The sequence below is a fragment of the Rhizobium aethiopicum genome (assembly GCF_900094625.1).
Classification (GTDB): domain Bacteria; phylum Pseudomonadota; class Alphaproteobacteria; order Rhizobiales; family Rhizobiaceae; genus Rhizobium; species Rhizobium aethiopicum.
Genome location: NZ_FMAJ01000003.1, coordinates 1 through 111,713, shown reverse-complemented (window position 1 = coordinate 111,713; position 111,713 = coordinate 1). Strand labels below are relative to the sequence as shown.

Annotated in this window: 103 protein-coding genes, 4 tRNA genes, 1 pseudogene and 1 riboswitch (1 of these 109 running past the window's edge); of the genes and pseudogenes, 57 read left to right on the top strand and 51 right to left on the bottom strand. The window is 62.4% G+C overall.

All coding sequences use genetic code 11. From position 1 onward, the window contains the following. From otsA to GA0061105_RS07575, 3 genes are all read right to left on the bottom strand, one after another. Positions 1-212, bottom strand: the start of a protein-coding gene (otsA, locus tag GA0061105_RS07585; protein ID WP_092749196.1) for an alpha,alpha-trehalose-phosphate synthase (UDP-forming). 1,207 nt of this gene lie to the left of the window's left edge; the window shows 212 of its 1,419 coding nt (coding positions 1-212); its start codon is at positions 210-212; its stop codon lies beyond the left edge, outside the window. A 654-nt stretch (positions 213-866) separates the two neighbouring features. Then, positions 867-2,492 (bottom strand): glucose-6-phosphate isomerase, encoded by a 1,626-nt coding sequence (gene pgi, locus GA0061105_RS07580; protein WP_092749194.1) that lies wholly within the window; start codon positions 2,490-2,492, stop codon positions 867-869. A gap of 139 nt (positions 2,493-2,631) precedes the next feature. Next, positions 2,632-4,332 (bottom strand): long-chain fatty acid--CoA ligase, encoded by a 1,701-nt coding sequence (locus GA0061105_RS07575; protein ID WP_092749730.1) that lies wholly within the window; start codon positions 4,330-4,332, stop codon positions 2,632-2,634. 268 nt (positions 4,333-4,600) lie between these two features. On the opposite strand from GA0061105_RS07575, the gene GA0061105_RS07570 reads away from it, so the two are divergent. Further along, positions 4,601-4,993 carry a PRC-barrel domain-containing protein gene (locus GA0061105_RS07570; protein ID WP_064693645.1) on the top strand — a complete coding sequence of 131 codons (393 nt, stop codon included), beginning with the start codon at positions 4,601-4,603 and terminating at the stop codon, positions 4,991-4,993. 214 nt (positions 4,994-5,207) lie between these two features. Here GA0061105_RS07570 and GA0061105_RS07565 read toward each other — a convergent pair whose 3' ends face one another. The 6 genes from GA0061105_RS07565 to osmF form a co-directional block, all read right to left on the bottom strand. Beyond that, positions 5,208-7,661, bottom strand: coding sequence for a glycoside hydrolase family 2 protein (locus GA0061105_RS07565; RefSeq protein WP_092749192.1), 2,454 nt, complete (start codon positions 7,659-7,661; stop codon positions 5,208-5,210). 63 nt (positions 7,662-7,724) lie between these two features. Then, the gene (locus GA0061105_RS07560; protein WP_064693647.1) at positions 7,725-8,120 is read right to left on the bottom strand and encodes a VOC family protein; all 396 of its coding nucleotides are present in this window, start codon (positions 8,118-8,120) and stop codon (positions 7,725-7,727) included. A 47-nt stretch (positions 8,121-8,167) separates the two neighbouring features. Next, positions 8,168-8,917, bottom strand: coding sequence for an ABC transporter permease (locus tag GA0061105_RS07555; RefSeq protein WP_092749190.1), 750 nt, complete (start codon positions 8,915-8,917; stop codon positions 8,168-8,170). After that, entirely contained in the window at positions 8,914-9,858 is a 945-nt protein-coding gene (locus GA0061105_RS07550) for an ABC transporter ATP-binding protein (RefSeq protein WP_092749188.1), read from the bottom strand. Before GA0061105_RS07550 ends, GA0061105_RS07555 begins: the two co-directional genes overlap by 4 nt. Further along, entirely contained in the window at positions 9,855-11,021 is a 1,167-nt protein-coding gene (locus GA0061105_RS07545; protein WP_092749186.1) for an ABC transporter permease, read from the bottom strand. Before GA0061105_RS07545 ends, GA0061105_RS07550 begins: the two co-directional genes overlap by 4 nt. An 83-nt stretch (positions 11,022-11,104) precedes the next feature. Further along, positions 11,105-12,013: a glycine betaine ABC transporter substrate-binding protein OsmF gene (gene osmF, locus GA0061105_RS07540; RefSeq protein ID WP_064693651.1), complete on the bottom strand. Its 909-nt coding sequence runs from the start codon at positions 12,011-12,013 to the stop codon at positions 11,105-11,107. 405 nt (positions 12,014-12,418) lie between these two features. Here osmF and GA0061105_RS07530 point away from each other — a divergent pair, with 405 nt between their 5' ends. Next, the gene (locus tag GA0061105_RS07530) at positions 12,419-13,657 is read left to right on the top strand and encodes a LysR family transcriptional regulator (RefSeq protein ID WP_092749184.1); all 1,239 of its coding nucleotides are present in this window, start codon (positions 12,419-12,421) and stop codon (positions 13,655-13,657) included. Continuing rightward, the gene (locus GA0061105_RS07525; RefSeq protein WP_092749182.1) at positions 13,654-14,379 is read left to right on the top strand and encodes a copper homeostasis protein CutC; all 726 of its coding nucleotides are present in this window, start codon (positions 13,654-13,656) and stop codon (positions 14,377-14,379) included. The genes GA0061105_RS07530 and GA0061105_RS07525 overlap by 4 nt, the downstream gene beginning before the upstream one ends. A gap of 237 nt (positions 14,380-14,616) precedes the next feature. On the opposite strand, the gene GA0061105_RS07520 is transcribed toward GA0061105_RS07525, so the two are convergent. The 7 genes from GA0061105_RS07520 to GA0061105_RS07490 all read right to left on the bottom strand — a co-directional run bounded on the left by GA0061105_RS07520 (position 14,617) and on the right by GA0061105_RS07490 (position 22,789). Next, positions 14,617-15,636 (bottom strand): zinc-binding alcohol dehydrogenase family protein, encoded by a 1,020-nt coding sequence (locus tag GA0061105_RS07520; protein WP_092749180.1) that lies wholly within the window; start codon positions 15,634-15,636, stop codon positions 14,617-14,619. 221 nt (positions 15,637-15,857) lie between these two features. Next, the gene (locus GA0061105_RS07515; protein WP_064693656.1) at positions 15,858-16,832 is read right to left on the bottom strand and encodes an ABC transporter permease; all 975 of its coding nucleotides are present in this window, start codon (positions 16,830-16,832) and stop codon (positions 15,858-15,860) included. 74 nt (positions 16,833-16,906) lie between these two features. Beyond that, positions 16,907-18,460 (bottom strand): sugar ABC transporter ATP-binding protein, encoded by a 1,554-nt coding sequence (locus GA0061105_RS07510; protein ID WP_092749178.1) that lies wholly within the window; start codon positions 18,458-18,460, stop codon positions 16,907-16,909. Between the two features lie 103 nt (positions 18,461-18,563). Further along, complete coding sequence (locus tag GA0061105_RS07505) at positions 18,564-19,553, bottom strand: ABC transporter substrate-binding protein (RefSeq protein WP_064693658.1); 990 nt, start codon at positions 19,551-19,553, stop codon at positions 18,564-18,566. 208 nt (positions 19,554-19,761) lie between these two features. Next, on the bottom strand, positions 19,762-20,208 hold the full coding sequence (locus GA0061105_RS07500; RefSeq protein ID WP_092749176.1) for an RbsD/FucU family protein: 447 nt from the start codon (positions 20,206-20,208) through the stop codon (positions 19,762-19,764). Positions 20,209-20,217: 9 nt separating this feature from the next. Beyond that, positions 20,218-21,237, bottom strand: a complete 1,020-nt coding sequence (locus GA0061105_RS07495; RefSeq protein ID WP_092749728.1) for an aldo/keto reductase — start codon at positions 21,235-21,237, stop codon at positions 20,218-20,220. Between the two features lie 49 nt (positions 21,238-21,286). After that, the gene (locus tag GA0061105_RS07490) at positions 21,287-22,789 is read right to left on the bottom strand and encodes a UxaA family hydrolase (RefSeq protein ID WP_092749174.1); all 1,503 of its coding nucleotides are present in this window, start codon (positions 22,787-22,789) and stop codon (positions 21,287-21,289) included. Between the two features lie 290 nt (positions 22,790-23,079). Between GA0061105_RS07490 and GA0061105_RS07480 the strand changes: the two genes are divergently transcribed. Beyond that, positions 23,080-23,979 carry a GntR family transcriptional regulator gene (locus GA0061105_RS07480; protein WP_064693661.1) on the top strand — a complete coding sequence of 300 codons (900 nt, stop codon included), beginning with the start codon at positions 23,080-23,082 and terminating at the stop codon, positions 23,977-23,979. A 305-nt stretch (positions 23,980-24,284) separates the two neighbouring features. Next, positions 24,285-26,228, top strand: coding sequence for an ABC transporter ATP-binding protein/permease (locus GA0061105_RS07475; protein ID WP_092749172.1), 1,944 nt, complete (start codon positions 24,285-24,287; stop codon positions 26,226-26,228). Between the two features lie 218 nt (positions 26,229-26,446). Here the strand turns inward: GA0061105_RS07475 and GA0061105_RS07470 are convergent, their stop codons facing one another. Then, positions 26,447-27,937, bottom strand: a complete 1,491-nt coding sequence (locus GA0061105_RS07470; protein WP_092749170.1) for an MDR family MFS transporter — start codon at positions 27,935-27,937, stop codon at positions 26,447-26,449. Between the two features lie 234 nt (positions 27,938-28,171). Then, positions 28,172-28,528 (bottom strand): hypothetical protein, encoded by a 357-nt coding sequence (locus GA0061105_RS07465; RefSeq protein ID WP_092749168.1) that lies wholly within the window; start codon positions 28,526-28,528, stop codon positions 28,172-28,174. A gap of 228 nt (positions 28,529-28,756) precedes the next feature. Between GA0061105_RS07465 and GA0061105_RS07460 the strand changes: the two genes are divergently transcribed. Next, positions 28,757-29,893, top strand: coding sequence for an acyltransferase family protein (locus GA0061105_RS07460; protein ID WP_092749166.1), 1,137 nt, complete (start codon positions 28,757-28,759; stop codon positions 29,891-29,893). A 111-nt stretch (positions 29,894-30,004) separates the two neighbouring features. Here GA0061105_RS07460 and GA0061105_RS07455 read toward each other — a convergent pair whose 3' ends face one another. From GA0061105_RS07455 to GA0061105_RS07445, 3 genes are all read right to left on the bottom strand, one after another. Continuing rightward, the gene (locus GA0061105_RS07455; protein ID WP_092749164.1) at positions 30,005-30,478 is read right to left on the bottom strand and encodes a hypothetical protein; all 474 of its coding nucleotides are present in this window, start codon (positions 30,476-30,478) and stop codon (positions 30,005-30,007) included. 206 nt (positions 30,479-30,684) lie between these two features. Next, positions 30,685-30,760: transfer RNA gene (locus tag GA0061105_RS07450), tRNA-Thr, on the bottom strand. A 117-nt stretch (positions 30,761-30,877) separates the two neighbouring features. Beyond that, complete coding sequence (locus tag GA0061105_RS07445) at positions 30,878-31,837, bottom strand: NAD(P)H-dependent flavin oxidoreductase (protein ID WP_092749162.1); 960 nt, start codon at positions 31,835-31,837, stop codon at positions 30,878-30,880. A gap of 285 nt (positions 31,838-32,122) precedes the next feature. On the opposite strand from GA0061105_RS07445, the gene GA0061105_RS07440 reads away from it, so the two are divergent. Beyond that, positions 32,123-33,325 carry a regulator gene (locus GA0061105_RS07440; RefSeq protein WP_092749160.1) on the top strand — a complete coding sequence of 401 codons (1,203 nt, stop codon included), beginning with the start codon at positions 32,123-32,125 and terminating at the stop codon, positions 33,323-33,325. Between the two features lie 24 nt (positions 33,326-33,349). Here GA0061105_RS07440 and ppk2 read toward each other — a convergent pair whose 3' ends face one another. Next, positions 33,350-34,231: a polyphosphate kinase 2 gene (gene ppk2 / locus GA0061105_RS07435; RefSeq protein ID WP_092749158.1), complete on the bottom strand. Its 882-nt coding sequence runs from the start codon at positions 34,229-34,231 to the stop codon at positions 33,350-33,352. Between the two features lie 242 nt (positions 34,232-34,473). Here ppk2 and phoR point away from each other — a divergent pair, with 242 nt between their 5' ends. From phoR to phoB, 7 genes are all read left to right on the top strand, one after another. Continuing rightward, a complete protein-coding gene (phoR, locus tag GA0061105_RS07430; RefSeq protein WP_092749726.1) occupies positions 34,474-35,694 on the top strand; it encodes a phosphate regulon sensor histidine kinase PhoR in 1,221 nt (406 codons plus the stop codon). 505 nt (positions 35,695-36,199) lie between these two features. After that, positions 36,200-37,234: a substrate-binding domain-containing protein gene (locus GA0061105_RS07425; protein WP_092749156.1), complete on the top strand. Its 1,035-nt coding sequence runs from the start codon at positions 36,200-36,202 to the stop codon at positions 37,232-37,234. A gap of 165 nt (positions 37,235-37,399) precedes the next feature. Continuing rightward, positions 37,400-38,881: a phosphate ABC transporter permease subunit PstC gene (pstC, locus tag GA0061105_RS07420; protein ID WP_092749154.1), complete on the top strand. Its 1,482-nt coding sequence runs from the start codon at positions 37,400-37,402 to the stop codon at positions 38,879-38,881. Then, positions 38,878-40,197 carry a phosphate ABC transporter permease PstA gene (gene pstA / locus GA0061105_RS07415; RefSeq protein ID WP_092749152.1) on the top strand — a complete coding sequence of 440 codons (1,320 nt, stop codon included), beginning with the start codon at positions 38,878-38,880 and terminating at the stop codon, positions 40,195-40,197. Before pstC ends, pstA begins: the two co-directional genes overlap by 4 nt. A 14-nt stretch (positions 40,198-40,211) precedes the next feature. Further along, positions 40,212-41,027: a phosphate ABC transporter ATP-binding protein PstB gene (pstB, locus tag GA0061105_RS07410; protein ID WP_011423887.1), complete on the top strand. Its 816-nt coding sequence runs from the start codon at positions 40,212-40,214 to the stop codon at positions 41,025-41,027. A 43-nt stretch (positions 41,028-41,070) separates the two neighbouring features. After that, a complete protein-coding gene (gene phoU / locus GA0061105_RS07405; RefSeq protein WP_004672769.1) occupies positions 41,071-41,784 on the top strand; it encodes a phosphate signaling complex protein PhoU in 714 nt (237 codons plus the stop codon). Between the two features lie 139 nt (positions 41,785-41,923). Continuing rightward, the gene (gene phoB / locus GA0061105_RS07400) at positions 41,924-42,607 is read left to right on the top strand and encodes a phosphate regulon transcriptional regulator PhoB (protein ID WP_004672768.1); all 684 of its coding nucleotides are present in this window, start codon (positions 41,924-41,926) and stop codon (positions 42,605-42,607) included. 390 nt (positions 42,608-42,997) lie between these two features. Here the strand turns inward: phoB and GA0061105_RS07395 are convergent, their stop codons facing one another. After that, positions 42,998-43,531 (bottom strand): GcrA family cell cycle regulator, encoded by a 534-nt coding sequence (locus GA0061105_RS07395; RefSeq protein ID WP_064693671.1) that lies wholly within the window; start codon positions 43,529-43,531, stop codon positions 42,998-43,000. Between the two features lie 425 nt (positions 43,532-43,956). On the opposite strand from GA0061105_RS07395, the gene GA0061105_RS07390 reads away from it, so the two are divergent. The 4 genes from GA0061105_RS07390 to GA0061105_RS07375 all read left to right on the top strand — a co-directional run bounded on the left by GA0061105_RS07390 (position 43,957) and on the right by GA0061105_RS07375 (position 47,897). Further along, positions 43,957-45,156, top strand: a complete 1,200-nt coding sequence (locus GA0061105_RS07390; RefSeq protein WP_092749150.1) for an aspartate aminotransferase family protein — start codon at positions 43,957-43,959, stop codon at positions 45,154-45,156. A 37-nt stretch (positions 45,157-45,193) separates the two neighbouring features. Next, positions 45,194-46,108, top strand: a complete 915-nt coding sequence (argF, locus tag GA0061105_RS07385) for an ornithine carbamoyltransferase (protein WP_028756221.1) — start codon at positions 45,194-45,196, stop codon at positions 46,106-46,108. 93 nt (positions 46,109-46,201) lie between these two features. After that, a complete protein-coding gene (locus GA0061105_RS07380; protein WP_092749148.1) occupies positions 46,202-47,194 on the top strand; it encodes an Hsp33 family molecular chaperone in 993 nt (330 codons plus the stop codon). Positions 47,195-47,306: 112 nt separating this feature from the next. Next, positions 47,307-47,897, top strand: coding sequence for a hypothetical protein (locus tag GA0061105_RS07375; protein ID WP_092749146.1), 591 nt, complete (start codon positions 47,307-47,309; stop codon positions 47,895-47,897). Between the two features lie 50 nt (positions 47,898-47,947). Here the strand turns inward: GA0061105_RS07375 and apaG are convergent, their stop codons facing one another. Continuing rightward, the gene (gene apaG, locus GA0061105_RS07370) at positions 47,948-48,340 is read right to left on the bottom strand and encodes a Co2+/Mg2+ efflux protein ApaG (protein ID WP_064693675.1); all 393 of its coding nucleotides are present in this window, start codon (positions 48,338-48,340) and stop codon (positions 47,948-47,950) included. Positions 48,341-48,562: 222 nt separating this feature from the next. After that, entirely contained in the window at positions 48,563-49,747 is a 1,185-nt protein-coding gene (locus GA0061105_RS07365; RefSeq protein ID WP_092749144.1) for an O-succinylhomoserine sulfhydrylase, read from the bottom strand. Positions 49,748-49,789: 42 nt separating this feature from the next. Continuing rightward, a riboswitch (SAM riboswitch) is annotated at positions 49,790-49,868 on the bottom strand. 74 nt (positions 49,869-49,942) lie between these two features. On the opposite strand from GA0061105_RS07365, the gene GA0061105_RS07360 reads away from it, so the two are divergent. Further along, the gene (locus GA0061105_RS07360) at positions 49,943-51,037 is read left to right on the top strand and encodes a 2'-deoxycytidine 5'-triphosphate deaminase (RefSeq protein WP_064693677.1); all 1,095 of its coding nucleotides are present in this window, start codon (positions 49,943-49,945) and stop codon (positions 51,035-51,037) included. Between the two features lie 60 nt (positions 51,038-51,097). Next, positions 51,098-51,171: transfer RNA gene (locus tag GA0061105_RS07355), tRNA-Gly, on the top strand. Between the two features lie 29 nt (positions 51,172-51,200). On the opposite strand, the gene GA0061105_RS07350 is transcribed toward GA0061105_RS07355, so the two are convergent. Both GA0061105_RS07350 and GA0061105_RS07345 read right to left on the bottom strand, forming a co-directional pair. After that, positions 51,201-51,479, bottom strand: a complete 279-nt coding sequence (locus GA0061105_RS07350; protein ID WP_092749142.1) for a hypothetical protein — start codon at positions 51,477-51,479, stop codon at positions 51,201-51,203. Positions 51,480-51,616: 137 nt separating this feature from the next. Then, positions 51,617-53,626 carry a methyl-accepting chemotaxis protein gene (locus GA0061105_RS07345; RefSeq protein WP_092749140.1) on the bottom strand — a complete coding sequence of 670 codons (2,010 nt, stop codon included), beginning with the start codon at positions 53,624-53,626 and terminating at the stop codon, positions 51,617-51,619. A 357-nt stretch (positions 53,627-53,983) separates the two neighbouring features. Between GA0061105_RS07345 and GA0061105_RS07340 the strand changes: the two genes are divergently transcribed. After that, the gene (locus GA0061105_RS07340) at positions 53,984-54,859 is read left to right on the top strand and encodes a transporter substrate-binding domain-containing protein (RefSeq protein ID WP_092749138.1); all 876 of its coding nucleotides are present in this window, start codon (positions 53,984-53,986) and stop codon (positions 54,857-54,859) included. Positions 54,860-54,863: 4 nt separating this feature from the next. Here GA0061105_RS07340 and GA0061105_RS07335 read toward each other — a convergent pair whose 3' ends face one another. From GA0061105_RS07335 to GA0061105_RS07315, 5 genes are all read right to left on the bottom strand, one after another. Beyond that, positions 54,864-55,277: a tellurite resistance TerB family protein gene (locus GA0061105_RS07335; RefSeq protein ID WP_064693681.1), complete on the bottom strand. Its 414-nt coding sequence runs from the start codon at positions 55,275-55,277 to the stop codon at positions 54,864-54,866. 103 nt (positions 55,278-55,380) lie between these two features. Then, positions 55,381-56,094: a thermonuclease family protein gene (locus GA0061105_RS07330; protein WP_092749136.1), complete on the bottom strand. Its 714-nt coding sequence runs from the start codon at positions 56,092-56,094 to the stop codon at positions 55,381-55,383. A gap of 11 nt (positions 56,095-56,105) precedes the next feature. Beyond that, a complete protein-coding gene (locus GA0061105_RS07325; protein ID WP_092749134.1) occupies positions 56,106-56,780 on the bottom strand; it encodes a S24 family peptidase in 675 nt (224 codons plus the stop codon). Between the two features lie 159 nt (positions 56,781-56,939). Further along, complete coding sequence (locus GA0061105_RS07320; RefSeq protein WP_092749132.1) at positions 56,940-57,587, bottom strand: response regulator; 648 nt, start codon at positions 57,585-57,587, stop codon at positions 56,940-56,942. A 90-nt stretch (positions 57,588-57,677) separates the two neighbouring features. After that, positions 57,678-58,076: a hypothetical protein gene (locus GA0061105_RS07315; protein WP_064693685.1), complete on the bottom strand. Its 399-nt coding sequence runs from the start codon at positions 58,074-58,076 to the stop codon at positions 57,678-57,680. Between the two features lie 119 nt (positions 58,077-58,195). Here GA0061105_RS07315 and GA0061105_RS07310 point away from each other — a divergent pair, with 119 nt between their 5' ends. Next, entirely contained in the window at positions 58,196-58,549 is a 354-nt protein-coding gene (locus GA0061105_RS07310) for a DUF952 domain-containing protein (protein WP_092749722.1), read from the top strand. Beyond that, positions 58,546-59,634, top strand: coding sequence for a quinone-dependent dihydroorotate dehydrogenase (locus tag GA0061105_RS07305; protein WP_092749130.1), 1,089 nt, complete (start codon positions 58,546-58,548; stop codon positions 59,632-59,634). Before GA0061105_RS07310 ends, GA0061105_RS07305 begins: the two co-directional genes overlap by 4 nt. Here GA0061105_RS07305 and GA0061105_RS07300 read toward each other — a convergent pair. From GA0061105_RS07300 to GA0061105_RS07290, 3 genes are read right to left on the bottom strand one after another with little or no spacing between them, the layout of a single operon-like run. Beyond that, positions 59,610-60,956 (bottom strand): MATE family efflux transporter, encoded by a 1,347-nt coding sequence (locus tag GA0061105_RS07300; protein WP_092749128.1) that lies wholly within the window; start codon positions 60,954-60,956, stop codon positions 59,610-59,612. The two genes, GA0061105_RS07305 and GA0061105_RS07300, sit on opposite strands and share 25 nt — an antisense overlap. Positions 60,957-60,963: 7 nt before the next feature. Then, on the bottom strand, positions 60,964-61,482 hold the full coding sequence (locus GA0061105_RS07295) for a CAP domain-containing protein (protein WP_064693688.1): 519 nt from the start codon (positions 61,480-61,482) through the stop codon (positions 60,964-60,966). Position 61,483: 1 nt separating this feature from the next. After that, on the bottom strand, positions 61,484-61,750 hold the full coding sequence (locus tag GA0061105_RS07290; RefSeq protein WP_064693689.1) for a DUF6460 domain-containing protein: 267 nt from the start codon (positions 61,748-61,750) through the stop codon (positions 61,484-61,486). Between the two features lie 197 nt (positions 61,751-61,947). Here GA0061105_RS07290 and GA0061105_RS07285 point away from each other — a divergent pair, with 197 nt between their 5' ends. The 3 genes from GA0061105_RS07285 (at position 61,948) to GA0061105_RS32805 (ending at position 64,027) form a co-directional block, all read left to right on the top strand. Further along, a complete protein-coding gene (locus tag GA0061105_RS07285; protein WP_092749126.1) occupies positions 61,948-62,880 on the top strand; it encodes a class I SAM-dependent DNA methyltransferase in 933 nt (310 codons plus the stop codon). Between the two features lie 210 nt (positions 62,881-63,090). Then, complete coding sequence (locus GA0061105_RS07280) at positions 63,091-63,726, top strand: YitT family protein (protein ID WP_092749124.1); 636 nt, start codon at positions 63,091-63,093, stop codon at positions 63,724-63,726. Between the two features lie 139 nt (positions 63,727-63,865). Further along, positions 63,866-64,027 (top strand): hypothetical protein, encoded by a 162-nt coding sequence (locus GA0061105_RS32805; protein WP_156668571.1) that lies wholly within the window; start codon positions 63,866-63,868, stop codon positions 64,025-64,027. A gap of 495 nt (positions 64,028-64,522) precedes the next feature. Here GA0061105_RS32805 and GA0061105_RS07275 read toward each other — a convergent pair whose 3' ends face one another. Both GA0061105_RS07275 and GA0061105_RS07270 read right to left on the bottom strand, forming a co-directional pair. Next, complete coding sequence (locus GA0061105_RS07275; RefSeq protein ID WP_092749122.1) at positions 64,523-64,984, bottom strand: carboxymuconolactone decarboxylase family protein; 462 nt, start codon at positions 64,982-64,984, stop codon at positions 64,523-64,525. Positions 64,985-65,004: 20 nt separating this feature from the next. Beyond that, the gene (locus tag GA0061105_RS07270; RefSeq protein ID WP_064693694.1) at positions 65,005-65,505 is read right to left on the bottom strand and encodes an RrF2 family transcriptional regulator; all 501 of its coding nucleotides are present in this window, start codon (positions 65,503-65,505) and stop codon (positions 65,005-65,007) included. 124 nt (positions 65,506-65,629) lie between these two features. Here GA0061105_RS07270 and GA0061105_RS07265 point away from each other — a divergent pair, with 124 nt between their 5' ends. Genes GA0061105_RS07265 through pdeM form a run of 3 tightly spaced genes read left to right on the top strand, consistent with a single transcriptional unit; the run spans position 65,630 to position 69,568 of the window. Further along, positions 65,630-66,262 (top strand): YitT family protein, encoded by a 633-nt coding sequence (locus GA0061105_RS07265; protein ID WP_064693695.1) that lies wholly within the window; start codon positions 65,630-65,632, stop codon positions 66,260-66,262. A gap of 49 nt (positions 66,263-66,311) precedes the next feature. Then, positions 66,312-68,816, top strand: coding sequence for a ligase-associated DNA damage response DEXH box helicase (locus GA0061105_RS07260; protein ID WP_092749120.1), 2,505 nt, complete (start codon positions 66,312-66,314; stop codon positions 68,814-68,816). A 26-nt stretch (positions 68,817-68,842) separates the two neighbouring features. Next, positions 68,843-69,568 (top strand): ligase-associated DNA damage response endonuclease PdeM, encoded by a 726-nt coding sequence (gene pdeM, locus GA0061105_RS07255; protein ID WP_092749118.1) that lies wholly within the window; start codon positions 68,843-68,845, stop codon positions 69,566-69,568. A 40-nt stretch (positions 69,569-69,608) separates the two neighbouring features. Here the strand turns inward: pdeM and GA0061105_RS07250 are convergent, their stop codons facing one another. Continuing rightward, positions 69,609-70,190 (bottom strand): transglycosylase SLT domain-containing protein, encoded by a 582-nt coding sequence (locus tag GA0061105_RS07250; RefSeq protein ID WP_092749116.1) that lies wholly within the window; start codon positions 70,188-70,190, stop codon positions 69,609-69,611. 122 nt (positions 70,191-70,312) lie between these two features. Further along, the gene (locus GA0061105_RS07245; RefSeq protein WP_092749114.1) at positions 70,313-70,870 is read right to left on the bottom strand and encodes a dihydrofolate reductase family protein; all 558 of its coding nucleotides are present in this window, start codon (positions 70,868-70,870) and stop codon (positions 70,313-70,315) included. Positions 70,871-71,075: 205 nt separating this feature from the next. Here GA0061105_RS07245 and GA0061105_RS07240 point away from each other — a divergent pair, with 205 nt between their 5' ends. Both GA0061105_RS07240 and GA0061105_RS07235 read left to right on the top strand, forming a co-directional pair. Beyond that, a complete protein-coding gene (locus GA0061105_RS07240; RefSeq protein WP_092749112.1) occupies positions 71,076-71,684 on the top strand; it encodes a TetR/AcrR family transcriptional regulator in 609 nt (202 codons plus the stop codon). 12 nt (positions 71,685-71,696) lie between these two features. Next, complete coding sequence (locus GA0061105_RS07235; protein WP_092749110.1) at positions 71,697-71,984, top strand: YciI family protein; 288 nt, start codon at positions 71,697-71,699, stop codon at positions 71,982-71,984. Positions 71,985-72,020: 36 nt separating this feature from the next. Here the strand turns inward: GA0061105_RS07235 and GA0061105_RS07230 are convergent, their stop codons facing one another. The 4 genes from GA0061105_RS07230 to GA0061105_RS07210 form a co-directional block, all read right to left on the bottom strand. Continuing rightward, positions 72,021-72,821 (bottom strand): TIGR02186 family protein, encoded by an 801-nt coding sequence (locus GA0061105_RS07230; RefSeq protein WP_092749109.1) that lies wholly within the window; start codon positions 72,819-72,821, stop codon positions 72,021-72,023. After that, on the bottom strand, positions 72,821-73,744 hold the full coding sequence (locus tag GA0061105_RS07225; RefSeq protein WP_064693702.1) for a sulfite exporter TauE/SafE family protein: 924 nt from the start codon (positions 73,742-73,744) through the stop codon (positions 72,821-72,823). The genes GA0061105_RS07230 and GA0061105_RS07225 overlap by 1 nt, the downstream gene beginning before the upstream one ends. A gap of 419 nt (positions 73,745-74,163) precedes the next feature. Continuing rightward, positions 74,164-77,913 carry a peptidoglycan-binding protein gene (locus GA0061105_RS07215; RefSeq protein ID WP_092749108.1) on the bottom strand — a complete coding sequence of 1,250 codons (3,750 nt, stop codon included), beginning with the start codon at positions 77,911-77,913 and terminating at the stop codon, positions 74,164-74,166. A 339-nt stretch (positions 77,914-78,252) separates the two neighbouring features. Beyond that, entirely contained in the window at positions 78,253-78,936 is a 684-nt protein-coding gene (locus tag GA0061105_RS07210) for a DNA-3-methyladenine glycosylase I (RefSeq protein ID WP_092749106.1), read from the bottom strand. 239 nt (positions 78,937-79,175) lie between these two features. Between GA0061105_RS07210 and GA0061105_RS07205 the strand changes: the two genes are divergently transcribed. From GA0061105_RS07205 to GA0061105_RS07190, 4 genes are all read left to right on the top strand, one after another. Beyond that, complete coding sequence (locus GA0061105_RS07205; RefSeq protein WP_092749104.1) at positions 79,176-80,972, top strand: acyl-CoA dehydrogenase C-terminal domain-containing protein; 1,797 nt, start codon at positions 79,176-79,178, stop codon at positions 80,970-80,972. Between the two features lie 200 nt (positions 80,973-81,172). Beyond that, positions 81,173-82,381, top strand: a complete 1,209-nt coding sequence (locus tag GA0061105_RS07200; RefSeq protein WP_064693706.1) for an acetyl-CoA C-acetyltransferase — start codon at positions 81,173-81,175, stop codon at positions 82,379-82,381. A gap of 68 nt (positions 82,382-82,449) precedes the next feature. Continuing rightward, the gene (locus tag GA0061105_RS07195; RefSeq protein ID WP_092749102.1) at positions 82,450-84,666 is read left to right on the top strand and encodes a 3-hydroxyacyl-CoA dehydrogenase NAD-binding domain-containing protein; all 2,217 of its coding nucleotides are present in this window, start codon (positions 82,450-82,452) and stop codon (positions 84,664-84,666) included. A 293-nt stretch (positions 84,667-84,959) separates the two neighbouring features. Next, positions 84,960-85,169: a cold-shock protein gene (locus GA0061105_RS07190; protein WP_064693708.1), complete on the top strand. Its 210-nt coding sequence runs from the start codon at positions 84,960-84,962 to the stop codon at positions 85,167-85,169. Positions 85,170-85,332: 163 nt separating this feature from the next. Here GA0061105_RS07190 and GA0061105_RS07185 read toward each other — a convergent pair whose 3' ends face one another. Beyond that, entirely contained in the window at positions 85,333-85,833 is a 501-nt protein-coding gene (locus GA0061105_RS07185; RefSeq protein ID WP_092749100.1) for a MarR family winged helix-turn-helix transcriptional regulator, read from the bottom strand. Between the two features lie 58 nt (positions 85,834-85,891). Here GA0061105_RS07185 and GA0061105_RS07180 point away from each other — a divergent pair, with 58 nt between their 5' ends. Both GA0061105_RS07180 and GA0061105_RS07175 read left to right on the top strand, forming a co-directional pair. After that, positions 85,892-86,296: a GFA family protein gene (locus tag GA0061105_RS07180; RefSeq protein WP_064693710.1), complete on the top strand. Its 405-nt coding sequence runs from the start codon at positions 85,892-85,894 to the stop codon at positions 86,294-86,296. A gap of 119 nt (positions 86,297-86,415) precedes the next feature. Continuing rightward, positions 86,416-86,850, top strand: a pseudogene (locus GA0061105_RS07175) (YybH family protein); the annotation flags it as partial. Between the two features lie 17 nt (positions 86,851-86,867). Here the strand turns inward: GA0061105_RS07175 and GA0061105_RS07170 are convergent. Further along, positions 86,868-88,070, bottom strand: a complete 1,203-nt coding sequence (locus tag GA0061105_RS07170) for an MFS transporter (RefSeq protein ID WP_092749096.1) — start codon at positions 88,068-88,070, stop codon at positions 86,868-86,870. Positions 88,071-88,205: 135 nt separating this feature from the next. On the opposite strand from GA0061105_RS07170, the gene GA0061105_RS07165 reads away from it, so the two are divergent. Continuing rightward, positions 88,206-88,763, top strand: coding sequence for a TetR/AcrR family transcriptional regulator (locus tag GA0061105_RS07165; protein ID WP_064693713.1), 558 nt, complete (start codon positions 88,206-88,208; stop codon positions 88,761-88,763). A 9-nt stretch (positions 88,764-88,772) separates the two neighbouring features. On the opposite strand, the gene GA0061105_RS07160 is transcribed toward GA0061105_RS07165, so the two are convergent. Beyond that, complete coding sequence (locus GA0061105_RS07160) at positions 88,773-92,276, bottom strand: PAS domain-containing hybrid sensor histidine kinase/response regulator (RefSeq protein WP_092749094.1); 3,504 nt, start codon at positions 92,274-92,276, stop codon at positions 88,773-88,775. Positions 92,277-92,496: 220 nt separating this feature from the next. Between GA0061105_RS07160 and mscL the strand changes: the two genes are divergently transcribed. The 5 genes from mscL to GA0061105_RS07130 all read left to right on the top strand — a co-directional run bounded on the left by mscL (position 92,497) and on the right by GA0061105_RS07130 (position 98,194). Then, positions 92,497-92,943 carry a large conductance mechanosensitive channel protein MscL gene (gene mscL, locus GA0061105_RS07155; RefSeq protein ID WP_092749092.1) on the top strand — a complete coding sequence of 149 codons (447 nt, stop codon included), beginning with the start codon at positions 92,497-92,499 and terminating at the stop codon, positions 92,941-92,943. Positions 92,944-93,273: 330 nt separating this feature from the next. Next, entirely contained in the window at positions 93,274-94,440 is a 1,167-nt protein-coding gene (locus tag GA0061105_RS07145) for a pyridoxal phosphate-dependent aminotransferase (RefSeq protein ID WP_092749088.1), read from the top strand. A 203-nt stretch (positions 94,441-94,643) separates the two neighbouring features. Next, positions 94,644-95,678 (top strand): UDP-glucose 4-epimerase GalE, encoded by a 1,035-nt coding sequence (gene galE / locus GA0061105_RS07140; protein WP_092749086.1) that lies wholly within the window; start codon positions 94,644-94,646, stop codon positions 95,676-95,678. 254 nt (positions 95,679-95,932) lie between these two features. After that, the gene (locus GA0061105_RS07135; RefSeq protein WP_092749084.1) at positions 95,933-96,985 is read left to right on the top strand and encodes an enoyl-CoA hydratase/isomerase family protein; all 1,053 of its coding nucleotides are present in this window, start codon (positions 95,933-95,935) and stop codon (positions 96,983-96,985) included. Positions 96,986-97,228: 243 nt separating this feature from the next. Further along, the gene (locus GA0061105_RS07130; protein WP_064693720.1) at positions 97,229-98,194 is read left to right on the top strand and encodes an MBL fold metallo-hydrolase; all 966 of its coding nucleotides are present in this window, start codon (positions 97,229-97,231) and stop codon (positions 98,192-98,194) included. 49 nt (positions 98,195-98,243) lie between these two features. Here the strand turns inward: GA0061105_RS07130 and GA0061105_RS07125 are convergent, their stop codons facing one another. Next, positions 98,244-100,304 (bottom strand): ATP-dependent helicase, encoded by a 2,061-nt coding sequence (locus tag GA0061105_RS07125; RefSeq protein WP_092749082.1) that lies wholly within the window; start codon positions 100,302-100,304, stop codon positions 98,244-98,246. Positions 100,305-100,406: 102 nt separating this feature from the next. Then, a complete protein-coding gene (locus GA0061105_RS07120) occupies positions 100,407-100,673 on the bottom strand; it encodes a hypothetical protein (protein ID WP_092749720.1) in 267 nt (88 codons plus the stop codon). Between the two features lie 153 nt (positions 100,674-100,826). Between GA0061105_RS07120 and GA0061105_RS07115 the strand changes: the two genes are divergently transcribed. Next, entirely contained in the window at positions 100,827-101,090 is a 264-nt protein-coding gene (locus tag GA0061105_RS07115) for a hypothetical protein (RefSeq protein ID WP_064693723.1), read from the top strand. Between the two features lie 222 nt (positions 101,091-101,312). On the opposite strand, the gene GA0061105_RS07110 is transcribed toward GA0061105_RS07115, so the two are convergent. Continuing rightward, on the bottom strand, positions 101,313-101,555 hold the full coding sequence (locus GA0061105_RS07110) for a DUF982 domain-containing protein (RefSeq protein ID WP_064693724.1): 243 nt from the start codon (positions 101,553-101,555) through the stop codon (positions 101,313-101,315). A gap of 265 nt (positions 101,556-101,820) precedes the next feature. On the opposite strand from GA0061105_RS07110, the gene GA0061105_RS07105 reads away from it, so the two are divergent. After that, the gene (locus GA0061105_RS07105; protein ID WP_092749718.1) at positions 101,821-102,222 is read left to right on the top strand and encodes a hypothetical protein; all 402 of its coding nucleotides are present in this window, start codon (positions 101,821-101,823) and stop codon (positions 102,220-102,222) included. Between the two features lie 175 nt (positions 102,223-102,397). Here the strand turns inward: GA0061105_RS07105 and GA0061105_RS07100 are convergent. After that, positions 102,398-102,472, bottom strand: a tRNA-Thr gene (locus GA0061105_RS07100). Positions 102,473-102,628: 156 nt separating this feature from the next. On the opposite strand from GA0061105_RS07100, the gene GA0061105_RS07095 reads away from it, so the two are divergent. The 10 genes from GA0061105_RS07095 to GA0061105_RS07050 all read left to right on the top strand — a co-directional run bounded on the left by GA0061105_RS07095 (position 102,629) and on the right by GA0061105_RS07050 (position 108,811). Further along, a complete protein-coding gene (locus tag GA0061105_RS07095) occupies positions 102,629-102,823 on the top strand; it encodes a hypothetical protein (protein ID WP_011423945.1) in 195 nt (64 codons plus the stop codon). 92 nt (positions 102,824-102,915) lie between these two features. Continuing rightward, positions 102,916-104,208 (top strand): UDP-N-acetylglucosamine 1-carboxyvinyltransferase, encoded by a 1,293-nt coding sequence (gene murA / locus GA0061105_RS07090; RefSeq protein WP_064693726.1) that lies wholly within the window; start codon positions 102,916-102,918, stop codon positions 104,206-104,208. 153 nt (positions 104,209-104,361) lie between these two features. Next, on the top strand, positions 104,362-104,793 hold the full coding sequence (locus GA0061105_RS07085; protein ID WP_064693727.1) for a DUF2948 family protein: 432 nt from the start codon (positions 104,362-104,364) through the stop codon (positions 104,791-104,793). 57 nt (positions 104,794-104,850) lie between these two features. Beyond that, a complete protein-coding gene (gene hisD / locus GA0061105_RS07080) occupies positions 104,851-106,149 on the top strand; it encodes a histidinol dehydrogenase (protein ID WP_092749080.1) in 1,299 nt (432 codons plus the stop codon). A 4-nt stretch (positions 106,150-106,153) separates the two neighbouring features. Next, complete coding sequence (locus GA0061105_RS07075; RefSeq protein ID WP_064693729.1) at positions 106,154-106,627, top strand: UPF0262 family protein; 474 nt, start codon at positions 106,154-106,156, stop codon at positions 106,625-106,627. Next, positions 106,624-107,109 carry an arsenate-mycothiol transferase ArsC gene (locus GA0061105_RS07070; RefSeq protein WP_208601630.1) on the top strand — a complete coding sequence of 162 codons (486 nt, stop codon included), beginning with the start codon at positions 106,624-106,626 and terminating at the stop codon, positions 107,107-107,109. Before GA0061105_RS07075 ends, GA0061105_RS07070 begins: the two co-directional genes overlap by 4 nt. A 123-nt stretch (positions 107,110-107,232) precedes the next feature. Then, positions 107,233-107,451 (top strand): translation initiation factor IF-1, encoded by a 219-nt coding sequence (infA, locus tag GA0061105_RS07065; RefSeq protein ID WP_003545338.1) that lies wholly within the window; start codon positions 107,233-107,235, stop codon positions 107,449-107,451. A gap of 37 nt (positions 107,452-107,488) precedes the next feature. Beyond that, complete coding sequence (locus GA0061105_RS07060) at positions 107,489-108,109, top strand: Maf-like protein (RefSeq protein ID WP_064693731.1); 621 nt, start codon at positions 107,489-107,491, stop codon at positions 108,107-108,109. A 132-nt stretch (positions 108,110-108,241) separates the two neighbouring features. Beyond that, positions 108,242-108,454: a DNA gyrase inhibitor YacG gene (gene yacG, locus GA0061105_RS07055; protein WP_064693766.1), complete on the top strand. Its 213-nt coding sequence runs from the start codon at positions 108,242-108,244 to the stop codon at positions 108,452-108,454. A gap of 281 nt (positions 108,455-108,735) precedes the next feature. After that, a tRNA-Phe gene (locus tag GA0061105_RS07050) sits at positions 108,736-108,811 on the top strand. Between the two features lie 342 nt (positions 108,812-109,153). Here GA0061105_RS07050 and GA0061105_RS07045 read toward each other — a convergent pair. After that, positions 109,154-110,077: a LysR family transcriptional regulator gene (locus tag GA0061105_RS07045; RefSeq protein ID WP_064693732.1), complete on the bottom strand. Its 924-nt coding sequence runs from the start codon at positions 110,075-110,077 to the stop codon at positions 109,154-109,156. Between the two features lie 91 nt (positions 110,078-110,168). Here GA0061105_RS07045 and GA0061105_RS07040 point away from each other — a divergent pair, with 91 nt between their 5' ends. Beyond that, positions 110,169-110,876, top strand: coding sequence for a CoA transferase subunit A (locus GA0061105_RS07040; protein WP_208601635.1), 708 nt, complete (start codon positions 110,169-110,171; stop codon positions 110,874-110,876). Beyond that, positions 110,876-111,511 (top strand): 3-oxoacid CoA-transferase subunit B, encoded by a 636-nt coding sequence (locus GA0061105_RS07035; protein ID WP_064693734.1) that lies wholly within the window; start codon positions 110,876-110,878, stop codon positions 111,509-111,511. The genes GA0061105_RS07040 and GA0061105_RS07035 overlap by 1 nt, the downstream gene beginning before the upstream one ends. Positions 111,512-111,713: the final 202 nt, after the last annotated feature.

Genomic DNA, 111,713 nt, shown 5'->3' with positions numbered 1-111,713 from the left:
AGATCGGTCAGCGCATAGGTAATATTGCCCTTCTGCAGCTGCGACAGCGGACCGGGTTCCTTGTCTCCGCTCGACTCTCCAGACCATCCCATCCAGATGCCGCCGCGCGCCTGCAGGGCTGCCTGCAATGCGACGGCCAACCCGCCGGCCGCGGCGCTCCCATCCTTGGCTGGCATGGGGACACGATTGGAAACGACGATAAGACGGCTCATGAGCTTCCTTCAGTGAAGATGGATCGTGAAAACATTCTGTGCCGGGTGTTCCGGGGAGCCTCCTGAACGGGGCTGGGGCGATGCAGGGCAGGGGTCATCGATAGCACAGATCCGCAAGTCGCCCGGTATATCCGCCAGCGGAAATAATGGAGCGGGGCGTCGTCCCCGGTTTTGATAGGCCATGTCGTCGGAAGTACCCTGCGCACAGATTTTGCTTGAATCTAGGGCGATTGCCGCGAATTGAAAGAATTCTTTCTACAATTTTCTATTAGTAGAACATTCAATCCGATTTTCGCAGGGCGCGATGCGCCGGCCCCGCCGAAATCAACCAGACCATTGCGGCCGTTTTGACGATTTGGCGGCTGCCCCTCAACCGCCTGCCGGCACCTTCTGCCTGTTCTGACGGGGCGAAGGGGATAGCCGCAACCTCTCGATTCCCTCTTCTCCCCCTCGGGGGGAAGGTGCCCATAGGGCGGATGGCGGGGCGCCGAATTCAGGTCTTTCCAACACGCCTCTGCTGGGTTCGGCGATCGTCGTCAGAGCGCTGCTGTCAGTGGAATAGGATTGACACAAGGGCCGTGTGGCGCCCTCATCAGACCCTTCCGACCACCTTCTCCCCGCTGGGGAGAAGGGATCTGAGGCAGCCTCGAGCGCCTACTTCGCAAGCTTCGCCAGCGCCGCAACCAGGCCCTGGGTGGAGGAATCGTGGCTCGCTGCACTCTCCTTGCCTTCGACGACAGGCAGCAGGCCCGTCGCCAGTTCCTTGCCGAGTTCGACGCCCCACTGGTCGAAGGAGTTGATGCGGAAGAGCACACCTTCGACGAAGACGCGATGTTCGTAGAGCGCGATCAGGCGGCCGAGCGCGTAAGGGGTCAGCTTGTCGTAGACGAAGGTGATCGACGGCCGGTTGCCCTGGAAGACGCGATGCGGGGCGATGAAATCGGCCTTCTTGTCGTCCATGCCCTTATCGGTCAGCTGCTTCTTTGCTTCATCGAAGGTGCGCCCCTTCATCAGCGCTTCCGACTGGGCGAGCACGTTGGAGATCAGCAGCTGATGCTGGTGGCGCAGCTCCGGCTCGAAGGCGTTGGCGGCGATCATGAACTCGGCCGGGATGATGCTCGTGCCCTGATGGATGAGCTGGTAGAAGGCGTGCTGGCCGTTGGTGCCGGGTTCGCCCCAGACGACCGGGCCGGAATTGCCCTCGACCGGCGTGCCGTCGATGGTGACGCCCTTGCCGTTCGATTCCATGTCGAGCTGCTGCAGATAGGCCGGGAAGCGCGACAGGCGCTGGTCGTAGGGCAGTATGGCGCGGGTGGGATAGTTGAGCACATTGCGATGGTAGAAGCCGATCAAGCCGAGCAGCATCGGCAGGTTTTCGGTAATCGACGCCTTACGGAAGTGATTGTCGACGGCATGGGCGCCATCGAGGAACTTGCCGAAATTCTCAGGCCCGATCGCGATCATCAGCGGCAGGCCGATCGCCGACCAGATCGAATAACGGCCGCCGACCCAGTCCCAGAAGCCGAAGACGCGGGTGCTGTCGATGCCGAAGGCGGCAACCTTGTCGAGTGCCGTCGAGACGGCGGCGAAGTGATGCTGCACGGCCGCTTCGCCGAGCGCCTTGGCGATGAAATTACGCGCCGTCTGCGCGTTGGTCATCGTCTCGACTGTTGTGAAGGTCTTCGAGGCGACGATGAAGAGTGTCGTTTCCGGCTGCACGAGTTTCAGGTTATCGGCAATATGGGCGCCGTCGATATTGGAGACGAAATGGGCGCGCGGGCCGTCATGGAAAGGGGCAAGCGCCAGCGTCGCCATAACCGGGCCGAGATCGGAGCCGCCGATGCCGATATTGATGACGTCGGTGATCGCCTTGCCGGTCGCGCCTTTCAACGTGCCGGAGCGGATCTCGTCGGCGAACTTGCCCATGGCGGCAAGCACGGCGTTGACGTCGGGCATGACGTCCTTGCCGTCGACCAGGACGGGCGTATTGGAGCGGTTGCGCAGCGCCGTGTGCAGAACGGCGCGGTCCTCGGTGAAATTGATCGCCTTTCCGGAGAACATCTCCTCGCGCTTCTTTTCGACGCCGCCCTCTTCGGCAAGCTTGACCAAGAGCTTGAGGATCTCGTCGTTCACCGCCGTCTTGGAATAGTCCATCAGCAGATCGTCGAGCGAGGCGGAAAAGCGCGAAAAGCGCTGCGGATCGGCGGCGAAGGCAGCGCGGAGATCGGTCGCCTTGGTGGCATCAGCCGTACTTTTCAGCTGTTCGACGATGGGGTTCATGGGAGGCTCCTTTTGAGGCGGAAAGGTTGCGGAAACTATTCGCTTTCTCGGGCGCAAATCAAGTTCAGCCACCGCTCCAATATGAAAAAAGCCACCCGCGGCAAGCGGATGGCTCTAATTTCATACGGTTGTCAAAAATTCAGCCGCGCAGGTCCTTGCGCAGGATCTTGCCGACCGGCGATTTCGGTAGTTCGGTGCGGAATTCGATGAAGCGCGGGCGCTTGTAATTGGTCAGATTGGCCGTGCAATGGGCTTTCACCTCCGCTTCCGTCAGGTTCGGATCCTTCCTGACGACGAAGAGCTTCACCGCTTCGCCCGAATGCCCATCCGGCACGCCGATCGCCGCGGCTTCGAGGATGCCGGCATGCATGGCGGCAACTTCCTCGACCTCATTCGGATAGACATTGAAGCCGGAGACGAGGATCATGTCCTTCTTGCGGTCGACGATCTTGGTGTAGCCGCGCTCATCCATGAAGCCCATGTCACCCGAGCGGAAATAGCCGTCTGGTGTCATCACCCGCGCCGTTTCCTCCGGCTTCTGCCAATAGCCGGCCATCACCTGCGGGCCGCGGATGCAGATCTCGCCGATTTCGCCGAGCGGCAGCGAACGGCCCTCCTCGTCGCGGATATCGAGTTCGGTGGAGGGGATCGGCAGACCGATCGAACCGGTGAACTCCGGTGAATCGAAGCGGTTGGCGGTGGCGACCGGCGATGTCTCGGAAAGTCCGTAGCCCTCGGTTATCGCCGTGCCGGTCATTTTCAACCAGCGTTCGGCGACCGGGCGCTGCACGGCCATGCCGCCGCCAAGCGACATGATGAGCGAGGAGAAATCGAGCTTGGCGAATTCGGCATTGTTCATCAGCGCGTTGAACAGCGTGTTGAGACCGGGGAAGATATGAATGTTCGACTTTCCGAATTCCTTGACGAGACCGGGAATATCGCGCGGATTGGCGATCAGGATATTGTGAGCGCCAAGCGACATGCCCATCAGCGAATTCACCGTCAGCGCGAAGATGTGGTAGAGCGGCAGCGCGCAGAGGAAATTCAGCACCTCCGGCTGTTTCTTGAGCTGGAAAGCCGACCGCAGCCAGAGCGACAGCTGCAGCTTGTTGGCAAGCAGGTTCTGATGTGTCAGCACGGCGCCCTTGGCCACGCCCGTTGTGCCGCCGGTATATTGCAGGAAGGCGATGTCGCCGCCCGCAAGGGTGACCGGCTGGAGCTTTTTTGCAGCGCCTTCGCGGAGCACCAGGCCAAAGCTCTTGTGCCCAGGGATCGACCAGGAGGGAACGAGCTTCTTCACCTTGCGGACAACGAAATTAACGACCAGCCCCTTCGCTCCCAGCATCTCTCCGAGCGAGGTGACGACCACGTGGCGAACATCCGTCTTGTTGAGGACCTGCTCGACGGTGCGGGCGAAATTCTCCAGCACGAAGATCGCCTTGGCGCCGGAATCGCGCAACTGGTGCTCGAGTTCGCGCGGCGTATAGAGCGGATTGACGTTGACGACCACCAGACCGGCCCGCAGGATCGCATAGGTTGCGACCGGGTTCTGCAGGACATTCGGCATCATCACCGCGACGCGGTCGCCTTTCTCGAGGCCGATGCTCTGCAGCCAGGCGGCGACCTTGCGCGTCTGGCTCTCCAGCTCGCGATAGCTCATCGCCTTGCCCATGCTCGAAAAAACCGTGCGGTCGGCGTAACGGGCGCAGGATTTCTCCAAAAGTTCGGCAAGGGAGGCATGTTCCGGCGGCGACAGTTCGGCCGGAACCACATCGGGATAGCTGGCAAGCCAGGGCTTGTCGGCTTTTGCTCCGTTCGGATGGACGGAAATGCTGCTCATCGTGTCTCTCTCTCTCTCCCTTGCGGCCGCCGCGCCGGTGCCGCGCCGATGGTCGACTTGGCACCAATTGACCGGAAGCATCCTCCATCTTCCAGTCCGGCAGCTTATGCCATCGCCTGAACGGTTCAAGCCGAATGAAGCTATACTAACCTTGACGTAAACGTCAACATTCACCGCGGCGCGGTCGTGGAAAGGACAGGGAACTTTGGGTCGGCCATGGCGTTGACCCTTCATACCAACCACGAGGAAAACACCAAAGGAGGTTCAAATGTTGAATCAGGACACCGACGCCAGCCGCCGCGACCCGAACACTACGGAAACACATTCGCTGATCGCCAGCGACCGCGTCGAAGGCACCCGGGTCTATGGTGCGGATGGCCGCCATATCGGCTCGATCGAACGCCTGATCATCGGCAAGCGCGACGGCCGCGTCGCCTACGCCGTGCTGAGCTTCGGCGGCTTCCTGGGCATCGGTCACGATCACTATCCGCTGCCTTGGGAAAAGCTGAATTACGACACCCAGCTGGACGGCTACCGCATCGACCTGACCAAGGAGCAGATCGAAGGCGCACCCAGCTATTCGGACGATGACGACACCTGGTACAACGACAATGGCCGCCGAGTGTATGATTATTACGGCGTGCCACCCTACTGGATGTAATCTCGTCCGATGGACCGAGCTGGAAGGGCCCCGTTGGAAGCGGGGCCTTTTGGTGTTTGGTGACGGCAGGCTGCCCTCACCCCAACCCTCCCCCGTTCTGACGGGGAGAGGCGACGTGCCCTGCAAGACCTAGATGGGGACGGAGAGGGTGCGGCATGTCCCCCTTCGCCCCGTTTACGGGGAGAAGGTGCCGGCAGGCGGATGAGGGGCTTTTTCAGCGACCCGCGACAAGATCATTGGCGGAACGCAGCGTGACGCCTACGGCAATGTCTTCCGCTGCGATCGCCTTCGCCGTCTTCACTACAAACACATGGCTCTCGCCCGGCAGCAGCGTCACCAGCATCGTGTCGACGACGGCGTCGGGGTCCAGCCGATCCACCATCAGGCAGAGATCCTTGAGGAAATTCTGAGCGGTCACTTTGACGGCATAGCCGCCGTCGGTCGCTGTGACCTCGACCGCCAGCCGCGGCGCCGGCAAGGCGAGTTCGATATCCTCGACAAAATAATGAAACGCCCGCCGGTCGAGCATGTCGACGACAACCACCTCGTTCGCCGGTAAGTCTGGCCTGACGATATCATCGGGCAACAAAAATTCCTTCGCCTCGAAGCGGTCGCAGAGCAGGCGCCAGAATTCGAATTCGGCAAGCACGCTGCCGTCGAGCTTCAGACGTCTGCCGCTGATCTTCGCCCGCCAGAACAGCGTCCTCTCGTTGACGGCGACCGCGGTCAGTCCGCCGCCGCGGGGCTGGATCGTCAGCAGGCGCGGATCGTAGGCTGATTTCAGCGCATACCAGAGCGGCTTGCGGCGTCCGGCCGAGTCGAGTGCCGCCCAGGAGGTCACCGGCCAGCAGTCGTTGAACTGCCAGACCACCGCGCCCTTGCAGATATTCCGATGCGAGCGCAAGTGCTCGATGCCGAAGCGGATGGCGCGGGCCTGGTTGAGCTGGGTGGCGAAGTGCCAGTCCTCCATTGTCTTTGGCTCCGGCAGATGGCCGGCAAGGCCGCGGATCAGCTTGTCATTGCCGAGCGTCGCCTTCTGATGGTGGAAGACGCCATTCGATTGCGGCGTCAGCGGCTGATCATGCACGCTTTCTTCGAGCGTCGCCCAGGCAGGCGGCGCCTGCCAGCCGAATTCGGAGCAGAAGCGCGGGATATAGTCGCGGTAGACCTCGCAGCCGACATCGTTCCACACGTCCCAGATATGTTTGCAGCCGTGTCCGTCGGCGTTCGGCTCGATCTCCATCGAGCCGGAATAGGGGCTGCCGGGATAATAGGGCCGGTCAGGGTCTAGCTCAGCGCAGAGCCTCGGCAGCAGGTCGAGATAATAGCCGAGCCCCCAGCTCTCGCCGGCCTTGATGATCGGCCGCCAGCCCCATTCGTCGAAGCCCCAGATATTCTCGTTGTTGCCGTTCCAGAGGATCAATGAGGCATGCGGCATCAGCCGTATGATATTGTCGCGCACCTCCGCCTCGACCTCGCTTCGAAGCGGCTCCTCCTCCGGATAGGCGGCGCAGGCAAAGAGGAAATCCTGCCAGACCAGCATGCCCACGCGGTCGCAGGCCGCGTAGAACTCATCCGCCTCGAAGATGCCGCCGCCCCAGACGCGAAGCATGTGGATATTGGCCGCCTTCGCCTCCTCGATTCGGGCGGCGTAGCGGTCGGCCGTCATCCGCGAGGGGAAACAATCGTCGGGGATCCAGTTGGCGCCTGCGATGAACAGCGGCACGTCGTTGATGATGAAGGTGAAGGCCGAGCCGTGCGCGTCGGCAGAGGTATCAAGTCTGAGCGAACGGAAGCCGAGCTCGCGCTCTAAGCGGTCGAGCTGATCGCCGCTGGCCTCGTCGATCAGCGTGAGCGTCAGCGGATAGAGCGGCTGCGCGCCGAGATGATGCGGCCACCAGAGCTGCGGCGAGGGCAGGCTGATCTCGAAAGAAACCTCGTCTTCGCCGGCCCCGACCGCCACCGAGGTCGACGCATCGCCGATCTCGGCGACCAGTCGGCACGGCCCGGCATTGCCGTGGCGCGCCAGCCTCGCCTGCACCGTCACCAGCCCGTCGCCGCCGGCAAGGGTGGCCGACACCCGTGTTTCGGCGAGCCGCGCCCGCTCCCAGCTCTCTAGCCTGACCGGCTTCCAGAGACCCGCCGTCACCAATGTCGGCCCCCAGTCCCAGCCGAAGTTGCAGGCCATCTTGCGCATCAGATTGCCCGGGCCCGGATAGTTGTTGGGCCGGTAGCCGTAATGCTTCTCCATCTCCGCGCCATAGGCGTAGGCCGAGCGGAAGGTGACGCAGAGTTCGTTGGCGCCGGTCTTGAGCAGTTCGGAAACATCGAAACGGTAGGTGCGGTGCATGTTGAATGTGCGGCCGATCTCTTCGCCGTTGAGGCTGATGACCGCGATCGTATCGAGCCCGTCGAAGACGAGTTCCTGCATTCTGCCATCGTCAGGCGTCGCCTCGAAGCGGCAGCGATAGGTCCACTCCGCCCGGCCGATCCAGTCGTTGGTGATCTCGTTGACGTCGATATAGGGATCGGGGATCAGCCGGCTGGCGAGAAGGTCGGTATGGACGCATCCCGGCACCGTCGCCGGTATCGCATCCGGCAGGTCGGGTCTTGCTGTATCGTTGCAGGTGAGAGTCCAGCCGGAATTGAGCGCATTCTTCTCGATCATGGCGGGCTCCTGGTTATGCCGCTCGAAGCTGTGGGATTAGGTGGGTCGGAAGATCGCGCGCGGTCAGAGAAACCGGCCGTGTCGCTGCAGCACTTCGATCTTGTAACCGTCGGGATCGCTGACGAAGAAGAACAGGCCGAACAACTTGCCGTCGCGGTTGAGCTCCACCAGCTCGCTTGGTTTGAGCCCGAGTCTAACCATGCGCTCGCGCTCGATGGCGACTTCTTCGACCGAGACGGCGAGATGGCCATAGCCTTTGCCGAGATCATAGGGTTCGATGCGGCCCTTGTTGACGGTCAGCTCCAGCTCGAAGCCGGTCTCGGCATTGCTGAGATAGATCAGCGTGAAGGTGTCGAAGTCGACACGGTCGGCGACCGAGAGGCCGAAGGCCTTGCTGTAGAAGTCGACCGAGCGCGCCTCGTCGAGAACGCGGATCATGGAGTGGATCATCTTCGCCAAGGCGGCCTCCCGTTGAATCGATCACCGCAGCCTTGGTAGCGGTCCCCTTACGCCGCGCGCAAGCCGATTCTTCGCGTGATCGCCGCTTCGACGAGACCCATGGCGTCATAGATCAGCACCGCCATCAGGCCGACGATCAGCCCGCCCTGCAGGATGAAGGCGGTATTGTCCGATATCAATCCGGCGATGATCACTTCGCCAAGGCCCTTTGCCGCAACCGTCGAGCCGATCGTCGCCGTGCCGATATTGATGACGGTCGCGACCTTCAGCCCTTCGAGGATCAGCGGCAGCGCGAGCGGCAGCTCGACGCGCGCCAGCCGCTGCGTGCCGTTCATACCCATGCCGTCGGCCGCGTCGAGCACCTGCGGCGACACCTGCTTCAGGCCGGCGACGGTGTTTTCGAAGATCGGCAGCAGGCCGTAGAGGAAGAGCGCGATCAGCGTCGGCATAGCGCCGAAGCCGGTGGCCGGCACGGCGAGCGCCAGCACCGCGACCGGCGGAAAGGTCTGGCCGGCATTGGCGATGGCGCGCGACAGCGGCAGAAAGTCGGCGCCGCTTTTCCGCGTCACGAAAATGCCGCCGACAACCGCAAGCACGGCGCTGCAGGCGATCGAGCCGACAACGAGCTGCAGATGGCCGACGGCGAGTGAGGCGAGGCTGTTCTGCGTATAGACGGCGGGCGCGTTGTTGCTGGTCAGCGGCGTAAACAGGAAGGAAAGCCACTCCGTCCTGAACAGCAGGACGAGCAGCAGGGCCAGTGCGGCCAGCCGGAAGAGATTGGCGACGACGAGTTTCATGCCTTGCGGCCCAGTTCGAGCAGCCGCGTCATCGAGATCGACCCGACAGACGCCTTCGCACCGTCCTGCACGGCCGCTTCATCAACCCCCTGCCAGATCATTTCGGCCAGTGCATCGCGCAGGCTGAGCGACTGCGGCAGGGCATAGGCGAGACCGCTCTTGGCCGGTTCCATGCTCTCCTTCAGCGGCAGCAGCGACATCAGCTTCAGCGCCCTGTCGGAGGTGCCGGTCAGTTGCTGCACGAAGGGATCGGCCGGTTCGGTCAGGATCTTTTCCGGCGTCGAGCATTGCAGCAATCTGCCCTGGCTCATCACCGCGATCTGGTTGCCGAGATGGAAGGCCTCGTCCATGTCGTGGGTGACGAGGATGATGGTGGTGCCGAACTGCTTCTGGATCGCCAGAAGATCGTCCTGCGCCTTGCCGCGGATGACCGGATCGAGCGCGCCGAAGGGCTCGTCCATCAACAGCAGTTCCGGCTCGGCCGCGAGCGCCCGGGCGACGCCGACGCGCTGCTGCTGGCCGCCGGAAAGCTGATGCGGATATTTGTCGGCGAACTCAGCCGGATCGAGGTTGAAAAGCCCGAGCAGCTCCTCGACGCGGGCGGCGATGCGTCTGGAATCCCATTCGAGCAGCTGCGGCACGGTTGCGATATTCTGCGCCACGGTCCGATGCGGAAACAGCCCATGCCCCTGGATCGCATAACCGATCCGCCGGCGAAGCTCGGTCACCTCGACATCCATCACGTTCTGGCCGCCGACGAAGATCTGGCCCTCGCTGATCGGCACCAGCCGGTTGATCATCCGCATCAACGTCGATTTGCCGGAGCCCGATGTGCCGACGACCACGGTGATCTCGCCCTTCTCGACCTTCATCGAGACCTTGTCGACGACGGTGGCGGTACCATAACGTTTGGTGACGTTGCTGATCTCGATCATGCTCATGCGGCGGGTCCCCGGATGCTGTCGATGACCGCATCGAGGATGACGGCCGATGAGAAGGCGAGGAAGACGGTCGGCACGGCGCCGAGCAGGACGAGGTCCATCGCCGTCTGGCCGAGCCCCTGGAAGATGAAGATGCCGAAACCGCCGCCGCCGATCAGCGCGGCAATCGTCACCATGCCGATTGCCTGCACCAGCACGATGCGGATGCCGGTGAGGATCACCGGAAAGGCGAGCGGCATGTCTATGCCGGTGAGGATCTGCCGGCGCGTCAGCCCCATGCCGGCGGCGGCATCGCGCACGGCGGGATCGACGCCCTGAAGGCCAACGACGGTATTGGCGACGATCGGCAGCAGCGAATAGAGCACGAGTGCAATCAAGGCAGGCGCCGTGCCGATGCCGCGAATGCCGATGGCGGCGGCAAGCGGTACATGGGTGGCGAGGTAGCCGAGCGGCAGCATCAGCAGGCCGAACAGCGCCAAGCTCGGGATCGTCTGGATCAGGCTGAGGCCCTGCAGCACGGCCGCGCGCAGCTTCGGCACCCAGAAACACAGTATGCCGAGCGGCAGGCCGAGAATGATGGCGATAACGAGAGAGCCGAGCGCCAGCAGCAGATGCGAGAATGCCTCGGTCTCAAACTGTGCCGACCGCGTCGAGAATTCCTTCATGATCGACAGGCTGTCGAGCAGGCCGGAGGCGAGGAAGGCGAAGAGCAGCGCCGTATAGAGAGCAAGCGCTGCCACCCGCATCCAGGGCGCCAGCCGGATCTTGACCAGCGCATCCGATATGATGAGCCCGATCACCGCAAAAAGCACCCAGAAACCGCCCCCGGGCGTCATGCGCGCCACCGTGCTGCCGGGCGGCGTCGCCGCGGTCGAGACCAGGCCGATGGCGGCGATCAGGGCGGCAAGGCAGAGGGTGGCGATGACGAGCCGCGCCGTGGCATTTCGGAGAAACAGAGTGGCGAAGGCGGTCAGGACAAGAAAAGCGGTGAGCACAATGACGGAGGGCTGGGGAAGAAGCTGCATCAGCAGCATCGGCTTGCCGGCGGCGATGCGGTTCGCCTTAACATAGATGAAAGGCATCAGTGCCGTCGCCGCAATGCCGCCCGCCACCAGAACCACGCCGAGCCGATCCAGCCTGCGGACCGTTGAGCTTTCTTCCATCAATCCAACCCTGTCTGGCCGACCCTGTCTCGCCTGTCGGCAAGGGGAGAGGCTCCGCCCGCGACGGGGCGGAGCGGCAATGTTTACTTCAGAAAGCCTTTTTCCTTGAGATAGGCTTCAGCGACGGACTTTGCCGGCTCGCCGTCGACCTGGATCTTGGCGTTCAGCTTGCGCAATTCGTCGGCGCTCAGGCTCTTGAAGATCGGCGAGAGGATTTCCTCGATCTTCGGATTGGCCTTCAGCACCTCCTCGCGGATGATCGGGGTCGGCGCATAGACCTGCTGCACGTTCTTGTCGTCCTCGAGAACGGTGAGCTCGGCCGCTTCGATCGCGCCGTCCGTGCCGTAGACCATGGCGGTGTTGACGCCGTTCGTCTGGTCGGCGGCCGCCTTGATCGTCGCCGCCGTATCGCCGCCGGAAAGGACGACCATCTGGTCGGGCTTCAGCTGGAAGCCGTAGGTCGTTTGGAAGGCGGGCAGCGCGCCGGCCGAATTGACGAATTCGGAGGAAGCCGCAAGCTTGGCAGTACCTCCGCCGGCGACCCATTTGCCGAAGTCCGTCAGGCTCTTCAGCTTGTTGGGCTCGGCGACGTCATTGCGCACGGCAAGCGCCCAGGTGTTGTTGGCAGGCGACGGCGTCAGCCAGACGATCTTGTTGGCGTCGTAGTCGAGCTTCTTCGCCAGCTCATAACCCTGGTCATTGTTCTTCCAGGCGGCGTCATCGGCCTTGTTGAAGAAGAAGCCGGCGTTGCCGGTATATTCGGGGTAGATGTCGATTTCGCCGGCGGTGATCGCCTTGCGCACCACCGGTGTGGCGCCAAGTGCGATACGATCCTGCGTCTTGATGCCGTTGGCTTCGAGCGCCAGCGCGATGACATTGCCGAGCAGCGTGCCTTCGGTGTCGATCTTCGATGAGACGACGACGTCGGCGGCCTGAACCGCGCCCGCTGCGAAAGCGGAGAGCGAAACGGCAAGTGCGAGTTTCTTCAGCATGGAATATCCCCTTTTAAAAACCGTGATGAGGCCCAAGCCGGCAAGGCTTGCGCGCAGGAACTCCGGCGGCGAGGGCGGTGAGGCCGCCATCATCCGAATTGCGTGCGTCATGGAAATAGCGTGCCCTTCGGAAAAATCGATGCAAGCCCTCTCCAGTATTTGCGCTAGCGCCAAGATTATGGCGGCGAACGCAGCTCGGCGCGCGGAAAGCCATTCCCTTTTCCAGGGCCGGCGCGATTTGTTTTTGTTCCCTCGCGTGTTTCCGCGCTGTTTCCGGTGCTCTCCCGCGGATAACCGCCGCCCGGATTATGACGGCGACGATAGCCCGGCTCTTCCACAGCAGGGATATCTTTTTTCGTGAACACATCATATCGTCCGGTTTTTCCAGCGCTTTCCGGAGCCCCTTTGCATCTCGGCGCCCTGTTCATAACCCACCACGTCCTGACCTCCGGTTCGGTCCGCGAGACCGCGCGCTGCTTCCAGCTATCGCCGTCCACCGTATCCGCGGCACTCCGCAATGCCGAGACCGCACTGGCGATGAAGCTGACGGAACGCGCTTCCGGCGAACTGGTGACGCTGATCGCGAGCGCCGGGGTGCTCGAAGGCCTGCAGCCGATTACGGCCGCAATCGGCGAACTCGGAAAATTCGCAGGCGGTGACGCTTCCGGGGCCAGCGAAGCCTGGGCGTCGCGCATTCCGATCAAGATCGCCACGACGGAGCGATTTCTGGAAGTCGCCGATCAGGGCAGCATCAACCGCGCTGCCCGCCGCCTTCGTCTCGGCCAGCCGCAGCTTTCGCTTCAGCTTGCCAATCTTGAGAAGTTTCTCGGCCGCCGCCTGTTCGAGCGGCAGGCGCAGGGCTCGGTGCTGACCGAGGAGGGCAGACGCGCCTACCAGATCTTCATGGCGATCAGCCAAGCGTGGAACGATCTGAAATCGGCCGCCGACGAGCGCTACCGGCGCACCGCCCGATCGCTGCGCATCGGCTCGATCATCCCGACAGGATCCGAAAGCTGGGTGGCGCGCTGCCTTGGCCTGCTCGTTTCTGAATGGAATGCGCGCCGCAGCAACAATGCGATTTCGCTGGTCTCGATGACCGCCGACGATCTGCGCGAGGCGCTGAAGAGCGGCCGCATCGACGTTGCCATCCTGGATTCGGTCTTCGGCCTTGAACACTTCCGGCATCGCGAACTCCTGCAGACCGACATGGTGATGATCGCGCCGCCCCAAAGTACGCAATCCTCGGTCGCCGATCTCGTCGCCGCTCATGCGATCTGCATGCCGAGCCCGCGCACCGGCCTCGGCCACGCGGCCATGGCCTTCAGCGAAGAGCGCGCGCCCAACCGGCGCTTGCGCAGCCGGGATATCACCGCGGCGGATTCGCTGCCTGTCATCGTCGACCTCGTCGCCAACCATGGCTACGTCTCCTTTCTCGGGCGCGTCAGCGCTACGCCGATCGCCGACAAGGTGCGCATCGTCGATCTCGACGAGCATCTGCCGATGTCCTATCACGTCGCCTTCAATCACCGAAAAGCCGCTGCCGATGCCTGCGAGATGATCATCGCGGCGGCCGCCAGAATGACCTCGGAACCTGCCGCGCACATTACGAGGCAGGTCGACGGAGCCAGGGAGACTGCAGCGTGACGATCTTGCTGGAAGTCTGCGTCGACAGCGCCGCGGGCCTTGCCGCCGCAATCGAAGGCGGTGCCGGCCGCATCGAGCTCTGCTCCGCGCTGGAGCTCGGCGGCCTGACGCCGCTGCCGAGCCTGATGCGGGTCGCCGCCCGGGCGCCCATTCCCGTTTACGCGATGATCCGCCCGCATGCCGGCCCCTTCCTGTTCGATCGCATCGACGAGGAGGCGATGATGCTCGATATCGACGCGGTGCGCGCCGCCGGCCTCGCCGGCGTCGTCATCGGCGCCAACCGCCCGGACGGCACGCTCGACATGCCGCTCATCCACCGCCTGAAGGCGCATGCGGCGGGCCTGGGCTCGACGCTGCATCGCGCCTTCGACCTAGTGCCGGATGCCGATCGGGCGCTGGAACAGGCCGTCGAACTCGGCTGCGAACGCATCCTTACCTCCGGCTGCGCGCTGAAGGCGGCGGACGGGCTCGATACGCTGAAGCGTCTTTCAGAGAAAGCGGCCGGCCGCATTTCGATCATGCCCGGCAGCGGCATCCGCCCCGAGAATGTCGTCGAGATATTGCAGGCAACCGGTGCCCGCGAAGTGCACGGCTCCTGCAGCTCGCCCGTCGAAAGCCGCGACCCGCGCGCGGTGGCGTTCGGCTTCGAGGCGAAGAGCACGAACCGAACGGATGTCGCAGTGGTCAGGGCGATGTGTAAGGCGATCGAGGCGATGGGTTAGAGAGCGTGGCTGACACGCACGCAGTGTTCAGAAAATGCCCCTCACCCTAACCCTCTCCCCGCTTGCGGGGCGAGGGGACGTGCCAAACGAGGCATGGGTGGGGGATCGAGAGATTGCGGCTATCCCCCTTCGCCCCGTTTACGGGGAGAAGGTGCCGGCAGGCGGATGAGGGGCTGGCCTCACCGATCCGAGGTGGTAGCCTTTGGCGCCACCATTCCACGCCATCCTGAAATCGCCCTACCCACCGACCCGGATCACCGCCTTGATCAGCCCGCTCTTCTCATGCGCCCAGCGCGCGAGGTCGCGCGGCGCGTCGACGAGTGTCGTGCGGTGGGTGATGAGCTTTTCCACCGGCACCAGGCCTTTGGCAATCGAATCGGCCACATGTTCGAAATCGACGCGGGTGGCGTTGCGGCTGCCGATCAGCATCATCTCGCGCTTGTGGAATTCCGGGTCGGCGAAGCGGATATCGTCCTTGACGACGCTGACCAGCACCAGCGCGCCGCCATGGGCGACGAAGGAGAAGGCTTTTTCCATCGACGGACCGTAACCCGTCGCGTCGAACACCACGTCGAAGCCGTCGCCGCCGGTCTTTTCCCTGATGGCATCCGCCGTTGCCTCGTTGGCGATGATGCCGGAGGTGAAGCCGAAACGTTCGGCCGCCATTTGCAGCCGTTCGGCGCTGGTATCGAGCAAGGTGACGTCATGGCCGGCGATGCGCGAGAAGATCGCCGCGCCGAGCCCGATCGGGCCGGCGCCGATGACGAGCGACCGTGCACCTGCGCCGGCGAGCGAGCGGCGTACCGCATGGGCGCCGATTGCCAGAAATTCCGTCGTCGCCGCCGCCTCGAGGCTGAGACCCCTGGCGGGATAGAGATTGTCAGCCGGAACCGAAATCTCCTCGCAGAAGGCGCCGTCGGTATGGACGCCGAGTACTCTGATATTGGTGCAGCAATTCGGCTTGCCCTGGCGGCAGGCGACACATTGACCGCAGGAGAGGTAGGGGTTGACGATCACGGGCGTGCCGGCCGCAAGCGCCACGCCGTCACCGGCCTCGATCACCGTCGCCGAGATCTCGTGCCCCATCACCCGGGGATATTCGAGGAAAGGGTGCTTGCCCTCGAAGATATGATAATCCGTGCCGCAGATGCCGACATGGCTGACGGCCAACCGCACCCAGCCGGGCGCCGGTGCGGCGGGTGATGGGCGTTCGACAATGTCGAGCACGCCGGGTTCCCGGCAAACAACTGCTTTCATGACGGGTCTCGCATTCTTCGTTGTTACTCTGTGTCGTGCCGCTGCTGTTCGGTTCAGGCGGATAGCTGCCCCTCACCCTAGCCCTCTCCCCGTAAACGGGGCGAGGGGACGTGCCAAACGAGGCGTTGGTGGGGACCTAGAGGTTTCGGCTATCCCCCTTCGCCCCGTTTACGGGGAGAAGGTGGCGGCAGCCGGATGAGGGGCAGGCGTCGACCTCCTGCTCAGTTGCTCTTGCGGCGGCGCAGCTGGTCGAAGAAGACGATCACGATGATCAACAGACCGGTGATGATGCGCTGCCAGAAGGAGTTGACGTTCAGAAGGTTGGCGCCGTTATTGATGGTGGCGAGAATGAAGGCGCCGATCAGCGGGCCGTGCACGGAGCCGACCGCGCCGAACAGGCTGGTGCCGCCGATGACGGAGGAGGCGATCGCCTGCAGTTCCCAGCCGTCGGCCTGCGTCGCATTGCCGATCGCGATGCGCGAGGCGAGCAGCACGCCGACGAAGGCGGCAAAGCCGGCCGAGAGGATATAGGCGAGATAGATCATGCCCTTGACGTTGACGCCGGAAAGCCGCGCGGCTTCCGCATTCGAACCGACCGCGAAGAGATAGCGGCCCCAGCGGCTCAGATGCAGGAAGACGAAGGAGGGGATCGCCACCAGAATGACCATCCAGAACAGGCTGGGAATGCCGAGGAAATCGGCGCGGGCGAAATTGCTGAACCCTTCGTCGGTGATGCTGATCGTCGAGCCGTTGGTAATCAGCAGGCCGATGCCGCGCAGCGACGTCAGCGTTGCCAGCGTGATGATGAAGGGAGGCAGGCCCATATGGACGATGCCGAAGCCGTGGAAGGCGCCGATCGCCACACCGATGGCGAGCGTCAGCACGATCGCTGCCCAGAGCGGCACGCCCGCCTGCAGGAGCCAGGCGATGATGACGGTGCAGAAGCCGACGATTGCGCCGACCGACAGGTCGATGCCGGCGGTAATGATGACGAAGGTCTGGCCGAGCGCCAGGATCGCCGTCATCGCGCCTTGGCGCAGCAGGTTGGAGATGTTGAGCGGCGTCCAGAAGCTGGCGGTGACGAAGCCGAGCACGATCCAGAGGAAGATCAAGAGCCCGATCAGGGTCAGGCCGAACAGGATGTTCATTTTCCGGCGTGGCGGCGGCGCGACGATTTCGGTGGGGGTGACAGTCATGTATTTTCTCCCTCTTAGAGCACCTCCGTTTTCTCCGAACCGCGGAGATGCTCTATCAATTTGTTTTCTCGTGCTCAGACGCCGATCGCTTCGCTGAGCACTTGTTCATGCGTCGCCGCGTGGAAATCATGGCTCGCGACAAGCTTGCCGGCGCGGAAGACGTGCAGCCGGTCGGCCAGTTCGTAGACTTCGGGCAAATAGGAGGAGATCAGGATGATGCCGGCGCCCTCCTTCAGAAGCTTGGCGAACAGCCGATAGATTTCCGCCTTGGTGCCGACGTCGACGCCGACTGTGGGTTCGTCGAAGATGAACAGCCGGGCGCCGTGGCTCAGCCACTTGCCGATGACGATCTTCTGCTGGTTGCCGCCCGACATGCTGGAGGCGGGAACCCGCCGGCTCGGCGTCTTGATGCTGAGATCGCGGATCTGCCGGTCGGCATTGGCCGATTCGCGCGTATGGTTGATCACCGGCCCGTGGCTGAGGCGCCCGAACACCGGCAGGTTGATGTTGAGGCCGATCGGCAGGTTGAGGCAGAGCCCCTGGTCGCGCCGGCTTTCGGGCGCGAGCGCAATGCCGAGCTCCATTGCGGTGCGTTCGTTGCGAATATCGACGCGTTTGCCCATCCAGTGGATCTCGCCGGCGCTGGTCGGCTGGCGCCCGTAGAGGCCGAGCGCGAATTCGCTGCGGCCGGCGCCGATCAGCCCGTAGAGCCCGACGATCTGTCCGGCTTTGACGCTGAGCGAGACATCCTCGAAGCCCGGGCCAGAAAGGCCCTTGACCTGGACGATCGTCTCGCCCAAGGCGATCTCTTCCTTGTGGTAGATCTGCTCGATCGAGCGGTTGATCATCAGCGCGATCAGCTCGGCATCATTGGTTTCGCCGATCAGGCGCGTGCCGACATGCGTGCCGTCGCGCAGCACCGAGACACGGTCGGCCAGTTCGAAGACCTCCTCCATGCGGTGGCTGATATAGACGATGGTGACGCCTTCGCCCTGCAGCCGGCGGATCAGCTTGAAGAGCTGCGCCGATTCCTGGCGGGTGAGATAGGCGGTGGGTTCGTCGAAAATCAGGAACTGCGTGCCGCGCATCGCCGCGCGCGCCGTCGCCACCAGCTGCTGCTGGCCGATCGTCAGGGAGCTTAAAAGCGCGCCGGCCGGCAGGCCGAAGCCGAGATCGTCGAGCACGGCCTGGGCCATTTTCTCCATCTGCTTCTTGCGCATCAAGCCGTAACGGTTGACCTCGTCGCCGAGGAAGAGGTTGGCGGCGACCGTCAGGTGCGGGCAGAGCACGACTTCCTGGTGAACGGCGTTGATGCCGCGGGCGATCGCCTCGTTCGGCGTCGACAGCCCCACCGGGTGGCCGCACCACAATACCTCGCCCGCCGTACGGGTGATGACGCCGGTCAGCAATTTGATCAGGGTGGATTTGCCGGCGCCGTTTTCGCCGACGATGGCGTGGATCTCTCCGGCCAGGAAGGTCAGCGTCGCCGGCTTCAGCGCCTGCACATGACCGTAATTCTTCTGCAGGCCCTTCAGTTCGAGGATAGGCGATCCGGCCGGGATGCGATTGGCTTCCTTCAGCGTGGCGCTGTCATCATGGCGATGACTGACCTCTTCCAGTCCGATCATGGACCTCTCCTCCTCTTGTCGCTTCTGCTCTCCACCCTGGGAAACATACCATGGATGGAAAAGGCCGCGCCGGTTTTTGAAGCCGGCGCGGCCGTCTGTCGTTTTACTTGATCTTCGGGTTCAAGAGCGCGTCGATCTTCGGATCGGCCATATTCGCCTTGGTCACGAGGTTGGCGCCGGTGTCGACATTTTCCGGGACCTTCTCGCCCTTGGAGACGGCAAGCGCGGTCTTGATGCCGTCATAGCCCATGCGATAGGGGTCCTGGACGACGAGGCCGGCGATCGCGCCGTCCTTGAGGAAGCCGACCGTCTTGTCGTCGCTGTCGAAGCCGATGACCTTGATCTTGTCGCCGAGCTTGTTTTCGGCAATCGCCTGGCCGACGCCCTGCGCCAGGATCAGGTTGGAGGCGAAGACGCCGACGAGGTTCGGATTAGCCGTGATCAGGTCGGTCATCATGTTCAGGCCGGTGGTCGCCTGGCCGTCACCATACTTGTCGGCGATGACCTTGAGGCCCGGATATTTGGTTTTCACCTGATCCAGGAAGCCTTCGCGGCGCTGCTCCAGCGAGCCGACGCCGGGAAGATTGGTGAGGATGACGATCTCGCCTTCTTCCTTGCCCGTCATTTCCTTGATGGCGGCGGCAAGGCCGTCGGCGGCGATGCGGCCGCCCTGCACGTTGTCGGTCGTCAGGAACGACTTGAATGCCTTGGAGTCGGCGCCCGAGTCGATGCCGATGATCGGAACCGACTTGGCGGCCTCGTCGATCGGCTTGCCGAGTGCCTTGAATTCGGTCGGCGAGATGACGACGGCGGCCGGCTTGCCGGCAACGGCGTTCTCGAGGATGCTGATCTGACCGTTGATGTCGGATTCTGCCTGGGCGCCGAGCTCCGGCACGTTGACGCCGAGATCCTTGCCGGCCTTGCGGGCGCCGGCCAGAACGATCTGCCAGTAGAAGGACGTCGTATCCTTGACGATGATCGGGATCGTCACGTCGGCGGCAGAGGACGTGACCGGCATCGCCGTGGCGATGACGGCGGCGCCTGCCAGCGCGGTGAAGGCGCGGCGAGACAGAAGGGATTTCACGATGCTCATAAGGGTTCTCCTCTCAGGATGCGTTCTCCTCCAATAAACCGGACCGCTGAACGCTGGCGGAGGGTTTTTATCGATAAAAAACATTTGCAGGCAGAAGCTAGCCGAGGCGCAATCAAATTGCAAGGGTGTCGATCGCGCTTTTTTACTCCGGAAAACTCCTCCCAAGCGACTGATTTTATTTCAATACAACGATAACCTAAAGTAGCTATCAGCTGAGATCGACCTCGTGCGGATGCACGACGCCTTGTTTCAAAATCAAGTTGCCGTACAGCCGGAATTCGGTCGTCGCCACGATATAGGCCGCCTTGCGCGCCATCGCATAGAAGGCGAAACGCTCCACCGGCACGATCGTAAAATCGCCGGCGCGTTGGGCGACGATCTCCTGGAATTCGGCGCAGACCTCGGGCACAGCCTGCGGGTCGCCGACCACCTCCATCCGCCACGCCGTCTCCGGCACGAAGGTGTCGAGCGGCATATGCGTCAGGATCGCCTCGGCCATCGCGGTCGCGCTGACGCCGTCGGCGCGGATGACCGGCGGACCCATCGAGCCCGCCGGGAAATTGGCGTCTGCGATGACGATGTCGTCGCCATGCCCCATCGTTTTCAGCGCATGGAGCAGGTCCGGCCCGAGCAGCGGATGAATACCCTTCAGCATAGTACCTCCTCAGACCCGGACCGCTTCGGCGCCGAGTGGCGGCGCCACCAGCGTATAGGGCTCGAATTCGGCAAAGATGCCGTCCGCAAGCGGCGGCTCGACGATCTCCATGTTGCGCGTCAGGCTCGACGGCTTCGCCGTGCCGATCAGCACCGAGGCGACGATCGGGTCACGCAGCGGAAACTGCATGGCGGCGGCTGCGAGCGGCACGCCGTGACGCTTGGCGATCGTCTCCATGGCGCCGACCTTTGCGAGCACATCCGCATCTGCCGGCATATAGTCGAAATGCGAGCCCGGCACAGGGCCGGTGGCGAGAATGCCGGAGTTGAAAACGCCGCCGACGACGAGCGATGTGCCCTTCTGCCGGCAGAGCGGCAGCAGCTCCTCCACCGCCGAACGATCGAGCAGCGTATAGCGGCCGGCCAGCAGGATGCAGTCGAGATCGGCATGGCGCATGACGTCGAGGCAGACGGGCACTTCGTTGACGCCGAGGCCGAAGGCGGAGATCGCGCCGGAGGAGCGCAGTTCCTCCAGCGCCTTGATGCCGGAATCGAGAAGCTGCTTCTGGTAGACGGCGTTCTTCGCCGCGCCATGCGTATAGACGCCGATATCGTGCACGTAGAGGATGTCTATGCGGTTGAGGCCGAGTCGGGCATAGCTGAACTCGACCGAGCGCATGATGCCGTCATAGGAATAGTCGTAATCGGCATCGAAGGAGAGCGGATCGACATAGCTGTAATCGGGCACGGTTCCGGTCGGTACCGGCCGAAGCAGCCGGCCGACCTTGGTGGAAAGCACGTAAGAGCCGTCCGGCTGGTCGCGCAGGAAATCGCCAACGCGCCGTTCGGCAAGGCCGAGCCCGTACCAGGGGGCGACGTCGAAATAGCGGATGCCGCTGTCCCAGGCAGCCTGCAGCGTTGCCATCGCCTGCTCACGCGGGCAGGCGCGGTAAAGGCCGCCGAGGGGAGCTGCGCCGTAGCTGATTTCCGTCACCTCAAGCCCGGTCTTGCCGATCCGTCTCGTCTTCATCATGCTTCCTCGGGAACTGCGTAAAAACAAAAGGTTAGGTTATCGCAATCTAGAGCGTGGCGCCGAGATGCCAAGGCACGAACTCGTTATCGCCGTAACCGAAGATTTCGCTCTTCGTCTTCTTGCCCGAGGCCGTATCGACGATCAGTTCGAAGATCTCGCGGCCCTTGCCGCTGATCGTCGCATCACCGGTGGCGATCGTGCCGCAATCGATGTCCATGTCCTCCTCCATCGAGGCATAGAGCGCCGAATTGCTCGACAGCTTCAAGGACGGCGCCGGCCGGCAGCCGAAGCAGCTGCCGCGGCCTGTCGTAAAGGCGATCATATTGGCCCCGCCCGCCACCTGGCCGGTCGCCGAGACCGGGTCGTAGCCGGGTGTGTCCATGAAGACCAGGCCGGGGGCGGTCACCCGCTCGGCGTAACCGTAAACCGCCGTCAGCGGCGAGCGGCCGCCCTTGGCAACCGCGCCGAGCGATTTTTCCAGGATGGTGGTGAGCCCGCCGCGCTTGTTGCCGGGCGACGGATTGTTGTCGAGCGAGGCGCCGTGCAGGGCGACATAATCTTCCCACCAGGCGATTTTCTCATCGAGCTTTTTCGCCACCTCGTCGCTGACGGCGCGGCTGCGCAGCAGATGTTCGGCGCCATAGATTTCCGAGGTCTCCGACAGGATCGCCGTGCCGCCGGCCGCGGCGAGGAGATCGGCGGCGACGCCGAGCGCCGGATTGGCGGTGATGCCGGAAAAGCCGTCCGAGCCGCCGCATTGCAGGCCGATGATGATCTCGCCGACCGAGATCGGCACTCGCTTTTCCTTGCCGACATCGGCGGCGATCTCGCGCAACACGCCCATGGCGCGCTCGACCGCGCGGCGCGAACCGCCGGCATCCTGAATGTTGAAGTGCCGCTTGGAGGCGCCGGCACCGCTCTGGCCGTAAAGCGTCAGCTGATTGACCTCGCAGCCGAGGCCGATCATCAGCACGCCGCCGAAATTGACGTGCCTTGTATAGCCGGCAAGGGTCCGGTGCAGCACGTTCATGCCGTCGCCGGTCGAGCTCATGCCGCAGCCCTGGTCGTGCACGATCGGCACGAAGCCGTCGATGCCGTCGTAATGCGGCAGGATCGTCCGGTTCGCCTCGTCGGCGATCGCCCGGCAGACCGTGGTGGAACAGTTCACGCTGGCGATGATGCCGATATAATTGCGGGTCGCCGCCCGGCCGTCGGCCCGCCGATAGCCCATGAAGGTGCGGGCCTTGTCTTCGGCCGTCGCCGTTTCCGGCGCGGAATTGGCGGTCGCCGCCAGCCGATCGTTTTCGAAATGCAGGTTGTGGCTGTGCACATGGTCGCCGGCCTTGACCTCGGCGGTGGTGCGGCCAATCGCCTGCCCGTACTTCACGACAGGGCTGCCGAGCGGAATATCCGCAATCGCCACCTTATGGCCGGGGTCGATCTTCTGGCGAGCCTCTATGCCGGCAACCGTCGAGCCCTGTGCGATGGCTGCCGTTGCGACCGCGACATTGTCTCCGGCCGAGAGGATGATCCAAGGCTGTTTGTTCAATCTCTTCTCCCTTGAGCATGCTGCCGAAAACGCTGAGCGTCTTCGGACGAAATCATGCTCCTGCTCTAAGGAAACGCCCGCTGCATCGGCGATTGCGCATTGATTTTGTTTTTTATCTACAATAAACATTTTCAAGTCAACGGGAATATTGATCCTGTGGACGAGGGAGGCAAGGCGCCGCAGGCGGCCGGAAATCAGATAAAGGTCGTCCGGCAAGCCCTGGGTTCGGCTCCGTCCCGCTGTTCGAGCGGGAGTGGTCGCTGCGCACCCGGGCGGAAAGCGGGGGTCTGATGGCAAGGCAGAACACGGTCTTCAAGGAAGCGTATAATCGCTACGCTGCCGCGTTGCGCACCGATACTGCGCTGCCCTCGGAGCCGGAGATCGCTGCCCAGCTCGGCGTCAGTCGCTCGACGGCCCGCGCCATTCTGACCCGCCTCAGCGAGGAAGGCATTATCCGCTGGAACAAGCGCCAGAAGACCGTGCTGCGCCAGCCGACCGACCGCGATCTCTTTCCCTCCGAAGAGACGGATTCGCTGCATGACATCATAGAGCGCAGCTTCATGCAGCGCATCTTGGCCGATGATGCCGCCCCCGGCATGCAGATCAACGAGCTGGAGCTTGCCCGCGAGATCGGCACCGGCACGACGAGCGTGCGCGAATTCCTGATTCGCTTCTCCCGCTTCGGCCTGATCGAGAAGCGGCCGAACAGCCATTGGACGCTGAAGGGTTTCACCCGTGAGTTCGCTCTGGAACTTGCCGATGTGCGCGAAATGTTCGAGCTGCATTCGGCTGCCGAGTTCGGCCGGCTTCCCAAGGACAATCAGGCCTGGGCAGATCTCGCCGCCATCCGCGACGACCATCTCGCCATGCTTGGTGACATCAATCAGCGCTTCCGCGATTTCTCTGTCCTCGACGAGCGCTTCCATCTCTTGATCCATCGTGCCTCGAAGAACCGCTTCATTGCCGATTTCTACGACGCGATCGCCATCGTCTTCCACTATCATTACCAGTGGAACAAGACCGCCGCCCGCGAGCGCAACGAGCGCGCCATCCACGAGCACCTCGACTATATCGCCGCACTCGAATCCGGCGACCAGGCAGCGATCGAGAATGCCTGCCGCGTGCACCTGCACTCCGCCCGCCAGACCCTGCTGCAATCGCTGCCGCAGACTGTGAGTGATAACGCCTGAGCCGAGTACGTCGGCAAACGTCTGGGCCGATGCGGATCCTGCTTCACCCCTATTGAAACAGGCTCCGATGCACGTGTGCGATCTCCCGCGACGATCCTGGAAGAGCAAGTTGACCTGGGAAAACCACCTCTGCTGCCGCCAGCCCTGCCGAACGGACGCTGGCTGATTTCGTGAGCACCTATCGCTATTGGGCCGTTCTCGTCTGCGCCGTCGTTGCTGCCGGTTTTCTGCCGGCGCCTGGCTCCGATACCATCTCCGGCGCCGGCGCCATGAAACCTTCTGATTTGTAAGTCGTTATCGTGCTTATGACCGACGTTAAATTCACCCCGAAATCGGTCGACGGCACCGAGGAGGACGGTGCCGAGAAGTCGCGCCAGGAGCCGACTGTCGAGGTCGCGCCGCCGCCAGATGTCATCGAACCCAGTCCGGAGCTCACGCTTGAGGAGGCCGAGCAGGCGCGCAAACGATATTTGCTGAGGCGTTTCTGGATCAGCGCCCGCCGTTACTGGGGCAGCGGTGGCGACAGGCTCGCCTGGCCGTGCTCGATCGGTCTGCTGACGATGATCTGCATGAATGTCGGCTTCCAATATGGGATCAATCGCTGGAACCGCGGGATCTTCGACGCCATAGAGCGACACGATGCCGCCACCGTCTATTACCTCAGCGCCGTCTTCGTGCCGCTCGTGCTCGGAAGCGTCGCCCTTGTCACCGCCCAGGTCTATGTTCGCATGATGATCCAGCGCCGCTGGCGCTCCTGGCTGACGACCGCGGTGATCGCCCGCTGGCTCGCAAACGGTCGTTATTATCAGCTGAACCTGATCGGCGGCGATCACAAGAATCCCGAGGCGCGCATTTCGGAGGATTTGCGGATTGCCACCGAAGCGCCGGTCGATTTCATCGCCGGCGTTATTTCCGCCTTTCTGTCGGCCTCGACCTTCATCGTGGTGCTGTGGACGATCGGCGGGGCGCTCACGCTTCCGATCGCAGGGACGACGATCACCATCCCCGGCTTTCTCGTCGTCACTGCGGTTCTTTATTCCGTGATCACCTCAACCGTGATCGCGGTCATTGGCCGCCACTTCGTCCGGGTTTCCGAGGTCAAGAACCAGGTGGAGGCCGAGCTTCGTTACACGCTGACGCGTGTGCGCGAAAACGGCGAGAGCATCGCTCTGCTTGGCGGCGAGAAAGAGGAGCGCAACGACCTCGACAAGACATTTTCCAATGTGCTCAGGCAATGGGCGCTGCTTGCGCGCCAGCACATGCGCACGACCTTCGTCTCCCACGGCTCGATGCTGATCGCGCCTGTCGTGCCGCTCCTTCTATGCGCGCCGAAGTTCCTTGCAGGGGGCATGACGCTTGGCGAAGTGATGCAGGCCGCCTCCGCCTTCGCCATCGTTCAGAACGCGTTCGGATGGCTGGTCGACAACTACCCGCGTCTTGCAGACTGGAACGCCTGCGCGCGGCGAGTCGCCTCGTTGATGATGTCGCTGGACGGGCTTGAGCGCGCCGAACAGAGCGACGCCCTGAGACGCATCAAGCATGGTGAAACCCGAGGCAATGCGATCCTGAACTTGAACGATCTGTCGGTGTCTCTCGACGACGGGACCGCAGTCGTCAAGGAAACCCAGGTCGAGATCGCGCCGGGCGAGCGGGTGCTCGTGGCTGGAGAATCCGGCTCGGGCAAGAGCACGCTGGTGCGCGCCATCGCCGGTCTCTGGCCCTGGGGTCATGGCAGCGTCGATTTCCACGGCGACCGGCGTTTGTTCATGTTGCCGCAGCGGCCCTATATCCCGTCCGGGACGCTTCGCCGCGCAGTGGCATACCCCCGCGCCGCCGACAGCTGGACGCCCGAGGAAATCAAGGCCGCCCTTGCCAAGGTGGGGCTCGACTATCTGAACGAGAAGATCGAGGAGGACGCGCCGTGGGACCAGATCCTGTCGGGCGGCGAAAAACAGCGGCTCGCCTTCGCGCGGCTGCTGTTGCACAACCCCGATATCATCGTGCTTGACGAAGCGACCTCGGCGCTCGATGAGAAGAGCCAGGACAAAATGATGGAAATGGTGATCGACGAAATGCCGACGGTGACCATCATCAGCGTGGCGCATCGGGCCGAGCTGGAAGCCTTCCATAGCCGCAAGATCACCCTGGAGCGCCGCGAGGGCGGCGCAAAGCTCGTCAGCGATATCGATCTTGTCCAGCGCAAGGGAAGACGAAACCTGATCCTGCGCGTTTTGGACAGCCGCCGCTAAGGCATTCCAGGAAAAAGGACGAAGCGGTGTTCCGTGGTAACGTGAATACCCGCGACGTCATCCTCGCCCCTGTGCCGAGGATCTGAACACCCGAATAAGTGCCCGACGGAAAACGGTTTCCCGAAATCACCGTGCTCAGATGCTCGGCACAAGGCCGAGCATGACGGAGGGGACGTTGTCAACGAACTGCCAGGCGCTTTCCCTGAGGAGCAACCTTATCAATGCGAGGCCGCCTCGCTTGCCGCCGCCGGCTCTTCGTGCGTCTGGCGATCACCGACCGGGATCAGCCAGGTGGTGAAGAAGGTCAGCACCGCGACGACGACCACACCCCAGAAGCTCCAGTGCAGGGCTGCGTCGAAGATGGTGCGGATCGCCGGATCGGCGGCGAGCGTCGAGAGCCCGGTCGGCTGGTTCAGCGCATTATGCAGGGCTGCCGCCGTCTCGCCGCTCGCATGGTGGCTGATGCCGGCATTGAGGATGGCGCCGAGCACCGTGGCGCCGAGCGTATTGCCGAGGCTGCGGGCAAAGATGATCGAGGCCGTGGCGCTGCCGCGCATCGACCATTCGACACTGTCCTGCACCAGCACGATGCTCGTCAGGCTGATCAGGCCCATGCCGAAGCCCATGAAGAAGGAGCCGGCGCCGGCCAGAACCGGCGAACTTTCGGGCGTCAGGAACAAAAGGAAGCAGGCGCCGAACGGAAACATCAGGCTGCCGACGCGCAGTGTGCGGCGAATGCCGAAGGTCCGGTAGAAGCGGCTCGAGAGCATCACCGCCAGGGGCCAGCCGACGATGAGCATGGTGAGCGTGAATCCGGCGACGATCGGGGTGCGGCCGAGCACGCCCTGAACGTAGATCGGCAGGATCGTGGAAAGCCCGATCAGCGCCATGCCGGCCAGCAGCGTCGCCGCGTTGCTGGTGGCGATCAGCCGGCGGCTCCAGAGCGCGATCGAAATGATCGGCTCCGGCGCCCGCCTCTCCTGGGCGAGGAAGCAAATGCCCGAGACGACGAAGAGGGCGAACAGCGACAGCAGGATCCAGGCGCTCGCACTGGTTTCCGTCAGCATGACGAGCAGCGCGACGATCGAGATCGAAAACAGCACCGATCCGAGATAATCGATCCGCGCCTGCTTGTGCGCGACGTCCTCCTTCAGGAAGATCATGAAGGCAACGATCGAGACGATGCCGATCGGCAGGTTGATCCAGAAGATCCAGGCCCAGGAAAAGGTGTCGACGATGATGCCGCCGGCAAGCGGCCCGACGACGGCCGACGTCGCCCAGACGGTCGCCATCGCGCCCTGCACACGACCGCGTTCCTCGAGCTTGAAGAGGTCGCCGATGATCGTCATCGTCACCGGCTGAATCGCGCCGGCGCCGAGCCCTTGAAGCAGGCGGAACAGCACCAGCGACATCATCGACCAGGCAAAGCCGCAAAGGGCCGAGCCGGCGAGGAAGATGAGGATGCCCCCGATCAGGACCGGCTTGCGCCCGAAAATATCGGAAAGCTTGCCGTAGATGACCGTCGTCGTCGACTGCGCCAGCAGGAAGGCCGAAAAAACCCAGCTGTAGTAGGAAAAGCCGCCGAGCTCTCCGACGATGCGCGGCATCGCGGTCGCCACGATCGTCGCTTCGATGGCAACCATGAATGTCGCCACCATGATGGTCGCGACCACGAGCACGCGGTTCGAGCGATGCGCTGCATTCGACATGACGGTCCTCTTCGGGTGCTCCGCGGACGCCGGAAGTATCGGCAGGCTGGCTGGGTGTGGCGATCGCCATGTGCGGAGGGATGCTGTTCTTGTACGACCTCGATGCGGGCCGGTAAAGCAATTCTGGTGGCCGCTATCGTTTTTGCGCGACGTCAGCGGCGGCAGTTGAAATGAAAGCCCGGCGCATTATCGGCCAGGCCTTCATCTTGTCGGGAGCCGGGCGCTCGCCGCTTCCTACTGCTGGCATGCCTCGCTCATCGAACCGCTACCGTCGGTGCAGCCAGGCGTCTGCTGAAGATCCGGATTGACGCCTCCGGGATTGATCGTGCTGCGGCCGCTGTTGAGGTCGACGCCACCACCGCCGCTCGTGCTGCCGGTGGTGCCGGGATCGGTGCCGATGGACCCCGAACCGGCTGAGCCCGTACCGGCGGAGCCGGCACCAGTCGAACCCGCGCCTGTATTGCCGGAGCCGCCGATGATGGGCGCCACCGAAAGCCGCCCGCTGGAATTCGCACCGCCGGCCGTCTGGGCCAAGGACGAGCCGGCAAGGCCGATCGAAAGGAGGGATATTGCGATGAGTTTGCAGGACATGGTCTTCTCCATCCTTGTTGTCTCAAGGGGGAAACCTGTCCGGAAGCGGCATGTTCCTTCCCGACATTGTGCTGTCGAAAGGACGCTGTGCCTGCCTAGCACCCCGCCTTTCATCGACGGTTGGCCGCACGAGTTGTGCCGCAGGCTACTAAAAATCCTGTTAACACTATCCGGTTGCCGTCGAAGATGTTAACCCTGCCCGCGGATACGAATGGATAGGGGTATCTCATGGACGCGATGAAAGGCGGCAGACGCATTGAATGTCTGGATGGTTTGCGTGGTTTGGCAGCGCTATGGGTGCTGATCGGCCATGCGCATATCCTGACGGGGTTCAAGGTGCCGATTATCGGAGATCCGGAGCTGGGGGTCGACCTGTTCATCATGCTCTCTGGCTTCCTGATGGTGTTTCACTATCAGCGCCGGAAAGGCAGGGAGCCGTGGGAGAGCCCGCAAACATGGGCGGTGTTCTGGGCGCGTCGGTTCTTCCGCATTGCGCCGCTCTATTACGTCATGCTGGTCGTTGCTCTCATCGCCGGATCCGAGATCTATCAGGCAAGGATGGTCATCGATGCTTTCAACGGCAATCCGCCGCAAGCCGCGTCTCGCTATCTGGACGACAGCCTGACCAACTACCTGATGCATCTTTCCTTCCTGTTCGGCTTGTCCCCGGCCCACGCCTTCCGCACGGCGCTGCCGGACTGGAGCATCGGCCTTGAAATGCAATTCTATGTGGCCTTGCCTTTCATCATGATCATTCTCGGGCGGCTGGGTTGGCTGAAGGGCATGCTCGTCACCGTCGGCTTGGCCGTCGCTGCCGCCTTGGTGGTCCATCGCCTCGGCTTCCGCTTCCCGATGCCGTCGTTCCTCCCGATGAAGATGCATATCTTCGCCGCGGGCATGCTGCTTGCGGGTGCATTGTGGATGCCACCCGGCAGGGCCTACCTGGCTTTTGCGATTTCGGCTCTGCTGGCCCTCATCCCTCTCGGCGGCGACGTGACCGTGCTGCACGAAAGCGTGCGCGTCGGGATCGTGGTGCTGTTTTTTGCCCTGGTCCATGCGGATCGTTTTCCGGGCTCCGCCGGCCATTATTCCCGCGCGGTCAATTCGGTTCTCGGCAACACCTTCTTTCGAAATCTCGGCGAACTTTCCTTCGGCGCCTATCTGATTCACTTGCTCATCATGCAGCCGGTAATCGCCTGGCTGATCGGCAATACCGACCTTAGCAATCCCGCTCGCTGGCTGGCGACGCTGATCGTCACCATCCCGATCGTCTATGTCCTGTCCTTCATAGGCTACAAGTTCATCGAGCTGCCCGGCCAGACCGTCGGCAAACGCCTGACGCAACAGAGGCAGGTGGCGACGTAGACAAGAGCCGCCGGCGCGGGTTCTCAACGGATGGGCGGCAACGCCGCCATATCCGGCCGGGCTGCGGGTCGGGGGCGCGAGTCTGTCGGCAGTGCCGAGGCAGCCATCCTGTCACTCGTCGTCGAGCATTTTAAACTTCCGCGCCGCCCGAGGGCAGAGCATCGTGAACTGCTCGATCAGCGGCGGCATGCCTGAGGCGCACGACACATCTGCATCCTCCGGCAATGGGAAAGTAACGCGAAGCGGCTCACCGCCAGGAGGAAAGAAGGACAGGGTGCCCTTGCGGCAATCGGCGGTGGAACGGTACGTGTCTTTCCCATTTTCTTTCGTGTACATCGCCACGCACTGCTCTACGGTCAGTTTTCCCCCATGTGCTTTCGTCTCGCCTCCCGGGTCTCGCTCGCAATATTCCTGGAAGTTGGCCTGATTGACGTTCCCCTCCATAGCCGCAGTGCTTGAATCGGTGCCGGTCCTGCTGACCAGCGTTCCGTTCCACCCAGCACATGAGGCGAGAGGGAAGTCAGCTGCCTGTGCAGCGGACAAGGTGAATGTGAAAAGCGCGGTACTCAAAAGCGTTGTCCGCATAAATATCCTCCTGATTGCCAAGCCACTCCCTCTTGAACGACGTCGCTGCCCATGTGGATGAAGGGCGGCCCAGTCGGCTTGGGTGAAGAAGCTTTCAAACTGTCGAAACTTTGCCTACCAAGTGGCCAAGGGTAGTCCACAAGGTGAGGACAGAATTTTTAAGGGAGGCTTAATATTTGGGCTTGAAGCACGCGATTAAAGAAAAATGGTGCCGCTTACGTGACTCGAACACGTGACCCCATCATTACGAATGATGTGCTCTACCGACTGAGCTAAAGCGGCACTTTGGCGGCCGAAGCGTGCGGCCCGCGATTTGCATGGCGCTGATACAGTCATTGTCTGAAGATTTCAAGCACCCTGTCATGCCTTTGGCAAAAAAGAGGGAGGTGTGGAAGACCCTCAGAGCGCGAGCCGCGTGCGGGCGGCCCTGTACTCGGCCTCCAGCCGGTCGACGAGATTTGCCACCGGCTCCACCGCCTTGACGGCGCCGATGCCCTGGCCGCTACCCCATATGTCCTTCCAGGCCTTGGCGCCGCCGGTCGCCTGCTCGAAATCCATTTTGGTGGGATCGGCGAGGGGCAGGTTGTCGGGGTCCATGCCGGCGGCGATGATCGAGGGCTTGAGATAGTTCCCGTGTACACCGGTGAAATAGTTGGAATAGACGATGTCGTTTGCTGCGCCGTCCACGATCGCCTGCTTGTAGGCGGGCGCGGCGCGCGCCTCTTCTGTTGCGATGAAGGGCGAGCCGATATAGGCCATGTCGGCGCCCATCGCTTCTGCGGCCAGAATGGCGCCGCCGGTCGCGATCGCGCCGGCAAGCAGCAGCGGCCCGTCGAACCATTCGCGGATTTCCTGGACAAGCGCGAAGGGCGACAGCGTGCCGGCATGGCCGCCGGCGCCTGATGCCACCGCGATCAGCCCGTCCGCACCCTTGCGGATCGCCGAATGGGCGTGGCGGTTGTTGATAATGTCGTGCAGCACGATGCCGCCATAGGAATGCACGGCGGCGTTGACCTCGGGCACGGCGCCGAGCGAGGAGATGACGATCGGCACCTTGTATTTGACGCAGAGCGAGAGGTCGTGCTCCAGCCGCTTGTTCGACATGTGGACGATCTGGTTGACGGCAAAGGGTGCGGCCGGCCTTTCCGGATGGGCGGCGTCGTGACGGGCAAGCTCCTCGGTGATCTCTGCCAGCCATTCGTCGAGCTGGCTTTCCGGCCGGGCGTTCAGCGCCGGAAAGGCGCCGACGACGCCCGCCTTGCACTGCGCCAATGTCAGCGCCGGATGCGAGATGATGAAGAGCGGCGAACCGATCACCGGCAGTCTGAGTTTGTCCTTGAGGATCGGGGGCAGGGCCATGGTTCACCGCTCGCATTGACGTTTACGAAAACGTCAATCTCATAACAGAGAAGAAAAGCCGATAAAAGAGCAGCCGCCACGCCTTCGTCGATTTCGCGCCGATATATACGGCTGAGACGACGGACAAGGTAAGTCCCTCGGGCCGCGAAAGCTGGCATTATCGCCGCCGATCGGCGGCGGGCGGGGCTGCAAGGCTTGCGGTTTGCCGCGCTTGCCGCTACCGAATTTTGACGGAGAACGGCGGGGATTGGAGTCCGATGCCGGGTTCAAGGTGAAGGACTAGATGTGAGCGGATTAGAAACGGCCATCAGAACAGCGCTCGAAAATGCCGATCGCGACAATCCGGAGGTTCGAGCGAGGATCTACCAGTCGGCCCGCCAGGCGCTGGAAGCCGGCCTGCGCAAGCAGGATATCACCGATGCCGATGCCGTCGCCCATCACCGCCATCGCCTGGAAACCACCATCCACGCCATCGAAAGCGAGGAGCGCGACCGTCTTCACCCGCGCCAGAGACCGCCTGAAGTGCCGGTGCCGCCGGTCGTCGAAATGCCGGCGCCGCCGGTTCACCGCGGCGATGTAGCCGATATCGACAGCCTGATCGATAGCCCGGTGGCGACAGGCGAGACCCGTGCCCCCGAAGTGGCCATGCACCGCAGCGACGAGGCGCGCCTCGACGACGTGCATGCGAGCACCGCCGATCATCTCTCGGCCGCCCCGGTCGGCGCGGAGCGGCTTCACCGCGGTCAGCGCGCCGCCAATATGGATTTTCGCCCGGAACGGGCGGCAGGCCGCCGCAAACCGCGCAAGTTCTTTTCGCGGCTTCTCGTCTGGTGCGTCCTGCTGGCCTTTATCGGCATCGGCGCCTGGTGGGCCTATACGTCGGGCCTGCTCTTGACGGCGGCCGAGCGCGACACCAGCGTCGCCAACCCGCCGGCCAGCACCCAGCCGGAGGATTTCACCGGCAACGGCGACGGCGCCGGCAATGCGGCGGCCACCAACACCGAGCAGCCGGTGACCATCGATCCGCAAAACAGTTTTTCGGCCGATTGGATTCCGGTGTTCAAGCCCGATGAGGCCGACAAGATCAAAAGCGGCCCGCGGGCGCGCACCGAAAACATCACCGAGAATGACGGCCCCGCCCTGCGCCTGATTTCCGAAAGCGGTGCGGCTGACGGCAATATCTCGGTCAGCGTACCCGCCTCGGTGCTGCAGCAGCTTGCCGGCAAATCCTCGACCATTGCGCTGACGTTGCAATCGACCACCGACGAGCCGACGCAAGTCACGGTCGAATGCAATTTCCAGTCGCTCGGCAATTGCGCCCGCCATCGCTTCAGCGTCACCCGCGAAAAGTCGGATGCGCTGTTGCAGGTGACGTTCGACCGCTCGCTCGCACCGAATTCGCCCGGCACGCTTGTCATCAACAGCGATCTCGACGGTAAGGCGCGCGGCATCAACCTGTTCGCGATCCGCATCCTGCCCGGGCAGTGACGCGGATTTTCGCTGGGCGTCGGCTTATGTCAGAAAGCCGGGGCCGGAGCCGATGATCTCCTTGTCGACTTCGCCGAGCGCCTTCTTGTCCTTGCCGTCGTAGTCGATCCTGTTCAGCATATGGCGGATCAGTTCCAGACGCGCCCGCCGCTTGTCATTGGCGCGGATCACCGTCCAGGTTGCGAAATCCGTATGGGTTTCCTTCAGCATCCGGTCGCGCTTGTCGCTGTAATCGTCCCATTTTGTAAGCGCGGCAATATCCATCGAGGACAGTTTCCAGACTTTGAGCGGATCGTGGCGGCGGTCGTGGAAGCGCTTGAGCTGCATTTCGCGGCCGATATCGAGGTAGAATTTAAAGAAAAAGATGCCCTCATGAGCGATGATCTTCTCGAGCTGCGGCGCCTGCTTGAGAAAGTCCTCATATTGCTGCGGCGTGCAGAAGCCCATGACGGGCTCGACGCCGGCACGGTTGTACCAGGAGCGATCGAAGAGCACGAATTCGCCTGCAGTCGGGAACTGCGCGACATAACGCTGGAAATACCATTGTCCCTGTTCACGCTCCGTCGGTTTGGTCAAGGCCACGACCCGGGCAAGACGTGGGTTCATATTCTCGGAGGAGGCCGAGATCGCCCCGCCCTTGCCGGCCGCGTCGCGTCCCTCGAACAGCGCCATCACCCGCTTGCCGGTCGCCTGCAGCCAGAATTGCACCTTGACGAGTTCCACCTGCAGCTTTTCCAGCTGCTCCGAATAATCCTCTTCCTTGAGCTTCTTCTTGTAGGGAAAGTCGCCGGATTCAAGCGCGTGTTCCTCGACCCAGTCTGGCAGAACGGGATCGTCGACATCGAAGATGCGTTTCGTTCCCCGGACATTCAGCTCCACGGCTCTGTTTTCGACGTCCTCTTCCATATGCGCCTCCTGCGCCTAGTCGTTTTCCTCGTTGCACGCGAACATATTTGCCAATGGAAATCAAATCTTTCGCCGCTGACGGGTCATTTCGAGCAGTTTTCGGTTGGTGCCTCGGCATCGGAGCCGCCAGCCGAAAACTTCTGTCATGAATTGCCGCTATCAGGCAGAGTTCAATATAAAGAAAAACGAATCGACGCCGCGAGGCCCCCTTGCAAGACGAAATCCCCTGGAGAAAAAGCCTGCTGGCGCGCATCCGGCGCGAACGGCCGGTGCTGCTTGCGGCCATCCTCAGCGCGCTTGCCGCGCTTGCCGCCGGGATGAACAAGTGGATCGTGCTCGTCCTCCTGCTCGTCATGATTTTCACCGCGCTGTTCAACGAGGCGCCCGTCCTTACGGCGGAACCGCTCGAGCCGGTAGAGGCGGAGCCGGAAGCGCCGGCAAGCCGCCTGCCTGACGTTTCCGCCACGCTTGCCGGCCTCGATATCCCTGTCATGGTGCTGTCGGACGACGCCTCGGTGCTCTTCCAGAACCGCGCCGCTGAAAAGGCTTTCGGCGAGGTGGCGCTCGGCGCCCATATATCGGCCCGGCTGCGCTCGCCCGGCGTGCTCGACATGGTGCGCGAAACCATCGCCACCAATGCACCGAACCAGATCGAGCATGCCGAGCGGCTGCCGTCCGAGCGCGTCTATATCGTCCGCAGTGCGCCTGTCGAATTCCGGGACGACGGGCAGCGTGAGCGATTTTTCATCCTGTCCTTCCGCGATATATCGGAGGTCCGCCGCATCGACCGCATGCGGTCGGATTTCGTCGCCAATGCCAGCCACGAACTGCGCACGCCGCTTGCCTCGCTGCGTGGATTCATCGAGACCATCCAGGGGCCGGCGAAGAACGATCAGAAGGCCCAGGCCCAATTTCTGAACATCATGCTCGATCAGACCACCCGCATGAGCAGGCTGGTCGACGACCTGCTGTCGCTCTCCCGACTGGAGCTGAAATCACACCTCGCGCCGGATGAGAAGGTCGATCTGGTGCCGCTGCTCGGCCATGTCCGCGACTCGCTGGTGCCGCTCGCCAGGGACGTCGGCGTCGACATCAACCTGCATCTGCCCGACGGCAAGGTCGAGGTGCTGGGAGACCGGGACGAACTTGTCCAGGTCTTCGAGAACCTGATGGAGAATGCCTGCAAATATGGCCAGGAAGGCAAGGTCGTCGATGTCAGGCTGAAGAACGGCTCCGGGGAGCCGGTGGAGGTCAGCATCATCGACAAGGGACCGGGCATCCCGGCCGAGCACGTGCCGCGCCTGACGGAACGCTTCTATCGCGTCAGCATCGAGGACAGCCGCTCGAAAAAGGGCACCGGCCTCGGCCTTGCCATCGTCAAACACATCCTGACCCGCCACCGCGCCCGGCTGATCGTCAAGTCCGAAGTCGGCAAGGGCACCGATTTCACGGTGCGCTTCTGAGGCGGGGATGGATGTTAAGGCGGCGAGGGTTCTTTCCGGGGCAGCGATGGCGTGCCATGTGATTTGTCCCTCACCCTAACCCTCTCCCCGTTCTGACGGGGAGAGGGGACGTGCCCCGCGAGAGGCTCGCGGTGGACGGACAGGGTGCGGCATATCCCCTTCGCCCCGTTTACGGGGAGAAGATGCCGGCAGGCGGATGAGGGGCAGATCACACGGCACGACTTCAATGAAGCCACGCGCGCCACAACCGACCACCCATCTGTGCACGTTTCTGCAACGTGAGGTGGGCTGGTGATCGAACGTCGCTGTCTTTTGGAAGAAATCGGAGAGCATCACTGAAACTTTAGGTGTGATATCAAACACATAACCTGTCATAAATGTTTCACCGATTTGACATAAAAGGACGGTGCTTACAGCGCTAAGAGAGTCCCGCCGATGAAAAACGGCAATGCGAGGGCCTCTCTATAGGCCGCACTCACACAAGCCCAATGCCCGGGAGATTCAAATGAACACCTTCAAGCTCACCGTTGCCGCGCTCGCTGCAACTGCTGCTTTCGCTGGCGCTGCCGTTGCCCGCGACCAGATTCAGGTTGCCGGTTCGTCCACCGTCCTGCCTTACGCCAAGATCGTTGCCGAGTCCTTCGGCGAGACCTTCACCAATTTCAAGACGCCAATCGTCGAATCCGGCGGCTCCAGCGCCGGCCTCAAGGAATTCTGCAAGGGCGTCGGCGAAAACACCATCGACGTCGCTAACTCATCTCGCGCCATTAAGAAAAGCGAGGTCGAAGCCTGCAAGGCTGCCGGCGTGACGGATATCCAGGAAGTCAAGATCGGTTATGACGGCATCGTTTTCGCGACCGATGCCGGCAACCCCGATGTCGCTTACGTTCCGGCCGACATCTACAAGGCCCTCGCCGCCCAGGTCGTCGTCGACGGCAAGCTCGTCGCCAACCCCTACAAGAAGTGGTCGGAAGTCAACCCGAAGCTCCCGGCTGTTGATATCGCCGCTTATATCCCGGGCGAAAAGCACGGGACCCGCGAAGTCTTCGAGGAAAAGGTCTTGGCAGCTGGCTGCGAAGCATCGGGCGCTGCAGAAGTCATCAAAGGCGCCGTTTCGGACAAGGCCGCTCAGGGCAAGGCCTGCATCGCAGTTCGTAAGGACGGCGCTGCAGTCGACATCGACGGTGACTACACCGAAACGCTGTCTCGCATCGCTGCCAACAAGACCGCGGTCGGCGTATTTGGCCTTTCCTTCTACGAAAACAATGCCGACAAGCTGAAGGTCGCCACCGTGAACGGTATCGTTCCGTCCACCGAAACGATCGCCAACGGCACCTATCCGGTTTCCCGCCCGCTGTTCTTCTACGTCAAGAAGGCACATCTCGGCGCTGTTCCGGGCCTGAAGGAATACGTCAACTTCTTCGTATCCGACCAGATGATCGGCCCTGACGGCCCGCTCGCCGAATACGGCCTCGTTGCCGCTCCGGATGCCGAGCGCGAAGCAATCCGCAAGGACGTCGAAGCTGGTAAGGCCATGTAATGACTTTGCCGGCGCGGTGCTTCAAAGCCCGCGCCGGCATTGCTTTATGCCCCTGCGTGCCGGCTTTTTCGCTGCAGGGTTTTCCTTCTCCAATGATTGGAAGCTGAAGGCAGGCTGATGCAGCCGCCGGGCTTTTTGGGGGCTTCGGGCCTGGGGACGTAACGAATGAGCACATCCGTCATACTTTTGTGCCTTGTGGTGATCGGCGCCGCCGCCTATCTGGTCGCGCGCAGCCGTGCCGCAGCACTTGCCGGAGGCAGATCCTCCGCATTGCATTCACGGCCGGCCTATTACGGCGCCTATGCGGCAATCTGGGCTGTTCTTCCTGCCCTCATCGTCCTCTGCGTCTGGCTCTCCGTCAGCCCAGGCATTGTCCAGTCCTCGGTTCGCGATGCCTTCCCTGCCGACGTCAAAGCGCAAGCTTCGGTCGAGCAGGATCTGAGCTACTCGATGGTAGCGACGGTTGCGCGCGGCCTGACGATGCTCACTCCCGACGAGGTAGCGGCAGTCTCCACCGACCCGGCGGCGCTGCAGGCCAAGCTCAGCGAAAAGGGCGTGCCGCTCGCCGGCCAGCCGCAGCCTTACATGGTCGAAGCCGCAAAGACGCTCAATTCGATGAGCATGACGAGCCGGCTGGCCATGACGGCGGTGGTCTTTGCTCTCGCAGTTGCCGGCGCTTTCTATGCGCTGCGCGCCATCGCGCCCCGTTTCCGCGCCCGCAACCGCGTCGAGCGCGTCATGCTCTGGGGGCTGCTGCTCGCCTCTTCGATCGCCATCCTGACGACGGTGGGCATCGTGCTGTCCATGCTGTCCGAAGCCGCGCGCTTCTTTGCAGTCGTTCCCGCCAACGAGTTCTTCTTCGGCACCGTCTGGGATCCGCGCTTTGCCGGCGCCGGCAGCTCGTCCTTCGGCCAGTTCGGCCTGATCCCGCTCTTGCTGGGCACGCTTTATATCGGCCTGGTCGCCATGCTCGTTGCCGTGCCGGTCGGCCTTTTCGCCGCCATCTATATGGCCGAATATGCCTCGCCGAAGCTGCGGGGCATCGCCAAGCCGCTTCTCGAAGTGCTCGCCGGCATTCCGACGATCGTCTACGGCTTCTTCGCCCTCGTCACCGTCGGCCCGTTCCTGCGCGATTTCTCCGCTCAGATCAGCGGCCTGCTCTCCGGCAACTATTCGAACTTCATCCAGGCGCAGAGCGTGCTGACAGCCGGTATCGTCATGGGCATCATGCTGATCCCCTACGTTTCCTCGCTGTCGGACGACATCATCACCGCCGTGCCGCGGGCACTACGTGACGGTTCGCTCGGTCTCGGCGCCACGCGCTCCGAAACCATCAAGAAGGTTGTCCTGCCGGCGGCTCTCCCCGGTATCGTCGGGGCGTTGCTGATGACCGCCTCGCGCGCCATCGGCGAAACCATGATCGTCGTGCTGGCCGCCGGTGTCGCCGCCCGCATCCAGATCAATCCCTTCGAGCCGATGACGACGGTGACCGTGAAGATCGTCAATCAGCTGACCGGCGACCTTGAGTTCACCTCGCCGCAGACACTGGTTGCCTTCGCCCTTGGCATCACGCTGTTCTGCATCACGCTTTGCCTCAACATCTATGCGCTCTACATCGTGCGCAAATATCGGGAGCAGTACGAATGACGAATATTGTTTCTCCCGTCGCCGGAACCATTTCCAAGGCGCCGCCGCGCCGCGATATCGGCATCAAACGCCGCTATGCCGCCGAGCGCCGGTTCCAGGCCTATGGCATCGCCGCCATCGCTTTCGGCCTCATCTTCCTCTTCATCCTGCTGTGGACGGTGATCGGCAAGGGCTACACGGCCTTCCAGCAGACGTCGATCACCCTGCCGATCGAATTCGCCGAGAAGACGATCGACCCGAACAACAAGCGCGCGACCGACCCTTCGGTGCTGATCGCCGCCAACTATCCGGTTCTGCTGCGCGATGCGATCGTCAAGCAGCTGAACATCAATGCGTCCAGCCGTCCCGATGTGCGTGACGCCACGGCCATGCTCTCCAAGAGTGCGCCGATCCAGCTGCGCGACCTGGTGGTCGCCGATCCTTCGATCATCGGCAAGACGGTCAACGTCACCCTGCTCGCCGATGCCAATGTCGACAGCGCCAACAAGGGCCAGATCGACCTTTCGGTCGACGAGAAGAACCGCAAGGTCAACGACAAGCAGGTCGGCTGGATGAACGAGCTGAAGGCGAGCGGCGCGTTGACCAAGGAGTTCAACACCGGTCTCTTCGTCAACGGCAATTCCAGCCGTCCGGAGGCCGCCGGCCTCGGCGTCGCCCTCATCGGCTCGCTCTATCTGATGCTGATCGTGCTGGTTCTGTCTCTGCCGATCGGCGTGGCAGCCTCTATCTACCTCGAGGAGTTTGCGCCGAAGAACAAGCTGACGGACCTGATCGAGGTCAACATCAACAACCTCGCCGCGGTGCCTTCGATCGTCTACGGTCTGCTCGGCCTCTCCGTCTTCATCAACTTCATCGGCCTGCCGCGCTCGGCTTCGCTGGTCGGCGGCCTGGTGCTGACGCTGATGACCCTGCCGACGATCATCATCGCCACCCGCGCCGCCCTGCGCGCCGTGCCGCCCTCGATCCGCGCCGCAGCTTTGGGGCTCGGTGCTTCGAAGATGCAGATGGTGTTCCACCATGTCCTGCCGCTTGCCATGCCCGGCATCCTCACCGGTACGATCATCGGCCTGGCGCACGCGCTCGGTGAAACCGCGCCGCTGCTGTTGATCGGCATGGTCGCTTTCGTCGCCAACGCACCGACCACGCCGCTCGATCCCTCGACGGCGCTGCCCGTGCAGGTCTATATGTGGGCGAACGAGGCGGAACGCGCCTTCGTGGAGCGTACTTCGGGTGCCATCATCGTCCTGCTCCTGTTCCTGATCGTCATGAACATGGGCGCCATCCTCTTGCGTCGTCGCTTCGAGCGCCGCTGGTAAACGGAGTTAAAGTCATGAACATGTTGACGGAAGCAGCAGTTGAAAAGGCGCTGGATCAGAAGATGAGCAACGTCCCGTATAAAATGATCGGACAGGATGTCTCGGTATACTATGGCGAGAAGCGCGCGCTTTTCGATGTGAACCTGAACATCCGCGAAAACACCGTAACCGCCCTGATCGGCCCTTCGGGCTGCGGCAAGTCGACCTTCCTGCGAAGCCTCAACCGCATGAACGACACGATCGAAGGCTGCCGCGTCGCCGGCAAGATCACGCTCGACGGCGACGACATCTATGATCCGGATATCGACGTCGTCGAACTTCGCGCCCGCGTCGGCATGGTTTTCCAGAAGCCGAACCCGTTCCCGAAGTCGATCTATGAAAACGTCTCCTATGGCCCGCGCATCCACGGTCTCGCCAAGTCCAAGGCCGATCTCGACCAGATCGTCGAGAGCAGCCTCCAGCGCGCCGGCCTCTGGAACGAGGTCAAGGACCGCGTGCATGAATCCGGCACCGGCCTCTCCGGCGGTCAGCAGCAGCGTTTGTGCATTGCCCGCGCCGTCGCCGTCAGCCCGGAAGTCATCCTGATGGACGAACCCTGCTCGGCCCTTGACCCGATCGCCACCGCCAAGGTCGAGGAACTGATCCACGAGCTGCGCGAAAACTACACGATCGTCATCGTCACCCACTCGATGCAGCAGGCCGCGCGCGTCTCGCAGCGCACCGCCATGTTCCACCTCGGCAACCTCGTCGAGGAGAACGACACCGACAAGATGTTCACCAATCCGGACGATCCGCGCACCCAGGACTACATCATGGGCCGTTTCGGCTGATCCTGGCGACACGAAGCTTTCCGTTATTCGAGGATAAAGCCCCATGGCATCGACACATATTTATTCCGCCTATGATGATGATCTGAAATTCCTCTCCAGGCGGATTTCCGAAATGGGCGGCCTCGCCGAACAAATGGTCGCCGAATCCGTCCGGGCGCTGGTCAACGGCGATACGGCGCTGGCGCAGAAGGTCATTTCCGACGACGTGATCCTCGATCACACCGAGCGCGAAATCGGCGACAAGGCGATCGTCACCATCGCTCGCCGTCAGCCGATGGCCGCGGACCTGCGCGAAATCATGGGTTCGATCCGCATCGCCGCCGACCTCGAACGCGTCGGCGACCTCGGCAAGAATACCGCCAAGCGCGTCATCGCCGTGCAGAGCACCGGCGTTCCCCGCAAGCTCGCCCGCGGTCTCGAGCACCTCTCCGAGCTGGCGCTCGTCCAGCTCAAGGAAGTGCTCGACGTCTATACGACGCGCGCCGCCGACAAGGCGACCGCCATCCGCGAACGCGACAACGAAATCGACGCGATGTACACCTCGTTGTTCCGCGAGCTCTTGACCTACATGATGGAAGATCCGCGCAACATCACGAGCTGCACGCATCTGCTCTTCTGCGCCAAGAACATCGAGCGCATCGGCGACCATGCCACCAACATCGCCGAGACGATCTACTACATGGCAACAGGCGCCCAGCCGGAAGGCGATCGTCCGAAGGACGACAGCGCCAACACCGTCGGCGCTGCGACGGAATAAGCAGCCGCCCGGACCAGTCATTTGCGTGCGCGCCCGTTCGGGGCGCGCAAAGAGGTCGCAGCCAATTTTCTGAATTTGCGCAGGATGCCTTCCTAAATCGCCCCGGTTTAAGGGCTTGTGCGCGAGGAGACGGACACGCATGATCCCGAGAGTCGCAGTTGTTGAAGACGAGGAAGCGCTCAGCGTGCTTCTTCGCTATAATCTCGAAGCGGAAGGCTTTGAAGTCGATACCATCCTGCGCGGCGACGAGGCCGAAATCAGGCTGCAGGAGCGCACGCCCGACCTTCTCATCCTGGACTGGATGCTGCCCGGCGTCTCCGGCATCGAACTCTGCCGGCGCCTGCGCATGCGGCCGGAAACCGAGCGGCTGCCGATCATCATGCTGACGGCGCGCGGCGAGGAGAGCGAGCGCGTGCGCGGGCTGTCGACCGGCGCCGACGATTACGTCGTCAAGCCGTTCTCGACCCCCGAACTCGTCGCCCGCGTCAAGGCGATGCTGCGCCGGGCGCGCCCCGAGGTGCTGTCGTCGGTGCTGAAATGCGGCGATATCGAGCTCGACCGCGAAACCCACCGCGTCCACCGCAAGAGCCGCGAAGTCCGCCTCGGCCCGACCGAATTCCGCCTGCTGGAATTCCTGATGTCGTCGCCGGGCCGGGTCTTTTCCCGCTCGCAGCTGCTCGACGGCGTCTGGGGCCACGATATCTATGTCGACGAACGCACCGTCGACGTCCATGTCGGCCGCCTGCGCAAGGCGCTGAATTTCTCCAACATGCAGGACGTCATCCGCACCGTCCGCGGCGCCGGTTATTCGATGGAGGCCTGAGGCTGAAGGAGTGTGTGGGTGGGCGTTCCCGCCAAACACGCGGCAGTACGGCCTGTGAGGCCCCGCCTTACCGTCGTCCATCGCCGCCGCTTCGTTCGCCGTTGCGAGCCAGCCTCATTGCGCCGGCGAGGCTTGTGCGTCTCGGCACCACCTCTCCTCCGTCATCCCAGGGCTTGACCCTGGGATCCATGCGGCTGGCACTGTGAGAGCGATAGCATCCAACCGCAGGGAAACAATCGTGGAGTGCTTGGTTGTGGATCCCAGGGTCAAGCCCTGGGATGACGGAATGTGTTTTTGGCTTTGTTGCCAAACACAAAGGTCGCTTCCCCACTCTAATCACAAAAAAACGGGCCGCTCGGCCCGTTTCTCATTCTCGGTGATGCCGCCTTCTCAGCTGACCCGCGCGGCCGCCCGGCGGCGTTCGTTGACCGGCTGATAGGCAAGCTTCTGATGATAGCCGCAATAGGGCGAATTGTCGGGGGATTCGCAGCCGCAGAAATGGAAATCGTCCTTGAGCGGATCGCCGACCGGCCACTTGCAGGTGCGTTCGGTCAGCTCCGTCAGGCCGAGGCGGCGGGAAATCGGTACCACCACGTTGCCCTTCGGCACGTATTCCATTTCCTCGACCGTTTCGATCTCGATCTCTTCCTTCAGCATGGTTGCGCCCTGCTGGCGGGTAACGGTGCGGGTGGTGATCCGGGAGGCGTAGTTCGGCGCGCGCGGCGCTGAGGTCTGGCGCTTCGGCGTGCGCGCCGCGGCGGCTGTGCCGCCGGCCTTGGCCCGGCCCGGAAGGCTCAGCCGGTGCACCTTGCCGATCACGGCGTTTCGGCTGACCCCGCCAAGCTGCGCAGCAATCTGGCTGGCGCTCAGTCCTTCGGCCCAAAGCTTCTTGAGTTTCTCGACCCGCTCGTCTGTCCAGTTCATGCCCTGTCTCCACCTTTTGCGTTGGTGATGGCAGAATCCCTCACCGTTGTCCCGGAAGCCTCCGAAACAAGAAACGCTTGATCAATTTTGGTGACTAGTTCCGCCGCATGCAGTCTAGTAATTGAACTTTAACCTAGTGTGAGGCTGACTCCGTGACAAGAGTCGCGGGAATCCGGATGAATCGAATTTCAAGTTTTCCCCAACTTGCTGCCCCTGCGTGTCATTTCTGCAATAATGCCTGTTGAAGGCTGAAAATGCCGCTGTACAAGCTTGCTGCATGCGCTAAGGCCGCAGTTTTGTTGACATTGCAGCGCGAAAAGGAAATAGTACCGCTCGCCGCCGAAAGGCGGCATTTTTGATTTTTCGGACCTGGTTTTGTTAGCCGGAATCCGAGGCTATGAAATTCTGATTGGGAGACCCGCGCCATGGCTGAAGCCGCGCCGCTTTATGACACCTATTCTCGAGCTCCGCTGCGGTTCGAGCGAGGCGAGGGCGTATGGCTGATCACCGAAGGCGGCGAGCGTTATCTCGATTTCGGCGCCGGCGTCGCCGTCACCTCCGTCGGCCATGGCAATCCGCATGTGGTCGCAGCGCTGAAGGAACAGGCCGACAAGGTCTGGCATCTCTCCAATATCTATGAGATCCCCGGCCAGGAGCGTCTGGCCAAACGGCTGACCGACGTCACCTTTGCCGATAAGGTGTTCTTCACCAATTCGGGCGCGGAGGCGCTCGAATGCGCGATCAAGACGGCGCGCCGCTATCAGTTTTCCAAAGGCCATCCCGAGCGGTTCCATATCATCACCTTCGAAGGCGCCTTCCATGGCCGCACGCTCGCGACGATCGCCGCCGGCGGCCAGGAGAAATATCTCGAAGGGTTCGGCCCCAAGACACCGGGTTTCGATCAGGTGGCTTTCGGCGATATCGAAGCGGTGCGCGCCGCCATTTCCGATGCGACCGCCGCAATCCTGATCGAGCCGGTGCAGGGCGAGGGCGGTGTGCGCCCGGCAACGACCGAGTTCATGAAGGCGCTTCGTCAGCTCTGCGACGAACACGGCCTGCTGCTGATCCTCGACGAGGTGCAGACGGGCGTCGGCCGCACCGGCAAGCTCTTTGCCCATGAATGGTCCGGCGTCACACCTGACATCATGGCGGTCGCCAAGGGCATCGGCGGCGGTTTCCCGCTCGGCGCCTGCCTTGCTACATCGGAGGCCGCTTCCGGCATGAAGGCCGGAACGCATGGTTCGACCTATGGCGGCAACCCGCTGGCCATGGCCGTCGGCAGCGCCGTGCTCGACATCATTCTCGCCGATGGCTTCCTCGAGCAGGTGCGCGATGTCGCGCTGGTGTTCCGCCAGGGGCTGGCCTCGCTCAAGGATCGTTATCCCGATGTGATCGAGGATATCAGAGGCGAGGGGCTTCTGCTCGGCATCAAGGCGGCCATTCCCTCAGCCGAACTGCTGCAGGCGATCCGCGCCGCACATCTGCTCGGCGTGCCGGCCGGCGACAACGTCATCCGCCTTCTTCCTCCGCTCGTCGTCACCGCCGAGGAAGCGCGCGAGGGCCTTGCCCGCCTCGAGAGCGCTGCCGAAAGCATCCGCGCCGCCAAGGTCAAGAAGACGGCTTGAAGGGATTGCGCCTTCGTGCGCACGACAGGTTAAGAACATGGCTCCTAAACATTTCCTCGATCTCTCGGCGGTCACATCAGCCGATCTCAGAACCATCATGAACGATGCGCTCGCCCGCAAGCAGGCCTTCAAGGCCGGCACGGGCGACAAGCCGCTCGCCGGCAAGATGCTGGCGATGATCTTCGAAAAGCCGTCGACCCGCACCCGCGTCTCCTTCGACGTCGGTATGCGCCAGCTCGGCGGCGAAACGCTCTTCCTGTCGGGCACCGAAATGCAGCTCGGCCGCGCCGAGACGATCGGCGACACCGCCAAGGTGCTGTCGCGTTATGTCGATGCGATCATGATCCGCACCACCGAGCATTCGCGCCTGCTGGAGCTTGCCGAGCATGCGACCGTGCCTGTCATCAATGCTCTGACGGACGATACGCATCCCTGTCAGATCATGGCCGATATCATGACCTTCGAGGAGCACCGCGGCCCGATCAAGGGCAAGACCATTGCCTGGACCGGCGACGGCAACAATGTCCTGCATTCGCTGGTCGAAGGGGCTGCGCGCTTCGGCTACCGCATGAACATGGCCGTGCCCCTTGGCTCGGAGCCCAAGGATCACTATCTGAACTGGGCCCGCAATGAGGGTGCCGAAATCATGCTCTGCCATGATGCCGACCGTGCGGTCGCCGGCGTCGATTGCGTGGTGACCGATACCTGGGTCTCCATGAATCAGGAACATCGGGCCCGGGGTCACAACGTCTTCCAGCCTTATCAGGTCAATGCGGCCTTGATGGCCAAGGCCGGCAACGATGCATTGTTCATGCATTGCCTGCCTGCTCATCGTGGTGAGGAAGTAACGGACGAGGTGATCGACGGCCCGCAATCCGTGGTCTTCGATGAAGCGGAAAACCGTCTTCATGCGCAGAAGTCGATTCTTGCTTGGTGCCTGGGCGCGATCTGAACCATAATCGGATGTTGCGAGTCATAGGCTTGCGGCCCGACTGCGCGAGCGCCGGACACTTTGGCCGCCGCTCCCGAAACTAGGAGTAAAGCCATGGCAGAAGCTGCAGCCGCCCTCGGCCAGTTCGATTTCGCCGGCGATGACCATGTCGTCCCCTTTCAGGTGGAGGGGCTGGATGTGCGCGGCCGCGCCGTCCAGCTCGGCCCCATGCTCGATGCCATCCTCGAGCGCCACCACTATCCCGCACCCGTAGCCCGTCTGCTCGCCGAGGTCGTCGTGCTGACGGTGCTGCTCGGCACCTCGCTGAAGTTCGAAGGCAAGTTCACGGTGCAGACAAAGGGCGATGGCCCGGTCGATCTTCTCGTCGCCGATTTTTCGACGCCGGAGAATGTCCGCGCCTATGCCCGCTTCGATCAGGCGCTGCTCGACAAGGCGATTGCGGCTGTTGAAACCGAGCCGGAACAACTGCTCGGCAAGGGCGTGCTCGCCTTTACCATCGATCAGGGTAAGTTCGCCCAACCCTATCAGGGCATTGTCGCGCTCGACGGCACCTCGCTCGAGGAGATCGCCGGCGTCTATTTCCGCCAGTCGGAGCAGATCCCGACGCGCGTGCGCCTGGCTGCGGCCGAACTCTTCGACCGTGACGACGCCGGCAAGCCGCGCCATCGCTGGCGGGCAGGCGGGCTCGTCGCCCAGTTCCTGCCGGAGGCGCCGGAGCGCATGCGCCAGCCCGATCTCCACGGCGGCGACGGCGATAACGGCGACCGCCCGCATGGCGAGGACGATGCCTGGGTCGAAGCCCGCTCGCTGGTCGAGACCATCGATGCCGATGAACTCACCGATCCGCAGGTCGGCACGGAGCGGCTGTTGTTCCGCCTGTTCCATGAGCGCGGCGTGCGCGTCTACGAGCCGCGCGCCGTTTTCGATCGTTGCAGCTGTTCGCGGGAAAAGATCGGCAACGTGCTGAAGGGCTTCACCGCCGAGGAGATCGAGGCCAGCCAGGAAAACGGCGAAATCGCCGTGACCTGCGAATTCTGCTCGACCACCTATCGCTTCCAGGCGACCGAGCTTCAGCCGGCGGAATAACATCAGTCGCGCGCACCGCGCGAAAAAATGCCCATTGAAGCGGCACAGTGACTCGACTTTTAGTAGTCACTGTGCACCTACTATCCCAATCGGTTCTGGGGGCGGGACGTCAATGCGGCTTTTGTATTTTGTACTCGCATTTATTGCTGCGATGCCACGGATTGGCTCAGCTGATGAGGAGACAGTCAAATGGAAAGAGGTTGGCGGCTGGACCGTGGCTGTCGACCCGACTTTAGGCAACGGCTGTTTTGTTCTCACTTCCTTTGATGACGGCACCGTTTTTCGTCTGGGCTTCTATTATACGAAAAAGGAAAGCCCTTTTTACATTGTCATCGCGAATCCGAACTGGAAATCCTTGGAAGTGGGAAAGCAATATCCCATCGAACTGTCGTTAGATCGTTCTCAGTGGACGGCGAATGCGAGCGCTCTCGATCTTGATGGCTTCAAGGGATTATGGATCGATTTCAAGGATACCGGGCTGGTTGCCGAATTCGCCCGTAAACTCGGTTTTCGCGCCACCTTTAATGGAAAGCAGATTGTTGCCCTGAGCTTGAAAAATTCCGTCAGGGCAACGAACGAGATGCTCACCTGCCAGAAGGCGGTAAACGCTGCAGTCGCTCAGCAGCCAGCCACGCCCCAATCAAAAGATCCGTTCGAAGCAAAGCCGGACACCCGAACGGCGTCGGATCCCTTTGATCTCTGATGCATGTCTTCATGACGTGACTAGGGGGACATCCATTCGGGGGCCTCGCCTCAGTTGAGCACGCGCAGCAGACCCGGCGAATCCAGCGAGAAGGCAGGGATGTCGACATCGAACAGCTCGCCTTCATCCGTTTCCATTTGGTAATGGCCGAACATCAGCCCTGACGGCGTGTCGAGCGGGCAGCCGGAAGAATATTCGTAGCTGTCGCCCGGGCTGAGCCGCGGCTGTTCGCCGACGACCCCCGGACCGGTCACCTCGTCCACCTGTCCGTTCTGGTCGGTGATGTTCCAGTAGCGGTTGACCAGGCGGACGGCGACGCCGGAATTGTTGCTGATGACAATCCGGTAACCCCAGACATAGCGATCGTCTTCCGGATCGGATTGCTCCTCCAGATAGAACGGTTCGACCACGACTTCGATATCTCTTGTGAGGGCGCGATACATGCCTTGCACCATAGTCAAGATATGTTACCCGTATCTTATAAGAAGGCCCTGCCCGTCAAGAAACGGAACGTTGATCAGCTGTCAAATGCTCATGATCGTATGGTTTTCGACCATTAAGCCTAATTGTCAGCGTTAATTTTACTTCGCAACGCCAGCGCGGGTGAACTTGTTCCCGGAACGGGCGGCCGGATGCGCATGAAGCCCGGCCGCCATTGTCGTTGGTCAGGCCGAGACCTTGGCAAGCGCCCGCGCGAAATCGTCGATCAGGTCTTCCGTGTCCTCGATGCCGGCCGAAAGGCGCACTGTGCCCGGAGAAATGCCGAGTTCGGCACGCGCTTCCTCCGTCAGGTTCTTGTGCGTCGTCGTCGCCGGATGGGTGATTAGGCTCTTGCTGTCGCCGAGATTGTTGGAGATCTTGATGATCTCGAGCGCGTTCTGCAGCGCGAAGGCGGCATCCTTGCCGCCCTTCAGTTCGAAGGCAACAAGCGTCGAGCCGCCGGTCATCTGCCTGGCGATGATGTCGGCCTGCGGGTGATCCTTGCGGCCGGGATAGATCACCTTGGCGACCTTGCCCTGCTCGGCCAGGAAGTCGGCGATCTTCGCGGCATTCTCAGTCTGCTGTTTCACGCGCAGCGGCAGCGTCTCGATGCCCTTCAGAAGCGTCCAGGCATTGAACGGCGACATGGCCGGGCCGGTATGGCGGAAATAGTCATGCAGGTTCTCGTCGATCCACGCCTTGTCCGACAGCACGACGCCGCCGAGGCAGCGCCCCTGGCCGTCGATATGTTTGGTGGCGGAATAGACGACGATATGGGCGCCGAGTTCGAGCGGCTTCTGGAAGAGCGGCGTTGCGAAGACGTTGTCGACCACAACTTTGGCGCCGATCTGATTGGCGAGCCTGGCGACGCCTGATATGTCGATCACCTCGAGCGTCGGGTTGGTCGGGCTTTCCAGGAAGAACACCTTGGTATTCGGCCGGATGGCCTTTTCCCAGTTGGCGAGATCGCGGCCGTCGACCAGCGTGCATTCGATCCCGTATTTCGGCGCCAAAGTTTCCACCACCCAGCGGCAGGAGCCGAAGAGGGCGCGCGCCGCGACGATGTGGTCGCCCGCCTTGACCTGGCATAGGACGGCGGCGGTGACGGCCGCCATGCCGGAGGCGGTGGCACGGGCGTCTTCCGCACCTTCGAGCATGCACATGCGCTTTTCGAACATGTCGTTGGTCGGGCTGCCGTAGCGAGCATAGATGAAGCCGTCCGTTTCGCCCTTGAAGCGGGCTTCGGCCGCTTCCGACGTGTCATAGACGAACCCTTGCGTGAGATAGATTGCCTCGGACGTTTCGCCATATTGCGAACGCAGCGTGCCGCCATGGACGAGTTGGGTTGCGGGGCGCCAGGTCTTGCTCATGCCATCACCTTCACATAACAAAAAAACCGGCCGCAAAAGCAGACCGGTTTCAACCCGGTCTTTTTAGCCACTTGTTTAACGTGGCTGCAAGCCGACCGGCCAAATCACCACGGGATAATTCTGCAATACTGCTGTTAGCTGCTTGCGTCAATTCCCCGAGTTTGGTTTTGTCGGCGGCAAAATGATGGATGGGGCATGATGGCTCGCGAAACGGGAATTCTGGCGGACCGCGCGATTGCGGCGCTGTTCGAAACGGGGCGTCTGAACTCCGAGCGGGAGCTGGACCGCGATCAGATCCAGCCGGCAAGCCTCGACCTGCGCTTGGGAAGCAAGGCCTTTCGCGTGCGCGCCTCCTTCATGCCCGGCCCCTCGCATCTGGTGTCGGACAAGCTGGACCGGCTCAGCCTGCACGTGATCGACCTTTCCCAGGGCGCGGTGCTCGAAACGGGCTGCGTCTATATCGTGCCGCTGATGGAGAGCTTGGCGCTGCCGGCCGACATGTCGGCCTCGGCCAATCCGAAGAGCTCGACCGGAAGGCTCGATATCTTCACCCGCGTCATCACCGACTACGCCCAGGAATTCGACAAGATCCCGGCAGGTTATTCGGGCCCGCTCTATCTCGAAATCAGCCCGCGCACCTTCCCGATCGTCGTGCGCCGCGGCTCGCGCCTGTCGCAGATCCGCTTCCGCGTCGGCCAGTCCGTGCTCGGCGAGCCGGAACTTCTGAAGCTGCATGAAAGCGAGACGCTGGTCGCCAGCAAGCAGCCGAACGTGTCGGGCGGCGGCATCGCGCTGTCGATCGATCTCACCGGCGACAAGAACGGGCTGATCGGCTATCGCGGCAAGCACCACACCGCCGTCGTCGATGTCGACGAGAAGGACCAGCACGATATCTTCGATTTCTGGGAGCCGCTCTACAGCCGTGGCCGCAACGAGCTGATCCTCGATCCCGACGAGTTCTATATCCTCGTCTCGCGCGAGGCCGTGCACGTGCCGCCCGATTATGCCGCCGAGATGACCCCCTTCGATCCGCTGGTCGGCGAATTCCGCGTCCACTATGCCGGCTTCTTCGATCCGGGCTTCGGCCATGCGCCGGCCGGCGGCCGCGGCAGCCGTGCCGTGCTCGAAGTGCGCAGCCACGAAGTGCCCTTCATCCTCGAAGACGGCCAGATCGTCGGCCGCTTGGTCTACGAGCACATGCAGGAAAAACCCGCCAGCCTCTACGGCTCCGGCCTCGGCTCCAACTACCAGGCTCAGGGCCTCAAGCTCTCGAAGCACTTCCGCATCTGACGCCTGCCGGAGGGTCGCGACTTGACAGCGGCCCCTATCTGTTGGAAATCTCAGCGCATCGCGGGTGTAGCTCAATGGTAGAGCAGCAGCTTCCCAAGCTGAATACGAGGGTTCGATTCCCTTCACCCGCTCCATTTCCCGCAAACTCGATGCTGACTAAGCCCTAATCCCCGAAAAACCGTATCGGCTTGTACCGCCGATGCGCGATGATCAGGCTTCGGTCGGGCTGGATGATGTAGGTTTCCTCCACCTCCCGGCCGTACTGATCGATGAAATTATGCGGAAAGCTGGAGCCGGGCGGGGATTTGGTGAGCTTGCTGCGCGGCTGGCCATTATAGGTGATGCTGCCCGGAATAGGTTCGAGGCCCGGTCCGCTGTAGCTGACGGTGTTGCACCCCGCGAGAGCGAGAATGCCGATGAGGCCGATGACTGCCGGTTTCATGTCGATCCCTTCCGATGCGCCGAATGCCGCAATCTTACTCCCGATCGCAACAGGCGCACCAGATGAAACGGCGTCTCCGCCTTCACTCCTTGGGGAAGTGCCGCGTGGAACGCCGTATGGTACTTGCCTTGGTCGGCTCAGAATTCCGTCCAGTCGCCATCCTGGCTTTTCGGCCTGCTACTGCCGGCGCCGAAGGCGTTGGCGAGGGTCTGGCCGAGCGCGCGGGCCGGTGAGGTGGCGGGGTGCGCCGTCCCTTCCTTGGCGATGCGGATCGGGGCTGCTCTTACCGCCGGACGCGCGGCCGCGCGCGGTGCTGCGATCGGTGGCCGGGCAGACGTGACCGGTGCGGCGGCGGCAAAACCGCCGGTGCCCGTCAGCCGGAACTGCCCGAGCAGGGTGTTGAGCGCGGCCGCCTCCGTGGCAAGGTTGTGGCTGGCGGCGGTGGATTGCTCGACCATCGCCGCATTCTGTTGCGTGCCCTGGTCCATGGTGTTGACCGCGGTGTTGATCTCCTGCAGCCCGATCGACTGCTCGCGCGAGGCCTCGGCGATCGCGTGGACGTGCTGGTTGATCTCCTGCACCTCGGTGACGATCACATTAAGCGCCTTGCCGGTCTCGCCGACCAGCGTGACGCCGGTCTGGACATGCGAGCCGGAATTGGTGATCAGCGATTTGATCTCCCTGGCGGCATTGGCCGAGCGCTGCGCGAGCTCGCGCACTTCCTGCGCGACGACGGCAAAACCTTTGCCCGCCTCGCCGGCGCGCGCGGCTTCGACTCCGGCATTCAAGGCCAACAGATTAGTCTGGAAGGCGATGTCATCGATGACGCCGATGATATTGGAAATTTCGCCGGAGGACTTTTCGATCTCCTGCATGGCCGAAACGGCCCTGCGGACGATCTCGCCGGATTTTTCGGCGCCGAGACGCGTGCGGCTGACGAGCTGACTTGCCTCCACGGCGCGCTTGGCGGCGTCGCGCACTGTCGTGGTGATCTCTTCCAGCGCCGCCGCGGTCTCTTCGACGGAGGCCGATTGCTGTTCCGTCCGCCGGGAGAGCTCGTCTGCGGAAGAACGGATCTCGTTGGCGCCGGCGCCGATCGCCCGCGCGTTGGCTCCCACCGCCTGCATGGTCTCGTTGAGCTTCTCGAGCGAGTGGTTGAAATCCTGACGAAGCGCATCGAGATGGGCGACGAAGGGTTCGCCGATATGCGAGGCGAGATCGCCGGCGGCAAGGCGGCGCAGGCCATCGCCGAGTGCTGCGACGGCGCGTTCGAGCTCGGCTGCCTCACGAGCTTTCTGCGCCTCGCGTTCGCGTCGCTCGCCGTCGCTGACGCTGCGGTCTGCCTCGGCGCGGGCCTCGATCTGGCGACGCTCGATCGCGTTGTCGCGGAAGGTCGAAACCGCCTTTGCCATCTGGCCGACTTCATCGCGGCGATCGAGGCCGCTGATATCGCTGTCGGTGTCGCCATCGGCAAGCCGCGTCATGCGCAGGCTGAGCCTCGTCATCGGGCCGGCAATGCCCTTCTGCGCCACGGCGACGCCGCAACCGATCGCGGTGAGAACGGCGAAACCGATCAGAATGAAAGAGAAGGTGATCCGCCCGTTGACGGAATCAGACAGCGCGTCGCCGCCGTCGTTGAGCATCGCCATCATCGCATCATTGTTGGCGATCATCTTCGGCGTCAGCGCATCGAGTTTGGCATTGATCAGCGCGACATTCGCGAGTGCGCCAGCGCGATCCTTGCCCTTGCTCTGCTCGATGATCTTATTGGCCAAAGCTTCGATTTCATCGATGCCTGCCTGAATTTCGTCGATCGCCGCCTTGCGGCTCGGAAGGAGTGCGAGGGCCTGTTTCATCCGGTCGCGGGCCTGCGGCAGCTTGCTTGGTGTAGCAAGCGCCGTCTGGTACGTCGCCGTATCGGGCTGCATCTCTGCGACCAGGGTAACCTGCAGCACCGAGGCCACGACCGAGGCGCTGGCCCGCGCGCTCAGCATCGAGGCGTGCGCCTCATGATCGATAAAGATGCTATAGGCGGCGTCCGCCCGGCGGAACTCGGCGATGACATAGACCAGCCCCGCCATCGTGATCAGCCCGAGCAGCGCCACGACCGAAATGATCTTGGTGCGGATTTTCAGATGCTTCAACATGGAAAATGTCACCCGATTTGCCGGGCGCGCCGCGCGTCCGGTGTTTGGAAAATTGTATCTGTAAAGAGCGCTGCCTGATTGTCGCGGCGCCGGAAAATGGAGTGACGCATGCATCATGCAATCGGCTGGCGAGGGCCTCGTGTCGTCGCGATAAATAGAGGCGATATTCTTTAATTCCGCGCTAACGCGCGCAGGCGTAGCGCACCCAATTTTGAGGGGAGCAGGAGGTCCCCCGCCAGCGGCCAAGAGAGCCTGATCCGTTCCCTCCACTCCCAGAGATATTCCACGCCGGCCATGACTCTGTTACATCTCGTCGACCCCGCAACGCTTCGCGCCGAATCCCGAGACTGGATCACGATGATTGTCCCCCAGCAGGCATCCCCGACTCTCAGGGCTTTTCTAACAGTCGGCCTGTTTCTGGCATCGCTGTTTTCCGGCTTTGCCGCATCCGCCCAGCAGGCTGCCCCCTCGCTGCCGCTGCTCTTCGACGCGCGCGAGCGCCTGGCCCGACCCGATCTATCCTCGCTGGTCCGCCTGCGCTTTCTGACCTCGGTCGATTTCCCGCCCTTCAATTTCACCGATCAGAACGGCAAGCTTTCCGGTTTCAACGTCGATCTCGCCCGTGAAATCTGCGGCGAGCTGGAGATTTCGGACAAGTGCCAGATCCAGGCGATCCCTTTCGCCGATCTCAAGGATGCGCTCGCCGCCTCGCAGGGTGATGCCGTCATCGCCGGCCTTGCGGTGACCCCGGATCTGCGCCGGCAGTTCGTCTTCTCCCGGCCTTATCTGATGCTGCCGGCGCGTTTCGTGCGCAACCTCGCGGTGCCGGTCGACGGCAAGACGGCGGCGGCCCTTGCCGGCCACCCCGTCGGTGTCGTGAAGGGGACGGTGCATGAGGCGATGCTGGCTGCCTTTTTCCCAGCGCTGAAAGCCCAGCCCTTCGACACGAAGGACTCCCTGCTTGCGGCGCTGAAGGACCGCAAGGTCGATGCCGCCTTCGCCGATGCGCTGCAGCTTTCCTTCTGGGTCTCGTCGCCGGCCTCGGATAGATGCTGCGCACTCTTCGACGGCCCCTACCTCTCGGAACATTTCCTCGGCGAGGGCATGACGATCATGCTGCGACAGAAGGACAGCGTGTTGACCTCGGCCATCGACCATGCGCTCGCCGCGCTGTCGCGCAGCGGCCGCCTGCAGGAAATCTATCTGCGCTATTTTCCCTACGGGCTCTACTGAGCCCTCAGCCCTTGCGGAAGCGGGCAATCGCGCTGCGTTCGATCGCCGCGCAGGTGAGCTTGTCGAGCCCGAGCCGGTCACGCAGCAGGCTGAGCAGCCGCAGTTCCTCCGCCTTGACCGAGAGGTCGGCGGAGGCCACTTCGACGGCAAGTGCATAGGCCGTGTCGTAGAGTTTTGCCGGCAGGGTATCGCGCACGGTCTCGAGAACGACGTCGAGGCCCTCGGGCCCGGCCAGCAGCGAGGCGCAGTCACGGGCTATCGGAATCAATTTATCGTCATCGAAATCCTTGAAAACCGGCAGGAAGCCGATCAGTTGGCCCATCCTCGTCATTTCCCGGTCGTTCATCGTGCTGTCGACGGCGGATGCCATCACCATCACGTAGATCAGGGCGTCATGGGCGGAAAGCGGCTTGTTCATCGGTGATTCCTTTTTCGATCAGCCGAGATTAGGAATTGGCGACGGCCATTACAAGGGATCGGCCGTCTTGCAGGGCGGGCGATCCCCTGTCATGGCGAGCCGGCTATTTGCGGCGCGGATCGGCGCCATATATGCCTTTTGCTGCTTGTCTGGCCTTTTCCGAGACTGATGCAAGCGGCGAACCCGCCTCTGCTTCCGCCCAGCCGTTTTCGGCGAGCCAGGCGCCGAGATCCTGCGTGCCGAGCCGGCAGGCGGCGATCGCCGTTCCCTTCCATTCGACCGTGTCGAGGTCGCAGCTGACATTGCGGTTGCGCAAGAGCTGGCGCAGCGCCGTCTTCGCCATCATGCCGCAAGGCCATTGCCGGCCTGCCGGCCCGCATATCCTGTCGGCCGGTGTGGGGACGATGCCGGCAAGATGCAGCCTGCGCTCGCCGAAGGAAAGACTGCCGGCACTTTCGACCAACGGCCTCGGCAGCTCCATCGCCTCTTTCTCGGCGGGACTTGCCGTTTCGCTGGCGGCTGGCGCTGCTTGTTGCGTGCTGGTGGCGGGTTTGGGCGCCGTACCATCAGGCGCCGCCGGAGGGGCCGGGGCCGCCGGTTCCACCGAGCGGGCGATCATTTCGGCGCGTTCGTCAGATATCGTCGCCGCCGCTTCGGCGGTTTGGGGGGCAGCATCCGGCGCTGCGGCTGCCGTCTCCTCTACGGGTGCAGCCTCTTTCCCGGCGGTGTCGCCGCGAAGCCTCGCTTCGCCTGCCATCAGCAGCCCGACCACCACCGCCATCCCCGAGATACCTGTAAAGACGGCGGCAGGGCGCATGGAATATCTTCCTATTGGCTGGCCCAGATGATGCGGGCGATCCAATCGACATCGGAAAGGTCGAGCGTGCGGTTGGGGTGTTCGGGATTGAGCGACATCAGCTCGATCGACCGCGGGCTCTGGCGCAGCAGCACCTTGGCCATCACTTCGCCCGCGCATGTGCGCACGACGACGCGGTCGTTGCGGCGCACCTGCGCCCCGGGCTCGACAATCAGCACATCGCCGTCGCGATAGAGCGGCATCATGCTCTCGCCCTGCACCTCAAGCGCGTAGACGCCTGACTTCTGCGACGGGGTGGCCGGAAAATCCACCACGTCCCAGCCTTGGCCGACCGGAAAGCCACCATCATCGAAGAAGCCGCCGGCGCCGGCCTGGGCGAAGCCGAGCAACGGAATGGAGCCGGCTTGCGGCGGAAACGCGTCGTGCGGTCGGGCCGACTGTCCGGAGGAGCTTGCATCCGGCCGGAGGAAGGCGAGAAACTGCTCCATGCTCGCCCCCGTGGCGTCGAGCACCTTGGCGATCGATTCCGTCGACGGCCAGCGCAGCCGCCCATCGGGGGAAAGCCGTTTCGACTTGTTGAACGAGGTAGGGTCGAGCCCGGCGCGGCGCGCAAGACCGGAGGGCGTCAGCTCATGCCTTGCGGCAAGCCTGTCGATCGCCTCCCAGATCTGCTCGTGTGACAGCATAGCCACTCTCAGGCCGCACTTTAGAGCGCCGTGCGTCCGTTCGCACGCACAAAGGACGCTCTAACGCTTTAAATCTACGGACGGAATAGTAACCGACCGGGCGGCGCCCGTAAAGGTAAAGGAGGAATAAAATCCTGCTATCGGCGGTTTCGGCCGCCCTCAGGCCACCATCGCCATGTTGATCTTGCCGAGCTGGATGACGGCTTGCGTGCGGCTGTCGACATCGAGTTTCAGGAGGATCGCGGAGACATGCGCCTTGATCGTCGCCTCGGAGACGCCGAGTTCATAGGCGATCTGCTTGTTCAGCAGGCCTTCGGCCAGCATGGTCAGCACCCGGCTCTGCTGCGGCGTCAGCGTGTGCAGGCGGCGGATCAGATCGGCGACGTCGGGATCCTGCTCCTGGCCGTCGCGATAACTTTCGGGCGTGGCGATATCGCCGGCGAGCACCGTCTGGATGCTGCGGCGGATGTCTTCGATGCCGGAGGATTTGGAAATGAAGCCGGAAGCGCCGAGTTCCAGTGCCCGGCGGATCGTCGTCGCGTCGTCGGTCGCCGAGACGATGACGATCGGCAGGCTGGCGAATTCGGCGCGCAGCGCCATCAGGCCGGAAAAGCCGCTGACGCCGGGCATGGCGAGATCGAGCAGGATCAGATCAGCATCCGGATTTGCGCCTGCAGCCGTGCGGGCGGCGGCGAAATCACCGGCCTCAACGATCGTCTGCCGGCCTTCCATGCCGATCACCGCCTGGCGCAGCGCATCGCGAAACAGTGGATGATCGTCCGCGATGATGATGGTCTGTTCCTGCATCGAAAACTCCCTCCCAAGAGTCCGATCCTGCCGGCATGCGCGCCGTCCCCTCAGCGTTGCATGCAGGCTTTCTGATCTGATTATATCAGATCATGTCTTCTGCGGAAGGGGATCGGCCTTTTCGTCGGCCTGGAACTCCTTCACCATCCCCATGAAACTCTTCATCATCCGCTCCATGATGCTGATCGAGCGGTCGATCTCGGCGTCGCTCGGCAGCGCTCGCTGGATGAGGCCTGCCTGTTCCAGCTTGGTCACCCGCTCTGAAAGCCGGTCGAGCTCGTCCTCATAGGCGGCACGCTCGTCGGCCGCCATCCGGCAGACGAGGGCGCCGTCCTTATCCTGGCAAATCGACATGGCGCCGGTCTGGCGGTCGAGCCGGACGAAATGGTCGCCGCTCTTCTCCAGCTGGAACCGGGTCGCATCGGTCTCGGCCGCCGCGGCCGCCAGCGGCAGGAGACCGATAACAAACGTGAGAACCAAAATCTTCATCGTCTCATCCTCCGGGTTTTGCCGGTGCTGGCCCTGTTTTTGAGCGCCGGGGCGTGGACATCGCCGCCTCTTTCCGGCAAAGCGCTCATGACCTGAGGACCAGCAATTACGAGGCCATGATGACCGTGACACCGACCCTTTACAAGATCGTGACGGAAACGCTCTGGCAGCAAGCCAGACAAAGCGGTGTTTTTCATGGCGCCGGCATCGATCTCAAGGACGGCTTCATTCATTTTTCGACGGCCGACCAGGTGAAGCAGACCGCTGCCCTGCATTTTGCCGGGCAAACCGGACTGCTGCTGATTGCCGTCGACGGCAGCGGCTTCGGTGACAAGCTCGTCTTCGAGCCCTCGCGCGGCGGCGACCTCTTCCCGCATCTTTACGCCGATCTGCCGCTGGCCGCCGTCCTCTCAGAGGAGCCGCTGCCGCTCGATGAGAACGGTGCCCATGTCTTTCCGGAGCTCGCAGCATGATCGATCCCTTCAAGCGCATCGCCCGCAAAGGTCTCTTCCTGTTCGATCCGGAAACGGCGCATGGCATGTCGATCGCCGCGCTGAAATCGGGCCTCGTTCCTGCCTGCCGCATCACTCCGGATCCGCGGCTTCGCCAGACCGTCGCCGGCCTCACCTTCGAAAACCCGCTCGGCATGGCGGCGGGCTACGACAAGAATGCCGAGGTGCCGGAGGCGCTGCTGAAGCTCGGCTTCGGCTTTACCGAGATCGGCACCGTGACACCGAAGCCGCAATCCGGCAATCCGCGCCCGCGCATCTTCCGCCTGATCGAGGATGAAGGCGTGATCAACCGCCTCGGTTTCAACAATGAGGGCCATGACGCTGCCTTCGGCCGCCTCGCCGCGCTGAAGGACAGAGGCATCGTCGGCGTCAATATCGGCGCCAACAAGGATAGCGACGACCGTATTGCCGATTATGTCGCCGGCATCCGCCGCTTTTACTCCGTCGCCCGCTATTTCACCGCCAACATCTCCTCGCCGAATACGCCCGGCCTGCGCGACCTGCAGGCGCGCGAAAGCCTCGCGGCACTGCTGTCGGCCGTGCTTGCGGCACGCGACGAGATGGCCGAAACATCCGGCCGGAAAATCCCCGTCTTTCTGAAGATCGCCCCCGACCTGACCGAGGAAGGCATGGACGACATTGCCGCCGAAGCGCTCGCGCATGCGCTGGATGGATTGATCGTCTCCAATACGACACTGTCGCGCGAGGGCCTCAGGGATCAGCGCCAGGCCAAGGAGGCGGGCGGCCTCTCCGGCGTGCCGCTTTTCGAAAAATCGACGGCGGTGCTCGCCAGGATGCGCAAGCGTGTCGGTCCAGCTTTGCCGATCATCGGCGTTGGCGGCGTCTCCTCGGCCGAGACCGCGCTGGAGAAGATCCGGGCGGGCGCCGATCTCGTGCAGCTCTATTCCTGCATGGTCTATGAAGGCCCCGGCCTGCCCGGCGACATCGTGCGCGGTCTTTCGGGGCTGATGGACCGCGAGAAAGCCGGTTCGATCCGCGAGCTGCGCGACAGCAGGCTGGATTACTGGGCGGTGCGGAAAATCTGATCGGCCCGCGGCCTGACCAGCATGGCGAGGAAGAAGCCGCGGAAGAGCAGGAAGGCGTTCATGCCGAGCCACAGGCCGTGATTGCCGAAGAGCGGCACGAAAACGGCGAGCGTTAAGAGATAGCCGGCAAAGGACATCAGCATCCGGTTGCGCATGTCGGCCGACCAGGTCGCGCCGATGAAGACGCCGTCCATTAGGAAGGCGAGCGCCCCCGTCAGGCCTGTCACCGCCGCCCAGGGCAGATAGGTTTCGGCCGCCTGCCGCACCTCCGGCGAAGTGGTCAGCACCGAGATCAGCCACGGTCCGGCGAGGAAGAAGAAGGCCGAAATGATTGCCGCCAGGCCGAAGGACCAAAAGGTAGTCAATTTTAGCCCGCGATCGAAGGCCGGTCGGTAGCGGGCGCCGACCGCCCGGCCGGTGATCTGCTCGGCGGCATTGGCAAGCCCGTCGAGATAATAGCCTGATAGCAGGAAGAAATTCATCAGCACGGCATTGGCGGCAAGGGTCACCGCCCCGAAGCTAGTGCCGATGCGCGTCATGATGGCGTAGGCGCCGATGAGCACGAAGGTGCGGATCAGGATGTCGCGGTTGAGCGCGAAGAGCTCCGCCAGGCGGTGCCGGGAAAAGACCTCGGACCAGGCTGGTCGTTCCGCCGTGGAGAAGCTGGTAAGCACGATGAGAAGCCCGGCAAGCGCGGCGACCGTCTCGCCGGCCATTGTTCCCCAGGCGACACCCGCCACGCCCCAGCCGAGCGACAGGCCGAGATAGATGGAGAGCAGGATGTTGATGCCGTTGATCAGCCCCTGCAGCAGCAGCCCGGCAGTGCCCTGTCCGCGCCCAAGCACGAAGCCGAGAATGGCGTAGTTGGCGAGTGCGGCCGGTGCAGCAAGGATGCGGATCGAGAAATAGGTGCCGGTGGCCTCGGCGATCGCCCCTTCCGCCCCCATCAGCTTCAGCCCCGCCACCTTCAGCAGCGGCGACAGACAGAGGAGGGCCAGCCCGCAGGCAAGCGCGGAGATCATCGCCCTAGAGAAAACCGCCTGCTGCTCGTGCTGGTCCCGCCGCCCATAGGCCTGCGCCGTCAGCCCCGTCGTCGAGGCGCGCAGGAAATTGAAACTGCCGAGAATGAGATCAAAGAGCATGGCGCCGATCGCCAGCCCCGCCAGCGCTTCCGCATCGCCCATATGGCCGACGACGGCGGTGTTCGTCAGCCCAAGCATGGGCGTCGTCAGGAAGCCGAGCGTCATCGGAATGGCAAGCGACAGCACCAGCCGGTGCGTCACATCGAAAGCGAGTGCGTTGTGCTTGCTGCGCGTATCCATACCGGCCTCATATTGAGGCAGAATCGCCTCGGCTGGAAAGCACCATGGCCCAATAGGGCAGGTTTCTGGAAGACGTATTATGGGCAACGGCGACGCCGAGCCCGCCATAACGTCCGAGCATGTTTTCCAGGTGATGCGGCGAATTGATCCAGGCGGTCACCACGGCATCGACGCTCTGCTGGCCGGACGCGATATTTTCGGCCGCCGGCAGTCTGACCCCACTCGCCTTGACGCGTGCGCCGAAGCTGTCGGTGATGCCGATCAGATGCGCCATTTTGCCGGCGCTCGCCATGCGTTTGGCCTGGAAGAGAGCGGCCGTCTGCGCCGCCGGATCGGCCTCAAGCGGCGGTAGGCCGTTCTTCGCCCTCAGCTGGTTGACGAGCGGCAGCACGCTCGTCGTCTCGTCCTCGCCGTTCGAAGGCGTGCCGGCAAGACGCGGCGTCGTGGTGCAGCCGGCGATGCCGGCGGCGAGCGCAAGTCCGGAGAAGCGCAGCAAGCTGCGTCTGGAAAAATCGATGGATGTCATGTTACCGGCGATAGCTGAAAAGGCGAAGGATGACGAAGAGCGGGATGACGATCGTCGCCCCGAGGAGAAGATAGTCGCCGACGCGTCCGAGCGCTGCGAAGCCCCGGTACCAGAGCTCGAGGATGAAGTCGCGGAACCCATAGATGATGTTCCATGGCGTCAAGCCGAACACGGTCATCACAAAACCGACAATCAGCGACACCACGATGAGTTTAATCAATGTGCGGCCGAGCGAATCGCCGAGGAACCTGTTCACCTGATCGGACATGCGCCATCTCCTGTTTGCCCTTGGAATAAGGTCGCGGTGCGCCGCCCGCAAGCCCTTTCCGGGATTGGCCGCTTCGCCTGTGAAATAGGACTTGAGTTTTTTTGTGGCCGCCGCCAGATGCGGGCAAACGCATTGTCGCGCAAAAGCGCGCGGCGGTTTTGCGTCAACGACATGCGTTAGAGCCAACAGGTCTATTCATGCAGCCCCACCAGCTTTCCTCAGGCGACGTCATCGCCGATCGCCGCGCCGATTATGCCCGGATGCTCGAAGAGGGCGGTGAGCCGGACGCGGCTGCCGAGTTGATGGAACAGGCGCTCGAGCTCGCGCCCGCCTGGGCGGCCGGCTGGTACCGCCTCGCCAGCTATTGCGAAAAGGCGGGTAGGGCTGAAGCCGCGATCGAGGCCTATCGCCGAGCACTCATCCTTGATCCCGACGATATTTTCGGCGCCAGCCTCAAACTCGCTCTTCTCGGCGACGCCGCCATGCCCAACCGGCCGCCGAGTCGCTATGTCGAGCGTCTCTTCGACGATTATGCCGACCGATTCGACACCGCCCTCGTCGACAAGCTCGATTATTCCGTCCCGCAGAAGCTTGCAGAACTCGTCGCCTTCACCGGCAGGGCTTACGAATGTGCCGTCGATCTCGGCTGCGGCACGGGGCTGCTCGGCCCCGAGATCCGCACCCGCGCCGGCCGTCTCGAAGGCTTCGATCTCTCGCAGAACATGCTGGCCAAAGCCGGCGAAAAACAGGTCTATGATCGCCTCGCCCAGGCTGACCTCTCGCTCTCGCCGGATCGCTCCGGCCTGTTTGATGATGCCGGGCGCCGGCGTGCCGACCTCGTCACGGCAGCCGACGTGCTGATGTATCTCGGCAATCTCGAGAGCGTGTTTTCGATCGTCGGTGAACTCGCCGCCGCCGGTGCGGATTTCGCCTTTTCCGTTGAGGATGCGGGCGTTGGAGAGGCTTTCCATCTCGCCCCGTCGCTGCGTTATGCCCATTCGGAAGCCTATGTGAGCAAGCTGCTTTCCCGCCACGGCTTTGAAATCCTCAAGATCGTCAAGACGGTCATTCGCAAAGATGGCGGAAAACCGGTTTCCGGCATTCTGTTCCTTACGCGCAAGGCTGCGTGAGCGAACATTTCTTGCGATTTTCAAATAGGTCAATATTGCTTACCTATTTCACTTGATCGCAAGGCCAGAAGGCTGATATTGCTCTGATATCCGTCAAGAGCGCGGCGATATAGGCCGCGCCCTCCGGCTCATTTCATATCAAAAAACCTGACCGCCTCAGGAATTTCGTCGGAGGCGCTCGCGAACTCGTCTGCCGTGGAGACTGGCGATATGACACAGCTCATCAATGCCCTTGGCGTCTGGAATACCAGCGCGACGCGCCACACGCCGATCGAGGATGTGCAAGGTATCTTTTCCGGAAGCCTGATTTCCGCTCTCGGCCTCTATGTGCTTGCCAGTGCCGGTCTTCTGACAGGCAGCACCGCCGGTGTGGCCTTCCTTCTGCATTATGCCTTCGGCGTCAATTTCGGCCTTGCCTTTTTCATGCTCAACCTGCCGTTCTTTTGGCTCTCCTGGAAGCGCCTCGGCATGGTCTTCACGCTCAAGACCTTCGTCGCCATCGGCTTGACCGCGGTGCTCGCCGATGTGCAATCGCGCTTCTTCTCGATTTCGAGCATCCATCCGGCCTGGGCGGCCCTTCTCGGCGGCCTGCTGCTCGGCTTCGGCCTGTTGGCGCTCTATCGTCACCGCGCCAGCCTCGGCGGCGTCGGCATTCTCGGCATCTACCTGCAGGAGCGTTTCGGCGTGCGCGCCGGCCTCGTCCAGCTCGCCATCGACATGTGCGTTCTCGCCGCCGCCTTCTTCGTCACCACGCCGCCCGTCGTCTTCTATTCGGTGCTCGGTGCCATCGTCCTCAACCTCTTCGTCGCCATCAACCACCGGTCCGATCGGTATATCGCGCTGTGAGGGTGGCTTGGCCATCCTTGGCACGCCACGACCAGGCTCAAACCTTACAAATCGGTAACCCATTCTAAACAGATCGTAACTTGCCTCTGAGCGACGCTGGCGCGACACTCCCCTCGCGCCGGATTTGATGAGGTGAACTATGTCAGATTTGGAAAAACTCGTAAGACGCCGCATGCAGGAAGAATACGCCAAGGGCGCTTCCGCAGAGGAAATTACCAAGGTCGTCCGCGACATATTCAACAGCATCGACCTCTCGGAAGGCCTTGATGCCGTTGCCGTCCGCACAGCGGATCGCAGGTGACGCAATATTCCACCGACCCGAATGTTTCGGGTCGGTCGCCGGGATGTTCCCCTCGCCGTCAATCGCGCCGACGTCTGTGGCTGGAGCGAGCCCTATAGTTCCCCCGGCACAGGCCCAAAGGGGCAGATGATGAAGGTTGAGAAGCCCACGTAAGTCGCAGCTACGCCCGTATTCGTCGCTATCTTGCTCCAGAAGCCACCCCACTCTCCGTCATCCTCGGGCTTGACCCGAGGATCTGCGCGGGCCTCCATCTGCAGCGGACGTCGATCCTCGGGTCAAGCCCGAGGATGACGGAGCGTGAGGACCTGTTTCTGCCAAACTCTACATCTGCGCAGCGGATGATGCGTCATGCTTCCTGATCCACACTGTGCCGTGCGGGCCCTTCCGCCTGACGGCACCCCGGTCGAGCGGCAGATCTCCACCGTCGTCCGAACCCCGAGCGAGAAGAGAATATGCCGCGACCTCTCAGTTCCCCGTCGCCACTTTGCTTTGCCCTCAAGCGGCCTTCGTTGCCTGATCGATGGGATGCTGCGAGCGGAAGCCGACGGCAAGCCGGTTCCAGATATTGATCGCGCCGATCGCCACGGTAATTTTTGTCATCTCCTCCTCGGAGAAATGCGCCTTCAGCGCCTCGTAATCGGCATCGGGCGCGCCTGTCTTGGCGATGTTCGTGACGGCATCGACCCAGCCGAGCAGGGCTCTTTCGCGGAGGTCATAGACCGGGGATTCCCGCCAGACGCACATCAGGTTGATCCATTGCTCGCCGAGCCCGTCGTGGCGCGCCTCCTTCACATGCATGTCGACGCAATAGGCGCAGCCGTTGATCTGCGAGGCGCGCAGCTTGATCAGGTGGATGAAGCGACGCTCCAGCCCGGAAGATTGGACATATTGTTCGAGTGCGGCGACCGCCTTGTAGGCATCCGGAGCGGCTTTGGCGAAGTTGAAACGGGGTTGCATGTCTTTCTCCTGTGTTGGGCTCAACGAGCCGTCTTGCGTTCATGGATTTCAAGGAAAGCGCAGCCTCGGGCTGCGATCGATCCGTCGTCGAGGGCGGCGAGTTCGATGCCGAGATCGGCAATGCTCGTTTTGGCGAGTTCGGCCCGGTAGACCCGTTCGGCCCTGAGCATCGCCGCGCTGATGTTGCAGGGTTTGGCGAAGAAGCGGTCGGAGACCGGGTTCGGTCCGCGCTGGCGAATTTCGGCGCAACGGAAGGCCGGCGCCGATCCCTCCACGGCAAGCAGGATGTCGAGCAGCGAAATCTCCGCCGGCGCCTTCGCCAGCCGATAGCCGCCCTTCGGCCCCGGCACGGTATCGAGGATGCCGGCGCCCGACAGCGCCTGCAGATGTTTGAGCAGATAGCTTGTCGACACGCCGTGGAATTCCGCCAGCGCAGCCGCCGAAAGCACGCCGCCTTCGGAGAGGCCGGACAGCATGGCAACGCTGTGAATGGCCTGTTCGACGCCATCGCTCATCTTCATGCAGGTGATCTCCAAATCGTGGATAAGAAATATCCATGATTATGGCCCGTGTCAAGAGGATGACTCGCGGCTTGCCTTTATCCCTGCGCCGGATAGAAGACGGCAAAGCCGATAGGGGAACATCATGGCATCCAACGCCTTCGCGGGCCTTCTGAATTCCAGCGCCGATCGCCACTCGCTGTTTGATGATGCCCAGGGCATCGTCGCCGGTAGCATGCTCGCCGTGCTCGGAGTGACGCTTCTGTCCGGCGCCGGGCTGCTTGCCGGCGGCACCGCCGGCCTTGCCTTCCTGGCGCATTACGCGACGGGCATAAGTTTCGGCCTCTGCTTCTTTGCGGTAAACCTGCCCTTTTATTATCTCGCCTTCCGCCGCCTGGGTCCCGCCTTCACCATCAAGACCTTCGCCGCGATCGGGCTGACTTCGGTCCTGTCGGAATTCGTGCCTGGCTTCATCGGCGTGACGCATGTCCATCCCGTTGCGGGTGCGCTCTTTGGCGGCCTCGTCATCGCCGCCGGCATGCTGGCGCTCTTCCGCCACCGCGCCAGCCTCGGCGGCATCGGCATCCTCGCCCTCTATATCCAGGATCGCTTCGGCTGGCGCGCCGGCCTTGTCCAGCTCGGCTTCGACGGCATCGTGCTGGCGCTCTCCTTCTTCGTCGCCAGCCCCTTCATCATCGCCTGTTCGGTGCTTGGCGCCGTCGTGCTCAACCTGACGCTTGCCATCAATCACCGCAAAGACCGCTATATCGCGATGTAAGCGGCGGCCCTGCTCTTCTTTTTCGCCGGCTTTTCACTACCTTCAGGGCGTGGACCAGATCGATTCAGACGCCTTGCTTCCTGCCGCCTTTACCCGCTGGTTTGCGGAAAAGGGCTGGCGCCCGCGCGCCCATCAGCTGGAGCTGCTCGCCCGCGCCGAGGCCGGCCAAAGCACGCTGCTGATCGCGCCGACCGGTGCCGGCAAGACGCTTGCCGGTTTCCTGCCCTCACTGACCGATCTCACCCGCCGCGGCCGCATTCCGCCCGGCTCCGCCTTCACCGGCATCCACACGCTCTATGTCTCGCCGCTGAAGGCGCTGGCGATCGATATTGAGCGCAACCTGATGAAGCCCGTTCTGGAAATGGGCCTGCCCGTCACGATAGAAAACCGCACCGGCGATACCCCCAATGCCAAGCGCCAGCGCCAGAAGCTTAGCCCGCCGGATATTCTGCTGACGACGCCGGAGCAGGTCGCCCTGCTTCTGGCGAACCGCGAGGCCGAGCGTTTCTTCAAGGATCTCAAATATGTCGTCCTCGACGAGCTGCATTCGCTCGTCACCTCCAAGCGCGGCCATATGCTGTCGCTCGGCCTTGCCCGTCTGCGCCGCCTTGCCCCCGATCTCAAGACAATCGGCCTGTCGGCGACCGTCGCCGAGCCGCTGGACCTGCAGAAGTGGCTGGTCGCCCAGGAGGAGGGGAGGGAGCATCATGCGGGTCTTGTGGTCGTCGAAGGCGGCGCCAAACCAGACATTTCGATCCTCGCGACCGAGGAACGCATTCCCTGGGCCGGCCATTCCGCCAAATATGCCATTCCCGACGTCTACCGGCAGCTTCTCGAGCACAAGACGACGCTGCTTTTCGTCAATACCCGCAGCCAGGCGGAGATGCTGTTCCAGGAACTCTGGACGATCAATGACGACAATCTGCCGATCGCGCTCCACCACGGCTCGCTCGATGTCGCCCAGCGCCGCAAGGTCGAGGCTGCCATGGCCGAAAACCGGCTTCGTGCCGTCGTCGCCACCTCAACGCTCGATCTCGGCATTGACTGGGGCGATGTCGATCTTGTCATCCATGTCGGCGCGCCAAAGGGCGCCTCGCGGCTTGCCCAGCGCATTGGCCGAGCCAATCACCGCATGGACGAGCCCTCCAAGGCGATCCTCGTGCCGGCCAACCGTTTCGAGGTGATGGAGTGTCAGGCCGCCCTCGACGCCAATTATATCGGCGCCCAGGACACGCCGCCCGTCGGCCGCGGCGCGCTCGACGTGCTCGCCCAGCACGTGCTCGGCATGGCCTGCGCCGAACCGTTCGACATGCTGGAACTCTACGATGAAATCACCAGTGCTTCGCCCTATGCCGATCTCAGCTGGGAGACATTCGAGCGTGTCGTCGATTTCGTTGCAACCGGCGGCTATGCGCTGCGGACCTACGAGCGTTACGCCCGCATCCGTAAGACCAAGGAGGGCCGCTGGCGCGTCTCCAATCCGGCCGTCGCCCAGCAATACCGCCTCAACCTCGGCACGATAGTCGAAAGTCCGATGTTGAACATCCGCATGGTCAAGCGCGGCGAGGGCGGCCGGATCGGCCGCGGCGGCGCCACGCTCGGGAAAGTCGAGGAATATTTCCTCGAGCAATTGTCGCCGGGCGACACCTTCATCTTCTCCGGTAAGGTGCTGCGCTTCGAGGGCATTCGTGAAAACGAATGCTTGGCGTCGCAGGCCTTTTCGCTCGATCCGAAGATCCCGTCTTATAATGGCGGCAAGTTCCCGTTGTCGACCTATCTCGCCGAGCAGGTGCGGGCGATGATCGCCGATCCCGACCGCTGGCGTCATCTGCCCGATCAGGTGCGTGACTGGCTGTCGCTGCAGACCGACAAGTCGATGCTGCCGAAGCGCGACGAGTTCCTGATCGAAACCTTCCCCCGCGGCAGCCGCGGTTATATGGTCGCCTATCCCTTCGAGGGCCGTCTCGCCCACCAGACGCTCGGGATGCTGCTGACCCGCCGCCTGGAACGGGCGGGCGCCAAGCCACTCGGTTTCGTCGCCACCGATTATTCGCTCGCCGTCTGGGGCCTGGAAGACATGGGGCTGATGATCGCCAATGGTCGCCTCAGCCTCTCCGACCTGTTCGACGCTGATATGCTCGGTGACGACCTCGAAGCTTGGCTTGCCGAATCCTTCCTGTTGAAGCGCACCTTCCGCAATTGCGCCGTGATTGCAGGCTTGATCGAGCGCCGCCATCCGGGCAAGGAAAAGAGCGGCCGCCAAATCACCGTCTCCGCCGACCTGATCTATGACGTGCTGCGCAGCCACGAGCCGGACCACATCCTGCTGCAGGCGACGCGCCAGGATGCGGCGACGGGACTTTTGGATATAAGCCGTCTTGGCGATATGCTGATGCGAATCAGGGGCCACATCACCCATCGCCCGCTCGACCATATTTCCCCGCTCGCCGTGCCGGTGATGCTGGAGATCGGACGCGAGGCGGTGCCGGGCGAGGCCCATGACGCGCTATTGGCCGAAGCCGCAGACGATCTGATCGCCGAAGCTCTGGCATGATGACGACGAGGAAAAACACGACTGTGATGAACCGCCTGGCGCTGGCGCGCGACATTTCCGGACTGGCTGCCATCCCCGGCATCGAGACATCGGTGAACGGCGTTACTGCCGTTTGCGATCCGCTTGGCGCCCTCTATCTGCCGGATGCCGGCCTGCTCGTCGTCTCCGATCTGCATCTCGAAAAAGGCGCAGCTTTCGCGCGCCGCGGCATGATGCTGCCGCCCTATGATACGCTGGCGACGCTGACCGTGCTTGCCGCCGTCATTTCTCGCTATGACCCGAAGCTCGTCGTCTCGCTCGGCGACAATTTCCACGACCGCGTCGGTTCCGCGCATCTGCCGGACAATTTCCGCGCATTGATCGTGGCGATGGCGCGCGGCCGCGAATGGATCTGGGTCAATGGCAATCACGACCCCGATGGCGTCGTCGATCTGCCGGGCGCCTCGGTCGACGAAGTGCATTATGCCGGCCTTGCCTTCCGCCATGAGCCCAGGAATGGCTTGCAGAGCGGCGAAATCGCCGGCCATCTCCATCCTTCGGCGACCGTGCGCCGGCGCGAAAGATCCATCCGCCGCCCCTGTTTCGCCACTGACGGCGCCCGCCTCCTGATGCCGGCTTTCGGCGTCATGAGCGGCGGTCTCGATCTCGGCCACAAGGTGATGCACGGTCTTTTCGACAAGCCGTCGCTGGTGGCGCATCTGTTGGGGCGTGATCGGGTCTATTCGGTCCGATATGGGAATTTGCGGGGGTAGCGCTTGGCCGAATGGGGTGCCACACGCCACGCAATTGACCTCAGTCACATCCCCGCAACTGCTGCTGATACGTCGCCGCCATCCGCGCAAACTTCTGCGCCGTCTGCTGCAATTGCCCGTTTGAGCGCCAGTCGCCGCGCTTATATCCGGTCGGCCCGGAATAATAAGCGAGATAGAGATTATAGGCATCGTTGAGCGGAATGCCGGTCTCGGCGCTGTTCTGGTAATGATACCAGCCGATGAAATCGATCGCGTCGGTGAAATTCGTCCGCCGCGCCGCCCAGTTCCCCGTCTGCGACTGATAGTGATCCCATGTCCCGTCGAGCGCTTGCGAATAGCCGTAGGCGGTCGACGGTCGCGTCCAGGGAATGAAGCCGAAGAGTTTGGTGCGCGGCGGCCGTGCATAGGGCTGGAAACCGGATTCGGTGTACATCGTCGCCATCAGGATTGGCACGGGAACGCCGTATTTCTTCTCCGTCCGCTCGGCCGCCCTCTGCCAGCTGGAGAAGAGCCCTTCACGCTGGTCGAAGACGGCGCAGATGTTCCTCGTCTGCTTCGGCGCCGTCGCGCAGCCGGCAAGCAGCGCGAGACACACGGCGGTCAGAACGATACGAGTACGCATAACAGAACCTCTCGTTTCCGAGAGATTACTAACTCGTAAATATTAAAAACCGGTTTTTAGTCGAATATGAGCTTTCTGAGGGGTCTTCTCTCCGGAACTGGACAGCCATGATCTGCAGCCCACTACGCTTTGGCCGGCTCGTACCGCAGGATCACCGCACCGCTTTGCGTCATCGACGATCCGATGAGCTTCAGCGGCAACTGGCCATCGGCCGGCTTGAAGAGCGGATTGCCGCCGCCGAGAATGACCGGCACCACGCAAACCCTGATCTCGTCGATGAGGCCGGCCTTCAGCAGGCTGTCGGCAAGTGCGGCGCTCCCGAAGATGAAGATCGTCTTGCCGGCCTCCTGCTTCAGCCGAGTCAATTGGGGGATCGGATCGCTGACGATCCGCGCATTGTTCCAGCCGGGCTCGGTCATCGTTCTGGAGACGGCGATCTTGGCAATGCCATTCATATAGGCCTTGATCTTGTCTTCGTCCTCGGCGGTCGGCCAATAGGCGGCCATGCCCTCATAGGTCTTGCGGCCGAAGACCAGCAGATCGCCTTCTTCGCCGAACTGCTCGGCATAGCGCTTGAGCTCCGGCCCCCAGGCGAGATTGTGGAAGTCGATCTCCCACGGCTTTGTTCCTTCGAAATAGCCATCCAGCGTCATCAGATTCCAGACAACGAGCTTTCGCATTTTCATTCTCCTCGGGTAAAACCGCTTTCAATACGCAACCAGTTTAACATAGTTCAACCGATAGCGATATGCAAGCGGTTAGAGTCGGGCGGCCGGAGCTGCGAGCTTTGCCCTTGACGGCGCTAGGTCACTTGTCCTAAACCTGTCTAGGTCATTTGACCTACAAGTCGAGTTAGTTTCTCCGAGACCAGGAACGAGGAAGAAAATGGTTGCTGCGGCCACCCGACTGCAGATTGTGGAAGCGGCCGACAGGCTTTTCTACGAGCGGGGTTTCGAAGCGACGTCCTTTGCCGACATTGCAGGGGTAGTCGGACTCTCGCGAGGAAATTTCTATTACCACTTCAAGACCAAAGACGAGATTCTCGATGCGGTCATCAGCCATCGTCTCTGCAAGACCAGGTCGATGCTCGAGGTGTGGGAAGCAGGATCCGAGGCGCCTGAGGAGCGCATTCTCAGTTTCATCCAGCTTCTCGTCGTCAACCAGACGAAGATCATGGCCTATGGTTGCCCGGTCGGCACGCTTTGCAACGAACTCGCCAAGCTCGATCACATCGCCAAAGCCCGGGCCACCGAGCTTTTTGATCTGTTTCGCCATTGGCTCTCGCGTCAATTCATTGCCTTCGGCCGGCAGGCGGATGCCGATGCGCTTGCCATGCACATTCTGATGCGAAGCCAGGGTGTCGCCACCCTCGCGGCCGCCTATCGCGACCAGGTCTTTGTTCAAAACGAGGTAGAAAACATGCGCAGCTGGGTGGCGGCGCAGCGGCCCGGAACACCATTCTTTCCCGAAACCTTTACCCGACAGCCTTCCTAAAGGAGCCCTTGAATGTTTTTCGTTACACTGAAATTCTCCGACAGCAAGGCCAAAGCGCCCGTTCTGATGGAGGCGCATAATGCCTGGCTCAAGCGCGGCTTCGATGATGGAATTTTTCTTCTGGCCGGCGCTCTTCAGCCGAGCGCAGGCGGAGCGGTTGTCGCGCACAATACCTCACGCGCCGAACTCGAAACCCGGATTCAGCAGGATCCCTTCGTAGCCGAAGGCGTCGTCAGTGCCGATATTCTTGAAATTGCCCCGGCCCGCGTCGACGAGCGGCTCGCCTTCCTGAAGAGATAGGAGACGAGCGCGACGATTTTGCCGTCGAGTGCCGGATCAGTCCTTGCGGAAGATCAGGCTGGCGCTCCAGCCGGTGATGACGGCGAGAGCCACGGCCGCAAAGCCGTAGAGAATCGGCTGATCATGGGCCGCATCGGTGATCGTCTGCTCGATGCCGGTCTTGATGACGCGCAGCGGCAGCGATTTTTCGGTGACGAGACTGCCGCTCTTGAACAGATAGGCCCGCACCGTGTGCACGCCGTTCGGGATATTTGCCGGCAGGCGCAGGCTCGCCTTGAACAGGTTCGATGAAACGAACCGCACACCGCTCGGGTTACGGTCGTAAAGGGCGCCTCCTTGCTGCAGCCGCAGGAAAGCCTGACGGAACTCGCCGAGATTGCTGCCGTCGCCGACGAAGCCGACCGGCGTCAGCGGAATGTGGTCGATGCCGATCCCCTGATCGGTCAGTTCGAGCGGCGTCGTCAGGTCGTCGATCATCCGCGAGCTCGACATCGAATACGAGTGCGGCACCGCCTCGAAGGTCATCGAGCGCCTGTTCACCCAGATGCCGAAGACGCGTTCCTTCTTGCGCACCGTCGCATCCTCGCGCGGTCCCTCCAGCACCACGACCACGTCGTACTGGCCGATGGCGAGCAGCAGTTGATCGGTGTTCGAGAGCGCCCCGAAGATCGTCAGATCCGCGCCGTGGAAGTCCGAGGTGATAGCAATTTCGCTGGTCGACGTGCCGATCTCAAGACCTTCGCGCACCGCCTCCGTTGGCTGCCCCGGCAGCCATTGCGCGCCGGCGACGGCCGGCAGCAGGCAAAGAAACATCAGGATCGACCCAAGCAGGCGCATCAGTTGCCGGTCCCCATCACAACTGAATAGACGTCGGCAGGCGTCACCACCAGCGCGATGGCCAGACGCAGGCCGACGGCGAGCACCAGCAGGCCGAGCAGCGCGCGCAGCTGTTCGCCACGCAGCTTCTGGCCGACGCGCACGCCATATTGCGCGCCGATGACGCCCGCCACCATCAAGATGAAGGCAAGCACGATATCGACGGAAAAGTTGGTCGCCGCCTGCACGATCGTCGTATAGGCGGTCACGAAGATGATCTGATAGAGCGAAGTGCCGACCACGACATTGGTCGGGATGCGCAACAGGTAGATCATCGCCGGCACCATGATGAAGCCGCCGCCGACACCCATGATCGATGTCATGATGCCGATCGCAAAGCCGAGCGCAATAATCGGAATGACGCTGAGAAATATCTTTGATTTCTTGAACCGCACCTTGAGCGGCAGCTTGTGCACCCAGTGCTGGTGGCCCGGCTTGCGCGGTATGGGCGGCTCGTTGCGTGCGGCCCGTCGCATGGCATTGATGCTTTCGAGCAGCATCAGCCCGCCGACCGTGCCGAGAAAGATGACGTACATCAGCGAGATGATGAGATCGAGCTGACCCACCCGGCGCAGAAGCGAAAAGATCCAGATGCCGACCGTGGCACCTGTAAGACCGCCGACCAGAAGCACCGTGCCGAGCTTCACGTCCAGCGTGCCGCGCCGGAAATGGGTGATCGCACCCGAAATCGACGAGGCCACGACCTGGTTGGCGCCGGTAGCGACGGCGACGACAGGCGGGATATTGTAGAAGATCAACAGCGGGGTAATGAGAAAGCCGCCGCCGACGCCGAACATTCCGGACAGGAATCCGACGGCTGCCCCCATGCCGAGAATGATGAAGATGTTCACCGACAATTCTGCGATTGGCAGATAGATTGTCACAACCGACCCCGAATGATGACCGCTCCTGCCGGGCGGTTTCTGTCACGTCCCCGTTCGAATGCACATCATACTGTGAAATCGTTGCCAGAGGCTTTCGATCGGCCCCGATTGATGGAGATCGATGGCAGGAGATTCGGCGATGCGCGGATCGATATGTCCGGCATAATCGGGCTTTTTTCGGGTTTTGTGACGAGGGTGGGAAAAATTCAGAAAAGCTTGCGGCAGTGCGCCGCGAAGGCGGCGATGGTTGCCCCTCACCCAAACCCTCTCCCCGTAAAAGCGGGGCGAGGGGACGTGCCAAACGCAACGTCGAGATTGAGGAACCGGTGCGGAATATTCCCTTCGCCCCTTTACGGGCAGAAGGTGGCGGCAGCCGGATGAGGGGCAGGTTTCGCCAATCTCCGCGTTGAATCGACGCCTCAGATCGCCTTGGCACTCTGCTTGTTGTGCTGGAGCAATGCCTTCACGGTCGCGTCCGTCACCTTACCGTCCGGTTCCTGGCCGATCGACTTCTGAAAGCTCTTGATCGCGGTCACGGTCTTTGCGCCCATTTCGCCGTCCGGCACGCCGGCGTCGAAGCCGTTATTGTTGAGGATCGCCTGGATGTTGCGGATCGCCTTCTTCATGTCGACGGTTGCCGTCTTCACGCCCGTGCCCGCCCATTCGTCGGGGATGTCGATGCCGTTGGCCCGGTGGTCGAGGGGCTGCGGCTTCCAGAGGTCGGCCTTGGCGCGCGCTCGGTCGAGCTGGTCGGGCTTCATGGCGTTGGCCACTTCGTCGCGCTTCTGCGCGGCATCCTTGTCGCCGGCCTTGGCAGCGATCGCGAACCACTTGTAAGATTCTTCGAGATCGGCCGGAACGCCGTTGCCGCGGGCGCAGAGGATTGCCAGGTTGAACTGGCTGTCGGTGATGCCGAGGTTGGCGGCCTTGGTGAACCACGAGGCCGCCGTCGCATAATCCTGCTGGCCGAGTGCGCCAGAGGCGTAGAGGACGGCGAGATTGTGCATGGCGCTGGCATTGCCCTGGTTCGCCGCCTGTTCGTAAAAGCCCTTCGCCTTGTTGATGTCGCGTTCGACGCCGTTGCCCTTCTCGTACATGCTGCCGAGCCGATATTGCGCCGGGGCAAAACCCTTCCCGGCTGAAAGCTGGTACCAGCCTGCGGCCTGTTTCTGATCGACGGTCATGCCGTTGCGGCCGTCCGAATAGCGCGCGCCGATCTCGAACAGTGCCAGCGCGTCGCCGCCCTGCGCCGCATCGGCAAGCGATTTCGGTTGCACGGTGTCTGGAATGGTGATGGCGCCTTGCGGCGGCGCGGAGGGCGTTACGGTCGGGCTGGTGAAGCTCGATGTTTCCTGCATTGCGTTGGACGAGCCGGTGGGGGCAAGGGTTGCAGCCCCTTCGCCGTCGAGGGGCGCCGCATCGGTCAGAGGTTCGCCGGCAACCGGCGGAGTTGCGTCCGGTTGCGCCGGTTCGGCGGCCCGAGGCGTCGCCGCCGCTGCGGGAGCGTTCGTTTCCGCAGTGCCGTCCGGCTGCGCGGGCGTCGCTTCCGGCAAGGCCGGCGACGGATTTTCGGCCGCTCCCGTCAGCGCAGACACTTCCGCCGGCTGCGGCGCCGGCTCGCCGCTCGTCAGCGTCCGGGCGAGCGGAAAGGCCATGATGGCGAGCAGCACGGCGCCGACGGCGAGAAGGATCGGCCGGCGATAGCGCGAAAAGGCGCTGATCTTGCCCGCCTTATCAGTCTTGTTGGCCTTGTCGGCATTCGCGGCCTTCTTCTCGGCCCTGGCTGCCGCCTGCTTCGAATTGGCGTCCACTTCCATTGCGGCTGCCTGTGCCGCCCGGCGCGCAGCCGCGATGTAGTCGGCGCGATTGGTCTCGACGGCAGGTTTGCCGCGTTGAGCGCTCTGGCTGGCGCGCACCCGTTCCAGGATCTTCTTGACGTCAGGTGCGCCGGAGCCCGGCTCGAGCAGTTCGTTGGCCGCGTCCGTCGTTACGACGTCGGCGGGATCGATCGACGGCGAGGGGTCGATCACCGGTCGTTCGTTCGTCCGCGCCTCGGCTTTCTTGCCGGGCCGCAGCCGCTTGCCGAGACTGGCGAGCAGGCTGGTTTTTGCCGGCGCCGGTGTCGCTGCCTCCGGCGTCCGTGTTGCGGCTTCGATGGCGATTGCGCTCGTTGCGCTCATGGCAGCGGCGGCAGGTTCCGCCGCCACCTCTGCCGTGCGGATGACCGGAGAGGCTTTCGCCGCCGGGGCCTCATCCGGCGTCCGGGCGGCTTCGGCCACGATCAGCGCGTAAGGGTCGACATCGAAATCGACGTCGGCCACCGGCATCTGGGCGACTGGCCGTCCGCGCTCTTCCATGCCGTCGAGACGGTCGGCGATATGGACCAGCGTCTCGTGCAGCGCCTTGAAGGTCTTGTGCGTGCGCTCTTCGCTGTCGCGGCTGATATCCTCGAGATGGCGCAGATCCTCGGCCATCGCCGTCAGCGCCGACATGTCGGCGGCGGGCACGACGCCCTGCAGCCCGCCATTGCGTGAATAGGCCTCGACGACGGCTTCCGCCGCCTGCCGCGCTGCCTCGATGATATATTCGTCGCTTGTCGCCATATAATCTTCGATCGCGCCCATGCGCCGGTCGAGATCCGCCGGGATTTCAGCGTTTTCGCGCGGCTGGCTCATCAGCGCCGAAAGATTGGCGATCTGGTCTTCGAGGTTCTTCAGCGCGCGCGGATCGGTGGGCGCCGCTGCGGTGCTCTCCTCAAGCCGGGCGGCGATATCGCTCAGCCGTCCCTCGAGACGCTGAAAGGCGCCGTCGTCGATCGCTGCGGCCGGTGACGGCTGCTGATAGGCCATCTCGTCGATGCGCCGGGCAAGATAATCGAGCCGTTGGGCCAGTACGTCGTTGACGGCGCCGTTCTCGAGCGCGTCGATCTTGCGGGAGATGTCGGAAAGCGGTCCGGTGAGGTCCGGTTGGGCGGCCGCCTTCTGCGTGCGCTCCAACAGGTAGGAAAGCTGTTCCAGCCGCTCGTCGAGCCGCGAGGTGGATTCCGCCTTGGTCAGCTCTTCGACACGTTCCGTCAGCGCCTCAAGCCGCATCGCCAGCTCGTCGTCCGGCGTCGTCCGGCTGGCCGCATCATGGCTCATCACGTCAATCTGGTCGGCGAGCGACGAAAGCCGGCTTTCCAGCCGCTGCATCAGCGTCGGATCGTTGCCGGCGGCGGCGCGTCCGCTTGCCGCGATCGCCCGGCTGATCTCGTCGAGCCGCATGTCCATGGCGGCAAACTGCTCGGACATGACCCGGTCATGCGGCTGGATCATGTTGCCGAACTGCTCCATCGCCGTGGCGATGGCGATCAGTTTGTCTTCCAGGGCCCGAACGGCGGGGCTTTCGCCCATGCCGCCGATATGGCGCTTGATGTCGTCGAGCCGGTAGGCCAGCGAAACGAGCTCTTGCTGCAGCCCCTCGGTATCGAGTGCGGCAAGCCGGTTCTCGACGCCGTCCCAGCGGTTTTCCATGTGGCGCAGCGATTCCTCGCGCGCCAGCCCGTCCATCAGCGATCGCAGCTCCTCGAAATCTTCGCGCAGGCCGGCGGCCTCCGGCCCGCTCGAGCGGCCGGTCAGCTGGCTGATGCTCTGGGCAAGGCGGTTCATGTCGGCGCGGATGTCGTCGGCGAAACGGTTGTCTCCGGCAGTCGCCCTGATCTCGCGCAGTTCGGCGCGCAGCGCGTTCATCTCGCGGGTCACGCCCTCGGAAATGTCGCGCTTCAGGTCCTGGCGCAGGTTGACGAGCGCCTGGGCGATCTCGGTCATCGTGTCGTCGCCGGCGCGCGAGGCAGGGGGGGCGAGTGGCGCGGCGGCGCGCGGTGCGGGGTCGCGCAGCTGGGTGGCCTGCTCGCGCCCATAGGGGCGTTCGCGGCCCGCTTCCAATGCGCGCTGGCGCTGGCGGATTTCCGCCAGCGGATCCGGCCGCGGCTCGAGCGGCGCTCGGGTAGGGCGCGGCGCATTGGAGGCCGCGTACGGGTCACGTTCGGCCGTTGTCGGGCGCGGCCGCTGATCGCGCCCGCTGCCCATCAGCCCTTCGATCCGCGCCTCTAGCCCTTCGATCGTGCGGTTCAGCGCATCGAGCGAGGTCCTGTCGGACTGTCGGGAAGGATTTGATCGCGATCCGTTCATCTTCTTGCTCGCTTCGACTGCTCGACCTCTCGTCAGAGCTCGATCCGTGGCTTTTCCGTCTGTGGTCCGCGCTTTCACCCGAACCGGAGCGCATCATCCATAAGAAGATAGCCAATTAGACTTTCCTCACGCTGAACGATGTAGCGGCATCCTTGGGAAACGCGAGACTGGGAAAAGGAATGCGGATCACTACGGCTCAATCCGCACCTTTCACGAAACGTGGTAAACAAGCCGTTAATATCGATGAGAATTTTTTAACGGTTGCATTCAAAAGGCCGGTTTCGGCGGCAATTGCCGTGAGATTCGCCGGATCGGCTAGTCATCGCCCGGCCGGAATTTTTAGCGCGCCGCGTCGATCGAATAGGCGCTGATGCGGGAGAGGTGGATGAAGGAAAGGCCAGTCTCCTCGGCCCAGTCGTTGAAGACCTTTTGGATCAACTGCTGATCCTTCTTCGTCGTGCCGGAGGAGGAGAGCGGTACGCCGGCCGATCTCAGGCAGGCGAGCACATCGAGCGTGGCGACGAAGCTGTCACGGCCGATGCCGCGCAGCAAATATTGGCCGGTCATGCCGCCGAGCCGGCTGCCGCGTTTGCTCAACAGGTCGAGAAGGCCGATCTGGTCCTCTCGCGGCCAGTCGGCGAAGAAGGCGCCGGCGCTGCCGTATTCGTTCGCCAACTCTCTGACGAAAGCGGCATTGGCGCGAACCGACATGATTTTCGCGCCGTTGCGGATGATCCGCTCGTCCGACGTCAGTTCGTGCCAGTAATCGTCGGGGGCGATATTCAGCGCCGCCGGGTCGAAGCCGGAAAAGGCCGCCTCGAAGCCGGGCCATTTCGAATCGATCACCTTCTGCACGAAGCCGCTGTAGAAGATGCGACGGCTCATGTCGGCCAGGATGCGGTCGTCGGGCATGGTGCGCAGCCGGTGGGGATCCGGCCGGTGGTTCTGCAGCAGGGCCTGGAGGGCTGCCGCTCCGCCTTTTCGTTCCTCCGCGCGCTGCCTTATCGCCTCGAAACTGATCATGCCGGCCCACCCGATGCATAGTGAAAGATGCTTGCACTTATACGCCATTCCCCAATGGACAAGGAAGATGAGATGACGTCTGCTGCCTCCGCAATCACGGCTTGCGGATTCGCGCTCTGGAATTTTTTCATGAGAAGCTGATCGAGATGCAAAATTTGACGTTTACGCAAACGTCAATATTTTGTAAGACGGTTGCCTAGGCCGGCGATCCGGTCATCCGAATGGGAGGAATTTGAGAGATGCCAGTCTACAAGGCCCCGGTGAACGATACACTCTTCGTCCTGAACGACGTGCTGGGCCTCGAACGCTACAACAACCTTCCCGGTTTTGCCGACGCGACGCCCGATATGATCGAGGCGATCCTCGGGGAAGCGGCCAAGGTTGCCGAAGAAGTTCTCTTTCCCGTCAATTATTCCGGCGATCAGGAAGGCTGCAGGCGTCACGACGACGCCAGCGTCACGACGCCGAAGGGCTTCACGGAGGCTTATAAGGCCTATCGCGACGGCGGCTGGATCGGCCTTGCTGTGCCCGAGGAATTCGGCGGCCAGGGCCTTCCTTATACGCTGCATACCGCCGTCGGCGAATATACCTCGGCCGCCAACATGTCGCTGATGATGTATCCCGGCCTGACGCAGGGCGCGATCGCCGCGATCCTCGTCCACGGCACCGATGAGCAGAAGAGCAACTATCTGCCGAAGATGGTCGACGGCTCCTGGTCCGGCACGATGAACCTGACCGAGCCGCATTGCGGCACCGATCTCGGCATGCTGCGCACCAGGGCGGTGCCGCAGGCGGACGGCAGCTATAAAATATCTGGCCAGAAGATCTTCATCTCCGCCGGCGAGCACGACCTGACTGATAACATCGTCCATCTTGTGCTGGCCCGCATCGAGGGTGCGCCCGAAGGCACCAAGGGCATTTCGCTCTTCATCGTCCCGAAATTCCTGGTCGGCAAGGACGGCGCCCTCGGCGACCGCAACGCCGTCACCTGCGGCGCGATCGAACACAAGATGGGCATTCACGGCAACGCCACCTGCGTCATGAACTATGACGAGGCGACGGGTTTCCTGATCGGCGCCGAAAACCGCGGCCTCAATGCCATGTTCGTGATGATGAACGAGGCCCGCCTGATGGTCGGCCTGCAGGGCATCGCCATTTCCGAGATCGCCTATCAGAACGCTGCGAGCTATGCCCGCGACCGCATCCAGGGCCGTTCGCTCTCCGGTCCGAAGGCGCCCGACAAGAAGGCCGATCCGATCATAGTCCATCCCGATATCCGCCGGACGCTGATGACCATCCGAGCCTTCAACGAGGCCGGCCGCGCCTTCCTGCTGTGGACCGCGCTGAAGTCGGATATCGCCCACCGCGCCACCGACGAGAAGGAGCGCCAGACTGCCGACGATGTCCTCGGCCTCGTCACCCCGATCCTCAAGGGCGTGATGACCGACAAGGGCTTCGATCACACCGTCATGGCCCAGCAGGTGTTCGGCGGCCACGGCTATATCGAAGAGCACGGCATGAGCCAGTATGTCCGCGATGCCCGCATCGCCATGATCTACGAAGGCGCCAACGGCATTCAGGCGCTCGATCTCGTCGGCCGCAAGCTCGCTCTGAACGGCGGCCGCGCCGCCATGGCGCTCTTCAAGGAAATCGGCGATTTCTGCGAGGAGAACCGCAGCGACGAAAAGCTTTCCTTCTTCACCAAGCATCTGAAGAAGGGCTTGAACGATGTCCAGGGCGCGACCATGTGGTTCATGCAGAACGCCATGGCCAAGCCCGACAATGCCGGCGCCGGCTCGACCGACTACATGCATCTCTTCGGCCTTGTCGTTCTCGGCTATATGTGGGCGAAGATGGCGAAAGCCGCTGAGGACGGCCTTGCATCCAGCGGTGGAGACCGCGAGGATTACCTGAAGAACAAGCTGATCACCGCGAGATTCTTCATGGAGCGGATCATGCCGGAAACCGCCCTTCGTAAGGCCCGCATCGAAGCGGGCGCCGACACGATGATGGAACTGGCCGCGGAAGCATTCTGAGACGAATCCCCCTTCTCCCCAGCGGGGAGAAGATGTCCGGAGGAGATGAGGGGTAAGCGACGAAGCAGCGAAAGGCCGAGTGCAAGCAAGGCCGAGTGTTCTGCGAGCCGCCCATCATCCGATCGTCGGCCACTTTCTCCCCCGGGGAGAAGGGGAGTTGAAATTCATCGGCGCCGCTGCGCCGCCAGGGAGATGAGACTATGACCGAGGTTTTCATTTACGATCACGTCCGCACGCCGCGTGGCCGCGGCAAGAAGGACGGCGCCCTGCATGAGGTGCCCTCCGTCCGGCTCGCCGCCAAGACGCTTGCAGCGATCCGCGACCGCAACGGGCTCGACACCGACACCGTCGACGACATCATCATGGGCTGTGTCGACCCGGTGATGGATGCCGGCGCCGTTATCCCCAAGGCCGCCGCTTTCGAAGCGGGTTATTCCACCAGGGCGCCGGGCATGCAGATTTCCCGCTTCTGCGCCTCCGGCCTCGACGCGGTCAATTTTGCTGCCGGCAAGATCGCCCAGGGCGCCGACGACATCGTCATCGCAGGCGGTGTTGAGAGCATGTCGCGTGTCGGCCTCGGCATGTCGGGCGGCGCCTGGTTCATGGATCCTTCGGTGAATTTCCCGGCCTATTTCATGCCGCAGGGCGTCTCGGCCGATCTCATCGCCACCAAATACGGCTTCAGCAGAACCGATGTCGACGCTTACGCCGTCGAGAGCCAGAAGCGCGCCGCCCACGCCTGGGAAAACGGCTGGTTCGACAAATCGGTCGTCCCGGTCAAGGATCAGAATGGCCTGACGATCCTCGATAAGGATGAGCATATGCGCCCCGGCACCGATATGCAGGCGCTCGCTTCGCTCAACCCGTCCTTCCAGATGCCCGGCGAGATGGGTGGCTTCGAGGCCGTCGGCATCCAGGCCCATCCCGAGATCGAACGCATCAACTATGTCCACCACGCCGGCAATTCCTCCGGCATCGTCGATGGTGCCGGTGTCGTTCTGCTCGGCTCGAAAACCGGCGGTGAAAGCATGGGGATGAAGCCGCGCGCCCGCATCAAGGCTTTCGCCAATATCGGCTCCGATCCGGCTTTGATGCTGACCGGGCCGGTCGACGTCACCGAGAAACTGCTGAAACGGACCGGCATGAGCCTCTCCGACATCGACCTCTTCGAGCTGAATGAAGCCTTCGCCGCGGTCGTACTGCGCTATATGCAGGCCTTCGACATCGACCACGACCGGATCAACGTCAATGGCGGTGCGATCGCCATGGGCCACCCGCTCGGCGCCACCGGCGCCATGATCCTCGGCACCGTCCTCGACGAGCTTGAACGCCGCGACCTCAGCACCGCGCTGGTAACGCTCTGCATCGGCGCCGGCATGGGCACGGCGACGGTTATCGAACGTGTCTGATGGCAGAAAAAAGCCTCTTCCTGTGAAAGGGGCTTCACCGCAAGAGAATTCAGGGAGAGGAATTCCCAATGAGCAGCTACACCAATTTCAAGCTCGAAACCGACGCCGACGGCATCGCGCTCATCACCTGGGACATGCCCGGCAAATCGATGAACGTCTTCACCGCCGAGGTGATGGAAGAACTCAACGCCATCATCGATGCCACGACCGCTGACGCCGCCGTCAAGGGTGTCGTCTTCACATCAGGCAAATCCTCCTTCTCCGGCGGCGCCGATCTTTCGATGATCAAATCGATGTTCGGCTCCTACCAGGACGAGAAGGCAAAGAGCCCGGAAACGGCCGTGCAGACGCTCTTCGGTCTGGTCGGCCGGATGAGCGGCCTGTTCCGCAAACTCGAAACCTCGGGCAAGCCCTGGGTGTCGGCGATCAACGGCACCTGCATGGGCGGCGCTTTCGAACTGTCGCTGGCCTGCCACGGCCGCGTCGCCTCCAATGCCAGGAGCGTCAAGATCGCGCTGCCCGAAGTCAAGGTAGGCATTTTCCCCGGCGCCGGCGGCACCCAGCGTGTGCCGCGGCTCGCCAATGCCCAGGACGCGCTGCAGATGATGACGACGGGCCAGTCGCTGAGCGGCTCGCGCGCCAAGGCTATGAACCTCGTCCATCAGGTGGTCGAGCCGGATCAGTTGATCGCCGCCGCCAAGCAGATGATCAAGGATGGGCTGAAGCCGGTCGCACCTTGGGACGAGAAGGGCTTCAAGCTGCCGGGCGGCGGCATCTGGACGCCGGCTTCCGCCCAGCTCTGGCCGGCAGCGCCGGCGATCCTGCGCCGCGAGACATCGGGCAATTACCCGGCAGCGCTTGCCATCCTGAAATGCGTCTATGAAGGCCTGCAGGTGCCGTTCGACACGGCTCTCAAGGTCGAGCAGCGTTATTTCACCGAAGTGCTGCAGACCCGCGAAGCCTTCTCGATGATCCGTTCGCTGTTCATCTCCATGCAAGAGCTCGGCAAGGGCGCCCGCCGCCCGGCCGGCATTGCCAAGGCGGAGCTCAAGCATGTCGGCGTCGTCGGCGCCGGCTTCATGGGCGCCTCGATTGCCTATGTCACCGCCGCCGCCGGCATTCCCGTGACGCTGATCGACCGCGATATGGAGGCTGCCGCCAAGGGCAAGGCGGTTTCCGAAGGTCTGGTCAAGGATTCTGTCGGCAAGGGACGTCTGACGCAGGACGAGGCAGCGGCCCTTCTCTCCCGCATCACGCCTTCGGCGGATTATGGCGATCTCGCCAATGCCGATCTCGTCATCGAGGCGGTGTTCGAGGATCGTGAGGTGAAGAAAGCGGTCATCGAGGCGGTCGAAGCTGTGCTGCCCGAGGGCGCAATCTTCGCCTCCAATACCTCGACCCTGCCGATTACGGGGCTGGCGAAGAATTCCAAACGCCCGGCCGATTTCATCGGCATCCACTTCTTCTCGCCCGTCGAAAAGATGATGCTGACCGAGGTAATCCTAGGAGGCGAAACCGGCGACAAGGCGCTCGCCGTCGCTCTCGATTATGTCGCGGCGATCAAGAAGACGCCGATCGTCGTCAACGACACCCGCGGCTTCTTCGTCAATCGCTGCGTGCTGCGCTACATGTCGGAAAGCTACGACATGCTGATCGAGGGCGTGCCGCCGGCGATGATCGAAAACGCCGCCAAGATGGCCGGAATGCCGGTTGGGCCGCTGGCTTTGAATGACGAAGTGGCGATCGACCTCTCGCTGAAAATCCTCAAGGCGACTGTCGCCGATCTCGGCGAAAAAGCAATCGACCCCAGGCACATGGAGTTGATCTCCCGCATGGTGGAGAAGGAAGGCCGCTCCGGCCGGAAGAATTCCAAGGGCTTCTACGATTACCCGCCGAAACCGGCGAAGAAGTCGCTCTGGCCGGAGCTGAAGACCTTCTACCCGCAGAAGAAGGCCGATGAGATCGATATCGCCGTCCTCAAACAACGCTTCCTCGTCACCATCGCGCTCGAAGCCGCCCGCGCCGTCGAAGAAGGCATCGTCACCGATCCGCGCGAGGCCGATGTCGGCTCAATCCTCGGCTTCGGCTTCGCGCCCTATACCGGCGGGGCGCTGAGCTATATCGATGGGATGGGCGTCAAGACTTTCGTCGAGCTCGCAGAAAAGCTAGCGTCGGCTTACGGAAGACATTTCGAGCCGACGTCGCTGCTGAAGGATATGGCCGCCAAGGGCGAGACGTTTTACGGACGGTTTGATCCCTATTCGGGGGCGAAGGCGGCGGCATAAGCCGCCTTGCTGAAGCTTCGCAGCAAAGCGTCATCCCCTCTGCCTTGCCGGCAGAGGGGAGGGCGCGACGCCGACGAAGCCTCCGATGCCGCCAAACACGAATTCCACTTTTCCTTGCCGGCGCCTTGCCGCCGACACAATTTGCAATTACATCCCGCCCATCGATCTTGCTAGATGAACTTTGAAACGGCGCTCGCGTCGTTCCTGACGACCTCCCTCCAAAATCGGTTTCATCGCCGCTCGGTATTATCCGGGCTGCAATCTTCTATGAGCGATTCGAAAAGGATATCGTCATGAGCACTGGTACGGTAAAGTGGTTCAACGCAACCAAGGGCTTCGGCTTCATTCAGCCGGATGACGGCGCAGCCGACGTTTTCGTCCACATTTCGGCCGTCGAGCGCGCCGGTATGCGCGATCTCAAGGATGGCCAGAAGCTGGCTTACGAGCTCGTCCGCGACAACAAGTCCGGCAAGATGTCGGCAGACCGCCTTCAGGCGGCCTGAGCCTTTCAAATGCTTTGAATATCATCTCCGGATCGTGACCACGGATGTACTGGCACGGTCCGTCGAGATGACTGGGAAGGTCGGGCTCGCCCGGCCTTTTTCGTTTCCGGCCGAGCGGTGCTGTGGGCTCAATCGGCGCCGCTCGCCACGAGGCGAGGAATGCTCAGCCGCGATGCCCTTCGTCGCTCTCCAGTATCTCCATCGCACGCTCCATCACCGCACACGCGGCTTCGAGCTCGGCTGGCGTAAATGCAGCACCCGCCTCGTTCGCCCATCCCGCCTGGGCCATCTCGATTGCACCCAGCCGCTCCGCCCCTTTGGCCGTCAGCAGCACCAGCTTGGCGCGCTGATGCTGCGGGTTATCGGCATAGGAGATCAGCCCTTCACCTTCCAGCACATCGGCAAGCCGCTGCACGCCTTGGCGGGCGAGACCGAGTGCGCGGGCAATCTGCGCAACAGACATGTCGCCGCGCCTTGCCCCGGCCAGCACCTGCCAACGGGCGCTCGTTTGTCCGGCAGGTTTTGCCAATCGGTCGCCGGCTGCCGTTAGGTGGCCGGCGAGGCGTAACGCCGTGATCGCGAAAGCGGAGAAGGCATCTCCTTCGATCGTTCGCTCTGGTCGATTTCGTTTGACAACATGTTGTCTGATTTGTATCTCATCCATCGTGACAACATATTGTCATATCCAGGCACCTGATGCAACGCTGAAGGAGGAGCGCGCCATGAAGAAGACCTATCGGGGAAGCTGCCATTGCGGCAATGTTCGTTACGAGGTGGACATGGATCTCGAAGAGGGCACCGGCCGCTGCAATTGTTCGATCTGCAGCAAGCGTCGATATTGGGGCGCCAACGTCAAACCGGAGGATTTCCGGCTGATGTGCGACGAGGCGGAGACGTCGGATTACCAGTTCAACACGATGAGCGGTCATCACCGCTTCTGCCGCACCTGCGGCGTGGCGGCCTTCGGCGACGGTTACATCGAAGCGATCGGCGGCGCCTATGTCTCGATCAACATCGCCTGTCTGGACGATATCGGGCCGGAGGAACTGGCGGCACTGCCGGTCCGTTATTACGACGGCAGGCACGACGCCTGGTGGAACGAGCCTGAAGTGACGAGTTATCTCTGAAGCAACCTGGCAAACTGCGCAGCGGTTTCCGCTCGGATTGCCCCTGACTGGAAACGCATCATTGTCGGATCGCCCCCCTTTCGTTCGTCCTCTGTCCATAACGGAGAAGGAGAGCGGACATGAACGACGAAGCGAATGCCAGACATGAGGAAGAGGCGATCATCGCCATGCTGATGATGCGCGCCAAGGCATTGGGGGACAAGAACGCCGAGGAGGTGCTTTCCCACGAGACCGAGGATTCTGTCGAGTTTTCGCTGGCGCCGCCGCTCGCCAGCAATGGCAAGGACGCGGCGGGCCTTCAGGGCTGGTTCGACACCTGGGAAGGCCCGATCGGCGGCGAAGTGCGAGACGCTAAATTGACCGTCGGCGAGGGTGTCGCTTTTTGGAGCGGCCTCATGCATATGACCGGCACCAAGATCGACGGCAGCGAGGTTGATCTTTGGTTCCGCCAGACCCTCGGCCTCGTCAAGCAGGACGGCCGGTGGCTGGTGGCCCATCTGCATGCCTCCGTGCCCTTCGCCATGGATGGCGGCGGCCGCGCGCTGCTCGATCTGAACCGTGAACTCCGATATCAGGCGGCTTTCTCTGCCACCTTCCGCCGGCCGGCGCGAATGCCCATGATTCCGACGCCCATCAAGAGCAGGATCGCCGTCGCATAGATATCCGTTGTCAGCGCGTAGCCGGCGGATTTCGCAAGGAAGCCGGCAAGGATCGCCGGCAGGCTGAAAGCGAGGTAGCTCTGGACGTAGAAGGCCGACAGCAGCCCGGCCCGCTCGTCAGCCTTGGCGAGCGGCATGATGGTGCCGATCGAACCGAGAAAATTGGTGCCGAAACCGGCGCCGGTGAAGATCGTGCCGATAAGCAGCAGCGGCACATTGGCAAGGTGCACGCCGGCAACGACCGTCAGGATGCCGAGCGTTTTTGCCGACACGCCGAAGAGGAGATTGGCCGCGGCCGTCTTGCCGCGCCTGAGATAGACGGCGATCGCCCCGCTTGCCGTCAAGGCGGCGACGATCGACCCGCCCGTCAACGGTGCGGTGCTGCCCGTGGTGCTGGCGATCAACGACGGGACCAGCGAAAGGTAAAAGCCACCGAGCGTCCAATTGGCGATATTGATCGGCGTCACCAGCGAGAGCGGCCTTTTCGCCTGCGGCGGAATGGAAACCCGCGGCACCAGCGAGCCGAGCGCCCCCGGCCGCGTGCTGCCAGTCTCACGCACCAGCCAGATGGCGGCCGCCTGCAGCGTAAAGACAATGAGCAGCAGTGCATAGATGAGATGCATCGGGAAAGGCCCATATTGTATCAAGGCACTGGTGCCGACCGCGCCGAGCGCCATGCCGCAAAGCGGCGCGATCGAATTGACGATCTGTCCCTTCGCCCGGTCGACATCGACAAGGGCTGCTCCGAGCGAGGCGCCGGCGATGCCGGTGGCAATGCCCTGGACGATCCGCGCCGCGATCAGCCAGCCGGGGCCGCTGGCGACGACGAACAGTACCATGGCGACCATTTCGAGCAGCAGAGCGGAAAAGATCACCGGCCTGCGGCCGAGATGATCGGAGATCGACCCGGCGGTCAGCAGGGCCGCCAAAAGCGCGAAGGCATAGACGGCGAAGATCACGGTGATGAGCACCGGCGAAATCGAGAAGTTCTCCTCATAGATCCGATAGAGCGGCGTCGGCACCGAGGAGGCGCCGAAGAAGGTAGCGAGCGTCAGCGCATGGAAACCAATCGAGGGGCGCGGCGCATTCTCTGTGGATTTGGCTGCGGCGAACATATATAAGCCCTTAAAGCTAAGCCGTTGCGTTAGCTCCATGTAGGATAGGCGCGTGGCAAAAGCAAATTATTTGCGTTTATGCTCCTGTCAAAGATTTTGAACAATCGATGTCGGGACGAAGGTCAGGTTGCAGGCATGGCAGTGAAAGAGAATCTCCGCCCGGGCGGCCGCAGCGCCCGGGTTCAGGCGTCGGTGCACAAGGCGGTTCGCGAGCTGCTCGCCGAGATGAATCGCGCCGAGGTGACGATCCCGTTGATCGCCGCCAAGGCGGGGGTGACGCCGTCGACCATCTATCGCCGCTGGGGCGATTTGCAGGAGCTTCTCGCTGACGTCGCCGTCGAGCGGCTGCGGCCGGATATGCAGCCGATCGATGCCGGCAGCGGCAAGGCCGACCTCGAAGCCTGGGCAGATCAATATGCCGAGGAAATGTCCTCGGGACCAGGCCGCGAAATGATCCGCGACGTGCTGGCTGCGCAGACGGGCGAAAACGCCTGTAAATGCGCGGAATATACGCGTCAGCAGATCGCCTTCATCGCCGACAGGGCAAGGGCGCGCGGCGAGATCTTTCCGGATGTCGACGCCGTCATGGACCAGGTCGTGGCGCCGATCATATACCGCATCCTGTTTGGCGACGTGCCCGATTCTGCGCGTGTGCGCGACCTCGTCGCGCGCGTCGTGAACACGAGCGGGTGAGTGTGCAGCCTATTCCGCAGCCGCGCGTTTGATACCGGAAATCTGGGTGATGTAGGCGCGCAAGGCCGCCGGCCGCACCGGCTTGTGTTGAACGGCGATGCCATGTCGCTCCGCCTCGCTGCGCACCTCCGGCGTGCGGTCGGCGGTAACAAGCAGAGCGGGGATATCGGTGCCGAATTGCTGGCGCAGATGCAGGATTGCGGCAATGCCGGTGCCGTCGCCGAGATGATAATCGGCAATAACCAGATCCGGCGGGCCGCTGCTTCCGTCGATGGCGATCGCGTCGGCGAGGCAATCCATCGCTTCCACCTCGCATCCCCAGCCGCTGATCAAAAGCCGCATCCCTTCGAGAATCTTGGGCTCGTTGTCGATGCACAGGATCTGCAGCCCCTTGAGAGGCTGTCCCGGCCGATCGGTCGGGGCGACTGCTGCGGCAGCTTCGGCCGGGCGTGAGACGTCGAGCGGCATCGAGATGCGGAATTCCGTGCCTTTGCCATGCGTCGAGTTCAGTTCGACCGGGTGGTTGAGCACACGGGCGATCCGGTCGACGATTGAAAGGCCGAGACCCAGGCCGGAGGCAGTCTTTGCTCCTTCGTCCAGCCGCGCGAATTCCTTGAAAACGGTGCGGAATTTCGATGGCGGAATGCCGATGCCGGAATCGATCACCTGAATGATCACCTGGTTGCCGCGCCGCCGTGCGCCGACCAGCACCTTGCCGGTGATCGTGTATTTGATGGCATTGGAAACCAGGTTCTGCACCAGTCGGCGCAGAAGGTTGGGGTCGGAGCGAACGCGCAGCGATGTTGGCATGACCACCAGCTTCAGCCGCTTTTCCCGGGCGATCGGCGCAAAGTCGGTCTCGATCCGCTCCAACAGGTCGGAAAGCGCGACGGAGGCAAGCCGCGGCCGCATGGCGCCGGTATCGAGCCGTGAGATGTCGAGCACCGCGCCCAGAATGGTTTCGACCGATTCCAGGGCTGAATCGATATTGCGCACAATCGGGCTGTTGTCGGATTGCGACATGCGTTCGACCAGTGCCGAGGAATAGAGCCTGGCGGCGTTGAGCGGCTGCAGGATATCGTGGCCGGCGGCGGCGAAGAAGCGGGTCTTGCCGATATTCGCCTCGTCGGCGGCGGCCCGCGCTACGGCGAGTTCGCGGTTGACGCGGGTAAGCTCGGCCGTGCGTTCGGCGACCCGCTGCTCCAGCGTTTCATTCGCCTGTTTCAGCGCCTGATCGGCGCTGACGCGTTGGGTAATGTCGGTGAAGGTGGCGACGATGCCCTTGTCGGGCATGGCGTTGGAGCGCACCTCGATGATCCGCTCGCCGCCGCCGAGCACCAGCGCGAAGGGTTTGTCGAGCGTCAGGAAATGCCGCACCGTCTGCTGCAGATCGGCGGGCGCGATGTCGCCGCGCTGGCTGAGGATGGTGACGATCTCAGAAAGCGGAAAACCGACCTGGCCGGCATTCTCGGGCAGATCAAGCAATTGCCGGAAGCGTCGGTTCCAGATCGTCAGCCGGTTGGAACTGTCGAACACGGCGATGCCCTGGTCCATCTGCGACAGCGCGGTCTGCAGCATGTCTTGATTATATTGCAGCGCCTCGCTCGCCTGATCGAGCAGCCAGGCGGTGTCGGAAGAGGCATCCTCGATCTTCTGCAGGATCAACGATAGCACCAGCCTCGCCGAAGACGAGCCGATCGCGCTGCCGAGCAGCTGTTCGCTGAAATGAATGAGCGCCATGTCGGCTGGCTGCTCATCCTCCAGCTTACGGCCGGAGCTCTGCTCGTAGGTGGTAAACGAGCGCTGCATTCGCTCCTCGCCGAGATAACGCGAGATCGCCGCCTTGAGGTCGCCGACGCTGATGCGCGTCTTCCAGCCGCGCGTCGCAAATTGCGAACGGGAATGCCGTTTGACGAAAATGCCGGCCTGGATGCGCTCCAGCGGCCTGGCATTGCGGGTAAGCGAACCGACGACGAAGAAGGCGGAGTTGACAAGCAGGCTCATCACGGTCGCATTGACCAGCGGATCGGCGTCGGGCGCGGTAAACAGCGTCGTGCCGGGAAAGATGAAGCCGAGTACGGCGCTCGCCACATAGGAATAGTCAGGCCCGCCGAGCGAGGGCAGGAACAGCAGATAGACCCAGATGACGAAGCCGGAGGTCAGCCCGAGAATTGCGCCGCGGGCGTTCGCACGCCGCCAGATCAGCCCGCCGAACAGTGCCGGGGCGATCTGCGCGATCGCTGCAAAGGAAAGAAGGCCGATCGAGGCGAGCCCGGCAGTGCTGTCGGTCGAGCGGTAATAGGCATAGCCGAACAGCAGCACGGCGAAGATGGCGCTGCGGCGGATGTTGAGCAGCGTCTTGGCGAAATCGTCGCGCTGGCCGGCGCGGCCGGCAAGCTTGCGCCTCAAAAAGATTGGCATGATGATGTCGTTCGACACCATGATCGACAGCGCCACGGAATCGACGATGACCATCGCCGTTGCGGCGGAGAAGCCGCCGATGAAGGTGATCAGCGTCACCACCGGCATCTGGCCGGCAAGCGGCAGCGACAGCATGTAGAAATCGGCGTTACCGCCGCCGCCGAAGGTCAGCAGTCCGCCGATCGCCACCGGCAGCACGAAAAGATTGATGGCGATCAGATAACCAGGAAACAGGAAACCCGCGAGTTTCAGCTGTTTCGCCGTCCGGTTTTCCACGACCGTCACGTGAAATTGCCGCGGCAGCATGATGATCGCGAAGGCCGATAGCAGGATCAGGGTGATCCAGCGGCTGATCGGCGTATGGTAAGCGAGCGCCGACATGACCAGATCATTTTCGACGGTCTTCTGCCAGAGATCGGTCGGACCGTCGAAAAGAAACCAGATGACGCAGACGCCGGCCGTCAGGAAGGCGACCAGCTTGACCACCGATTCCATCGAAACGGCGAGGATCAGGCCGTCCTGATGTTCGGTCGCATCGGTATGACGCGTGCCGAACATGATGGCGAAGCAGGCAAGCACCAGGGTGGCTATCAGCGGCAGGTCGAGGAAATAGAGATTGCCGCTGCCGATGCCGTAATCGGACGGGTTGACCATGGCGCCGACGGTGCTCGAGATCGCCTTCAGCTGCAGCGCGATATAAGGAACGGTGCCGATCAGCGAGATCAGCGCCACGATCGTTGCGACCGTCGGATTCTTGCCGTAGCGCGCCGCGACGAAATCGGCGACCGAGGTGAGCTTCTCCGCCTTGGCAAGCTCGATGATCCGGCGAAGCAGCGGCATGCCGAGCGTGAAGACGAGGATCGGGCCGATATAGATACCGGCAAATTCCAGGCCGCGCTGTGCCGCAAGCCCGACGCTGCCGAAATAGGTCCAGGAGGTGCAATAGATCGCAAGGCTGAGCGCATAGACGACGGGCCATCCGCCTTCGAGCGCCCCTGGGCCGCGGTTCTTGCGGTCGCCGTAGCTTGCCACGGCGAAAAGCAGGAGCAGATAGCCGAAGGCAGACGCGAATATGACCCAGCCTGGAAGCATTGATCCTCCGCCGGCGAAAAGCCGCCGGCACCTCCCGCAATGAAATCAGCTTAAGTCATTTCAGCTGCCTTGAAAATTCCCGCCGATCTACGCCTTAAGTCAAAGAGCATGGGCGAGCTCGCTGGATAATTGCGATTGCCGATTGATTAATTGCAATGAAGATGTAGCTAATCGAAACAATTGCATATCTCTGAAATGGGATCGAAGGGAGACGGATCCGATGCTCAACGAGTTCAAGGCCTTTATCGCCCGCGGCAATGTCATGGATCTTGCAGTCGGCGTCATCATCGGCGGCGCCTTCGGCGGCATCGTCAAATCTTTGGTCGATGACCTTATCATGCCGATCGTCGGCGCCATTATGGGCGGCTTCGATTTTTCGAATTACTTCCTGCCACTCTCCTCGGCCGTCAACGCGCCCACACTTGCCGCCGCCCGCGCCCAGGGTGCGGTCTTCGCCTATGGCAGCTTCCTCACCGTTCTCATCAACTTTCTGATTCTGGCCTGGATCATCTTCCTGATGGTCAAGGGCGTCAATTATCTGCGCATGCAGGTCGAGCGCCAGGAAAAGGCCGCACCGGAAGAGCTGCCCCCACCGCCGGCGGATGTTCAGCTGCTGACGGAGATCCGCGATCTCCTCGCCACGCGCCCGACGGTTGATCAGGGCTGAAGTCGGCGGCTCCGCGCAGCGTACTGAGAACCTCTGGTGGGCTTCACAATGGCTCCGCACGCCCCACCCTCGGTCATGCTCGGGCTTGACCCGAGCATCCACACCGCACCCATCAGCAGCCACCGCATGGGTCCTCGGGTCAAGCCCGAGGACGACGGAGGGTGGGTTGGCTTTCCAGTCAAACTCGCCAGCGGCGGGCTGAGGTATGCCGCATTGGAGTCCCTCACCACATCGGCCCGGCCATTCATCACGAAAATCGATATGCCATCACTCGATATCATGGGATTTGCCGGCACAAATCTTCTATGAAGAGGCAAACCGGAGATATGCATGTCGATCGTAAACAGCCTCAGCCCGCGCGCCATAGCGGCGCCCGAAAGCGGGATCGTCGAAGTCGTCAATTATGCCCGCGGCCGCGAAGGCCTGCTGCCGCTCTGGGTGGGTGAAGGCGATCTGCCGACACCCGATTTCATCAGCAGGGCGGCGATGGATGCGCTGGCCGCCGGCGAGACCTTTTACACCTGGCAGCGCGGCATTCCCGAGCTTCGCCGGGCGCTGTCCGATTATTATTTCAGACATTTTTCCGTCCGCCTGCCGGTCGAGCATTTCTATGTCACCGGCTCCGGCATGCAGGCGATCCAGATCTCCGTGCAGGCGCTGACCTCGCCGGGCGACGAATTCGTTTACCTCACCCCGGCCTGGCCCAATATTGCCGCAGCCCTCGAAATAGCCGGTGCGCGCTCCGTCGGTGTGGAGCTGCGGTTCGAGAGCGGTAGATGGACTGTCGATCTCAATCGTGTCGAATCCGCCATTACGCCGAAAACCCGCGGCCTCTTCATCAATACGCCGTCGAACCCGACCGGCTGGACGGCGACGAACAAGGATCTCGCCCATATCCTGGCGCTTGCCCGCAAACATGATCTTTGGATCATGGCCGACGAGATCTATGCGCGCTACTACTTCGCCGGCGGTCGCGCGGCCTCGTTCTTCGACGTGATCGAGCCGGACGACAAGATCGTCTTCGTCAATTCCTTCTCGAAAAATTGGTCGATGACCGGCTGGCGCGTCGGCTGGATCGTGGCACCCCCCGAAATGGGCCAGGTGCTCGAAAACCTCATCCAGTATTCGACATCCGGTGTGGCGCAGTTCATGCAGAAGGGCGCCGTCGCAGCCCTTGATCAAGGCGACGATTTCGTCGCTGCCAACATCGCCAAGGCGGCGCGGTCGCGCGACATTCTCTGCGATGCGCTTGTTGCCACCAACCGGGTCGAGACGCTGAAGCCTGACGGGGCGATCTATGCCTTCCTCAAGATCGACGGCGTCACCGACAGCCGCAGCGCCGCCATCGACATCGTCGACAAGACCGGGGTCGGCTTGGCTCCCGGGGCGGCCTTCGGCGCCGGCGGCGCGCTTTTCCTGCGCGCCTGCTTCCTGCGTGACCCCGCCCAAGTGGCGATCGCAGCCGAGCGCCTCTGCGACTATATCGCCAAACGTTGAACGGGGCCTCTGATTACCCGCCGGGGCGATTGGCGTGCCGGAATCGTCTGATCGCTAAAACTCTAGCAAAGACCGAAATCCGCCTCTAACCACGACTCCAAACATACTTGTTCAAAGGCCGTCCAACGGCGCTGTGATAAGAAAATTGGAAAGAAAACCGGCGCCTGATGCCCCTGCTGATAAGTTGAAGCAGGGGTGCGGGCATGGCGGTTTTGGTGACGGGCGGGGCCGGATATATCGGCAGTCACATGGTATGGGCGCTGATCGATGCGGGCGAGGATGTGGTCGTGCTCGATCGCCTGTCCACCGGTTTCCGCTGGGCGGTGGCGCCGGCGGCGCGTTTTTATCTCGGCGACATCGCCGATCCCGACATCCTTAACAAGATCTTCATCGAAAACGACATCGACGCGATCATCCATTTCGCCGGCTCCGCCGTCGTACCGGTTTCGGTTTCCGATCCGCTCTCCTATTACGACAACAATTCCGGCAAGACCCGGGCGCTTCTCTCCGCTTCGATCGAAGCCGGCATCCGCCATTTCGTCTTCTCCTCGACGGCCGCCGTCTACGGCCAGCAGCAGAGCGATCAGCCGGTGAAGGAGACGGCCTCCCTCAATCCGGAAAATCCCTACGGTCAGTCGAAGTTGATGACCGAGTTCATGCTGCGCGATGCGGCCGCCGCCTATGATTTCAACTATGTCGCGCTACGCTACTTCAATGTCGCCGGCGCCGACCCGCACCACCGCACCGGCCAGTCGACCTCGGCCGCCACGCATCTCATCAAGGTTGCCTGCCAGGCAGCGCTCGGCAAACGCGACAGCGTCCATGTCTACGGCATCGACTATCCCACCCATGACGGCACCGGCGTGCGCGACTACATCCATGTGGCCGACCTCGCCGATGCGCATTTGAAAGCGCTGCAGCACCTGCGCAGGGACAAGGGGTCGCTCATTGCCAATTGCGGTTATGGCAGCGGCTATTCCGTGCTCGACGTCTTGAACATGGTCACCCGCCTGCACGGGCATTCCTTCAAGATCCACATGGCGCCCCGGCGCCCCGGCGATTCGGCAAGCGTCGTCGCCGACGCTTCGCTCGCCCGGCAGGTGCTCGACTGGAAACCCCGCTACGATTCGCTGGAAACGATTGTCCAGAGCTCGCTCGATTGGGAACTCGCCCTGTCGAACAGAAACGTCGACGACCTGCACAGCATCCACCGGGCACTTGCCGCCGCATCCTTTTGAGTCTCGGCTGCTGCTGCCTGTTTACCTCAGCATCCGCGGACTTCCATTGGCCGACGGTGTTCGTCTGGCGCGGGGCCTATTTTTTTCGCGGCCCCTGCCGCTGGGCTCGCCATCGAATATGCCGGCCGCTGCGAAGCCGCAGCGTCAGCCCGGGCCGTCCTCGTCGGCCTGAGCAATCGATCCATGCCGGCTGGAAATGCTCTGGAGCGATGCCGCATCCTCGTCTATGCATGGTGCAACGGACGAGGTGAACCATGCAGCACGGCGAAGTGATCATCGAACGGCGGGGCACTGCCGGCATCATCCGGCTCAACCGGCCGCGGGCGCTGAACAGTCTGACGCTGCCGATGATCCGCACGCTCACGGAAGCCTTGCATGGTTTTGCCTCCGAGCCCGATGTGGCTAGCGTTGTGATCACCGGCGAGGGCGAACGCGGCTTCTGCGCCGGCGGGGATATCCGTGCCCTCCATGAAAGCGCCCGCGTCGGCGATGGTCTCGCCGGAACCTTCTGGCGCGAGGAGTTCCGCCTCAACCACCAGATCGCCTCCTATCCCAAACCCTATGTCGCGCTGATGGACGGAATCACCATGGGCGGCGGCGTCGGCCTGTCGTCGCATGGCCGCCACCGCGTCGTCACCGAGCGCACGCGCCTAGCCATGCCCGAAACGGGCATCGGCTATGTTCCCGATGTCGGCGCCACATGGCTGCTGCCGCAGGCACCCGGCGAAGCCGGGACATGGCTCGGCCTGACCGGGCTCGATATAGGTGCTGCGGACGCGATCTATGCCGGCCTGGCCGACCTTCAAGTCGCTTCGTCGCGGCTCGACGCGATGATGGATGCTCTTTCGGGCCTGCCGCGCGGGAGTTCATCGCGCGACGTCGACGCCGTGTTGCAGGCATTTTCCGAGCCTCGGGGAGAAAGCCGGTTGCAGCAGAATGCAGCGATCATCGATCGTGCATTTTCCTTCGATAGCGTCGAGCAAATCCTCACGGCTCTCGCCGAGGAAGAGGGTGAGTTTGCCGCCGAGACCCGCCGGGTGCTGCTGACTCGTTCGCCGACCAGCCTGAAACTCGCTCTGTGGCTGCTGAGATCAGGCCGCCGCAGCACCTCGCTTGCCGAATGTCTCCACCGCGAACTCGGCGCCTGCCTCCAGATGCTGAATAATCCCGATTTCTTCGAAGGCATCCGCGCCGCTGTCATCGACAAGGACCGCAATCCGAAATGGTCGCCGGCATCGGTCGAGGCGGTGACGGCGGAAACGGTCGAGCGCTTCCTGAAACCGGCCGCGCCACCGCTTTCGCTTTGATGTCTTAACTCCTGCGTTGCTACTGGCGAGGGCAATACCTGCCGGGCGGGAGCTTCTGCGTCCTCTTGCTGGTCGCTCCACGCTAAATCCGCACTGCAACACGCCGAATCCATAGGCTGGCCTGTGCTAAAGCCTAGCCTTTTCTCTCCCTTGATCCGATCGACCGCCAAACACGCTCCGACATAGTGTCCGGGAGGTGACCCCTAACCGACACCTCTCGATCACGCAAAACAGGAGCGCATCATGTCACAGGCAGAAGCAAGACCTCGTACGACTGGTCAGCAGGAGACAGATATCAACTTGGACAGCACCCAGCCCGGCCGACCGCGGCCCGACGAACTGGTTCCGTCGCGCTACGCGGTGCGGATCGGCGAGATTGAAGTTCTAATCATCAGCGACGGGGTGCTGCCGCTCCCAACCGCGATGCTGGGGCACAATGTCGACGCGGCTGACCGGGCAGCGTGGCTGGGGGATATGTTCCTGCCGCCTGACGCTTTCGATTGGGCGCTGAACGTCGTCTTGGTCCGCAGCGGCGGGCAGACCATCCTCATTGACGCCGGGCTCGGATTGGACCCGGACTTGAACTTGCCACGGGCCGGGCAGCTGATCAGGAGGCTGGAGGCCGCAGGTGTCGATCTTGCGGCGGTGACCGACGTGGTGCTGACCCACCTGCACATGGATCACATCGGCGGCCTGCTGGTCGATGGGGTGAAGGACCGACTGCGTCCAGACCTCAGGATTCACGTGGCGGCTGCCGAGGCGAAGTTCTGGGAAGCGCCCGATTTCAGCCAGGTGTCGATGCCGCCGGGCTTCCCGGACGCGCTTCGGGCGACCGCAAAGCGGTTCCTCAGCGAGTACGGCAGCCACCTCAGGCTGTTCGACGAGCGGTCCGAGGTGGCGCCGGGTGTAGTGGCCCAACGCACCGGCGGCCACACCCCCGGACACAGCGTCGTCCGCCTGGCATCGGGCAGCGACAGGTTAACATTCGCCGGCGACGCCGTCTTTGCGGTCGGGTTTGAGCACCCCGACTGGTACAACGGTTTCGAACACTATCCCCAGGAAGCAGCTCGTGTTCGCCTCGATCTCTTGCGGGAGCTGGCGGCGACGGGTGAACAGTTGGTGGCCACGCACCTGCCGTTCCCCTCCGTCGGCCGAGTCGCGGTGGATGGCGACGCCTTCCGCTGGGTGCCGGTCTTCTGGGACTATTGAACATCAGATCAAAGCGCGTCGCATGAGTTACGATTTCATGCGACGCGTTCTATCGCCACATGCCGCGCATGCGGGCGCCGACATCGATGCGCACCTGGCGCGCTTGCGCTTGAGCGGCGGCTTCCGATTTCACCTGCGGCCAGCTGCAGGCCTCGAAGAACTGCAGCAGCGTCGCGGGAATGAAGCGGCTGCGCGAGGCATACACATGCCGATCGCCCTGCGTATTCTGCCCGTACGTGAAGAAGCGTTGCGGCACGACGAGATCGAGTCCGTCCCGGGCGCGCGTCATCGCCACATAAAGCAGCCGGCGCTCCTCCTCGATCTCGGCGGTGGCGCCGACGGCGAGATCGCTGGGGATGCAGCCGTCGACGACGTTCAGCATGAAAACCCGCGTCCATTCCTGGCCCTTGGCGGAATGGATGGTCGACAGAATGAGATAGTCTTCATCGAGAAGCGGTACGCCCGCCTGGTCGCTGGTCGCATCCGGCGGATCGAGGGTGAGCTCGGTGAGGAAACGCTCGCGGGAGGCATAACCGCCGGCGATCTGTTCGAGCTGCAAGAGATCGGCCTGCCGCGTCGCCGCATCCTCATGCAGCCTTTCCAGATGCGGCGCATACCATTGCCGCGCCAGCCCGATTTCCGCCGGCCAGCCGGCCTTGCCCGACTTCAGCTCCTGCAGCACCGAAACGAAATCAGTCCAGTCCTCGCCGGTGCGCGGCGGCGCCGGCATAGATGCCAGAGCAGACAACGGGCTCGCATCCTCGGCCATCGCATCCAGCGCTTTCTGTGCCGTCGATGGTCCGACGCCCGGCAGGATCTGCATGAGCCGGAAGCCCGCCACCCGATCGCGCGGGTTTTGCGCAAAACGCAAGGCGGCCAGCATATCCTTGACGTGTGCGCTGTCGAGAAACTTCAGCCCGCCGAACTTGACGAAGGGGATGTTGCGCCGGGTCAGTTCGACCTCCAGCGGCCCGCTGTGATGGGCGGCGCGGAAGAGCACGGCCTGCTGCTTGAGCTTGAGGCCTTCCTCGCGGTTGTCGAGCACCTTATCGGCGACATAACGCGCCTGCTCGGCCTCGTCGCGCACCGAAACGAGGCGCGGCCGCTCCGCCGATTGCCGCTCGGTCCAGAGATTCTTGGTGAAGCGCTCCGAGGCGAGATCGATCACGGCGTTGGCCGCCGCCAGGATTGGCTGCGTCGAACGGTAATTGCGGTCGAGCGTGACGATATTGGCGGCCGGGCTGAAGGCGTTGGGAAAATCGAGGATATTACGCACCGTCGCCGCACGGAAGGAATAGATTGACTGCGCATCGTCGCCGACGACGGTCAGCCCCTGTCCCTGCGGTTTCAGCGCCATCAGGATCGAGGCCTGCAGCCGGTTGGTATCCTGATATTCGTCAACGAGAACATGGTCGAAGCGGCTGCCGATATCCTCGGCAATCATGCTCTCGCCGACCATCTGCGCCCAGTAGAGCAAGAGGTCGTCGTAATCGAGCACGTTCTGAGCCTGCTTCGCCTCGACATAACAGGCGAAAAGCTCGCGCAGCTGTTTCTCCCAGGCCGCGCACCAGGGAAAGGCGTCGCGCAGCACCTGGTCGAGCGCGGTCTCCGAATTCACCGCCCGGGAATAGATGGCAAGGCAGGTGCCTTTGGCCGGAAAGCGGCTTTCCGTCTTCGAAAAACCGAGGTCGTGCCGGATAAGGTTCATCAAATCGGCGCTGTCTTCACGGTCGTGAATGGTGAAATCGGCATCGAGGCCGATCTGCTGGGCATAATCGCGCAGCAGCCGCGCGCCGATGCCGTGGAAGGTGCCGGACCAGTTGAGCGCATCGGCCATGATGCCGGCATTGGTGCCGAGAACGTCGCGGCAGATGCGCTCGACGCGCCGCGCCATCTCGGCTGCTGCCCGGCGCGAGAAGGTCATCAGCAGGATGCGGCGCGGGTCGGCGCCTTTGACGATCAGGTGGGCGACCCGATGCGCCAGCGTGTTCGTCTTGCCGGAGCCGGCGCCGGCAATGACCAGCAGCGGCCCGGCAATATGGCTGCCGTCGGTGAGCGTGCCGTGCTCGACGGCCATGCGCTGCTGCGGATTGAGCTTTTCGAGATACATCCAGCCGTCCGGTCGGGCTCCCGCAGAATCACTGCGAGAAGATTAGATGTTCCTTGAATGTTCGCGATTTCGGCCGCTGTCAAGTCCGCGGCGCGGCGATCGTCAGTCGGGGAAATCCGGTCCCACCTCGCGCCGCACCAGCTTCAGGTTGCGGTCGGGCTGGAGAATATAGGTTTCCTCCACACGCTGGCCCGTCTCATTGTAGAACTGGTTGTAGACGGCGCTGCCGATCGGCGATTTGCTGAGCTTGGTTCGCGGTTGGCCGCCATAGGTGATGCTGCCGGGAATGGGTTCGAGGGCGGCCGTATCGGCCGAGGAGCAGCCGGCCAGCAACGCCGCGGCAAACAGGGCAGGCAGAAACGCTTTCATCGCAGTCATCCCACTTCACAATGCCGACACATATGGAAAACCTGGCCTCTTTCGCCAAGGGCTTGGTCGTGCGCAGTCGCCCGTTGCGGCGCTGAGGGAACCAAAGCGCTCCCCCAGGTGTTGAAATGCCGACCCGAAACGCTGGAGACCATCATGCAGACGCTTCCTCGCCTCTGGGCGTTCACTCTGATCATCGGCTGCGGCCTTTTTGCCGGTTCAGCCTATGCCTCGCTCGAGACCGGTACGGATTATTCCGCGCTGCCGAAGGATCAGATCGCCCTCAACGAATATACCGAGACGACCGCCTGCACGCCGGCGGAGCCGCACTACCTACCGTCCTTCATCCGCGCGGCTGACGGCACGATCATCGGTGTGGGATATATCGAGATAGAGAGTGGGGCCGGCGCGGATTGCTGAATTCGATCTGCTCGAACGAGGCTCGCCTGCGTTTCCGGATGACGAGCCTCTGACCGTCATCATGACGGCTGGATGTTTTCTATCGAAACAGCTGGCTCAGGCGCAACGCCCTTTGCGTCAAAACCCGGCACCTGCTCGATGCAGGGTTAAGTGAAAATTAAACAATGTCTCGTCCCGGCACAGTTTGCTGACCAAACCGAAAACGGCCGGGCGTCTGCTGCGTCAATGCAGCTTGAGCTTCGCCTCTTCGGCCGCCGCCAGGAACTCGGCTCTCGCCTCCTCCATGCTTTTGCGACCGTCCAACGCCGCCCGGCAGGTGCTGCGGGCCTTGATGTAACGAAGTCCGCGCGAACTCGGCCAGAAATCCGCCAGGCATTTCAAGGCATCGAACGGCCCGTTGACCGTTCGCGCATCGGCTCCCTCGAAACCGACCGTGACCGGGCTGTTCCATCGTTCAGTTGCCATCGATACTCCTCCACGATTGTCGACAGAAACAGGGTGCGACGCCTCCCATTCTCAGGACGGACGCCGCCATGATAGGCATTCTAGCGCGATTTTTGCCGTCAACAATGGTGAATCGTTTGTTGCAGATGAGGCGAAATGCCAGCTTGAGTGAGGCGGATCGTCTGGGTGTGGACGCCCGGACGAATTTTTGAGTAGTTGCAGAGAAGTTGTATGGCGCTTGTGCGCTGCTACCGCTACCATGCTCGGGAAAGCTGAGGGGCCCGACATGGGGTTAGATGGAAATTTGATCCAGGCTGCGTTGCTCTGCGGGGCGCTGGCAATGCCGGTTTTAGCTCACGGCGCAGAGAGGGTAGCTGAAGAGGCTTTGCTGGCGCGCCTTTCCACTGAAGTCGTCCCAAGAATGCAGCGGGAATATATGCGGGTTAGGCTACCGTCATTTGGAATCGATATCGCTTCCTATTACGCACGCATAAGTCTTAATCGATGGTACGTCGAGGGCATATTCGAGCCAGATGAAGATCTCGTGATCACCGCCGAACGGATGGAACGCTGGCAACTATCCCCGTTCCTGCCTTATTATCTCGAAGAGACCGAAATTCCTGATTGTGCTGCAATGCTGACCGCTTCGTGCAGATGGCTGCCCCTCACCCTAACCCTCTCCCCGTAAACGGGGCGAGGGGAAGTGCCGCGCGAGAGCTTCGAGAGGGACGCAGGTTGCGGCATATCCCCTCGTCCGGCAAGCGGGCGAAGGACGGGTCGAGACCGTTGGCTCCACGCAGCTCGGTGGCGGCAGCCGGATCAGGGCAGCCAGACGCGTAAGAAAATGGTGTCCGGGAGAAAACTGGTGCTGCCGAGTGGGATTGAACCACCGACCTCACCCTTACCAAGGGTGTGCTCTACCACTGAGCTACGGCAGCAGGACCAGATCCGCATGGAGCCGGGCGGCTCAATTGCGGGAACGGGGCGGCTATTGCCACAGCTTGGCGACAAGCGCAAGCCGCAAAATCCAACTTCGCGTGGATAGAGGTGCAAGGGACTTTTGGATCGGCGCGAATTCGGCTAATTCTGTTGACATGAACGACAAGACCGAAACCGGCCAGAAGAGCCGTAAAGAGGCGATTGAGGCACAGGCGAAACTGCGCCGCGAGCGCGCCGCCGAAAAGCTCAGGGAAAACCTTTCGAGACGCAAACAGCAGGTGCGCGCCCGCCGTTCCGGCCAGGCCGACGAAACAAACGGCCTGCCCGCCGCAAAAATGGACGAATCATAATGTTCCGTCCCGCACGAATTGAACCCTCTTCATAAATCCCCTAAACACCTCACTCCTTCTTTCAAGGCAGAACTTTCAGGAAGTAAGCGCACATGGATCGTATCAGAATTGTCGGCGGTAATGAGCTGAATGGCATCATTCCGATTTCCGGCGCCAAGAATGCCGCACTGCCGCTGATGATCGCCTCGCTTCTGACCAGCGATACGCTGACGCTCGAAAACGTGCCGCATCTGGCCGACGTCGAACTTCTGATGCGTATTCTCGGCAATCATGGCGTCGACGTCGCCGTCAACGGCCGCCGCGAGCGCCAGGAGGATTCCTACGCCCGCACGATCCATTTCACCTGCCGCACCATCGTCGATACCACCGCTTCCTATGAGCTGGTCTCGAAGATGCGCGCCTCCTTCTGGGTCATCGGGCCGCTCTTGGCCCGCGAAGGCCATTGCCGCGTATCGCTGCCGGGCGGCTGCGCCATCGGCACCCGACCGGTCGATCTCTTCATCGACGGCCTGACGGCGCTCGGTGCGACCATGGAGATCGATGCCGGTTATATCAACGCCAGGGCGCCTGACGGCGGTCTGATCGGCGCGCGCTACACCTTCCCGAAGGTCTCCGTCGGCGCCACCCATGTGCTAATGATGGCGGCAACGCTTGCCCGCGGCACGACTGTCATCGGCAATGCCGCGCGCGAACCCGAAGTCGTCGATCTCGCCAACTGCCTGAACGCCATGGGCGCCAAGATTTCGGGCGCCGGCACCTCGACGATCACCATTGAAGGCGTCACCTCGCTCTCCGGCGCCCGTCACCGCGTCCTGCCCGATCGCATCGAGACCGGCACCTACGCCATGGCCGTCGCCATGGCCGGCGGCGACGTCGTGCTCGAAAATACCGATGTGGCGCTGCTCGAAACCGCGCTGGAAACGCTCCGCCGCGCCGGCGCCGACATCTCGGCGACCAACAACGGCATGCGCATCAGGCGCAACGGCGCCGGCATCAAGCCGGTCGACATCGTAACCGATCCTTTCCCCGGGTTTCCCACGGATCTGCAGGCGCAGTTCATGGCGCTGATGACCCGCTCCTCCGGCATCTCGCATGTCACCGAGACGATCTTCGAAAACCGCTTCATGCACGTGCAGGAGCTTGCCCGGCTGGGCGCCAGGATCACGCTCTCCGGCCAGACGGCGAAGATCGAGGGGGTCCAGCGCCTGCGCGGCGCGCCTGTCATGGCGACCGATCTGCGCGCCTCCGTCTCGCTCGTCATCGCCGGCCTTGCCGCCGAGGGCGAAACCACGGTCTCCCGCGTCTATCACCTCGACCGCGGTTTCGAGCGGCTCGAAGAGAAGCTGACCCGCTGCGGCGCCGTCGTCGAGCGCATCAGCGAGTAGAGGCCGTCATTCTGGTTGCGTAATCGGTCGCAGCATCTTATTTCCCTTGTCTGACGCATCGCCATTCCGGTGATGCCTGTTAAATAGCAAGAGCATGATGTCGTCCGAAAACTGCTCGCACTTTCGGCATCATGCTCTGGGGATTGAGCCTGAATGACTGACCTGAAGCTTGTTGCGCTTGATGACGAAGACCTCGCGATCATATCGGCGCATATGCAGGATAGCGTCTTCAAGGTCGGCGACATCGACTGGTCGCCGCGCGGTGCCCAGTTCGCGCTTGCGGCTAATCGCTTCGTCTGGGAAAGTGCCGCGCGCAAGCGCAGAGGATTCGAGCGCCGCCGCGCCGCTCTGGTGTTCAAACGCGTGCTTGCCGTCCGTTCCCTCGGCATCGATCGTGGCAAGCGCGATGAGGTGCTGTCGCTCTTGGCGCTCCGTTTCGAGAAGAAGGGCGAGGGGCCGGATGGCACGATCGAACTGGCGCTGTCGGGCACGGCCTCGATTGCGCTCGATGTCGAATGTATCGAAGTCCAGATGGCCGATATCGGCGGCGCATGGCAGGCGGCTGCCAAACCTCGCCATCCCTGAATGGCTTGACACCTGAAGTTTGAACATCGCGGTTCGAGTTGAAAAGGAATATCGGTCTTGGCAATCTGGCTGGATCAGGCGTCGGAAGGTTTCGAGCAGCATTTTGCCGCCTTTCTGACGACGAAGCGCGAAGTCTCCGAGGATGTCAATTCGGTGGCCCGTGCCATCATCGACGACGTCAGGGCGCGCGGCGATGCGGCGCTGGCCGAATATTCGCTGAAATTCGACGGCATCGATTTTTCCACCGTGCCGATGCGCGTGACACCTGAGGAGATCGACGCTGCGATCGAGGCGGTGCCTGCCGAAGTGCTGGGCGCGCTGAAGCTTGCGGCATTGCGTATCGAGAGCCACCATCGCCGCCAACTGCCGAAGGATGATATTTACGAGGACGATCTCGGCGTCGGTCTCGGCTCGCGCTGGACGGCGATCGAGGCGGTCGGGCTCTACGTCCCGGGCGGCACTGCGAGTTACCCGAGTTCGGTGTTGATGAACGCCGTGCCGGCCAAGGTCGCCGGCGTCGAGCGTATTGTCATTGCGGTTCCCGCCACTGGCGGTGCCGTCAACCCGGCGGTGCTGGCCGCCGCAAGGCTGGTGGGCGTGACCGAGATCTATCGTGTCGGCGGCGCCCAGGCGATCGCAGCTCTCGCCTATGGCACCGAGACCATCGCTCCCGTCTCCAAGATCACCGGTCCCGGTAATGCCTATGTCGCCGCTGCCAAGCGTCATGTCTTCGGCACCGTCGGCATCGATATGATCGCCGGTCCTTCCGAGGTGCTGGTGATTGCCGATAAGGACAACAATCCCGATTGGATCGCCGCCGACCTTTTGGCGCAGGCCGAGCACGACGCCAGCGCCCAGGCGATCCTGATCACCGATGATGCAGAGTTCGGCAAGGGAGTGGAGCAGGCGGTCGAACGCCAGCTGAAGACGCTGAACCGCGCCGAGACTGCGGCGGCAAGCTGGCGCGATTTCGGCGCTGTCATCCTCGTTGCCGATCTGAAGCAGGCGGTTCCCTTGGCAAACCGTATTGCGGCCGAGCATGTCGAGTTGGCGCTGGCCGATCCGGACCGGCTGCTCGATGGCATCCGCAATGCCGGCGCGATCTTCATCGGCGCTCACACGCCTGAGGTAATCGGCGATTATGTCGGCGGTTCGAACCATGTGCTGCCGACGGCGCGTTCGGCGCGCTTCTCATCCGGTCTTTCGGTGCTCGATTTCGTCAAGCGCACCTCGATCCTGCGCCTCGGCCCGCAGCAATTGCGCACCCTCGGCCCGGCGGCGATCGCGCTAGCGGTTTCCGAAGGCCTCGATGCCCATGCGCGGTCGGTCGCGATCCGCCTCAACCTCGATAGGTGAGGGGATGGCGGCGGGCGATTTCCGGCTTTGCGACGTCGTCCTCGACGATACGATCGGCCGTTCGACGCCCGATGTCGAGCATGAACGCGCCGTCGCCATCTTCGACCTGATCGAGGAGAACAGGTTCGCGCCGCTCGGCCATTCCGGCGGGCCTTACCGGCTGAACATTTCGCTGGTCGATTCGAAGCTGGTCTTCGCCATCAAGACGGAAGAGGGCGGCGATGTCGCCACTCACATCCTGTCGCTCACCCCCTTTCGGCGGATCGTCAAGGATTACTTCATGATCTGCGAAAGTTATTATGAAGCGATCCGATCGGCCACGCCAAGCCGCATCGAGGCGATCGATATGGGACGCCGCGGCATCCACAATGAAGGCTCGCAGACACTGAAAGACAGGCTGGCCGGTAAGATAGAGGTCGATTTCGATACCGCCCGGCGGCTCTTCACCCTGGTCTGCGTGCTCTACTGGCGCGGATGACGGCCATGGATCTCGCCGCTGACGTCGATGAGGGAAAGCGGCCGGGCGCCATCCTCTTCATGTGCGGGATGAACGCCATCCGATCGCCCATGGCCGAAGCGATCGCCCGTAGCATTCTGCCTGGCAATACCTATATAAGGTCCGCCGGCGTTCGCGCCGGCGAGCGCGATCCCTTCGTCGATGTCGTGCTCGAGGAAATCGGACTTTCTCTCGGGCGCCGCCAGCCGCAGACGCTGGAAGAACTCGAGGATGATTATTTCGATCTGATCATCACGCTGTCGCCGCAAGCCCATCACGCTGCCCTCGAGCTGACGCGGTCGAACGCGATCGACGTCGTCTACTGGCCGACCATGGATCCGACGGTCGTCAGCGGAACGCGCGAGCAGATGCTGGAAAGTTATCGCGAGGTTCGTAACCACCTGGCCGGCCTCATCGAAAGCCGGCTGCTCAGACGAAATGGCATTGCCGCGCAATCGGCATGAAAACAAATAAAGGAAAGCCCGATCAACAAGGTTCACAAACCCGCCTTGATTGTGTAGTTTCCGCGCAAATTTTAAAGGCGCGCGTTGCGCTGCCTCTTCAACCCACAGGAAGAAAACCACTATATGCCGAAAGAAGAAGTCCTCGAATTCCCGGGAATCGTCACCGAACTTCTGCCGAATGCGACGTTTCGCGTGAAGCTCGAAAACGAACATGAGATCATCGCCCACACCGCCGGCCGCATGCGCAAGAACCGAATCCGCGTTCTCGCCGGCGACAAGGTGCTGGTGGAAATGACGCCCTACGACCTGACCAAGGGCCGCATCACCTACCGTTTCAAGTAAGTTTGCCCGCTCCCCGTCCGCCGATGGTCGAAGTTTCATGGCGCTGAAATACAAGCTCATCCTGGCCTCGGGCTCGCCCCGTCGCGTCGATCTGCTCAACCAGGCCGGCATCGAGCCTTCGCGCCTGATGCCGATGGATATCGACGAGACGCCGAAGAAGTCGGAGCATCCGCGTTCGCTCGCCCGGAGGCTTTCGGCCGAGAAGGCTGAGGCGGCCCTTGCCGCCATCAAGGGCGATATCACTTGGAAGGGCAGCTATATCCTGTCTGCCGATACGGTCGTCGCCGTCGGCCGGCGCATTCTCGGCAAAGCCGAGTTCGCCGACGAGGCGCTGAGTTCGCTGCATCTGTTGTCGGGACGCAACCATCTTGTCTACACCGGCGTTTGCCTGGTGACGCCCGATCGCAAGATCCGCCAGAAGATCGTCGAGACCAAGGTGCGCTTCAAGCGGCTTTCCGGTTTCGAGATCGAGAACTACCTGGCTTCCGGCCAGTGGCGCGGCAAGGCGGGCGCTTACGGCATCCAGGGCCTTGCCGGCACGTTCGTGCAGAAGATGGTGGGCTCCTACACCAATGTTGTCGGCCTGCCGCTTTATGAAACCATTCTGCTCCTGACGGGCGAAGGCTTCGATGTGCACAGCCGGTGGCCCGAGGGCTGAGCCTTGATGCATGTCGCCCGGAGTGTGCAGCCGTTCCGGACCACGACATGCATAAACAACGAGCTGAAGCGCGTCGCGTGAATCACGTTTCATTCGACCGCTTTAGGGCCGATTTCATCGAACGGACCGATCATGCCTGAAGACAAGAAAGCGGCCGCCAAGGTCGAACCGCTGCGCAAGGCGCGCCCTTGCCCCGAATGCGGCAAACCCTCGCACCGCGAACACTATCCCTTCTGCTCCAATCGCTGCCGCGAGGTCGATCTCTCCCGCTGGCTTACCGGCTCTTATGCCATTCCGGTTGCGGACGACGAGACGAAGGCCGATTATCCCGACGAGGAAAACTAATGCACGTCGCGCAAACGTGTGCGCGGTTTTGCGGCAACGATATGCGGAAAAACAAGGACCCAAAGCACGAGGAGCGAATCTGATAGATCGCGATGCGCTTTAGATCATCCGCCTGCCGAAGCTCTTATTTTTCCTCATGAATCGGCAAAACTGGCAAGACCGTCAAAAAAGAGTCATTTGATGCTTGCCATGGGCGAACAAGATGCTATAACCCCGCTCGCTTCCGGGGCGAACCAAGGCCCCACGGTACTTTTTCTGAAAGCGCCGTCGGAAGCGGGTTAGCCCAGGTAGCTCAGTTGGTAGAGCAGCGGATTGAAAATCCGCGTGTCACTGGTTCGATTCCGGTCCTGGGCACCATACAGTTTCCTGAAACCAGTCTCATATGCGCGATCCAGAACAGTGCCGAGATTTCATTTCTCGAGCCTATGCTTGCGGTATCGACGGCTTTTCGAGTGGCGATGTGGAACATTGCGCGCCACATTCGCGATGCCGCGCAGTGGCCCGCTCTTGCATGCCGCCGGTGATGACGCGGCCCAAACTGCCGGTCACTTCACGGCAGAGCTCGAAAAATCCACGATCGCGGAAAGCCCTACGTATTCATCTCTGGGCCATCGAACGCAGCGGCAACCGCTTAAGTCACCACGTTCCAGTCCAGCCGCAGGACGTCTGATCGATGCTGTTCGCTTCTGGTGGTATCTTTCAGGGCGTCAAAACGCGCGGCGGAAGCGTCTCATGCGGCTCCAGGCGGATGTCTTTCGCACACCGCAACACTTCCAAAATGACAGGGTCTGCCTCTGTCACGCGCGAGATCACGTGGAACATGATCGGGTCAGGCCTTTCCTGGGGAAAGATCCTCATCAAAGTGCCGTATTGTAATTGCGACGCTACCATCGATTGAGGAACGAGCGCAAAGCCGTCGCCGGCGGTGACAATATCGATCATCATCCGCACATTGTTGCAGAGATTGAGCTGCCGAGCAGATCCCCCTATGCGAGCGATCGTCGATCGGACCACCTGATTGAGTGGGGAGTGCTCGCGCAGCGACCAAAGTGGAATCGCGTGTAGGGCGGAGCCGTCGACAAGCCGGGAGGCGACCGAGGGACTCGCGACCCAAACGAGCTCGGCCGCACCTATGGGCATGGAACGAAGCCCGGGATGGGCCACTGATCCTGCTGCAAATGCCAGGTCGCTCTGCCCGTTCTGGAGACCTTGAATGAGCTGAGCGGTCAGTTCGATATCGACTTCGAAATTCAACTCCGGCCAGTAACCCTTCAGATCTGCGATGAAGGATGGCAGACAGGTGACTGCTGCGATTTCACCAGCTCCGATACGGACCGTTCCCCTGATTTGCCCGAATCCCGAACTCCGGAGCAGGACATCCTGCAGTTGCTCCCAGAGCGGCGTGTAGTCGCGCACCAGCTCTCGTCCGGCCGGCGTCAGAGTCATTGCTCGACCGTTCTTCTGAAATAATGTGGTACCTAAACGTTGCTCCAGCTCCGCGACGCGAGCCGAGATTGTCGGTTGCGTCGCATTCAGGCGCTCGGCTGCAGCCCCAAAGCTGCCCAGTCTGGCGATCCAGATCAGGGTTTCCAAGTGATAGAGCGAAATTCGATTGATAGACATTGTCTATGTTTATTGCAAAAAACAAATAATTGGAACTTATGGCTTGAACATGGCTCAATGCCGCGACTGGAAGAGGAGGCTGACTGTCTTGGTGAAAAAACTGTACCCAGATGCTGCGAGCGCGTTGGAGGGGCTGCTTTTCGACGGCATGTCGATTTGCGCCGGAGGTTTCGGCCTTTGCGGGATCCCCGAGCGGCTCATCGACGCGATAAGAGATTCAGGGGTCTCTGGCCTGACGATCGCCTCTAACAACGCGGGTATCGACAACGAAGGTCTCGGCAAACTGCTCAGAACCCGGCAGGTCCGCAAGATGATTTCGAGCTATGTCGGCGAGAACAAGGAATTCGAGCGGCAATATCTGGCCGGCGAACTCGAAGTGGAGTTCTGCCCGCAGGGCACACTTGCCGAGCGCTGCCGCGCCGGTGGCGCCGGAATCCCAGGCTTCTACACGAAGACCGGCGTCGGCACGATCGTCGCCGAGGGCAAGGAAACCAAGATGTTCGGCGATCAAGAATATCTTCTCGAACGCGGCATCTTTGCCGATCTTGCCATCATCAAGGGCTGGAAAGCCGACGAAAAAGGCAATCTGATCTTCCGTAAGACCGCCCGCAACTTCAATCAGCCGATGGCTGGCGCAGCAAAGATCTGCGTGGCTGAAGTCGAAGAAGTCGTCCCGGCCGGCAGTATCGACCCCGACAGCGTTCATCTTCCCGGCATCTACGTCAAACGCATGATTGTCGGCAGTCCGTACAACAAGAAGATCGAATCGCTGACCGTTCGGAAGAGGGAGACGGCATAATGGCCTGGACTCGTGATCAGATGGCGGCCCGCGCCGCAAAATCCCTTCAGGACGGCTTTTACGTCAACCTGGGCATTGGCATACCGACATTGGTGGCCAATCACATCCCGCCGGGGATCGAAGTTGTTTTGCAGTCGGAAAACGGCATGCTTGGGATCGGGCCATTTCCCTATGAGGGCGAGGAGGATGCTGATCTGATCAACGCGGGCAAGCAGACGATCAGCGAATTGCCGAGCAGCAGCTATTTTTCGAGCTCGGACAGCTTCGCCATGATCCGGGGAGGGCACATCGACCTTGCCGTGCTCGGCGCCATGGAAGTGAGCGAGAATGGCGACATTGCCAACTGGCTGATTCCGGGCAAGATGATCAAGGGAATGGGCGGAGCCATGGACCTGGTCGCAGGGGTGAAGAAGATTGTCGTTCTCATGGAGCATGTCGCCAAAGATGGCTCGCCCAAGTTCATCCCTGCTTGCACCCTGCCCCTCACGGGCCGCAACGTCGTCGATACGATCATCACCGATCTTGCTGTTTTCGAGAGGCGGGCTGCGGATCAGCCGTTCCAGCTGATGGAAACGGCGGACGGGGTATCGGTGGAAGAAGTGGCGGCTAAGACGACCGCGCATTTCCTTCGCTGACGGCCGCCATCGCCGCCGCTGTCCCGCGGAACAGAGACTACACATTCGCTAGCAGTCGGGAGACGAGCTATGATCTCGGGTCCAGGCACAGTAGGTGGGAGGTTTTTATGAGCAATTCATCCGTGGTCATCGCCAGCGCAGGTCGGACAGCCGTCGGCTCGTTCAACGGCGCTTTCGCAACGGTCCCCGCACATGAACTCGG

What these genes read in the sequence shown, in the direction of transcription:
- GA0061105_RS07475 (WP_092749172.1), top strand. Translation starts at nt 24,285, where the DNA reads ATGACCGACGTTAAATTCACCCCGAAATCGGTCGACGGCACCGAGGAG.
- GA0061105_RS07290 (WP_064693689.1), bottom strand. Translation starts at nt 61,750, where the DNA reads ATGTCCGATCAGGTGAACAGGTTCCTCGGCGATTCGCTCGGCCGCACA.
- GA0061105_RS07110 (WP_064693724.1), bottom strand. Translation starts at nt 101,555, where the DNA reads ATGGCAACTGAACGATGGAACAGCCCGGTCACGGTCGGTTTCGAGGGA.
- GA0061105_RS07470 (WP_092749170.1), bottom strand. Translation starts at nt 27,937, where the DNA reads ATGTCGAATGCAGCGCATCGCTCGAACCGCGTGCTCGTGGTCGCGACC.
- GA0061105_RS07095 (WP_011423945.1), top strand. Translation starts at nt 102,629, where the DNA reads ATGAACGACAAGACCGAAACCGGCCAGAAGAGCCGTAAAGAGGCGATT.
- GA0061105_RS07480 (WP_064693661.1), top strand. Translation starts at nt 23,080, where the DNA reads ATGGCAAGGCAGAACACGGTCTTCAAGGAAGCGTATAATCGCTACGCT.
- pstA (WP_092749152.1), top strand. Translation starts at nt 38,878, where the DNA reads ATGACGAATATTGTTTCTCCCGTCGCCGGAACCATTTCCAAGGCGCCG.
- GA0061105_RS07180 (WP_064693710.1), top strand. Translation starts at nt 85,892, where the DNA reads ATGAAGAAGACCTATCGGGGAAGCTGCCATTGCGGCAATGTTCGTTAC.
- GA0061105_RS07170 (WP_092749096.1), bottom strand. Translation starts at nt 88,070, where the DNA reads ATGTTCGCCGCAGCCAAATCCACAGAGAATGCGCCGCGCCCCTCGATT.
- GA0061105_RS07315 (WP_064693685.1), bottom strand. Translation starts at nt 58,076, where the DNA reads ATGAAGATTTTGGTTCTCACGTTTGTTATCGGTCTCCTGCCGCTGGCG.
- GA0061105_RS07365 (WP_092749144.1), bottom strand. Translation starts at nt 49,747, where the DNA reads ATGAGCAAGACCTGGCGCCCCGCAACCCAACTCGTCCATGGCGGCACG.
- GA0061105_RS07060 (WP_064693731.1), top strand. Translation starts at nt 107,489, where the DNA reads ATGGCGCTGAAATACAAGCTCATCCTGGCCTCGGGCTCGCCCCGTCGC.
- galE (WP_092749086.1), top strand. Translation starts at nt 94,644, where the DNA reads ATGGCGGTTTTGGTGACGGGCGGGGCCGGATATATCGGCAGTCACATG.
- GA0061105_RS07185 (WP_092749100.1), bottom strand. Translation starts at nt 85,833, where the DNA reads ATGGATGAGATACAAATCAGACAACATGTTGTCAAACGAAATCGACCA.
- GA0061105_RS07340 (WP_092749138.1), top strand. Translation starts at nt 53,984, where the DNA reads ATGATTGTCCCCCAGCAGGCATCCCCGACTCTCAGGGCTTTTCTAACA.
- GA0061105_RS07445 (WP_092749162.1), bottom strand. Translation starts at nt 31,837, where the DNA reads ATGGCCCTGCCCCCGATCCTCAAGGACAAACTCAGACTGCCGGTGATC.
- GA0061105_RS07145 (WP_092749088.1), top strand. Translation starts at nt 93,274, where the DNA reads ATGTCGATCGTAAACAGCCTCAGCCCGCGCGCCATAGCGGCGCCCGAA.
- GA0061105_RS07190 (WP_064693708.1), top strand. Translation starts at nt 84,960, where the DNA reads ATGAGCACTGGTACGGTAAAGTGGTTCAACGCAACCAAGGGCTTCGGC.
- osmF (WP_064693651.1), bottom strand. Translation starts at nt 12,013, where the DNA reads ATGCTGAAGAAACTCGCACTTGCCGTTTCGCTCTCCGCTTTCGCAGCG.
- pstB (WP_011423887.1), top strand. Translation starts at nt 40,212, where the DNA reads ATGAACATGTTGACGGAAGCAGCAGTTGAAAAGGCGCTGGATCAGAAG.
- argF (WP_028756221.1), top strand. Translation starts at nt 45,194, where the DNA reads ATGGCTCCTAAACATTTCCTCGATCTCTCGGCGGTCACATCAGCCGAT.
- phoU (WP_004672769.1), top strand. Translation starts at nt 41,071, where the DNA reads ATGGCATCGACACATATTTATTCCGCCTATGATGATGATCTGAAATTC.
- GA0061105_RS07455 (WP_092749164.1), bottom strand. Translation starts at nt 30,478, where the DNA reads ATGCGGACAACGCTTTTGAGTACCGCGCTTTTCACATTCACCTTGTCC.
- GA0061105_RS07325 (WP_092749134.1), bottom strand. Translation starts at nt 56,780, where the DNA reads ATGCTGTCACACGAGCAGATCTGGGAGGCGATCGACAGGCTTGCCGCA.
- GA0061105_RS07575 (WP_092749730.1), bottom strand. Translation starts at nt 4,332, where the DNA reads ATGAGCAGCATTTCCGTCCATCCGAACGGAGCAAAAGCCGACAAGCCC.
- GA0061105_RS07300 (WP_092749128.1), bottom strand. Translation starts at nt 60,956, where the DNA reads ATGGATACGCGCAGCAAGCACAACGCACTCGCTTTCGATGTGACGCAC.
- GA0061105_RS07295 (WP_064693688.1), bottom strand. Translation starts at nt 61,482, where the DNA reads ATGACATCCATCGATTTTTCCAGACGCAGCTTGCTGCGCTTCTCCGGA.
- GA0061105_RS07115 (WP_064693723.1), top strand. Translation starts at nt 100,827, where the DNA reads ATGCAGACGCTTCCTCGCCTCTGGGCGTTCACTCTGATCATCGGCTGC.
- GA0061105_RS07265 (WP_064693695.1), top strand. Translation starts at nt 65,630, where the DNA reads ATGGCATCCAACGCCTTCGCGGGCCTTCTGAATTCCAGCGCCGATCGC.
- GA0061105_RS07280 (WP_092749124.1), top strand. Translation starts at nt 63,091, where the DNA reads ATGACACAGCTCATCAATGCCCTTGGCGTCTGGAATACCAGCGCGACG.
- GA0061105_RS07570 (WP_064693645.1), top strand. Translation starts at nt 4,601, where the DNA reads ATGTTGAATCAGGACACCGACGCCAGCCGCCGCGACCCGAACACTACG.
- mscL (WP_092749092.1), top strand. Translation starts at nt 92,497, where the DNA reads ATGCTCAACGAGTTCAAGGCCTTTATCGCCCGCGGCAATGTCATGGAT.
- GA0061105_RS07395 (WP_064693671.1), bottom strand. Translation starts at nt 43,531, where the DNA reads ATGAACTGGACAGACGAGCGGGTCGAGAAACTCAAGAAGCTTTGGGCC.
- GA0061105_RS07495 (WP_092749728.1), bottom strand. Translation starts at nt 21,237, where the DNA reads ATGAAGACGAGACGGATCGGCAAGACCGGGCTTGAGGTGACGGAAATC.
- GA0061105_RS07045 (WP_064693732.1), bottom strand. Translation starts at nt 110,077, where the DNA reads ATGTCTATCAATCGAATTTCGCTCTATCACTTGGAAACCCTGATCTGG.
- GA0061105_RS07235 (WP_092749110.1), top strand. Translation starts at nt 71,697, where the DNA reads ATGTTTTTCGTTACACTGAAATTCTCCGACAGCAAGGCCAAAGCGCCC.
- GA0061105_RS07285 (WP_092749126.1), top strand. Translation starts at nt 61,948, where the DNA reads ATGCAGCCCCACCAGCTTTCCTCAGGCGACGTCATCGCCGATCGCCGC.
- GA0061105_RS07035 (WP_064693734.1), top strand. Translation starts at nt 110,876, where the DNA reads ATGGCCTGGACTCGTGATCAGATGGCGGCCCGCGCCGCAAAATCCCTT.
- GA0061105_RS07330 (WP_092749136.1), bottom strand. Translation starts at nt 56,094, where the DNA reads ATGCGCCCTGCCGCCGTCTTTACAGGTATCTCGGGGATGGCGGTGGTG.
- GA0061105_RS07310 (WP_092749722.1), top strand. Translation starts at nt 58,196, where the DNA reads ATGACCGTGACACCGACCCTTTACAAGATCGTGACGGAAACGCTCTGG.
- GA0061105_RS07270 (WP_064693694.1), bottom strand. Translation starts at nt 65,505, where the DNA reads ATGAAGATGAGCGATGGCGTCGAACAGGCCATTCACAGCGTTGCCATG.
- GA0061105_RS07380 (WP_092749148.1), top strand. Translation starts at nt 46,202, where the DNA reads ATGGCAGAAGCTGCAGCCGCCCTCGGCCAGTTCGATTTCGCCGGCGAT.
- GA0061105_RS07465 (WP_092749168.1), bottom strand. Translation starts at nt 28,528, where the DNA reads ATGTCCTGCAAACTCATCGCAATATCCCTCCTTTCGATCGGCCTTGCC.
- GA0061105_RS07360 (WP_064693677.1), top strand. Translation starts at nt 49,943, where the DNA reads ATGATGGCTCGCGAAACGGGAATTCTGGCGGACCGCGCGATTGCGGCG.
- GA0061105_RS07250 (WP_092749116.1), bottom strand. Translation starts at nt 70,190, where the DNA reads ATGCGTACTCGTATCGTTCTGACCGCCGTGTGTCTCGCGCTGCTTGCC.
- GA0061105_RS07545 (WP_092749186.1), bottom strand. Translation starts at nt 11,021, where the DNA reads ATGGAAGAAAGCTCAACGGTCCGCAGGCTGGATCGGCTCGGCGTGGTT.
- GA0061105_RS07200 (WP_064693706.1), top strand. Translation starts at nt 81,173, where the DNA reads ATGACCGAGGTTTTCATTTACGATCACGTCCGCACGCCGCGTGGCCGC.
- GA0061105_RS07240 (WP_092749112.1), top strand. Translation starts at nt 71,076, where the DNA reads ATGGTTGCTGCGGCCACCCGACTGCAGATTGTGGAAGCGGCCGACAGG.
- GA0061105_RS07505 (WP_064693658.1), bottom strand. Translation starts at nt 19,553, where the DNA reads ATGAGCATCGTGAAATCCCTTCTGTCTCGCCGCGCCTTCACCGCGCTG.
- murA (WP_064693726.1), top strand. Translation starts at nt 102,916, where the DNA reads ATGGATCGTATCAGAATTGTCGGCGGTAATGAGCTGAATGGCATCATT.
- infA (WP_003545338.1), top strand. Translation starts at nt 107,233, where the DNA reads ATGCCGAAAGAAGAAGTCCTCGAATTCCCGGGAATCGTCACCGAACTT.
- GA0061105_RS07520 (WP_092749180.1), bottom strand. Translation starts at nt 15,636, where the DNA reads ATGAAAGCAGTTGTTTGCCGGGAACCCGGCGTGCTCGACATTGTCGAA.
- yacG (WP_064693766.1), top strand. Translation starts at nt 108,242, where the DNA reads ATGCCTGAAGACAAGAAAGCGGCCGCCAAGGTCGAACCGCTGCGCAAG.
- GA0061105_RS07160 (WP_092749094.1), bottom strand. Translation starts at nt 92,276, where the DNA reads ATGCTTCCAGGCTGGGTCATATTCGCGTCTGCCTTCGGCTATCTGCTC.
- pdeM (WP_092749118.1), top strand. Translation starts at nt 68,843, where the DNA reads ATGAACCGCCTGGCGCTGGCGCGCGACATTTCCGGACTGGCTGCCATC.
- GA0061105_RS07125 (WP_092749082.1), bottom strand. Translation starts at nt 100,304, where the DNA reads ATGTATCTCGAAAAGCTCAATCCGCAGCAGCGCATGGCCGTCGAGCAC.
- GA0061105_RS07085 (WP_064693727.1), top strand. Translation starts at nt 104,362, where the DNA reads ATGACTGACCTGAAGCTTGTTGCGCTTGATGACGAAGACCTCGCGATC.
- GA0061105_RS07135 (WP_092749084.1), top strand. Translation starts at nt 95,933, where the DNA reads ATGCAGCACGGCGAAGTGATCATCGAACGGCGGGGCACTGCCGGCATC.
- ppk2 (WP_092749158.1), bottom strand. Translation starts at nt 34,231, where the DNA reads ATGGAAGAGGACGTCGAAAACAGAGCCGTGGAGCTGAATGTCCGGGGA.
- GA0061105_RS07120 (WP_092749720.1), bottom strand. Translation starts at nt 100,673, where the DNA reads ATGAAAGCGTTTCTGCCTGCCCTGTTTGCCGCGGCGTTGCTGGCCGGC.
- phoB (WP_004672768.1), top strand. Translation starts at nt 41,924, where the DNA reads ATGATCCCGAGAGTCGCAGTTGTTGAAGACGAGGAAGCGCTCAGCGTG.
- GA0061105_RS07375 (WP_092749146.1), top strand. Translation starts at nt 47,307, where the DNA reads ATGCGGCTTTTGTATTTTGTACTCGCATTTATTGCTGCGATGCCACGG.
- GA0061105_RS07275 (WP_092749122.1), bottom strand. Translation starts at nt 64,984, where the DNA reads ATGCAACCCCGTTTCAACTTCGCCAAAGCCGCTCCGGATGCCTACAAG.
- GA0061105_RS07425 (WP_092749156.1), top strand. Translation starts at nt 36,200, where the DNA reads ATGAACACCTTCAAGCTCACCGTTGCCGCGCTCGCTGCAACTGCTGCT.
- GA0061105_RS07320 (WP_092749132.1), bottom strand. Translation starts at nt 57,587, where the DNA reads ATGCAGGAACAGACCATCATCATCGCGGACGATCATCCACTGTTTCGC.
- GA0061105_RS07245 (WP_092749114.1), bottom strand. Translation starts at nt 70,870, where the DNA reads ATGCGAAAGCTCGTTGTCTGGAATCTGATGACGCTGGATGGCTATTTC.
- GA0061105_RS07555 (WP_092749190.1), bottom strand. Translation starts at nt 8,917, where the DNA reads ATGAAACTCGTCGTCGCCAATCTCTTCCGGCTGGCCGCACTGGCCCTG.
- GA0061105_RS07075 (WP_064693729.1), top strand. Translation starts at nt 106,154, where the DNA reads ATGGCGGCGGGCGATTTCCGGCTTTGCGACGTCGTCCTCGACGATACG.
- GA0061105_RS07305 (WP_092749130.1), top strand. Translation starts at nt 58,546, where the DNA reads ATGATCGATCCCTTCAAGCGCATCGCCCGCAAAGGTCTCTTCCTGTTC.
- GA0061105_RS07550 (WP_092749188.1), bottom strand. Translation starts at nt 9,858, where the DNA reads ATGAGCATGATCGAGATCAGCAACGTCACCAAACGTTATGGTACCGCC.
- GA0061105_RS07510 (WP_092749178.1), bottom strand. Translation starts at nt 18,460, where the DNA reads ATGATCGGACTGGAAGAGGTCAGTCATCGCCATGATGACAGCGCCACG.
- GA0061105_RS07335 (WP_064693681.1), bottom strand. Translation starts at nt 55,277, where the DNA reads ATGAACAAGCCGCTTTCCGCCCATGACGCCCTGATCTACGTGATGGTG.
- pgi (WP_092749194.1), bottom strand. Translation starts at nt 2,492, where the DNA reads ATGAACCCCATCGTCGAACAGCTGAAAAGTACGGCTGATGCCACCAAG.
- GA0061105_RS07165 (WP_064693713.1), top strand. Translation starts at nt 88,206, where the DNA reads ATGGCAGTGAAAGAGAATCTCCGCCCGGGCGGCCGCAGCGCCCGGGTT.
- GA0061105_RS07205 (WP_092749104.1), top strand. Translation starts at nt 79,176, where the DNA reads ATGCCAGTCTACAAGGCCCCGGTGAACGATACACTCTTCGTCCTGAAC.
- GA0061105_RS32805 (WP_156668571.1), top strand. Translation starts at nt 63,866, where the DNA reads ATGTCAGATTTGGAAAAACTCGTAAGACGCCGCATGCAGGAAGAATAC.
- GA0061105_RS07105 (WP_092749718.1), top strand. Translation starts at nt 101,821, where the DNA reads ATGGGGTTAGATGGAAATTTGATCCAGGCTGCGTTGCTCTGCGGGGCG.
- GA0061105_RS07565 (WP_092749192.1), bottom strand. Translation starts at nt 7,661, where the DNA reads ATGATCGAGAAGAATGCGCTCAATTCCGGCTGGACTCTCACCTGCAAC.
- GA0061105_RS07500 (WP_092749176.1), bottom strand. Translation starts at nt 20,208, where the DNA reads ATGCTGAAGGGTATTCATCCGCTGCTCGGGCCGGACCTGCTCCATGCG.
- GA0061105_RS07390 (WP_092749150.1), top strand. Translation starts at nt 43,957, where the DNA reads ATGGCTGAAGCCGCGCCGCTTTATGACACCTATTCTCGAGCTCCGCTG.
- GA0061105_RS07195 (WP_092749102.1), top strand. Translation starts at nt 82,450, where the DNA reads ATGAGCAGCTACACCAATTTCAAGCTCGAAACCGACGCCGACGGCATC.
- GA0061105_RS07515 (WP_064693656.1), bottom strand. Translation starts at nt 16,832, where the DNA reads ATGACTGTCACCCCCACCGAAATCGTCGCGCCGCCGCCACGCCGGAAA.
- GA0061105_RS07215 (WP_092749108.1), bottom strand. Translation starts at nt 77,913, where the DNA reads ATGAACGGATCGCGATCAAATCCTTCCCGACAGTCCGACAGGACCTCG.
- GA0061105_RS07345 (WP_092749140.1), bottom strand. Translation starts at nt 53,626, where the DNA reads ATGTTGAAGCATCTGAAAATCCGCACCAAGATCATTTCGGTCGTGGCG.
- GA0061105_RS07070 (WP_208601630.1), top strand. Translation starts at nt 106,624, where the DNA reads ATGACGGCCATGGATCTCGCCGCTGACGTCGATGAGGGAAAGCGGCCG.
- pstC (WP_092749154.1), top strand. Translation starts at nt 37,400, where the DNA reads ATGAGCACATCCGTCATACTTTTGTGCCTTGTGGTGATCGGCGCCGCC.
- GA0061105_RS07460 (WP_092749166.1), top strand. Translation starts at nt 28,757, where the DNA reads ATGGACGCGATGAAAGGCGGCAGACGCATTGAATGTCTGGATGGTTTG.
- GA0061105_RS07350 (WP_092749142.1), bottom strand. Translation starts at nt 51,479, where the DNA reads ATGAAACCGGCAGTCATCGGCCTCATCGGCATTCTCGCTCTCGCGGGG.
- GA0061105_RS07130 (WP_064693720.1), top strand. Translation starts at nt 97,229, where the DNA reads ATGTCACAGGCAGAAGCAAGACCTCGTACGACTGGTCAGCAGGAGACA.
- GA0061105_RS07210 (WP_092749106.1), bottom strand. Translation starts at nt 78,936, where the DNA reads ATGATCAGTTTCGAGGCGATAAGGCAGCGCGCGGAGGAACGAAAAGGC.
- apaG (WP_064693675.1), bottom strand. Translation starts at nt 48,340, where the DNA reads ATGTATCGCGCCCTCACAAGAGATATCGAAGTCGTGGTCGAACCGTTC.
- GA0061105_RS07230 (WP_092749109.1), bottom strand. Translation starts at nt 72,821, where the DNA reads ATGCGCCTGCTTGGGTCGATCCTGATGTTTCTTTGCCTGCTGCCGGCC.